The sequence below is a fragment of the Yoonia sp. R2-816 genome (genome assembly GCF_046762905.1).
Lineage (GTDB): Bacteria > Pseudomonadota > Alphaproteobacteria > Rhodobacterales > Rhodobacteraceae > Yoonia.
Genome location: NZ_JBKQXN010000179.1, coordinates 1 through 92,131, shown reverse-complemented (window position 1 = coordinate 92,131; position 92,131 = coordinate 1). Strand labels below are relative to the sequence as shown.

Sequence of the window (92,131 nt, the reverse complement as noted above, 5' to 3'; positions counted from 1 at the left end):
CACGGTTGAGCTGCCCGCAGGCACCGAAATGGTGATGCCCGGCGACAACCTGAAGTTCAACGTGGAACTGATCGCGCCAATCGCCATGGAAGACGGCCTGCGCTTCGCCATCCGCGAAGGCGGCCGCACCGTCGGCGCCGGGGTTGTTTCGAAGATCGTCGAGTAAGGTGTGGCTTGCGGCCTTCGGGCCGCAAACGCACCGCAGCTCTCTTCGGACAACGAACGCCGTCCCGGATCTGATCCGGGACCTCTAGGAACATCAAAGGCCGCCCCAAAACGGGGCGGCCTTTTTTTCTTGGTTCATCGGTTTATGGAGTTTATGAATATTCAAATTGTAGTGCTTATTTGTTGGAGATTTTTCTATGACCCCAGATATTTTGGAGTTTTTGCGCTATGGCGCATTGGCAATTTCGGCATTTTGTTTATTTTTGTCGTTTTTTCTTGTCTACCGAGGAGACCGCAGCAACCTACAGGTCTTTGGCTTTATGAGTTTTTCCGTTATTGTACTTGCGGCCTCGATATTCGCTGACCCAAATTCAGGGATTGGAAGAGTTGTGGGGCAGGTAGGAGGTGACCCGAAGCTTCCCGAAGTGCAGGTTGAAGCATCGACTGTTAATCCAGTACAGAGGGGAATTTGGGACTCCGGTTGGTTCGAAGTCGAAGATGGAAAAAACTACAAATTGGACCACGACATGACGTCTGAGCCATTGGTTGCGACGATATGGTATCGACGAGATGGCTCCGATGACATTCATATGATGGATGGCATCTACGAGAATACTGGTGGTTATGGCGCATGGATCATGGACCTGAACAGCAGTTCACTTGTTGTATCGACCGGAATCAACTCCTCGACATCAGGTTACGGTCAATACAACCACTGGACAGCAATTGATCGCGGCGCCGAAAGCGGGTCAGTCGCTCGGTCTATCCGCGTCGTCATAAGCTACTAATCTTTTACCGTAGCGTCGGTTGATCACTATTTGAATGCTTCTGCTTGGGCACGTAGTTCAAACTCTCAAAACCCCTTTACACCACCCCCGACTCCCCCTATACGCCCGCTATCCAGCAAGGGTGCGGTCCGCCGTGCCCTTTATACGTTGGACAAAAGACGCGATGAGGGTGCCGGATGAGCCGGTATCGTCCAATCCGATCTTCACCCCAGTATAAGGGGATGAAATATGGCCGTTCAAAGCCAAAACATCCGTATCCGCCTCAAGGCGTTTGATTACCGGGTGCTTGATGCAAGCACACAGGAAATCGTCAGCACAGCCAAGCGCACAGGCGCTTCTGTTCGTGGTCCGATTCCACTTCCAAACAAGATCGAAAAATTCACCGTTCTGCGTGGTCCCCACGTTGACAAGAAATCCCGCGATCAGTTCGAGATCCGGACGCATAAGCGCCTTCTCGACATTGTGGACCCGACACCGCAGACCGTGGACGCGCTGATGAAGCTCGACCTGGCCGCCGGTGTTGACGTTCAGATTTCCGTATAAGGAGTAGACATCATGCTCCGTACCGGACTTATCGCAAAGAAAGTCGGGATGACCCGGCTGTTCATGGAAGACGGCAAGCAGATCCCTGTGACCGTTCTTTCGCTCGAAAACCTGCAGGTTGTCGCACAGCGCACCGCTGACAAGGACGGCTATGTCGCCGTTCAGTTGGGTGCCGGCAACGCCAAGGCAAAGCGCACATCCAAGGCGATGCGCGGTCACTTTGCCGCCGCCAAGGTGGAACCCAAGCGCAAGGTCGCTGAGTTCCGCGTGGCCCCTGAGAACCTGATCAATGTGGGCGAAGAAATCCTCGCCAACCATTACTTCGAAGGTCAGTATGTGGACGTGTCCGGCACATCCATCGGTAAAGGTTTTGCCGGTGCGATGAAGCGGCACAACTTTGGTGGTCTGCGCGCGACACACGGTGTGTCGATCTCTCACCGTTCGCATGGCTCTACCGGCCAGTGTCAGGACCCCGGCAAGGTGTTCAAGGGCAAGAAGATGGCCGGTCATATGGGTGCGGCGAAAGTCACCACCCAGAACCTGCAAGTGGTCAAGACCGATGCCGACCGCGGCGTGATCATGGTCAAGGGCGCTGTTCCCGGATCAAAAGGTGGCTGGGTCACAATCAAGGATGCGGTCAAGAAACCGACCCCTGAAAACGTGATTTACCCTGCCGGTCTGAAATCCATGAAGGAAGAAGCCGAAAAGCTGGCAGCCGAAGCCGCAGCCGCAGCCGCCGCTGAAGAGGAGGCCGCCGCCAAGGCCGCCGCCGAGGCAGAACAGGCCGCACTGGAAGCCGCTGAAGCCGAGGCCGCAGCCGAAACAGATGCCCCAGAAGAAGGAGGCGACAAAAATGAAGGCTGATGCAATCAAACTGGACGGCAAGAAAGCCGGGTCCGTTGATCTGAACGACGACATCTTTGGTCTGGAGCCCCGCAAGGACATCCTGCACCGCGTCGTCCGCTGGCAGCGTAACAAGGCCATGGCTGGCACACATGATACGCTCGGCCGGTCCGAAGTGTCCTATTCCACCAAGAAGATCTATCGCCAGAAGGGCACCGGTGGCGCACGCCACGGCTCGCGCGGCGCGCCGATCTTCCGCTCGGGCGGTGTCTACAAGGGGCCAACCCCCCGCAGCCACGCCCACGACCTGCCCAAGAAGTTCCGTAAGCTGGGTCTGAAGCATGCGCTGTCCGCGAAAGTGGCCGCAGGCGAGCTGGTGATCGTCGACACGATCGAGGTGAAGGACGCCAAGACCGGCGCGCTGGCCAAGATGGTCGGCAACCTGGGCTGGAAACGCGCACTGGTCATCGACGGGGCCGAAGTGAACGAAAACTTCAAAAAGGCCGCGGCCAATATCTCAACCATTGACGTGCTGCCCAGCCAGGGTGCCAACGTCTATGACATCCTGCGGTCCGACACGCTCGTGCTGACCAAGGCAGGCGTCGAAGCACTGGAGGCTCGTTTGTCATGAGCGCGAAAGCAGAACATTACGACGTGATCCGCAAGCCGATCATCACCGAAAAGGCAACCATGGCGTCCGAACAGAACGCCGTTGTCTTCGAAGTGGCGATCGACGCCAACAAACCGATGATCAAAGAGGCCGTCGAAAGCCTGTTCGGGGTCAAGGTGAAGGCGGTCAACACATCGATCACCAAAGGCAAGGTCAAGCGGTTCCGCGGCTCACTCGGCACCCGCAAAGACGTCAAGAAAGCCTACGTGACGCTCGAAGAGGGCAACACGATCGACGTCTCCACCGGTCTGTAATCCGGTCTACATAAGAATGACAAAGCCCTCGGCAATCGCCGGGGGCTTTTTCGTTGTAGGGTGGGTACAACCCACCATCCCGACATTGGCGTAAGCCGGGCGCGCGCCTGCCCGTGGGATGGCGCAACTGCCCTTGACGTCTGGCACTTTATGGCAGCCACACATACGCCAAGGATGCGATGCGCGTGACGCCACCAAAGCGCCAGCCCGCCGGAACGGGCAGGCGCTCGCCCGGCGCCTTCGGCTTGTTCCGGGCTGGATTGGGTTATCTGAAAGCTGTATGGGTTTTCCACCTGCGCAAATTATTTATCATGTGGAACACGTCGATTGTCTGGAAGCCTTGGAACTGAAATTCTAAAGAGCCGCCGGGATGAGATTGAAAGTGTACGTGGCACCTCTGTGACTTCTTCTAAGTTCACTAAATGGAAACGTGACACCGAAATTGCTATAGAGCGGGTCTTTTCATCGGATTCCAGACATAGCAACGACTTCAAGGGAATTAGTTACACGCCTAGCAGCTATATGATGGACAATCCCGAACCCGCATTTGCTAGCGCTCTCCATATGGGACTTGATCAAGCTCAGGCAATTCTGTCTTCGATGATAGATGAAATCGACACGTACGGTCTGCCGGATGATTTGAAAGTGGCTGCGCCGGATATGTTAAGCTTGATCGAAAAAATCTGTCAAAAACTTCACGTTGCGGCACGCCAACTTAGGAATCGTCATAGTGGTCGGCCAACACTTGAGATCAATGATGAGTATGATGTTCAGGATTTGCTGCACGCGTTTCTGCGCCTACATTTTGATGATGTGCGGCCGGAAGAGTGGGTCCCCAGTTACGCTGGAAGTTCATCCCGTACCGACTTCTTGCTAAAGATCGAACGCATAGTGATCGAAGTCAAAAAAACGCGAGCAGGTCTAGATGATCGGAAGCTTGGGGAAGAGCTTTTGATTGATCGGGAGAAGTATCAGAAACACCCCGATTGTGATACGCTAGTGTGCTTCATTTATGACCCCACGGCGAAGGTTGGAAACCCGGGTGGTCTCGCACGTGATCTTGAAGACCATCAAGGTTCTTTAAGAGTACGCGTGATTATCGCGCCATAGTGGTTTGGATCATACATCGTACTTGACCTGAGCCGCACACCCTCCTATCAGGCCCTATCTACTCAGCCTCGGATTCGTCCGGGGCTGCGCTTTTATTACGTCGGGCACCTACGGGGGCCTTAACCACATAGGCCTCAGCTGAGGCCGCCAAGCAAACGGAAGAAGCTAACATGGCACTCAAGTCGTACAAACCGACGACGCCGGGCCAGCGTGGGCTGGTGCTGATCGACCGTTCGGAGCTTTGGAAAGGACGTCCTGTCAAGGCCCTCACAGAGGGTCTGACCAAGTCAGGCGGCCGGAACAACACCGGACGGATCACCATGCGTCGCATTGGTGGGGGCGCGAAACGCCTTTACCGTATCGTCGATTTCAAGCGCAACAAACTGGACATGTCCGCTGTTGTCGCCCGCATCGAATATGACCCGAACCGGACCGCTTTCATCGCACTGATCCAGTACGAAGACGGCACACAGAATTACATCCTTGCCCCGCAGCGTCTGGCTGTCGGTGACAAGGTGATCGCGTCGGCCAAGGCCGATATCAAGCCCGGCAACGCAATGCCGTTCAGCGGCATGCCGATTGGTACTATCGTTCACAACATCGAACTGAAAGCAGGCAAAGGCGGCCAGATCGCCCGCGCGGCAGGCACCTATGCCCAGTTCGTCGGTCGTGACGGTGGCTATGCCCAGATCCGCCTGTCGTCGGGCGAACTGCGCCTGGTTCGCCAGGAATGCATGGCGACCGTTGGCGCGGTATCCAACCCCGACAATTCCAACCAGAACTTCGGCAAGGCTGGCCGCAACCGCCACAAGGGCATCCGCCCAAGTGTCCGTGGTGTGGCCATGAACCCGATCGACCACCCCCATGGTGGTGGTGAAGGCCGGACATCTGGTGGTCGTACGCCTGTAACCCCATGGGGCAAAGACACCAAGGGCAAGCGTACCCGTAACAAAAACAAAGCGTCGCAGCGGCTTATCGTCCGTTCGCGTCACGCCAAGAAGAAGGGTCGTTAATTATGGCTCGTTCCGTCTGGAAAGGCCCGTTCGTCGATGCCTACGTGCTGAAGAAAGCCGAAGCATCCCGCGAAAGCGGCCGCAACGAAGTGATCAAGATCTGGTCGCGTCGTTCTACCATCCTGCCTCAGTTCGTTGGCCTGACCTTTGGGGTCTACAACGGCAAGAAGCATATCCCCGTCAACGTCAGCGAAGACATGATTGGTCAGAAGTTCGGTGAATATTCACCGACCCGCACCTATTACGGTCACGCCGCCGACAAAAAAGCGAAGCGGAAATAAGTCATGGGCAAGGAAAAGAACCCCCGCCGCGTGGCCGACAACGAAGCTATGGCAAAACTGCGCATGCTTCGCACGTCCCCGCAGAAACTGAACCTTGTGGCTGGCCTGATCCGCGGCAAGAAAGTCGAACAGGCACTGACCGACCTGACTTTCTCCAAAAAGCGGATCGCTGGTGACGTGAAGATATGTCTTCAGTCCGCCATCGCAAACGCAGAAAACAACCACAACCTGGACGTCGACGAACTTGTTGTCGCCGAGGCTTATGTGGGTAAAAACCTGATCATGAAGCGCGGACGCCCCCGGGCCCGCGGCCGGTTCGGCAAGATCATCAAGCCGTTTTCGGAAATCACCATCAAGGTGCGTCAGGTTGAGGAGCAATCATAATGGGTAATAAAGTAAACCCGATCGGCATGCGCCTCCAGGTCAACCGCACCTGGGACAGCCGCTGGTACGCCGATACCAAAGACTACGGCGACCTTCTTCTTGAAGACCTCAAGATCAAGGACTTCATCAAGAAAGAATGCGCTCAGGCCGGCGTCAGCCGCGTGATCATCGAACGCCCGCACAAGAAGTGCCGGGTCACTATCCATGCCGCTCGCCCCGGTGTTATCATCGGTAAAAAGGGTGCGGATATCGAAGGTTTGCGCAAGAAGCTGGCAAATCTGACATCGTCCGAGTTGCACCTGAACATTGTCGAGGTCCGCAAGCCCGAGCTGGATGCAGCCTTGGTCGCCGAATCCATCGGCCAGCAGCTGGAACGCCGCGTGTCCTTCCGTCGCGCGATGAAGCGCGCCGTGCAGAACGCCATGCGCATGGGTGCCTTGGGTATCCGGGTGAACCTCGCCGGTCGTCTGGGTGGCGCTGAAATCGCACGTACCGAATGGTACCGTGAAGGCCGCGTGCCGCTGCACACCCTGCGTGCCGATATCGACTACGCACTGTACGAGGCGATGACGCCTTACGGGATCATCGGCATCAAGGTCTTCATCTACAAAGGTGAGATCATGGAGCATGATCCGTCAGCGCACGATCGCAAACATGCCGAGCTGCAAGAGGGTGCCATCCCTCGCGGCCCCGGCCGCCGCTAAGGAGTAGATGATATGCTGCAACCAAAGCGCACCAAACACCGCAAGCTGCACAAGGGCCGCATTCGGGGCGAAGCCAAGGGCGGGTCTGACCTGAACTTTGGCACCTACGGCCTGAAGGCCATCGAGCCGGAGCGTATCACAGCGCGCCAGATCGAAGCCGCCCGTCGTGCCATGACGCGCCACATGAAGCGTCAGGGCCGCGTCTGGATCCGTATCTTCCCCGATACGCCCGTGACGTCCAAACCCGTCGAAGTTCGTATGGGTAAGGGTAAAGGCTCCATCGATTTTTGGGCATGCAAGGTCAAACCCGGCCGCGTGATGTTCGAAATCGACGGCGTTAACGAAACAATCGCCCGCGAAGCCCTGCGTCTGGCTGCGATGAAGCTGCCGATCAAAACACGGACAGTGGTTCGGGAAGACTGGTAAACCGACGATCCCTTCGGGACCCGTTTGAGAAAATAAACCCCCGCCGATTTCTCGGCGGGGGTTTATTGTTACCAGATTCCCCACGTCACCAACCGTGCGCAATTCGAACATAGGTTCTGCGCAATCTTCCCGTAGTTGTGCGGATCATCAAACACATCATAGAACCTTTCAGATGTTCAAAACTCATCTGACTGCACTGCTTCTTTCACTGGTCCTCGGCTCTGCAGCGACCGCCCAATCGGGGACACCAGGCGTCTTCTATATCGGCGGCGGGCTAAACAACGACGGCGCCACCACCGAAACAGACGAAACCCCCTTCGTCATCGGCGTTCTTGGTTCTTCGAGGTCCAGCTCACTCCTCTTCGGCTTTGATATCGCTGCCGAAGGCGAAATGCCCGATTCCACCTATGGCGGCGACTCGCTCCGGCAGGCATTGTCGATCAACGCCCTGATCGGCGCGAACGTCTACAAAACCTCGGGCTTCAGAACCGACGCATCGCTGATTCTCGGGCTGCGGGAATCCTTCGCCGATTGCTCCGACTCTTTCATCGGCTTCCAGTGCTATGCCGCTCAGTAACCAGAGGTCGATTATGATTTCAACTATGGGGCGCTGATCAATTTCTCCTTTGAAAGCGTGACACTCGGGATACGCGCGACAGGGGTCAGCACACAGGCAGTCCTCGGGTTCAATTTCTGAAACCGGTCGCCAGCGATGATGGGCAGCCTTGCCCATCATCCGCCCATAGGCGGCAAATGCCCCTTCAATCCTTTCTCCTCGTAGCACTCGCCATTGCCGGATAGGGTGGGGATCAAGTGAACTTCGGATCACGCCACTCTCACGAAAACGAAAGGGATTATCTCATGTCCATTCTCAAACGCGGCCTCATGGGCGCGCCGGTCAAACGTCTGCAAAGCAAACTGGGCGTCACCGCCGATGGTGATTTCGGCCCGGGCACCGAAAAGGCGCTCAAGGACTGGCAGGCCGCCAATGGTCTGGCCGCTGACGGCATCGCCGGTCCCGATACATTTGCGGCGATGGGCCTGCACGAACTGATCCTGCTGCGGCAGGGATCGCGCGGCGCGCAGGTCAAGAAACTGCAAGCGGCGCTGGGTGCGACGGCTGACGGCATCTATGGCGCCGGCACCGCCCAGAAGGTCAAGGATTTCCAGGCGGCCAACGGCCTAACCGTCGACGGTATCGCGGGTCCCAACACGCTGGCGAAAATGGACAGCTTTGCAGAAATCACACCCGCTGTCGTCGAAAAAGCCGCCGTGCAACCGGACGAAGAACATTTCGAGGCAGAGCCATTGCCAGACCTGAATGGCACCGACGTCGCCGAAGCCGAAGAAACGGCAGAACCGCCTACCTCGGTCTGGGGCAGGGTCAAAGGTTGGTTTGGCTAAATCCAACAGCGCCCCTGCCGCCCAAGGCAGGGCAATCCCCGTCCCGCCGCCTATAGCCCCAAAGCCCGGCTCATCTCGTCCGGCGGTCACGGACCGCGCGATAGGAAACAGACCACACCGGCCACGGGTCTGCAGGGATCACGCGCGACCCCCCTATTTATTCTCGGTGGGTTTTTCAGGCTACAGGGCAGGTCGCTGCCTAACCCCAGCTATAGTTGAAACTGACGGATATCCGTTCGTCATCTTCGGCCATATTCATAGGCACTTCGTGTCGCAGCCAGCTTTCCCACAGCAGGACGTCACCGACCTGAGGTGTCACGTAGATGAACGGGCGCAACTCATCCCGCGCCTCTTTTGTCCGTGTCGGGGCGGCCATCATCATGGGCAGGCGCGGGTCTTCGAGTTTCAGCGCGCTTGCCCCGTCGGGCATCGCCACATAGGTCGTGCCGCTGATCACTGAATGGGGGTGTATGTGGCCGGTATGGATGCCGCCGGGGGGGAGGATGTTGATCCAGATATCTTCCAGCTTCGGGGACTTATCGCCCAGATCGAACTGCAAATCCTTTGCGAATTCAGCCACATGAGCGTCCAACGCGCGGGCGAGATCGGCAAAGATCGGGAACCGCCATGGCAGGTCGGTCAGGGACGCGTAGGAGGTGTAGCCGGGATAGCCATTCGCCTCGCACCAATCCTGCCCGGCCTCGTCGTCATCGGCGATGACAAGGCAGGAGTTCTGCAGCTCGGTCGGGTCAACAGCATTGCCACGCTCGGACAGTTTGGCGTGGTAAAGACGGGTTGCGAAAAGGGATCTGATATCAGCCATGGCCCGTCTTAACCCAGGCCATAGCGATGCGCGAGCGGGTCTTTACCCCGCTGCCTGTTTGGTCAGGTAGGCATAAATCTGATCCTTGAGCATCACGCGTTCCTTGCGCAGGTCAATCAGATGATCGTCGGAGGTGGGTTCGACATTTGTTTCGGCCCGGTGCACCGCCCGATTGGTCACGTGATACGCGTCGAACATCTTGGCGAAATGAGCGTCGGACTGCCGCAGATCGTGTATGCGATCGACATGTTCGGGGAACTCTTCGGCCAGTTCGTGCGGGGTGTGGGACATTTGTCTCTCCTGTTTTGCGTTGGGCCCAGATTATCCGGCGCGCGGGCGGCGTCGTTGATGCAAATCAAGAAATGTGCTCTGCCCAAATGGCGGCAAATTAACCAGTGTTCTGCCAAATTCCCGCCACATCCGCTGTCTACGCACAGGCATCAAACGGGCTTAGCCCGTCATAAAATGCAAAAAGGCGAAACGATATGCGTTTACTCAAATCCCTTCTTCTGACATCCGGCCTGTGCGTCGCGGCGGCGTCCGCTTCGGCGCAAAACATCGCGTGCGGGCAGGATTATGTTGTTGAATCAGGCGATTATCTGTCCAGCATCGCCAGGCGGGTCTATGGCGATACGGCCAATTATACCCTGATCTATAGCGCCAATGTAGATATCATCGGTGGCGATCCCGGTGCGATCAATGTGGGCGACCGTCTGTTTATTCCCTGCCTTGACGGGGCCGTGCAGGCATCGACCGCGGATGCCTCTGCCATCCGTCAGCGCACGATCGAGGCGCTGCCCGGACCATCGGGTGACCGCCCCATTCGCGTGTTGACCGCGACCGGCTGGGCGCCGTTCATGGATGAAGATCAGGCGCAGGGCGGATTGTTGACTGAAATCATAAACTTAGCCCTTGAGAATGCCGACAGTAAGCCGGAATACCAGATTGATTTCATCAATGATGATGGCGCGCATCTGCAGCCGCTGATCACCGATCACGCCTATGATATCAGCATTGGCTGGAGCCAGCCGAACTGTGAATTGTTCGACAAGCTGGAAGATGAATCCAAGTTCCGTTGCAACAATCTGGCGTTCAGTGATCCGCTTTATGAGGAAGTGCTGGGCTACTACAGCCCGTCCGCCGATCCTGCATTTGCAGAGCATTCCGCGCTGCATGGCAAGCGCATCTGCCGGGCCGAGGCCTATACCCTGGCGCCGATGGAAGAGGTTGATCTGGTCGCGCCGGTGATCGAGGTTGTACGCGCCCCGACCGCGGCCGACTGTGTGAATTTCATCCTTGAAAACAAGGCCGATGCCGCGCTGATCGCTGTCGATGTGGCCGAAGGCCGGATCGCTGAACTGGGCGCACAGGACCGCGTCCAGATGCATGAGGCGCTGACATTTGTGGACGTGCTGCATGCGGTGATCGCCAAGACCCATCCGCAGGCGGATGAGATTTTGGCCGTGGTCAATAACGGGCTGGGCAACATCAAGGAAACCGGATTGTGGTTCCAGACCGTGCGCCGCCACATGACCGCGTTTCGTGAGTTGAGCCAAGGTTAAACGGCTTTCTTCGACGCCGCTGAAACACCCGTCCGATTACCTCGAGCGGGTGTTTTGCGTGTGGGGGGTACGCAACGTTCGGTGGGGGGCAGACGGGCGCGCGACACCCTTATCGAGCCGCTTTTGCGAATCATCAGTTAATACTGGGGTTTTGGCGAAAATGAGCGGTCGGCATCGCGTCGGCAAAACGTCGGACTTGCGTCGGACCCTTTTGGGCGATTTTGCCGGTTTAACGCGGCGCACGGTGCAAGTGTGAATGCGGCGTTAAGACATACAGCTGATTGATCCGCTCGGGGAACTGCCTGAAGGCCGCACAGCTTTTCATGCGGCCTTCGGCAATATGGGACGATGCCGGATGTCGGAACACCCGGCATGACGTTATCACCGCAGGGTGAAAATCTGATAGGCCAGTTCCTGACCATCCTTATTGATCACGGCCAGCACTTCGCTTGGTGCGCCAAGGCCGACATCCATGCGCACGTTTTCATTCACGCCGGGCAATAGCGATTCTGTCGCCAGCAATTCGCCCTTGGTGCCGCAATGGAAGGAATAAAGCTCCAGCGTGCCACCATCATCGGCCCGAACGGTGCCCAGATCGATCTGGTCGCCCGCTTCAATGGTGTGGTCGAGTTGGAAATAAGAAGTGTCTGCGAAAGCGAAACCGGCCGAGCCAATAGCCACGAGACATGCCAGCGTAGTTTTAATTCTAAACATCGTTTTCTCCTATTTAGACGTGTCTGGCCCAGGCTATTGATATGACGCTTATCTGCATCATGGTTGCCGCCAATACGGGACAGTGAATAAGGCATGGCGGTGCCTGGGCCTTTCAAGCGTAATGCGGCGCGGGCCGGGCAGATTGATGTTTGTCAATTAGAAGGAAAGGGTGGGGTGGCGTTTCCCCGCGAGCTGTTTCCTTTGCCCCGGACGGGCGGGGGGTTGGTAGGGCAACGTTTGGTGTGAGGTCCCGGATCAAGTCCGGGACTGCGTTGCGTAATAGTGCTGAGGGCAGTGCCCGACCTGGAGGGCGTTTGGATGAGTTGTGTTGCGGGTGAGGGTGCCGACAGGAGTGGCGTTGCGTTGTTTGTGACGTCGCAAAAGCGCCCTCCGGGGGGAGGTCGGGCGCTGCCCGGCCTATCGTCCGGGCAAGACGGCTGGACCGGTCGCCTTTGCCAAACGGGCATTCACGATTTCAACCACAAACGGGTTCTCCTCATCAATCCTGACTTCGGCCAGGCGGCGACGGCCAAACCGGCTATCCGCAGCTGCGAGTCCTCTTAGGAGTGGATTGGGCTTCGATGCAAACTCGTCTATCGACCAACTGAGGGACTGGTGAAGATCATCATATGCCCTGAATTCCGTCGTGATGCCGTGCGCATCAAAGTCTTCAGGCTGGCGGTAGTATTGTCCGGCGCTGTCTCTGTACGCTGCATATTCGGACGCTGAAAAGATCTTCTTGTTGTCCAGCAAGACAAAGAACTCGCCATTCTCGCTGCGCGTCGGCTTGGAATACTTTGTGAGTTCAACAGAAAGGCAGCCCTGTAATGCAGGCGCGAAGCGGACTTCTAACTGTTGTTTTAGCTTGGACCAGCGCAATTGCATCGCCTCCTGTAATCTGTTCTTCACGGATACCGCGTCGCGGTCGATTTTCAACAGTAATAACTCTTGCCAACCTCACCATCCCCCCCTATACGGCCCACTTCTACACCCACTCCACCGGGAATCGGGTCACGCTTGCGTAGCGGCCTGCCGGTGATGTTGAAAGGACAAGGCAATGAATGCCAAAGAACTGCGGGAGAAAACTCCCGATCAGCTCCGTGAAGAGTTGACCAATCTGAAGAAAGAAGCCTTTAACCTGCGCTTCCAGCAGGCCACCGGCCAGCTTGAAAACACTGCTGCGATGCGTGCCGCCCGCCGGAACGCCGCGAAAGTCAAAACCATTCTGAACGAAAAGGCCGCAGCGGCCGCATCGGAGGCTTAAGAGTATGCCTAAGCGTATCCTGCAAGGGGTTGTGACAAGCAACCAGAACGCCCAGACCGTCACTGTTCAGGTCGAGCGCCGTTTCAAGCACCCGCTGCTGCAAAAGACCGTCCGTAAGTCCAAGAAATACCGGGCCCACGACGAAAACAACGCTTTCAACGTTGGTGACACCGTCCGTATCCAGGAATGTGCGCCGAAATCGAAAACCAAACGCTGGGAGGTTATTGCTTCTTAAGCAGTAACAGCCTGGTTCAACGAAACCCTGGGGGTCCGGTCGGAAATCGGACAAATCCCCAAAGGTCGGGAGAAACCAAATGATCCAGATGCAGACCAATCTGGATGTAGCTGACAACAGCGGCGCCCGCCGTGTTCAGTGCATCAAGGTTCTGGGTGGTTCCCACCGTCGTTACGCGAGTGTCGGTGACATTATCGTCGTATCGGTGAAGGAAGCCATTCCACGTGGTCGCGTGAAGAAAGGTGACGTCCGCAAGGCCGTCGTCGTACGCACCGCCAAAGAAGTTCGCCGCGAAGATGGCACCGCCATCCGCTTTGACAGCAACGCTGCTGTCATCCTCAACAACAACAATGAGCCGATCGGTACCCGTATCTTTGGCCCGGTTGTTCGCGAGCTGCGCGCCAAGAACTTCATGAAAATCATCTCGCTTGCTCCGGAGGTGCTGTGATGGCTGCCAAACTCCGCAAAGGTGACAAGGTCATCGTGCTTGCCGGCAAGGACAAGGGCAAGACAGGCGAGATTTCGTCGGTTGACCCGAAATCCGGCAAGGCCATCGTGGACGGGATCAACATCTCGATCCGTCATGTGAAACAGTCTGCGCAATCTCAGGGTGGCCGCACGCCGAAGGCGATGCCGATCCAGCTGAGCAACCTCGCGATTGTTGATGCAAATGGCAAGGCGTCCCGCGTCGGCTTCCGTATGGATGGCGACAAGAAGGTCCGTTTCGCCAAGACAACAGGGGATGCGATCTGATGCTTGACGCTGCAAACTATACCCCCCGCCTGAAGGCTCTTTATGCGTCGACCGTTCGTGCGTCGATGAAGGAAGAGTTCGGCTATAAGAATGACATGCAGATCCCACGTTTGGACAAGATCGTTCTGAACATTGGCTGCGGTGCCGAAGCTGTCCGTGACAGCAAGAAAGCCAAGTCAGCCCAGGAAGACCTGACCACCATCGCCGGTCAGAAAGCCATGACAACCAAGGCCAAGAAATCGATCGCCGGTTTCCGCGTCCGCGAGGACATGCCTCTGGGTGCCAAGGTCACATTGCGCGGCGACCGGATGTATGAATTCCTGGACCGTCTGATCACAGTGGCCATGCCCCGTATCCGCGACTTCCGCGGCGTGTCGGGCAAGTCTTTTGATGGCCGCGGCAACTATGCCACCGGCCTGAAAGAGCACATCGTGTTCCCCGAAATCAACTTTGATAAGGTTGATGAGATGTGGGGAATGGACATCGTCATCTGCACCACAGCGAACACTGACGCTGAAGCAAAAGCATTGTTGAAAGCCTTCAACATGCCGTTCAACAGCTAAGCGCCAGGGAGAGATTAGATATGGCTAAGAAATCCATGATCGAGCGCGAGAAGAAGCGCGAAAAGCTGGTGGCCCAGTACGCTGAAAAGCGCGCCGCGCTGAAGGCGATCATCAACGACCGCGACAAGCCCGTCGAAGAGCGGTTCAAGGCATCCCTTGAATTGGCAAAATTGCCCCGCAATTCTTCGGCTACCCGTCTGCACAACCGTTGCCAGCTCACCGGGCGTCCACACGCCTATTACCGTAAACTGAAGATCAGCCGGATCGCGCTGCGGGACCTTGGGTCCAATGGCGAAATCCCCGGCATGGTCAAGTCAAGCTGGTAAGGAGCATATGATATGAACGATCCTATCGGTGATATGCTGACCCGTATCCGCAACGGCCAGATGCGCGGCAAGAGCACGGTGGAAACACCTGCCTCCAAGCTGCGCGCTTGGGTGCTGGATGTGCTGTCCGACGAAGGCTACATCCGCGGCTACGAAAAGAAGGACGGCAAAGACGGCCATCCTGCTTTCGAAATCAGCCTGAAGTATTACGAGGGCGCCCCCGTCATTCGCGAAGTCAAGCGGGTCTCAAAACCTGGTCGTCGCGTGTATCTGGGTGCCAATGACCTGCCTTCCGTCCGTCAGGGCCTGGGTGTGTCGATTGTCTCCACCTCCAAGGGTGTGATGTCGGATGCAAATGCACGGGCGGCCAATATTGGCGGCGAAGTGCTCTGCACTGTATTCTAAGGGGAAATCATGTCTCGTATTGGTAAAAAACCGATTGAGCTGCCCTCTGGCGTCACCGCCAGCGTGTCAGGTCAGACCGTTGAAGTGAAAGGCCCCAAGGGGACCCGCAGCTTCAAGGCCACCGACGATGTGACCATCAGCGTTGATGGCAATGTCGTCACTGTCGAACCTCGCGGCAAGTCCAAGCGCGCGCGCCAGCAGTGGGGCATGAGCCGCACAATGGTCGCCAACCTGGCCACCGGCGTGTCCGAAGGTTTCAAGAAAGAGCTGGAACTGTCGGGCGTGGGTTACCGGGCGCAGATGCAGGGCAACACGCTGAAACTGTCGCTGGGCTACAGCCACGATGTCGATTTCGAAGTGCCTGCAGGCGTCACAGTGACCGCCCCCAAGCAGACCGAAATCACCGTGGAAGGTATCGACGAGCAGCTTGTGGGTCAGGTCGCGGCGAATATCCGTGAATGGCGCAAGCCCGAGCCCTACAAGGGCAAGGGTATCAAGTACAAAGGCGAATATATCTTCCGCAAAGAAGGTAAGAAGAAGTAAGGACCGCAAAAATGGCAAACAGCAAGAGACAACTGTTTCTGAAGCGCCGTATGCGCGTTCGGAACAAGCTGCGCGGTGTGACCGCCAATCAGGGCCGTGCCCGTCTGTCGGTACATCGCAGCAACAAGAACATCAGCGTCCAGTTGATCGACGATGTAAACGGGGTCACGCTGGCCTCCGCCTCATCGCTCGAAAAGGATCTGGGCGTGGTCGGCAAGAACAACGTCGAGGCCGCGACCAAGGTGGGTGCAGCAATCGCAGAACGCGCCAAGAAAGCCGGTGTCGAGGTTGCGTATTTCGACCGTGGTGGGTTCCTCTTTCACGGCAAGATCAAGGCTTTGGCCGATGCAGCCCGTGAAGGTGGATTGAAAATCTAAACGGTGCGGTGGGTTTCACCCACCCTACCAACACCCTGTAGGGTGGGTGAAACCCACCCTCGATGATCTGGGGCTTCGGCCACTTGGATCGGACAACCGGGCGGGAGCCCAGAACACAAAGGACGCCATCAATGGCAGAACGTGACAACCGCGGCCGTGGCCGCAACCGTGAAGAACAGACCCCTGAGTTTGCCGACCGTCTGGTCGCCATCAACCGGGTGTCCAAGACCGTTAAGGGTGGTAAGCGCTTTGGCTTTGCTGCCCTCGTCGTTGTTGGCGATCAGAAAGGCCGTGTCGGCTTTGGCAAGGGTAAGGCCAAGGAAGTCCCCGAGGCGATCCGCAAGGCCACTGAACAGGCCAAGCGCCAGATGATCCGCGTCGCCCTCCGCGACGGCCGGACCCTGCACCACGATATCGAAGGCCGTCATGGCGCCGGTAAAGTGGTTATGCGTCAGGCGCCGGTTGGTACCGGGATCATCGCCGGTGGTCCAATGCGTGCCGTGTTCGAAATGCTGGGTGTACAGGACGTTGTGTCCAAATCAATCGGTTCCCAGAACCCCTACAACATGATCCGTGCCACCATGAACGGCCTGAGCAAAGAGCAATCCCCACGCAACGTCGCCCAGCGTCGTGGCAAGAAGGTTGCCGACATTCTGCCGAAGCGGGACGTTGTCGACCAGCAAAGCGATGTGGCCCACAACACCACCGCCGCTGAAGCCACCGCAGACGCGTAAGGAGACACTGACATGGCAAAAACTATCGTCGTCAAGCAGATCGGCTCCCCGATCCGTCGCCCCGAAAAGCAGCGTGCCACGCTGATTGGTCTGGGCCTGAACAAGATGAACCGTACCCGCGAGCTGGAAGACACACCTTCCGTGCGCGGTATGGTCAACTCCATCTCTCACCTCGTCGAGATCATCGAAGAGCGCGGGTAACGGTAAGGTGCGCTTAGGCGCGCATGACCGAATGAAAGGACGCCTCGCAGGAAACTGCGGGGCGTTCTTAGTCGACTGCGAATACTTTCATTCTGCTTGCAATTCGTTCTAGCTGCACTCTTTCAAGCTCTTCGACAATTCGTTGCGCTTCCGCTTTGTGTTCATCAGTGGCGCTATCGTCACTCTTTACTCTCGACAGGTAAGAGTTGGCCTCATCGAGGTACTCCTTCATTTGATCCTTCACGGCCTCATTTCGCTTCCGGTTTGCAATTGGATCAATGTAGACCTGTCTAATGAAGAGCCACGAACTGCTGAGTGCTACAGCAATCATAGGTGCGAGTATAAGTAGATTTGACCTTAGACTGCCATCGTCCATATTCTCCGCCAGCGCTGCGATGAGCGTGCCGAGTGCGCCACCCGTCGCTCCAGCACCAAGTACGTTTGCGGTAGTACTACTCTCGCTACTCATCCGACTTCTTAACCATTTCAATCAACCGCAACATTTCTTCTGGAGAGATGTTTTTCTTACTGATCTCCGCTGACGAGAGCGAACCATCCGAATTTTGAATGGAGATAGTGACCTTTGAGGCCGATCTGATCTTCAACCTAGTTCGAAGCCCGCGGACCAGAGGATTTAACAGCCAAAGCACGGAGAGAATGGCGCCGACAATCAGTAATGCAGCACCACCGAAATCAGATAGAATGGCCGAAACCATCTCCCGAACTTGAGAAAAACCCTCTTCCATCAGCACCGTCCCCAATTCCGTCCGGCGTCACGCAAATAAGTGTAATAATTATCCAGTTTGCTGATTTTCGTCTGAATTTGCAAGTCTATCTGTGGTAGAGTTCTGAAGCTGAAGCGCACGAAGCATCTTTGTCGGGCTGCAAAAGCGCAGCGGCTAAAGGTTCAAGGATTGACCAAGCGTGAGTTGGCATCGATTCATGGCGGTTGCTGACCCCATCCTTGACGCCTCGCCGCACCCCGTCTATACGCCGCAGGTCGGCTGGCCTCTGCCCCGACTCAGTCTGAAACGCCGTGTTTGCCCGCTCCCGTCGCTGGGGGGTAGTTCCGGCCAAAGGAGAAGCGACATGAAACTGAATGAACTGTCTGACAACCCAGGCGCCACACAGCGCAAGAAGCGTGTTGGCCGTGGTCCGGGTTCCGGCATGGGTAAGACCGGTGGCCGTGGTATCAAAGGTCAGAAATCCCGCTCGGGTGTGGCGATCAAGGGCTATGAAGGCGGCCAGATGCCGCTCTACCAGCGCCTGCCAAAGCGCGGCTTCAACAACATCAACCGCAAGACATTTGCCGTCGTCAACCTGGGCCTGATCCAGAAGTTCATCGACGAAGGCAAACTGGATGCCAAGTCCGACATCACCGAAGACGCGCTGATCGCGTCCGGTCTGGTGCGCCGCAAAAAGGACGGCATCCGCGTGCTGGCCAAGGGTGAGTTCAAGGCCAAGGCCAAGATCACGGTGACCGGTGCCTCCAAGGGTGCTGTTGAGGCCGTCGAAAAGGCTGGCGGTTCACTGACCGTCACAACCCCGGCAGCGGCTGAGTAAAACCTTGTGGGTGACCGCCCGGTCGCCTACATAACCACTCAAGTTTTCCCAAACGCCGCCAATCGGGGGACCCGCTGGCGGCGTTTTTTATAAAAAGAGACCCATATGGCTTCTGCAGCAGAGCAAATGGCCGCCAACATCAGTTGGAGCGCCTTCGGCAAAGCAACTGAACTGCGGCAACGCATCTTGTTCACCATCGGGCTGCTGATGGTTTACCGCCTTGGTACCTATATCCCGATCCCTGGCATCGATGGTCTGGCCCTGCGCCAGTTCATGGAAGAGGCAGCGACCGGAATTGGTGGCATCCTGTCGATGTTCACCGGTGGTGCCTTGTCCCGTATGGGGATCTTTGCGCTTGGCATTATGCCGTATATCTCTGCGTCGATCGTGGTGCAGCTGCTGGGCTCCATGTGGGAGCCGCTGAAAAACCTCAAGAAAGAGGGTGAGCAGGGGCGGCGCAAGCTGAACCAGTATACCCGTTACTTTACCGTGGCGCTGGCCACAGCGCAGGCTTACGGTCTCGCTGTCAGTCTAGAGGCGGGCGGTCTGGCGTCTGATCCGGGCATGTTCTTTCGTGCGGCCTGTGTGATCACCATCGTCGGTGGCTGTATGTTCCTGATGTGGCTGGGTGAACAGATCACCGCGCGTGGCATCGGTAACGGTATTTCGCTGATTATCTTTGTGGGCATCATTGCCGAAATTCCTGCGGCCATGGCGCAGTTCCTGTCCCAAGGCCGGTCCGGTGCGATCAGCCCTGTGGTGATTGTCGGCATCATTCTGATGGTGCTGGTGGTGCTGACCTTCGTGGTCTTCATGGAACGGTCTTTGCGCAAGATACACATCCAGTATCCGCGTCAGCAGCGTGGCCAGAAGATTTATGACGGATCGTCCAGCCACCTGCCGATCAAGGTGAACCCGGCGGGTGTGATCCCGGCGATCTTTGCATCGGCCCTGTTGCTTTTGCCGACCACGATCAGCACATTCAGCGGCGGATCGGCCAGCCCGATTATGTCGACCATTCTGGCCTATTTCGGACCCGGCCAACCGCTTTACCTGATCTTCTTTGGCGGCATGATCATCTTCTTCACGTATTTCTATACCCGCGAAGTGGCGTTCAAGACCGAGGATGTGGCCGAGAACCTGAAAAACCAGAACGGGTTTGTGCCAGGTATTCGCCCGGGCAAGAAGACACAGGAATATCTTGATTACGTGGTGACTCGTATTCTTGTTCTGGGTTCCGGCTATCTGGCGCTGGTGGCATTGCTGCCCGAAATTATCCGCGCGCAATTGGCCATTCCGTTTTACTTTGGCGGCACATCGGTGCTGATTATCGTGTCTGTCGGGATGGATACCATCCAGCAGATCCAGTCCCATCTGGTGGCCCACCAGTACGAAGGTCTGATTGAGAAGTCGCAACTGCGTGGTAAGCGCGGTGCAGGGAAACGCAAAGGACCATCGCGTAAATGAATATCATACTGCTGGGGCCGCCGGGGGCGGGTAAGGGGACACAGGCGCGCAGGCTGGTGGACGAACGCAACATGGTGCAGCTGAGCACCGGTGACATGTTGCGGGCCGCCCGGACCAGCGGGACCGAAATGGGCAAGATGGTTGCCGATGTCATGGACCGGGGCGAACTGGTGACAGATGATATCGTGATCGGTCTGATCCGCGAGCAGTTGGAAAACGATCAGGGCGGCGGCGGTTACATCTTTGATGGGTTCCCGCGCACTTTGGCGCAGGCAGATGCGCTGGGCCGGTTGCTGGTCGATATGGGTGAAAACCTTGATGCGGTCATCGAAATGCAGGTCGATGACGATGCGCTGGTCGATCGGATCACGGCCAGGGCGACCTGCAAGGATTGTGGCGAAGTCTACAATGACAAGACCAAGCCGATCCCCGATGACGGTAAATGTGTAAACTGCGGGTCGACCCGGATTGAGCGCCGTGCAGATGATAATGAAGAGAGCCTGCGCACCCGTCTGATGGCCTATTACAAGCAGACCAGCCCGTTGGTGGGCTATTATTATGCCAAGGGCGATCTGAAATCGGTGGATGGACTGGCCAGCATGGATGAGGTTGCGGCGAGTATTGCGGCTGCGTTGCGCTGAGGCGGCAAAATTTTCGAGAAAAATTTGTCTGATAGATGGATTTTCTCGAAAATCCATCGCCGCTGCAGGCACCTATTGACCATCAGGGCGATGCCCCCTAAACAGCGCCATCTCGCAAGAGAATCAATTTGCGGTCAAGGGTCGCGCCCACCACCGCAGACTACCTGGATATGACGCAGCCCGGCGCCCAAACGCTCCGGGCTTACGTTGTGAAAAAAGGGTCTGGAATGACGGACCCGCAACGAAAAGGAAATGCACACGTGGCACGTATTGCCGGCGTAAACATACCCACTGGAAAGCGGGTTCCAATCGCCCTCACTTACATCACCGGTATTGGCAACGCCAAGGCCGAAGAAATCTGCGAAGCGGTCAAGATCGACCGGTCCCGTCGCGTGAACGAATTGTCCGACGCCGAAGTGCTGGCCATTCGCGAATATATCGACGGCAACCTGACCGTCGAAGGTGACCTGCGTCGCGAGACACAGATGAACATCAAGCGTCTGATGGACCTTGGCTGTTACCGTGGCCTGCGCCACCGCCGCAACCTGCCGGTTCGCGGTCAGCGAACCCACACCAACGCACGCACCCGCAAAGGCCCCGCAAAGGCCATTGCCGGCAAGAAGAAATAAGGAGGCGGACCTGTGGCACGCGATACAAAACGCACCAAAAAGAAGGTCTCCAAGAACATCGCCGCTGGCGTTGCTCATGTGAATTCTTCGTTCAACAACACCAAAATCCTGATCTCTGACGTGCAGGGCAACGCGATCGCATGGTCGTCCGCTGGCACGATGGGTTTCAAGGGATCGCGGAAATCCACACCTTATGCGGCCCAGATGGCTGCAGAAGATGCGGGCAAGAAAGCACAGGACCACGGCGTAAAAACGCTGGAAGTCGAAGTGCAGGGCCCCGGTTCCGGCCGTGAAAGCGCATTGCGTGCGCTGGCTGCTGTTGGTTTCAACATCACATCGATCCGTGACGTGACCCCAATGGCCCATAACGGCTGCCGCCCGCCAAAGCGTCGCCGCGTCTAATTACCCAAACGCTTTGGGGTCGTGCCAATGCGCATGGCCCCAATCCGTCATTTTGAAACCTCGGGCGTTTGCCTTTTTGGACATGAAGGCAGACTGGTATGGAGGGACATATGATCCACAAGAACTGGGCTGAGTTGATCAAGCCAACTCAATTGGAAGTCAAACCGGGCAATGATCCGATGCGTCAGGCGACTGTTGTCGCTGAACCGCTGGAGCGTGGCTTTGGTCTGACGCTGGGCAATGCCCTGCGCCGTATCCTGATGTCGTCGCTGCAAGGTGCCGCGATCACCGCTGTGCAGATCGACAATGTGCTGCACGAGTTTTCATCTGTTTCGGGTGTGCGTGAAGACGTCACCGACATCGTGCTGAACCTCAAGGGTGTCGCGATCCGCATGGAAGTCGAAGGCCCCAAGCGTTTGAGCGTTCAGGCCAAGGGCCCTGGCGTCGTGACGGCGGCTGATATCTCCGAGACCGCCGGTATCGAGATCCTCAACAAGGATCACGTGATCTGTCACCTCGACGATGGCGCCGATCTTTACATGGAACTGACCGTCAACACCGGTAAGGGCTATGTCGCCGCTGACAAGAACAAGCCGGAAGATGCGCCCATCGGCATGATGTCGATCGATGCCATCTATTCGCCGGTCAAAAAGGTGTCTTATGACGTGCAGCCGACCCGTGAAGGTCAGGTGCTGGATTATGACAAGCTGACCATGAAAGTTGAAACCGACGGGTCGCTGACCCCTGACGATGCTGTGGCTTATGCCGCCCGCATCCTGCAGGATCAGTTGTCGATCTTCGTCAACTTCGATGAGCCGGAAAGCGCCTCTGCCGGTGCCGATGACGACGGTCTGGAGTTCAACCCGCTTCTGCTGAAGAAGGTGGACGAGCTGGAACTGTCGGTCCGTTCGGCCAACTGCCTGAAGAACGACAATATCGTGTATATTGGCGATCTGATTCAGAAGACCGAAGCAGAAATGCTGCGCACCCCGAACTTTGGCCGCAAATCCCTGAACGAAATCAAGGAAGTGCTGTCGGGTATGGGTCTGCACCTTGGCATGGATGTCGAGGACTGGCCGCCGGACAATATCGAGGATCTGGCCAAGAAATTCGAAGACCAGTTTTAAGAATGTAAGGTGGGGTTCAACCCCACCCTACCCAAATGCCCGCGCTGGCGGGGAACAACTGGGCAATCCCGCCCCAATAATACGGCTGGCACGCATCAGACCGTTGGACAAAGTATAAAACCGTAGGAGACATCAAAATGCGTCACGCAAGAGGTTACCGCCGCCTGAACCGCACCCATGAACACCGCAAGGCGCTGTTCGCGAACATGGCTGGCTCGCTCATCGAACATGAGCAGATCAAGACAACATTGCCCAAGGCCAAGGAATTGCGCCGGGTTGTGGAAAAGCTGGTCACACTTGGCAAACGCGGCGATCTGCACGCGCGCCGTCAGGCCAACGCCCAGCTGAAACAGGACATGCATGTCGCCAAACTCTTCGACGTCATCGGCCCACGCTATGCCGAGCGTCAGGGTGGCTACATCCGCATCATGAAGGCCGGTTTCCGCTATGGCGACATGGCACCGATGGCGATCATCGAGTTCGTGGATCGCGATGTGGATGCCAAAGGTGCGGCCGACAAGGCCCGCGAAGCCGAGATGGAAGCTGCTGACGAATAAGTCGCCGCTGCCACACGGATGACCGACAAGCCCCGCCAATCGTGCGGGGCTTTTCTTTTGTCTCATTGCCTTGCCTTTCGCGCCCCGGCTGGCGCAGTCTGCCCTTTGAAACCAAAAGGTTGGCAACCGCAGAAAGGCATGTGATGCCCAAACCACTGGACGGCATTCGTGTCCTTGACTTGACCAATGTGCTGGCTGGCCCGTTCTGCTGCCATCATCTGGCCCATCTGGGTGCCGAGGTGATCAAGGTCGAAGCGGTCGGGCGTGGCGATCTGGCCCGCCAGTTGGGGGCCGACCCTGACCTGAGCGCCGCCAATATGGGGGTGTCTTTTCTGGCGCAGAATGCGGGCAAGAAATCGGTCACGGTGAACCTGAAAAAGGATGCGGGCAAGGCACTGTTTCTGAAGCTGGTCGAAACCGCCGATGTGCTGGTCGAGAATTTTCGGCCCGGCGTAATGGCGCGGCTGGGGTTGGATTATGCTGCCTTGCAGGCCGTGCAGCCAAGATTGATCTATTGCGCCATTTCCGGGTTTGGACAGGACGGCCCGTGGATGCATCGCCCGGCCTATGACCAGATCATTCAGGGCGCATCGGGTGTCATGTCCATCACCGGTGATCAGGACAGCGCGCCATTACGCGTGGGTTATCCCGTCGCTGATACCGTCGGCGGGATGACGGCAGCCTTTGCCATTGCCGCCGCGCTGAATGCGACCCCGCGGGGCAGTTTCATTGATGTCTCAATGCTGGAATCCGTGCTGGTGTCGATGGGCTGGGTAGTTTCGAACTTTCTGATTGCCGGGGCCGAACCGACCCCGAATGGCAATGAAAACGTCACATCCGCACCCTCGGGGACTTTCCGGACCGGTGACGGGCTGATCAACATTGCCGCGAACAAGGACGAACAATGGCATTTGCTGACGCAAGCGCTGGGGGTGGATGAGTTGCAGACACGCCCGGAATACGCGACGCGCGAGGCGCGAAAGGCCCATCGTGCCGCCCTGAAACTTGAACTGGAACAGGCATTGGCGACCCGGTCTGCCCACGACTGGGCAAAGGAACTGAACCAGATCGGCGTTCCGGCCGGTGCCGTGCTGACAGTGCCAGAGATATTGGACATGCCGCAGGTGAAGGACCGGGGTTTTTTGCAAAGCTACGCGGAGGTTCCGGGCGTCGGGCGCGACATCGCATTGGCGACCACTGGCATCAAACTGGATGGCGATGCGCCGACCGTCCCAACCCCACCGCCGGGCTTGGGCCAACATAATGCAGAGATATGGGGTGCGCTGGGGTTGTCTGCCGACGACATCGCCCGGTTAAAAAAGGATGGGGTTCTATGACGGGTAAACGCAGCGATGTGTCCGATTGGTGGACGACAAGCATTATCGACATGGCGCCCGGTCAAATTCGGTTAAGGGGCCAGCCGATTGTAGCGCGACAGTAAGTTTTGCAGTGTTTGACAGTAAGAGTTGCAGCAAGCGATTTTGCCGAATTTGACGCAAAACCGTTTAATACTGGGTGAGGATCCGATCCGTTAAAGGGTCTTTAAAGGGACGTTTAAAAACCTAAGCGGTCCGATCTATTCACTTTCCGATGCGGATGATCTTGTCAGTAACGATTGGTTTCCGACCGCCTCGGTCCAGCCAGGTCGGCTTGACCAGCCCTTCATCAGCTATCTCTACCATCACATCACCGAGTTCAGATCGTTTTAAGAAGAGTTGTTGCTGCGCTTTAGCGGCAACCTCCCCAAAGGCCGAACTTGGTGGCAATTCAGAAAGCACCTCCTGCAGAACGGAACGGGCCATCGAGAGGTGCCCCTTTCTAGTCTTTAGGTAGGGCCCTTCGATCTCCAACTCCCCCATCATGTCATCAAACAGATCTGGCCCAGCCTTTCTTACTTTCTTGGAAAAACGAATTCGGTCGTGCTCTGATAAAGCGCCAAACTCAGCACTACGCATGACTTCCATCCCTTCAAAGTGATTGGTGGCATAAGCCAAATTGAAGTGGATCTCGTTCTTGTCCGGGTTGTGAATGGGTGAGTACCCAGCGAACTTGTAGCCAAGGTCGCCCCTGAGCATTTTGAGATATTCGTCTTCGACAGTCTCAATAGACAGTCCCGTGTCCAGTAGAAACTGAGCCCTCTTTGGACCGACCAATTGAATGAGTGCCCGCTCTCTATCTTTGTGTTCGCCAGAGACAAAGCGTTCGATGAATGACCGCATGACGTTGACAATGACTTCGCTAGAACGACCTTTGAACTGCTGCAACGACGATGGTGGGAAACCCGTGTAGCCCGTTGGATCGACGAACAAGAGCTGAAACTTGTGATCCGCCACACGGCTGATCTCAGCCGCATTGTTGGCGAATTCTCCTTTGAAAGTCTCCACCTTGATCAACGGGTAAAGACCTCTTGTACGTTGAACGAAATCCTTCAAGAGACCGAATGACTTTGCATTTCGCTCATTGAAGATGCAGCGAATGCGGCTGTTGTTAGGCTGATGCTTTCGGGCGCGGGCAACCGCGGACAACGTGCTCAAAGCGACACCGATTGAGGTATCTGTGAGGTTGGCCGTGTCGTGGTTTTCCCAGGGGCCTGAGAAGCCATCTATAAAGTCAATACTTTCCCACTGCGAGAGTATCTTGTTTGCGAAGGGCACCAAGTACCGCTTCAGTATCTCGTGCTTAGCTAGGCTCTGCTCCCTGCCATTGTAGCGCTCGTCCAAAATACGATCTCCATCCAGTAAGTGAGGAGATGTTAGGCAGAGCGCACAACCTTCGGCAAGCCATCATGCAACTCTCCATTGAGTCTTCTACCAGCTGTCTTCTTTCCAACCCGAAACATCGGAGTACCGTCGTCGACCAGTGATTCTGCGGGTTTGGACTTGGTCAGCAGATTGATCCCATCGCCCGGCGCCCAATCGCCCCACTGCTTAAAATGAAATGCAGTTTCTGTTCGCATGCACTGTGCATGAAGATCCGTAAACCATTTGGGAGAAGCTGGACGTGCCTTAGGTCCGCTCTCGCCACCGGTGATGACCCAATCGATGGTCGTTTCTAGCCATGGTTCAATCTCAAGTGGCCCCAATAGTGGCTCTGCCGAAATGAACCGCACTTTAGCAGGTATAGCCTCAATGAAAGGCAGCAACTCCTCGGCACGCTTTTGCAGCTCGACCGTGGTGCCTAACCACACGTTATCAGGCCATTCCAATGTCCACCTTGCCAGCCGACTAACATTTTGCGGCCGCTTTGTGAGTAGAAGCCAGTCCAGATTTGGGGTCGCTTCTATCAGATCAAACAGACGTTCGCGATGCGGCACCAACTCGGCGCGTTCTTCAAATACATCGGCCATGGACGCACAAAACACCCGAGGGCGTTCATTTGATTTGACTGCATCTCGGTTCCACTTCAGAGGCTGTCTCCAGTGATTGTCGCTCAACAAACGGCGTTCGGGCTTAGGTCCCCAGACATTCTGGCCGACACGCTTTGCCCAAGCTTCTGCGTAGCAGTGTTTGCACGCCTCCGAGACCTTTGTGCAGCCCCACCACGGGTTGAATGTGTGCGTGGTCCATTCGATTTTTGAGTTAGCACCCATGTCACGTTCTCCTCGCTTGCAGAGCTTGTCGCACAGGAAAGAACAAACACAAAACGATAATTACTCGGCACCCATTTGCTCCAGATTTGAAGCTGTTTGCGCCCTGCCATTCAGAGTCAAACCTGACCCATCACGGATCACTGGACTAGCCCCGTATTGCGTCGGAAAGACATATGGGGCCAGGACCATTTCACTGTCGCCCGCACTAAGTGTTCAAGGACTGGACCGGGTGGATCGTCACGCGTGGTCTCAAGACCTGCAAAACGTGGCTTGCGTCGCCAAATCTCGATCCCTGGGAGAACCCGACTTTCACTACTGTCGGCACAGTTAGTGTCACGAGCTCTGTGCAATAGATCAGTCCCCCGGTCACGCTAGAGAGCATCGTCTGCTCGAATGCACCACTCCCCCTGTCAAAAAATGGGACGAGATTGAGGTTGTCGGATTGGCGAAAACATATAGGCACGACTTCCTGCTTCGCCCCACCGGGACCTGTGTAGGTGAATTGGGCATTAACTTCGATAAGATACGCACCCGGCTTCAAAGAAAGGTTTTCGATCACGAAGACCGTGCTGTTTAGATCTGCGCCGGTGTAAGTCGGGTTATTGAATTGGTGCCTTGTGATCGGGTCGGTTGAGACGTTCTGCCCATCCAGACGTAACCCATTTGCATCCAGCACCAGCTTCTCTTGCCCATTCACGAGCAGCTTTTGGGCAGCGGGGCCAAAGACAGCCGAGGTCACGGTGTCCGTATTGGCAGCCGACCCGACAGACCCATCATTGTTCGCCGGATCGTGCTTCAGGGCAATGGTCCCGCCGCGCGCGCTGATCAGTGCCTGGCCGCCATCGCCGGGCTGCGCATTGCTGTTATCAATAAGCGCGATGCCGGGCTGAAAGGACGCCACAGTCAGCCCATAATCGAGTTCACCATCATCGATTCGACCGGGTGCATTCACGTATAATGTGTTCTTCGAAGGCCCTGCGAGATTGGTGCCGACCTTGAACACAGGGGGATCAATCAGGGCAGCCGCAACAACCTCCGAATAGTTCGCGCGTGTCCAGTTGCCCGCAAATATGGTGTTCGCGGGGGTCATCACCAGCGCGATCAACCAATCTCCAACAGCAAAGGTCTGCCCGTCCACCGTGCCAGCTATGCTGACCACGTAGAATGTGCCCTCGGCCGCGTCAGCCGGGAAAGCCCCGCTGGAGGCATCCCAGGCACCGGCGGGCGACAGCCCGACAGCCCGGGCCTCGACATCTGCCTGCAATGCCGCAAGGTCTTTCTCATCGGCCTTGGTGTTCAGGAGCGCCGTGCCCAGCGTCGTCAGGGGCAATGGTCGCACCCACGCCCAAGCCCCTGCGCCGGTGACGCCGGATTTCTGATAGACACCGTTCAGCGCGTCATCCGTCTCACCCCAGACCGTGGCCAGAACACCGGCCGTCCACTCGAGATCCGCATTCAGGTCGGCCAGCATTTGATAGGTCGGCCCGGTCGTGGCATTGATCAGTGCAACAAGCGTGGCAAACGGAATCGCACCCGTGGTTCCATCGCGGTTCGCCACAACACTGTCGGCAGCGTTGAGTGCGGGCAAATCCGTTGTTCTGACGCCATTAAAAGCCATTGAAACACCTCCTTTGCTGGTCACCCCAACATCGCGTGCGCACGGCTTTCGATAAACACGCAAGCGCTTGCGTATGCCTGCCGGATCATGGCGCGACCGTAACCTGAACCGGACCTGCCAACGCACCGCGACGGCCTACATCATTCACAGCGGAGACCCAGTAGTCATAGCTGCCTGGGGCGACGACATCGGTGTAGGAAATCGTATTGTTCGGGGTCGATGGCAATTCGTTTGAGATGTCATGCACCTCCCGATCCACCGCGACGCCAGGCGGCGTCCGATAGACCACAAAGCCGACGATGGCCGTATTGGCTGTTGAGAAGATTTCGATCAGCGCGCTGCCGCCCTGATCCGTGACGGTCATGTCGCCAGTAGCAATCGACGGTGCCGGTATGATCAGATTGGCCTGCAGATTGAAATCAAAGACATCGGTGTAGTCGCTTGCATCCGCTCCAGCAAAGGCGCGGGCGCGTATCTCTATTCTGTTGATCAGCGCATAGTCATCAAACGCAACACCTCCGTCAGAGACCGGAAAGCTCAGAGTCGTCCAGACCGATGTCCCATCAAGCCTGTGATCGAGCTCGAAACGATCTGTCACAGCCGTGGTCGCCCCTGAGGCACGCAGGAGTATCTGAACGGTGTTTGACGCCGCTCCGGCAATCGTGCCAACCGCAATCCTGACAAAGATTGGTGGCTGCGGCACCGAAGTCACCGGCGGGCTCACCTCACCAACCGACCCGTCCCAAGCCGGGGGGACCTCGGCGTCCGTCAGCTCATCGATGATCGGGGCGGCTGCCACCATCAAAAGACGCGAGGTCAGGTCCTGGCCTGGCTCGATATTTCGTAACCGCAAGGCAATGCTCTCAGTCTGCAATGGTCCGACATGCACCAGATCTCCAACACTCGGGAGCGGACCGCTGCCGTTGATCCGCAGGAGGCGTGTTTCGCCATTGCTCGGGGCCAGCGGACGCACCAGTGAGCTGCCAATCACATCGTCAGGATCGGCATAGACGCGGAACCTGACACCCCATCCCTCACCGATGCTGACGCCCTCATCGATCTCGACGGCAGAACCAGTCACAGCCTTCACGCGTGCAGCCCTTTGAGACCGCTCAAGGACATCAAAGCTGCCCATCACCTGATCACCGCGTGTGACAACGCGTGACGCGCCATCCTGTATCGCCGAGAACTGGTCGGGCCGATGGATCAGCTCGTACATCCTTCGCTTGGCTTCGCGCCAAACCTCGTCAGGATCCGTCTTGCCGGGCAGATCGATTGCTTCAGTTAAATTGACGGGACCCACATGCCCTGGCCAAGGCACAATGCGTTCGGCTTCCTGATAACCGTTGGTTTCGTCGAGAAAGCGCACGCGCATGCCGTCAGGTGGTTCGAAATAGGTACGGCTCCACGCAAAATCTGTGCTGTTGCGGGGGTTGATATGGTCAACCACCAGCTCCTGCGGTCGGTCAATCACCACGCCCCAGCGCAGACCGTCATGGCGTGGCGTCGCGCGCCCTGCCGCACAAATCAGCGCAAGCATCTCCGCAAGACTCTCACTGCGATCATGGACACGGTCATACTTCAGGTTCTTGGACAGGCACCACGCATGCCAGTCAGCAATCAGATCCATGTCGATTTCAGCCTCAGCCACAGGGTAAGGGTTCGATGATCCCATGAGCGCCGTCAGGAATGCGGAGGCTGGCGTTCGGCTATAGCCTGCCACCCATAGATCGCCAGCCCGGGTCAGCCCCTCGCGTTCAGCAATGCAGTTGACGGTGTCGAGCGCACCGTTGAGCTGCCCACTCGCCTTCACCCGTATGGCAATCAGCCCCAGAGGCTTGTTCATGTTGATCGGGTACTCCGGCAGGATCGATTGCAGTGCGACAAGGTAGGAGCGGCTGGATCTCTGCGTGCTTTGATTGTCGGGTGTCAGGCGGGTGACTTCGATCTGGTAACGTCCACGCTGCGGGACGGTCCAGGTAAACTGGCGCACAAAGCTCTCGCGCTTGGCAGCCGTTACGGTCAATGTTCTCACATCGATCCAATCGCCAACGCCATCCTTGCGTGCGCGGATCCGTATCGACACAGATGTCGATCTAACATTACCGTCGTCATTGACCCGAAACAGACCACCGGGAAACCCTAACAGAACCGATATCTCCGTCGCATTAAGACCGCTCCATCGCACAAGCGGCGTCAGGATCGTCGCCGTGTCGCTACCGCCAGAGGCACCACCCAGCGCGTCGCGTATTGCCTCGATAGCACTGGCTGGCTTGTCTGCATTTGCGGAGGGTCTGGTCAGCTCGATACCGAATGTCTCTTCGAACACCTGCCTGTCATAGATCGTGACGGGTGCATCGTCAGACCGCCCCTCGCGGATCTCGACATCGATGTCGTCATAGTCGTCAATGGGTGTATCACCAATACGCAGATCGCTGATCCGGACCGGCCCATAGCCAACACAAAACAGCGCGCGAACATACTGATCATCGCCCACGATCTCCGTATAGGAGGGTGCGGCAAAGGGCGGGGTGTAGCGGTGCCTGCCCAGGATCAACGGCACCGGTTGGCCGGGTCGCAGATTATTACGCAACGCGCTGATCTCGTACACATTCCGCACCGTATCGTCATCGGGTGTCGGCGGGGGTATCAGGGCATTGACGAGCAACGTGCCGATGACAGTCAGCCCCGCTGCAACCAAACCAACCCCAAGTGCTCCCAATTCAGCAAGACCAATCGCCCCGGCTATCGCGGGCGCAAAGATCAAGGCGGCAGCAGAGACCGCCACCAGCAAGACCGTGCGTACAGTTTGGTCATCCCCCGGCACAGCGCGGATCACGACCTGGACTCCGGGATTGGGCCGCACCCGCTCCCAAAGCCGCCGGGGAATGACCGCAGCGCCCATGTCGGACACGAGCGTGACTCGTAATTGACCCGGCCCCACACCGGCACCCGGCAGCGCAATCCGCACTATCTCAGCCACCGTCAGCCCCGCCGGGACCTCCAACGTGATCCGCATGCGTTCGGGATCCATCAAAGGCGCGGCAAGAACAGGAACCATTAAATGCGTCATGAACCCACCTTTAATGATGCTGTTAAAGGCAGCAGTCGGGCATGATGCCGATAGGCTCCCAGATACCGTTTGCCCCAACGCGCCGACCTGTAATCCTCGATCTTGGCCTGCTCGCCCCGCGCCATGTGCAGCATCAACTTGCCATTCAGGCGAATACCCACATGGCTGCCAAAGCGACCTTGCCGAAACAGCAGCACGTCGAACATGTGCGGCGTTGCCGTCAGCTGCCACGGCCCACGATCAATCTCGCGATCAATCAAGGCTGCCACCTCTGCATGTTCCTGCGCACTGGCGTATGCAGACTGGTAATCCAGCAGATGAATATTAAGCTGATCAGCATAGACCAGACGTACCAACCCCCAGCAGTCACAGCCGGTCTGTTCGCGGCCCTGATCCTTGAACGGCAGCCCCACATATGCGTTCGCCCAGATCATCGGAACAGCCCCGGAAACCGGTCCTTCGTGAACCGATCCATCGGCACGGTCTCATCCTCAATCGGTGCCCGTGACACACTGATCGTGACGTCACCAACAGAGCCGTCCGACGACATCATCACCATGCCGCGATACTCGATCTCGATCACATCCGGCGAACTTGCGAGCACGATTGCGAGACTGACCGTCGGGCGATCTATGAAGCTGCGCAGCAACGCGGTGATCTCGTCGCTCACATTGTCCAGGGCAAAACTCGCGGCGGCGGGTGCATCCTCGAGATCGCCGGGAATGTCCGCTGACATCAGCACAAAGTGAAACGGCTCTGTGACTGGATCTGCACCCAGCCAGGTCGACCGCGTGCCGTAGATCAGTGGATCCGTGGAAAGCCGCTCCGTCGGGTCTGTCGAGAGACGGATGGGCGCGTCCAGATCGGGATGATCGATCTGGACAAGAACGACTTCCACCTCTTTTGTCGTGGCCGCGTCCAAGGCAGCACGGGCATTCAGCGACACCCGTCTCATGGCAACACCGCAACGCTGAAGGCGATATCGAACCGGACACCGGAAATGTGCTCAACAGGTGGCTCATCGCCAAACAGGCACAACCACTGTGCGCTCATCAGGACCGGCGTATCGCCTGCCTGCAGAATGGGACGCCCATCGGACGCAAGAAGCGGCCAGCCATCCGTCACCGGATCCGGCATCAGGAACGGCAGCGTGCCATCCGCCGTGATCACCTCATAGAACTGATCAAATACCGCCTTCAGGCTGCGCGGCACATCGACCAGGCTCAGGCTGACCAGGCGTGGTGCGTTTGAGAACCGCTTGCGATATCCAGGCACCGGACCACCCGACCGCCGCGCACGCGCATCGAGGCGCTGCGCCTGGTACCCTTCCCGGCTGGGCTTCGGAAGCTCACTTGGCCAGACCGCCACACTCATCGTCTGCTCCCCCGCTGCCGGACACCATATGTTTGCTGGAGCGTCCGCCGGGCTCCGCCGCCTTTGGTGGTCAACGCGGCTCCCACCTCGTCTGCCAGGACCAGCGCAAACTTGCGCCCACCCGACCCATCTGGCTGCTCCTCAATCTCGCCCCTGATCGGTGTGGAGCCACGGTTCTCGATGGAAATACTCACGCCACCAAACATGTGCTGCGGCGCGGGGTTGCCACCAATGGCACCACCACGCGCAAAGCCCGGCACCACAGCATCACCATTCATGGCGTCCAGAAGCGGGCCGTAGCGCCGTGTCGCACGGGCATTCATCATTGTTTCTCCTGAAGAGCCCCACATCAAAACATCGTCAGACGTCCCACCACCAGGGCCATAGATCCGCCCACCCTCGGCGCGGGCCGGTACGCCCGCCCCTCCAGCCAACGCCTGGACAAAGGCATCGACGGCACCATTCCCGCCAGCGGTCCCGAAGACGCTTGCCAGTGGGCCGGTCCCGAGCAGTGCCGCCTGCTGGATCATTTGCAGCAGCAAGCCCATGACGTTTTCGAACACGCTTTCAAGATCACCGCCGGACTGGATCAGATCATCGAGGATCCCGTTGGTGATGTCCTTCCACTCCGCAAGGTTCTCGCGCGCCAGTTCCATCGCCACCGCTTCGCGCTCGCGTGTCGCGATCAGTTCCTCGATCTTTTCGCGCTCCGCATCGCTTGCCGCCCCAAGCGTCTCCCGATGGCGGATCATTTCCTGTTGCACGGGATCCAGTTCACGCTGGATGGCCAACTCCTGCTCCAGCGTGGCAATCAGATCGGTAACCGCCTTGCGTTCCCTCTCGGCCGCCGATGCGCCACCGCGCGGCGACCGGGTGCGCTGCGTGCCGGGCCCGGTCCGCGTGGTCGAGACCACACCGCTCAGCACCCCACCAATCAGCCCCTGGTTCTGCAGGTCGGCAATGGCCGCATCGGGACCGCTGACCCGATCTTCCAGGCCTGAGAGCTGGGCGGCCGTCAAATAGGAGACGTTCAACTCGGCCGCCAGCTCCTTCGCCGCCTGCAGCGCGGGCAGGATACCGTCCTCCATGCTGAGCTGCTTGAACTGCAACCCGGCCTTCACGACCTCGAGGAGCTGCTGATAGAGGTCGCGGGTTGCATCATCCGCGTCCTTCAGCCCATCGGTGGCATCATGGATTTCGATGGCAAGATCGTTGGCCGCCCGCGCCTTGTCTTGAAAGGATCCCGCCGTGCCCATCCGCGCCAGCGCATCCGCCATCCGGTCAGCAGCGGCCGGTCCCACATCTAGCTGCTGCTGAAGCTGGATCAGATCGTTGCGGAACGCACCGAGTTTGACGAGGGCCTCCTCGGCCGAGGTCCCCAACTGCTCCGCCAGGTTGGCAATGACCGGGTTTGCGCCGGGATCGCTGCGGCCGGGGTTGTAGAGGAAGTCCAGCGCGTCGTCATAGCCCTCTTCGAGATCCGTCAGCGCCGTCAGCATCGCGGTGACTTCGGTGCTGGTCACTTGCGAGATATCGCCCAGTGCGGCCGCCACACCGCCGGTCGCTTCGACCAGTGCGCCTTGTGCGACGGCCGCCGCGATCCCGCGTTCGATCACGAGGATCTCGCGGGCCTGCCGGGCGTAACGTCCATACTCTTCCCGCAGATCGGCCGCGCTGATGCGGCTTGCATTGCCGGTGCTTTGCAGATTGGACATCGCGTCATCAAGGCTGTCGATGACCTCTTCGAGATCCACAACATCGTTCCTGGCCGCCAGCGCGCTTTGGGCGTATTGGAACAAGGCTGCGCCACCACCGATGACACCCAGTGTCAGTAGGGAGAGCGGGTTGAGCATGCCGAGGAACGCCCCACCCAAAGCGCGCGCCGCGCCGGCCGCCCCCATCGGTCCGATGACCTGCGTGATCTGCGTGCCTTGCTGCAGGGCCAGCAAGAGTGGGCTTTGCCCAGCGGCCAGCATGACGCCAAGGTCATTGAACTGCGCCGTCAGATTGCCCAATTGGCCAGCGGCCGCGCGGTTTGCCCCGCCCAGTCCACGCGATGAGGCCGCTGCCCGCGCATTCGCCTGCGCCAGGGCGCGGGCGGCGGCGGCTGCCTGCTCTTCGGATTGGCGCAACCGGCGGGTGTCACGCGCGGCAGCTTCAGCGTCCTGACCCATGCGGCGGGTGTCGTTGCCAGCACGGCGATTGGCCGCGCCCATTTCGCGGGCGGATCGGCCGGCGCGATCAAGGCCCTGATCGACATTGTTTAGGGCACGCTCAGCGCTGGCGCTTTCGCCCTCGATGCGCAGGCCAACCCGGAAGTCGCTCATCCCTTGTCCTCCAGCGATCCTCGGATCGCACCGCTCTCTATTCTTTGAACGTCCGCCCAGGTCTCCGGTGAAACCTCTCGTCCTGCCAGACGCAGCCCAGCCTCGACAGCCGCGTAGTCCAGACCCGTCGGCGTTACACCCAGCATGGTTGCCACCGTGCGCCATTGCGTTTGCACTGCGAGGAAGGTCGAGACCGCTTCGACATTGCATGTCCAGATGACATCGCCGTCTGCCAGTTTAGGGGCTGACATGCCCCAGAGCTTTGCATCTGCCTCGGCCTCATCTTGTCGGTGTGGTCCGCCGAGCGTACCTGTCGCCCAGGCGCGCCCGACGGCTTCTAGTTTCCCACACGTGCCCTGTGCATTGCCCGCATGTAAGCCGTCGTGAGGCCCGTGCGGATATAGGCCATGTCAAGCAATTGATCGCGAATAGCGTCGGTGCATTCGATTTGCTTGGGCGTCTCTTCATCGGTGACCAGGTTCTCAAACGTCACGACAATCCGTTGCAGATAAGCCGTCGTGCCTTCTTTCGTGGTCAGGTCGTAGTCTTCCCCATCACTGAGCGAAATGGCCCGAAACCGCGTGCGGAGCATGTCCTCACGGTGGCCATCGTCCTCTGGCACCTGGATCGGCACCTCATGGGTGAATTCGGGTTCTTCTGTGACCTTAAACATGGATAGTTTTCTCCAACGGTTGACCGGCGACCACCTGGGCGGCCGCCTCAATGAATTCCGGCAAGCGCTACGTCAGCACCAGCGTCCACTGGTCATCGCCAGCAGTGGGCAATGGCACCAGACGCAGCGGCCATTCGACGATGTTCTGCGCACTCTCCAGACCCTGCGGGCGTTGGATCTGCGCCGTTGGAACGTTGAGAGTCGAGATCAGACCCGCGTCCCGTCCGTGGCTCAGCACAATTGGTACCGTGGTCTGTTCGCGTGCCAGCGTGAACGGATCAAAGTTAGTGAGCGGAACGGCTTCAACCGTGGTCTGCAGCACATCTACCCGGTCGGTGATCAGGATGTTCTCGGCATTGATCAGGAAGCGCGGCTCGACCTGATTGCCCAGGTTAAGCATGCAGCTCCGCATGACAAAGTCAGCGCCGTTCATCGTGAAGGTTGGCGTATTGAAGTCAGAGGCAACCAAGGGCTTCTGGAAGGCCGCCAGATCTGGCTGCACGCGCGGCGTTTCCGTCGCCTGGCTGTAGAGCCCGGTGAACTCGAATTGCAGATAGGGAATGCCCTGTGCGGTATAGCTCATATTGGCAGTGCCCCGGCTTCCTGACAGGCGGAACAAGGTGGTGTCGATCCAGATGTAGAACGTACCGCTCTCATGATCGTCGCTGACCGGATTGTAGGTCACCGACGCGTTCGGGACGATCGTTTCCGCGCAGCCACAAGCACGCAGGATTGGACCCCAGCCAGGCGCGATGCCCGCCGCGCCAGACCCAACGAGCTCGACATTGAATGTCAGACGCCGGTGCAGCTCGGTTGGGATCGTCGGCTGGGCACCCAGATAGGGCGTTTCCAACTCCCGGCTGACATCGTTGCCTTCCATGGGGCTGAGCTGCACGTCTGTGGCAAGGAACGCATGATTGGCACCGGTTGGCACCGGATCGATGCCATAAGCGGCCTCGATCTGAAACAGCAGGATCTTGTTGCGCCATTTGAGTGCCATGTCAGCTCTCCTCTTTCTTCACATCGGGGGCAGGCTTGCTGGGCTTCCCGGGTTTCGCTTTCGCCGCCACGGCTGGACCTTCGGTCTGCGTCAGCTTGCCATTCACATCACGGACGAAGCTGCCACCACGGCGGGGCATTTCTGGGGGCTTGGGTGTCTTAGGCATTGGCGATCCTCAGTTGGTCCTGGATGGCAAAGTCGATCTGGTAGATGAAAGCGCCGTGCGTCATCGACACTACGCGGCCGCTAACCAGGCGAAACACGCCAACCTCATCATTCGGAGCCCAACCCGCGATGGCATCGATGATGGCGCGCAGGTTGGGATCCAGATCGGCCAGTGCTTTCTTTCCGTTGCGGTCATTGGTGCGGATCGAAATCAGCACCGAGATTGACTTGTCGAACGACTGGCGAAAGATCCCGGTCGCGGCGTCAGGAGCACCACCACGCAGGGTCAACGGAATGACATGCGCAATGGTCCCGTAAGGTGAGAGCTTGCGCGTGTTGATCAGGTTGGCCAGATCCAGAGCACCTTCCACCCGCCCCTGCAGAAACGGCACTTCGGCCTTTAACTGAGCAATCACCGCCTCGATCATCAGATGAAGCCCTTCATGTTCTGCTCGGTCAGGGGCCGTTCACGGTCGGTCAGGCGCGCGCCGCTGCCACCGGACCCGGCAGCGGGTTTGCCCGCGATGGTCAGCGTGATGCGCCCATCCGCGATCTCGCGTAGCATGCGCATAGCTTCCTTGTACTCGTCCTCGATCTTCTGATCGGGCTGGAACACATGCAGCTTGTAGATGGCGATGGCCTGGCCGATATCAGCCAGCATGGGAGACACCCCAGTCACCGGCAGCGCATAGCGCTTTTCCAGGTAGCCATCGATGATCGCATCGGTGTCAGCCAGGACGCGGTCAATCACATCATGGTTGATGACGCCGGTTGGCACCTCGGCACGATCTGTCAGGTTGATCAGCGCCGGGTCACCATAGCGGTCTGAGAGCTGATCCAGTGTCGCATAAGGCATCGTTAAAGCCACCTTTAATGGGCAATTAAATCGCCTGTTCAAACATCTCGGGATCGCCACCGCCCTGCATGGCGTCGGTCAACGGCTCTCCGTCTTCGAAGAGCTGCAGGGTCAGGGTTGGATCAGCGATCAGCGCAACGCGCGCAGCGTTGTCCAGGTCATCGATTGGAACATCGACCGGCTGCTTGCCGAAATGTCGACCGGCACGCCAACGACCCTTTTTGGGGCCGACGATCCGCACCACAACACCCGACGCAAGCTCCGAGGGCACACCGGATTGTGTGCCCTCGGTTGCGTGAGTGGCGGGCGGCGTATCCTGTGGCGCAGCGCCGGTGGCTTCTGTGGCCCCGGTCGCTGCGCCTGGCTGCACTGCCCCATCCTGAGCTGCAGCGTCTGCCGCACCTGGTGCAACCGCATCTGCGGAACTCTCACCCGGTGGCGGTGTGGGCGCGCCGATCTGCCCACTGTCCTTCTCGCCATTGCTGGCGACGGCTCCAGTATCCTGTGCGGCCTCAGCCTCTTTGATGAGCTCTTCGAGCGCATCGTTGCTGATATTGCCTTTGAACGTGATTTCGAGCTCAGCGGCCCGCTTCTTCAGATCGTTGCGCTTGGACATTTCTGTCTCCTTTGGATCGGCTGAATAAAGCAGTCCGGTCGCGCCGGACCGCTCAATCAATCGACCGTGGATCAGGCGAGCCAGGGCACGACGAACAGCTCGGCTGTGCCCTTCCACTCGTTGGTTTCGCCACCGGCACCCAGCTCGTTGTTCAAGAGCTTCAGACCGGCGCTTTCCATGCTTGGCGGCACGACCAGGAGATCCGGCATCAGGCCAAGCGGTCGCCCGTAATCGCCCTTGCGCTCCATGATATTCGTCCGCGCCGCCGAATAGTTGGCCGCGTTGAGAGGCTGCCGAGATGCGTAGGCCATCTGCCAGAAGCCAAAGCCCACATTCCAGCGACCATCCGAGCCGTAGAGGAACTCCTTGTTCTTGAAGACGTGCTCGTCGTTTGGATTGTCCAGCGCAACGAACTCTGCCTTCTCGCGCTCCTGGAAGATCATTGGCTTCAATGCGCGCCGCGTCGACATCAAGTACCATGGCGTGCCCGCTCCACCGCCTGTGTTGGACACAGAAACGATCTTGCCATTCTCGTCCAGAACCGGGTGATCGGCGTCGAAGAATGGCTGGCCGTCATAGCACTCTTCGGTGAACCCATTACCCAGCAAGCCGAAGGTCAATTGATCAGGGAGGGCCGCAACACTCTCCCCCATCTCGACCATCATGGGATCGTAGGTACCCAGATTGTCGTCTTTGATGTCGTCGCGATCCACGCCAATCGTCAGCTCGTAGCTCTCGTTCTTGATCGAATAGTCGTGCTCTGCGATGCCATGGACGGTGCGCTCACCGACCCACTTGGACATGTTGGGCAGCTTGCCCAGCCAGCCATAGCGGTTTTCCTTGGTGGTCGACGGGACCGTGGTTGCCACACGGAGGTATTGCGGATCCGCCTGGTCAAGGCCGCGTGCATAAGCAGCGCTGAACCCAACACGGATCGCTTCGAGAGAAGCAGCATTGATAAGCATTGTCAGTTTTCCTTGCAGTGCGGAGGTTAAGTTGCGTTGGTCAGCGCTTCGTCCAGGCGGACCCAGACGCCCTGCGCATCGACATCGGCGACCACACCGGCGGGCGAGCGTGCGCCCGCACCATTGGTCGCGGCGACTGTCTGATCATCCACGACGAAGCAGAGGTCGCCGATATCGCGCAGATCGACCGCATCGTCGCCCGCCGAGTTTGCATAGTGAAACACGCCGGGGCGGTACTTGACTGTGAGGTCGCCGAACGCCCCGCCAGTGTTATCAATGGCCTCCTCAGCGCGCCCGACGCCAACAAGTCCTGCAGCCGTGACCCCCGGCTGAACATATCCAGCTCCAGTGCGTACCAGCAGCGCGCCCTGGAAAATAACCGCACCGGCAGGGACTGGACCGCTGGAGATGTCGCCCATGCGTTGGGGCGTGTTACGACCTTCTGTCAGCGGAGCCATTATGCGCCCTCCTTCTGATCAAGCTCGAGCTGCTTGATGTAGTCTGCTTCGGAAATGCCGAGTTGCCGTGCGACAGACACCTGCTCAGCGTTCAGGGAGATCGTGCCGCCGGATGTATTCGGCGGCAGGATTGTCGTGGGCGTTGCACCAAGAACCGGTAGGGCCTCGATGAGCGCCTTGCACTCGGCAGGATCCTTCATGTGCATCGCGATGTAGCGATCACGCACCGGCTTCAGACCAGCCCGACCGCGCTTGATCTCGGCATCGACAAAGGTCTCAGCCGCCGACCGGGCACCGCCTTCTTGTAGCGAGTTGACGGTCGTGGTGAGTGTGGCGATCTCGCTTTGGAGCGCCACGATCTCGGCGGGGGCCGCTGCATCCGATTGCGCGGCTTGGGTCGCGGCTTCAAGGATGGCGGCACCATCAGCGCTGTCGGCCAGGCCGAGTGCGACGCCGATCTGGGACAATTGCGACTGCATCGCAGTCAGATCCTTGTCAGCTCCCATGGTTTCGGTTTCGCCCATCTTGGCGGTCAGAGCAGATTTGATCTCCTCCTCAGTCGCCGTCTCAGGCAGGCCGAGCATATCGGCCAGGAACTTCATCCAGTCCATTGTGGTGTCCTGTTGCTGGTGGAGCGTGGTCATCCCACGCAGGTTGGGTTTATTCACAAGGCTGGCGCGCAGAATGCTGTGCACCGCCTTTTGCTTGTCGTGAAGGATGACGGGCGAGATCCCGCGATAGGCCCGGCTGGCAACCAGATCGCGGCCACTGTCAGTCCACTCGACCCTGCCCCAGATACCGTCGGACCGGGCTTCCATGGCCGTGATCCAACCATGCGCAGGTGCTGGCTCGCCACGTGGGGCGGCTAGGTCAGTTGCGTGGTTTTCGTCAATAGGCAGGCGGTCATCCTGCGCGAAAGACGCAGCGATGATCTCGTCGGCTGAATTTACATTGTAAGGTCCCCGTGCGTCGCCAGTTTCAATGGTCGAACCGCCAGGCAGCAAATGGATCCATTCGGGCACATCACTGTCGCCGGTGATGGGCGGCAATGCCTGAGAGGCACACAATCCGACTTCATGGGCGGCTTGGGCGGCGCAAAGGGCGATGAGGAATGGTGAGTGGCTCATGATAGGGCAAACCTATCTGCGCCAGATACCTACAAATACACGCAAGGGTTTGTGTGGTTTGAAGGGGAAATGCCTAAGCGAACATGCGTTGCGTGAATTGGCAGGTCAATCCCGCACTAAACAGCTCGGATAGTGCTGTTTGAAGCCAACAGTGAGCCTAACTCGACTAGTATTGCGGATACGGTCAGGGTCAGCGATGCGCAGAAAGCCGACGTTGCAAAGTTGCAAAGTCTGGGCGGGCCTTTATGGGGACACGGCCCAATCTGGACCTTGATTGCGACTACGAGTGCTGCGGTGCAGCTTCCCAAAACTGACATCAGAGGCGTTGTGAGGATTGCCGAGTGCACATGCCTCGACATGCCCAGAATACTCTTCAGCAAAGTGTCGCTGTGAAGGAATGCGCACGCGATCGAGAAACAAGTGTTTTCGTTTTGGCAAAATGCTCTTATCCCTTTGACACCAAATAGTCACATCGCGCTCTGATTTGAGTATCTCCCCTGAGTTCTCGACAATGCGAAACAGGAAAAAGAACAAAAATGTCAGACTTAGCAAAGCGCTTAAACGAATTTGTCAGGTATGCAGAGCCACTTGGTGACGAAAAAGGCGAAGCCCAGGTGTTTTGCGACCGTTTATTCCAAGCCTTTGGGCATGACGGCTACAAAGAAGCTGGTGCAACATTGGAATACCGGGTTCCGAAGAGGGGCGGCAAAGGCAAGAAATTTGCTGACTTGATGTGGAAGCCGATTGTCCTTATCGAGATGAAGTCCAAGGGAGAAAAGCTGCACCTGCATTATCAACAAGCCTTTGACTACTGGCTGCAAGCTGTTCCCAATCGCCCGCGCTACGTGGTGTTGTGCAACTTTGAAGAGTTCTGGGTCTACGACTTCGACAAGCAGCTCGGAGAACCCGTCGATACATTGAGGCTCGATGAGTTGCCACTGCGGTATCCTGTTCTAAACTTTCTCTTCCCGAACAACCCAGCACCGACCTTCGGAAACGACCGCGAGAAGGTTTCGCGTGAGGCTGCGGACAAGATGGCAGACCTGTTCCGAGGCCTGATTGCTCGGCCCAGAAACCCTGTTCCGCGTGAGCAAGCTCAAAGGTTTGTGCTTCAGCTTTTGGTCGCCATGTTCGCAGAAGACATCGACTTGATGCCTGCCTCGACCATCCAGGAAGTCTACAACGATTGCGTCGAGAACGGGCAGTCGCCCTATGATCTGTTCGGCGGTCTTTTTCGTCAGATGAATGATCCCAAGGCGGCCGACGCAGGGCGCTTCAGAGGTGTTCGCTACTTCAACGGGGGCCTCTTTTCGAAAGTTGAGCCGATAGAGCTTGATCGGTTTCAGCTCGATCTAATTGGAAAAGAGAACGAAGGGGCCGCGACAAAGAACTGGGCCAAAGTCAGCCCTGCTATCTTCGGCACGTTATTCCAAGACAGCATGGACGAGGCGCAGCGTCACGCGTTCGGCGCACACTATACGCATGAAGCCGATATTCAGCGCATCGTAGGGCCAACGATTGTGCGGCCTTGGCGCACCCGAATTGATGCCGCCAAGACGATGAAGGAGCTGGTCCAGCTTCGACGCGAGCTGGCCACATACCGGGTGCTTGATCCATCGTGCGGTAGCGGAAATTTCCTTTACATTGCATACCGTGAGATGTGCCGCCTCGATCTTCATATCCTACAACGGATGAAGGAGCTGGTCTCGCCCGCCAATTTTGAGAAAGAGGCTCGAAGCCTCACGGTCATCAGCCCCAAACAGTTCTACGGCATCGAGCTTGAAGGCTTTGGTGTCGAGCTGGCCAAAGTGACGCTGATGTTGGCTAGGAAGCTGGCCCTTGATGAAGCGCAGGAAACCCTCTTAGCTCTTCAAGGCGAAATGGCGCTGTCAGGCGACGCTCTTCCTCTCGACAACCTGGATGAGAACATCGTTGAAGGTGATGCCCTCCTCATGGATTGGCCCGAGGTGGACGCGATCATCGGGAATCCGCCATATCAGAGCAAAAACAAGCGCCAGGCCGAAATGGACCTCGACTATCTACATGACCTGCGGGAGCAATATCCGGAAGTGGACGGAAGAGCAGACTACTGCGTCTACTGGTTCCGTCTTGCACATGACAGGCTGAAGCCGGGGCAGCGCGCGGGCCTAGTTGGCACGAATACCATCCGCCAGAACTACAGCCGCGAAGCAAGCCTCGATTACATTCTGGCGAACGGCGGCACGATTACTGAAGCCATGTCCAGTATGCCTTGGCCAGGCGAAGCCAACCTTCATGTGTCCATCGTCAATTGGATAAAGGGGAAGGAAATGGGCTCCAAGCGTCTGTTCAGCCAGATCGGCACTAAATCAAAGTTCGACGAGCAAATAGTTGCGCTCGACAGGATCGGTCCGGCGCTGTCTTTCAACCTGGATGTCACGACCGCAAAACCGATCAAGGTCAACGCAGAGCGCGGCTGCTATCAAGGCCAGACCCACGGCCACAAGGGCTTTCTGATGAAGGCCAATCTGGCCAAGCTCGCGCTGTCACAAGACAAAACAGGCAAGCTGAAATCCGTGCTGCATCCGTTCATGATCGCCAACGATCTGATCGCACGACGCCACCCGGCTCCAGGACGGTATGTAATCGACTTCCAGGGTCACAATGTTCTGGAGGCTGAAGCGTTCAAGGAACCCTTCGAACAGGTAAAACGTCTCGTTCTTCCAAAGCGGCAGGAGGCGGCGAAGAATGAAGAAGAGCGTAATGCAAAAGCTCTCGCAAAGAATCCCAATGCCCAGGTTAACCGCCATCATGCCAACTTCCTGCGGTCTTGGTGGAAGCTGTCCTATGCCCGCGAGGAAATGGTGCAGGAGCTGTCTTCGTTGCCACGGTATATCGTGTGTGGTCAGGTAACAAAAAGACCAATTTTTGAGTTTCTTGATCGCGAAATTCGCCCCAATGCCGCCCTTCAGGTCTTTGCCTACGATGACGATTATTCGTTCGGCATACTCCAGTCCGACATTCATTGGGAGTGGTTCGTAAACCGCTGTTCAACCCTTACAGAACGCTACCGCTACACATCAAACACAGTCTGGGACAGCTTCGCCTGGCCGCAAAAGCCGACGTTGCCAGCCATGAAGGCGGTCGCGAAAGCGGCCGTCGATCTCCGAACCACAAGAACGGACCTCATGGCCAAACATGGTCGGTCCCTGCGCGAGCTTTACCGGGGATTGGAACTGCCGGGAGACAACCCGTTAAGAACGGCCCACACAAAGCTGAACACTGCCGTTCGATCCGCCTATGGTATGTCGCCGAAAGCCGATCCACTTCAGTTCCTTCTGGCGCTGAACGCCATGGTGTGTGAAGCGGAAGCTAAAGGAGGTATGGTGCAGCCTCCCGGTCTTCCTGCATCAACTAAGAACCGTGAACAGTTCGTTTCAAGCGATCGTATCATTGTCTAAGAATTAGACATCCGCGTAATCAGTCGGCTCAGGGCTGCGGGACGTTGGTCCTAGTTTGCAACCTGAATAGACGTCTGCTTTGGGACAGGGACTGCTCGTCACGCGTATGCAGCAAAGGTCGGCTTCCCGCGCTGGCCTGCGGGAAGTGAGAGAAATTATGCTCCACGGCCATGTCCGCTTTGGGCTGTACCCAACCCGTTCAAATTCCAGCAAGACTATCCAGCCAATCGATGACCACGCCGATCATTTCGCTCTCATCCTCGCCTGACAAACCGATAAACGGCCGCGCCGGGATATCGCCCCAGGGTGCATTCGGACCGAGGCTCCCCGCTTCAGCACCGAACTGCATCACGGCGGCTTGGATTGCGTTTGAGCCGATCTCGACCCAGTCCTCGCCATAGTTGAAAGCAATCTGCTGGCGCATTGTGCCTGATTGATTGAGAGGCATGCCAAAAGACTTGCCCTGTCTGGTGTAGATATCAATTGTGGTCTGCGAACGCGGCGCGAACGATTGGCCGTCGGGCTGCTCCCCGCGCTGCATGCGATCATGATGGGACACCAGCATATAGTTGCCGAGATCATTCATAAGGCCGGACATATCAGAGAGTCCGGCTGAGATTTGCGCCAGGACGCGGTCCAGCTCTTCGGTTTCCAGTTCAACGGTAATCATGATCTACCTCCGCTTTGGCGCAACGCCTGTTCAAAAACGGCGCGCAGATCATCCGGCAAGGATGCGAGAAATGCGCGTCCGACCGGCTCCGGCCACTGCTCGAACTTGCGCACCAGGCTATTGACGAGGTCAGCGATGCTTGCGCCTGGTGCATAATCCCACCCCTTGCCGATCCCGGCAGGCGTGCCGGTGCGCGGCACGACACTGTCCCACCCCTCCTCGAGTACTAGTTCCGGCTTGCCGCCCAGGCGGCGGGCACCTTCACGCGAGCGGGCTCCGAATACACGGCAAGAACAGCCCCAATCATTGGGGGGAAAGTGCGTTGCCCAGAATGGGTGGTTAGATGGCAAGATCAAACCGTCCCATGCCAGATGTTGTGGGCGCGGCTCTAGGGACCCGCCATGGCGATAGACCCAGAATGGGTAATTGCCATCGATGAGCTGGGCATAACGTCCAGCCATGTAAGAGGTGCGCAGGTTGGTCTGGTAGATGACGCGCATGCGCCACTCCTCGCCGCGCTTGGTGCCCTCGCCTGTCCACCCATGCCATCCGTGCTTGTCCACAATGCCACGGAAGTCCTTCTTGAAGGTGTCGAACGTGGTGCCTTGACCGACGGCTTTCTCGACCGCTTCAGCCAGATCCGACAGCAGGTCCGCTTTGGTGGCTCCAGCCACAACGAACGCACGGTCATGTTCAGCACGCAGAAGATCGTCCCAGGCCGACGTTGCGACCAGATCCAACATACGGATCCGCAACGCTGTCAACTGGGCATTAAATGGCTTGCGAAAGGTGGCGCTAAGAGGATCGGCCATCGTCTGTGTCAGCTCCTGTCAGATATCCGCCCGCATGCGCCGCTGTCATGGCATCGGCGATAACTTCCTCCAGTTCCGACGCGTCGATCTCACCAAATCCGGCTAGGAGCATTTCGCGGAACTCTTCGAAGCTGCCTGAAGCCTCCAGCATCTCTTCGATCCGCTCCAACATGCTCAAAACGTGCGGATCACCGTCGTCAGCTAACCGATCCACCAAAACGGACAAATCCGCCGAGCCGCTGAGCGCCGTTTTAAGCGCCTGTTCGGCCTGCAGCGCGGAAATGTCCGCAGAACCGCGTCTCGCGCCTGCTACCCGTTTAAGAATCGCGCTGGACCGTTTAAAAACCTCATCCGGATCAGTAGGGTTGCCATCATTGGCCGTGGCGGGCGGATTTTGGGCCATTTTGCCGAATATCGCGTCCTCTGCGCTCGGTTCTTCCCACCCAAATCGGTCATAGACTTGCGATGACTTCACGCGCAGCCCGCCGTCGGTCAGTTTGATGAGGATTTCGGCCTCACGCTGGAGGTCTTCCTGCTCAGGTCTTTCGACTTTGATGCGCGGATAATGCTGCAGCCGCCCGAACTCGAGTTGCATCCAAGGCCGCACCAGATCGCGATTGATTACTGCACTCAGATCCTTTGCATCTGCCGTTTCGATATCTTGCTGGACCTCGCGGTGCTCTTTGCCTGATCCCAAACCGCCGGTTTCGGCATCCGTCGTCGCGGTCTGCCCAATCACCGCCTTGGAGATCTGTTTGTCCAGATACTCCGCCCGGTCGAGATAGAGAGCGGATGATGCACCGACGTTACTGGTCTCGATGAAGTCGATGGTCATGCTTTCGGGAATAATGGCTGCGCAATCGCCTGCGATGTTGGCGACGGCATTGAACAGCGTGTCCTTGTCATCCTCAGACGCACCCGCGCCCCATTTGCCGACACGTAGCGGCTGGCCATAGGTCTGGGTGAAGATAGCCCAGTCGCGCTGCGTGAACGCCTTGAACATCCACCCCCATGCGGCGACACGCGCCAAACCGGACCGTAGCGGCAGACCGGATTTGGCCTTGATGTTGGCGTAGATGAATTTGAAGCCAGGCAGTTCCTGCTCCTGACCGTTAGGATCCAGCATCATCGGACGCTTGAGACTGACACGATCAAAGCGGAACCAGCGCGGATCCCGATACTCAAGGTAGCCTGGCTTCCATTGCCCCTCGGACGTGTCCCACATGATCTCTGTCATGCTGTAGCCCTTGCCGATGGTGTCCAGAACATCGAACAGCTCGCTCTGCAACTCGTCACGCTTGAGCCAATCACGCACCATCTCGGCGCGAGCGACGTCATCAGACTGATCGCTGGCGGCCTCCACAGTGATGTCGATCTGGCTGACCGACCGGCGGCGCGTCCCCAACACGCCGAGATAATGCGGATCCCGCTCTTCGATGGTTTCGGCGAGCTCAAGATATTGGACAGGATCACCCCGGTCGGCGGCGCGCAGAATATTGGCCAGCCGGACCGGGTTCAACCCATCGCCTGGATAGGTGGTCAGCGGTGAGCGCACACCGCCAAGCGTGGCTGCGGCCTGTTCCTTGCGCAGCTCAAGACGCTTGATCGGGCGACCGTATTGGTCGGTCAGTGCCGGTTTGCGGTCCATTTCCAAGGCTCCTTCATGACAAAATCAGCCGGTAGCTGACATGCAGCCATAGGCGGTTTTGGTCGTGGCAAAACCCGGCCTGCCCCCACCCAAATTGCAGCACCGCAACGAACCACATCAAATACCTCCACGCACGCCAGCACCCAGCGGACTATCCCACCAGCTCCGGCCTTTGATGTCGCTGTCATGACGAGGCCTTTGCTGCAGCTTGCGCGTGCCATCGGGTTGTGAGGCCTGCGGAGCTGCACCGCGATAGCCGTATTCCACCCAGCGCATGCGTGATGCGAAATGCGCCAATGCAAGACCGATGGCGAAGTCACCATGGCGGGTCTTACCTTTGTCACCTTCGCGCGTGTCGGGCACGCGCGGAATACCTCGGATAACCTTGACCACGCGCATGTCAGATATGTGATCGTCGTCGGGGATCAGCGCGATGGTGTCCTCTTCAAACGCCGCCTTCAGCGGCGGCATATTGATCCGGTACCAGTCCTGGCTGAGTTTGATCGACCAGACGAGGCCAGATCCCTCTTCATCTTCGCGGATGCCGAACTTGCGTCCAAGGTTCTCCGCAATCATGTCGCCAATCCCGGTGGCATCGATGGCGGCACCAACCAAACGCGCCTGGACATGCTGCAGCACCAGATCGACCGCCGCCTGTTGTTCGGCATAGGGCACCTTGCGCATCTCAAGGCAGAGCGCTTCATGACGATTGAGCTTTTGGTCGATGGCTAGCAGCGGCACGACCGAGAGGTCCGCCACGCGCCCAACGTCAAAGCCCAGTGCATAGCGCAGAGACATGTCCAGGCTGCCAAGAGCCTCCTCAATCTCCTCCATGAACGGTGCGACAAGCGAGTGCTGTTCAAGATGGCTGCGATGCAAGAAGTCGTCTGGCAAATCGAGACGAATGATCGGGCGATCCACCGTCATGCGCGCTTCGATCAAGGGTGACGGCAACCATGTCCCGGATGAAGCACTGGGAACACAGAACAGCTCCTGGTCCGCACTGTCCTTGTAGAAGTCGATGATGCTCTGGCGCCATGCGGCTTCCGCTTCAGGCGTCCAATCGTCACCTTTGACCAGGCAAATGCGTTCAAAGAGCCCCTCTTCCAACGCCTGATCGAGATCGATCCGCATGTGATCGCCCGGTGCGCGTCCTGCCAGTACGTCCTGAATGGCGAGGTTAAAGTCATTATCGACGCCATAATGGGTGGAACAGACGACCACCTGACCACCCCACATCAGGAACGCCATCGCTGCCTCGATCAACGTATCCAAGCTGTCGACAAAAGCCGCCTCATCGATGATGACGACACCCTGCTTGCCACGCAGCCCTCTTGGTGCAGAGCTGAGCGCCATGATCTCCAAACCAGAAGCAAAGGGAATGCGGAAGGCCTGGATCGCCTTGTCGCCCTTATCATCGCCCTGCTCAAAGAGCAGCTCCTCCTCGGCCAATGCCGCAATCGAGAAGGCCCGTGCCCACATCGCACAGGCGTCGATGAACTCTCGGGTCATGTCGCGGCTATAGGAGATGTACATCACATCCATACCGCCTGCCTGACGCTGCTTACCGGCCCGGAGAACGGCATAGGCCGCCAGCCCCCAGGTCAGCCCGATCCGACGCGACTTTTCGATGAAGAGGACTTGGGTAGAGACGCTATCGAGCAGCGAGACCGCACGCTGCTGATACGGCAGCAACACAGCAGGCAGGCCTACTTGATCTATGACATCGGGCATCACCGCCGTGGCCAGACGGCGCTGCTCTTCCCATTGCTCTTTGGTCAAGAGCTCAGTCATCTGGAAGTGCCGCACGGATCAATTGACCACCCCAAGGATCTGGCGCTTGATCGCCTCGCTTGTCTCGGCCGTCATGCCTTTCATCTTGGCGACGGTCTCAACAGCTTCTTCAAGGAACTCCATGGTTTTGGCGCGGCGATAGGTGGATGCACTTTGCGCCTGCTGGGCCTGCCGGATCGCAGAGGCCAATTGCATGACGTCCTTGGGCAGCAGCTTGTCATCGTGATCGGCCAGCATGTGCAGGACCATGGATTTGATTGTCTCAACGGTCATGACCGTCAGATCATCGGCATCCTTCGGATCGAAGCGCTCAGAGAGGGCTGCGACAACGGCACGCGTTTCATCCAACCTGCGCGTCAGTTTGGCCATGCGGATGGAATAGCGATTGAAGGACGAGAAGCTGGGAATGCGGAACTCCAGCTCGCCACGATGCTCTTTCATCAGGGCTTCACATTTCTCCACGAACTCGGCATAGATATCCGTCTGCGTGCGCTCCCGATCCGACAGTTCCTGCGACGCCCAGGCAATGATGCCCTCGGCCTCGGTCGGCATCGTGTCGAACGATGAAAGGCGGCCGCGTCCCATATCAGCCTCCTGGGCGGGAAGGTCGTTTCACGCCCTCAATCTGGATCTCGCGCATCAGATGCCGGTGGCCCTTTTCCGTCAGGATTGCCACCTTGACGCTGTTGGCCTCCATCAACGTGATGGCCCCCATGTCCTTCAGGTAATCCAACTCGCCATGCAGCCACGCGCGGTCCTTGCGGATCCCGAAGCTCGTGACGATGGGTAACAGGTTGCCGCTGTTGAGTGTTTCCGTGTCCTCGGCTGCGAGCGCCTTCAGCACGATCAGGCGCGCGTCCTCACGGATGATCTGATCCATATCCATCGGTTACTCCTTGCCTCCACGCATCAGCACTTCCTGCATGCGCTCCATGATTGAGGCGATGGGCCTCAGTCTCTCTTCGAACTTGGCATCAAGCCGCTCGATGTTGCCTTCGCTGCGTTGCATCGCCAGCGTGAGATTGTGGATGTCGTCACGGGTGGGCATCGTCCTCATGGCGCTGCCCATGTTTTCCAGGCTGTTCTGGACATCCCCCATCTGGCGTTCGAGGCTCTCGATCTTGCGGGCGTTGCGGCGCATATCGTCATCAAGCGCGTCGATCTTTTCTTCGCTGGCTTCTTGTGCCGCAACGACATCGCTGACCTCTTCGGCAGCAACGGCGCGGACAGAGCGGCGGGTCCAGAGAACCGCGCCGACCATGGCAGTGACGATGGACACAACAAGGGTGAAGACGAGCCGGGTCGTTTCGATAGCGTTAATCACGTCCACGTCTTCAGTCCCGCCGATCTGCGCCCGGGAGTGGCAGTTGCAGCGCCATGTTGGTGCCCACCTCCATCAGCTTTGCTTCAGCAAGGCTCCGCAGTGCGGATTGGGAGACATTCAGGCGACGGACGGCCTGACCAGCCCCTTCGCCCGCCACATGCGCCAGAAGAATCTGGATGAGCGCGTTCATGTCTGGCGGATCAATCCGGTTGCTGACACGAGACCATGCCAGATGCGCGCCGGTGTTGAGAGCGGAATGCAGGGTCGCACGCGCGCGGGCGTCCAGATCAATACCCCAGCGCTGGTGCAAGGTGGGGGCGAGCCAGCCAACAAAGCCGGTGACAGCGAGACTTGTTAGCGTCAGGAGGGCGTTGATGAGTTCGGGGGTGAGGAAAGCTTGCATTAGGACCTCTTCTTGGGGGTTAAAAGGAGACTTCAAAGGCTGGTTGAAAGCCCGCTGATGACGCACGGATTTCTGCCGTGTATTTCGCTACAATCCACCCTTCCTGGCCCGCATACTGGATCTTGAACCAGCAGCGGCCTTGGAAGGTCCCTGCACGGATGACAGGAACAACAACACCTTTCGGGATTTGGGTGATCACATTGGGGTTGAACGACGGCCAGCGTCGCATGTTGAGCTGGTCTCCAGGGACTTCAATCCGCACCAAATCGTCACCATCAGATGACCACTCGGACAGATCATCCGCCTCCTTCGTGATGAGATCGTCACGGCCGAGGATCCGCGCTTTGATGCTGTTCAGGGGAAAGAGTGGGTTCGTGTCGACCTTGCGGCCGGGCGAGATGTACCAATGGGTGACGATGTCTTTGAGGGACGGCACGTAATCAAAGAGCGCGTGGAGGAGCTCCATCAACGCCTCCATCTGTTCTTCGGTGTAATCCATCCACCAGCCTTCACCATGTTCGGGCGTCTTGATGAACTGGATACCGTAATCGTCGATGTCGAATTCCGTCTTGAACCAGGCACGGGCCGTTCTGGACGAGCTGCCTTTGGTCATGCGACCTGCATTGACCAACTCGATCCCGATGGAGAAATCATTTGCCCCATCCAGCCCATGGTAATGTGACCGGCCTGCATGGTTCGCACCCACATTGGTTGGCACCTGTTGCTCGATGGCACCGTTGCGCTCGATGATGAAATGCACGGAGGTCTTGGCGTTGTTGTCTTCCAGATAGCGCGCGGCATCCCCGTGGCCGAGCGAGCTGGCCGTGTCATGAATGACCACGACGATTGGTGTGATCTTACCCCGGCGGTGCCGTGCCAGGTTGAACGGGACGCCTTGTAGTTTGTGATGCAGGAATTTCATGACAGACCTTTGCAGAAAGCGCGCCTTACGTTGCGCGCGTACTGGTCATCATGCTGATTTTTGGGAAGTCTTAACCACGCAAGGGCTTGCGTGGTTTCAGAGCAGACGCAGTTGCCGGTCTTCTTTGGGTGGCTTGCGGGACGGCATTTTGCCTTTCCAAGCACCCTGCTTTTTGAGCATTGTACGGACCGTCACATCGCTCGTGTGCAGTCTGCGCGCGATCTCATCAATCGGCACGCCACGGCTTTTCCAGACAGCGGCAATCCAGGGCTTTGCTGTCGGGATCCGGCTCGGCAGATGTTCGCAAGCTTCAGCAAGTGCTATCGCCTTGTCGACCCCCACCAGTTTCGAAAGCCGCGAATGCGGACGCGGATTATGGGATATGGACAGCTGCGCACCACCAAACGTCAGCAGGAACTCGATGGCCAGATCCACTCCGAGGACTCGCACAAAGGGCTCAACTTGAGCAAGGGGACGCACGCCGTTCTTCATCAGGACAACGGCCACTTTGCCTTGGATTTGCGGTCGGCAGCGCGCGCGATGCGGCGGATGGTGACAAGCGTGTCGCCGACCAGGACATAGCGAAATCCGTCTTTGGTAACCGCTGTACAGGTGTCATGCTCATCCGCAATCGCCACCGTCTCGGCCACTTGCGCACGAACAGTATCCACATCAATGCCCATGACGCGCTCAATGTAGCGCAGGATGGCATGATCAGTGACATGGATGCGGGTCCGTTTCACTTGCGGTACCGCACAAAGTCGAAATCGATGTTCTCACGCTTGCCCCAAGCCATCAGCGCGCGAATGACCGCCGCGATCTTGTCGTGGTCGCGCAGCATATCGATGTCAGCCGGCACAACACCCCAACTGCTCCCAAAGCGCGACCGGATGAAGGCGTTCAGCCCGTCGCGCCCAGGCCGATCCAGCGCGCCAGCATCGCCCAGCTTGGTCCAGAGGACGTGGACCAGCTTGAGATCCTTGCGCGGGGCAGCCGGACGTCGCTTGGATGATTTGGTGACGCTGATCTGGAACCCGTCGGCCTTGAGCCGGTCCAGAACCGCCTTCAATTCCGCTTCGTTCATGTCCCGCATGCTGTCTTTGCCGCAGGTCACAAGCTGCAGATCACGCCGCGCCTGGGCGTCCAGCCCCAGCTCACGGCAAGCCACGTGGATGAGTTTTTGCAAGGCGCGGGTCATGTCGATAGCGTGACGCGCAGTGTCGCAATAGCGCGCGCCAAAAGCAGCATTAGGCCGAACGAAGCGAACATGCGGACGCCCGCTCTCACTGCCCTGCCCTGCCGATCTCGAATGTCAGTCCAAACGCGATGACAACATCAACAGTTTCCTGATCGCCTGGAAGAACCTGCACAAATGCGTTCCCGACCACAGTCTGCAGACCGACCAGTGGCACGATATCGCCATAGCTCACGACCTGTAGTTCCCCATATTCCGGATAACGGGCGAGACCTAAGAACGGGCTGCTCTTAAACCAACCTTTCTGCAGCACGGCATAAGACACCGTGCCCGCAACAGACTGGTTGTCATATGAGTTCTGATAGGCTCCTGCCGAGACCTCAAAGCCTTTGCAGTTCCAACTCACAAAGAGACCCGGGTTGCGCCCATTCATCTCGCCCTGCGCGCCGATGTGATCAGAGCCGATCAGCACCGACATGCGATCTGGTTGCAGGTCGCAGCCCTGTGCTGCGGCCGGTACTGCTGCAAGGGCAAAGGCGGCCAGTGTTTTGGCGACAACTCGCCCAAATTCGTCATCTTTTTTCATGCTCTATGCCTTTGCTAGATCGATAGTGATGGCTTCCCAGGGCGCGTCGTGGCCGGTCCGGCGATAGCAACGCACGTAGGTCTTTGAACCCACGACACGCATGGCGTCGCGGATCGCCTCCATCGCCCGCTGCCAGCGCGGATCATCAATGTCTTGGCGCAGCAGCATGAAGATTTCGGAGACGTTGATCTGGCCTTCCTTGTCGGTGTTGAAGGCCTTTGTGACGATGCCGCGCAGTTCTGGGCCCGCACTGGCGGACCACTCATTCAAGCATTCATCGACAAGCGTTTTGGCGACCTGCAATTCAGGTCCAAACGTGATCCGGTCGGCGACCTGAACCGTTACCTTGAACAGCCCATCAACGGTCATCAGCGTCTTGTTGCCTTTCCGGCCACCCACTGTTGTGCCGTATTCCTGCGCCAACACGCCTTCGAAGGCGCTAATGTCATCAAACGTGTGCTGCTTGAACCGCGCGACCTGACCAGAAAGGGGCATCGCATAGCTGATGATCTTGCGTACCGTCTCATCCTCCAGCAGGTGCTGCGGCTTGATGTTTTCGACAGGTTCGAGCCTGCCTTTGGCATCAAGCATGTACGTATTGCCGTCGATCACCTTGCGACCATCCGGCATTCTGAATTGTTCGGTCATGGCTTCATTCCTTCTGGTGTCAGGTTCGGGTTTTTTGGTAGCGTCCGTTCCGGCAAGGGCGGGATGCACCCGCTCGCCGCAACGAGAATGGTCAACGCGATGATTTCGTTCTGGGTGCAGAGGGTCGCGCCCCGCTCCCCCAGAAGATCAACCTTGGTGACCGCATTTGCGGCAAGACCGATGATCTGATCTTGTGTGAATCGGTCGACGTCGGTGCCTTTCTTCTGGGTCATACGTTGTCCTGCCGGTTGTTCGGGCAGCGACTGCAGGCCCGGAACATCAGCACGCGCTGGTGGTTCGCGCCCGAGAAGTGACGCGCTTTCGCACGCCAAGCCTGGCATTCATGCAGCGGCAGATTTCCAAGTGCAGGGCAGACCAACGTCGCACCCATTAACTGGCCCTCGACGCGTTCGCGGACGTTGTGGAAGTTGCCTGTGTACTTTTTGCGCACGACTTGGCTGATGACGGCTGGTGTGTAGCCGAGTTGAGCCGCAACCCTGCTCTGCGAACTGGCCTCGCAACTCTGGGCGAGACGCATGACCCAATCAGGCGCATCCACGCCCCATGCTTCACGAGCTGAAGCGATAGGACCGTTCATTGCGTTGGCTCCGGCACATGGGTGAAGGCGACGAGGTTGGGATCGTAGATCGCACGGACCCGAGCTTCACGTGGTGGCAGAGGGCCGGTGTCACGAATGAGCTGATAAGCTGCATCTCGACGCCCTGGGACGGCGGTACGCCGGACCTTCAGATAAGGTTCGTGGCCGCGCACCAGCATACGGCAGAACGTCCGCGCCTGCTCCAGCGTGATGTCAACCGCCTCGGTGCGTGCCTGCACGGCCACATCCTCCGGCGAAAACACCTTCAGCATCCGCATGGCAGTCCACATGTTCTTTTCGGGGGAAACGGACGGCTTTGATTGACCAGACTCGGCGAGGGCAAACTGCGCGCGACCCTTGGTAGTCGTCTTGAATTGCAGCCGGTTCTTTGGGCCTTTGCCGAGCCGTTCTACGAGCTCCCTTTGCTCCCATTCCTGAACGATGTTGGCGATTGTCTTGGTCTGCGCGCCGACGGCGGCAGCCAGATCAAAATAGGTAAAGACCTCCATTGAACCGGCACGATTGCGGCAAAGTGTCTGCAACGCGTCACTGTAGTTGCGCTTGACCATCACACTGCCCTCCGAGGCGCAGGTGCAGTACCTGTAAAGAACTGGCGTTGACCCCAATCGTTTGAACCTACGTCTGTCAGGCCGTTGACCAGAGCCATTTCACGAACCTGTTCGAGGTTGACGCGGATCCGGCGGATCGAGCCGTGCGACGCTTTCAGCATCGTATCGAGGATTTCCGGGGCGATCTGAATGCCCGGCACATACAGCCGCATCAGATGCTTCACATCGCTCATGTCGGCGGGCTCTGCAGCGACCCAATCAAGCATTCGACCGTGGACGCGTTCCCAGGTCTTGAGTTTCTGGGGCAGCAGCTCCTCGCCGATCAGGATGACGGGCGCGCCAGATCCTTCATGGATGTCACGCACAATCTCGATCATCTTGCGTTGCACCAGAAAATCGGCCTCATCGATGATCAGGGGCCGGTCATGCATCGCAAGGAATTGGCTGATGTCGTCCACCATGTCGCTGACGGTCGTGACCTTTGGCAGGCCCATTTCAGTCAGGATGGCCTGGCAGAGCTTCTTGCGGGTCCAGGTTGATTTGACCTGCACCGTAATGGCCTGGAACTTGTTGGTTGCGAAGATGGCGGAGAAGCTTTTGCCAAAGCCGCTGGGTCCATAAAAGGTCGCCATGCCGGGGAGGTTCAAAGCACGTCCCTGCACGCGCTCAATCAGTTCGACCAATGCGGCGACGTTCCGCAGCGGGGCGACAGTGTTGTAAAGCGGCATATTGTTTGTCATCGCTCTTTCACTCCTTTTTCCGCCGTTTGGGTTGCAGCCCGGCGGCGGTTTTTATTTGGCCAGGACGTCTTCCCCGAAGTCCGCAACCATGCTCGCCCAGGTGCGGTATTCAGCGGTGGTCTGGTACCCGGCGAGCCAGACCTGCTGTTGTTTGGTGACCGGTTTGTCCGCCGCGAGGTCGGCCTCAAGCTGTCGGGCCCGCACAAAGTTGTCGCGGCCATCAGGCGCGCGCTCAGTCTTGCTGGCGCGGCGGCTATCAAGATCGGCAATCAGGGCCGTTTGCGTCTGTGCAACCTTGGCGGACACTGGCGCTGACTTTTGCGGCTTTGCGGCCTCGAAAACAGGGCGCACGACCTTTGCCTCTACCGGCTCAATAGGTGTATCAGGCGTGATGTTGGACAGCGCCGAGGCGACGTCCTGAACAGTGAGCTGACGATAGGCCGCCAGTTCCGCTTTCTGGGCGTTGCGCCATTTTTTGTTGGCTTTGGCGGTGGCGCGAGCATCGTCCATATCGAAGAAACCGGCCTTCACCAGGCACGGCGCGAACCCCAGATAGGCGTCCGCCGTGCTGTAGACGTGGATGCCATCCCAAAGGGCTTGCCGGTCGAAGCGTGCGACGACCTTTTGACCTGCAATCTCGCTCATCCAGTCCGCCCAATAGCGATTGCCCATGAAGTTAATCTGGCCGGTGGTTGTGTTGGCCTTGATGCCTTCAGCCCCCATCAGCCAGAGACGGCGCTGCTCAGCCGTGGCTTTGCGGATCGGCGCGTTGGCGTAGCTTTCCTCGAACACATCCGCAAAGCTGCGCCCATAGGCCACTTCCGAGCGCCGGTCCGGGCGCGCGTTATGCGCCGCGATCTCTTCGTCCAGAATGGCCTTGAACACGGCCAGCGGGACGGCGGTTTCGCCATAGTTTTCAGGTTGGGCATCCGGCCTATTGCCCGTATAGGCACCTGCAAAGGCCGGGTGCTTGGCGATCCGGTCGCACATGTCGCGGAAAGCGCGCTCGATGGGCTTGGATTGGCCGCTATAGGGCAGCGCCCAGTGGATTTCGCAGCCAAGGCTGGTCAGCAAGCCAGATGGATCATCCTCTTTCACCTTGAACCTATAGCGGGTCTTGCTTCCGCCGGTGATCAGCTTGGCAGCAAACTCGCGGCCGTTATCAAGCAAAACATGTTCCGGGATGCCCCATTGCTCGATCAGATCGCCGATAGTGAGCTGCACGCAATGGCTATTGGGCGTGCGGTCGATCCGGTGCGACAGGATCATGCCGGAATAGATGTCCTGAAAGGCGCACATCTGCGGCCTCATCACCTCTTCCGGCTGACCGTCGGAACTCGCTGGAAAGCGCACGAAGACATCGAAGCGATGGAAGTCGCCATTCACGCCTTCCAGGGCGTGCATGGCCGTCTTGTCGCGGCTCTGGGCCGGGCGCATGCGCTTGAGCGCCTCATAGCCTTTGCGGGCATATACCAATGCTGTCGGGGAGACGGCGCGTTTGATCCAGCGCTGCGCAGTATGTACCGGAACAACGTCGAGGCCTTCCTTCGCGGCGATCCGGACGCAGCGGTCGTAGACCGACTTGAAAGACGGTTGTTCAGGGCGCAGGTAGTCGGCTTTGAGCAAATCGCCAAAGCGTGGATCAATCGCGGTGGCGCGCTTTGATCGTTGGCCGACGCGGTGACGTGGTGCCAGATATGGCAACCGATCATCGGCGCGCACGCCATTAATGAGATCTAGCCAGTTCCAGACACTCCTCGGCGATACGCCCGATTGCCCGGCAGCATCAATTACCGCCAGATGTCGCGTCGATCCGCCAGCTTCAAATGCTTCGGCGAGCTGTACGATGCGAAGGCGTTCGCGTGCCTTTGCCTTGGGTCCATCCGGCAACTGCTCAAACCAAGTCCAGGCTTCATCGCGATCTGGGCGTGGATCAGATGCCGATGCGTCTTTCGTCTGCGACAGCAGCAGGGCCTGAGCGCGCGATGGAAGCAGGGTCCAATGGTATTCCCAACCACCGCCACGGCCCGCGCGACGGCGAGCAAAAGTTGGGCTTTCGCTCCAACCCAAACGTGACGCCATATCGTTGACGCGGCGCTTGGTGGTGGGCATGTCAGGCAGCGCAGCGTCTGCGATTTCTGCAGCACTCCACCATTCCTGATTTGGGGCGATGCTCACTTGATCATGCCCTCCGCGATCAGGAAGTCGTAGAGCTCAGCGGCGTTGGCCGTAAAGAAAGCCTTGCGGTTATCCACACTGGCCTGCGTCCACGCGTCCTCCAGCTCGAACGCCATGTCTTTCACGTCAGTTACAAGGAACCGATCCCGGGCAACTTTGGGTGCGCGTGACCATGCCTCGCGCAGGTCCTTAAATGCCTCTTCAACTGGGTCTTTTACGGGTTTGCTAGCAGGGTCAGACAGACGCTTAAGGGCATCTGCAGCACTCTTAGCTTCGCCGTTGGTCAAACTGATGCAGATCTTCGAGCGCTGGGTGTCGTCCGGCACCTTGGCCAAGGTCTGAAGATCGGCTTGTGTGACTGGCTTAGGGGCAGCGCGGAGCCATCGGATTTGATCGGCTGTGAGGCCTTCACCGGCGGCTATGATCTTCTGAACCTGGCGAGTTGTGACCCCTAGAACGCTCCCCATCCAGGATGCAAACGAACTGGAGTTCGCTTGCATATCGTCAGTCCACCGCCCCTTTGCGCCCGCATGCCCCTGACGCGTCTCGGGATGTAGCTTTTGGTATGACCGCTTGCGAGCTGCGAGACTGATGGCGAGTTCCAGCGGAGGCATGTGTGCCGTGGAGATATTGGCATCGCTTTCCATTAGCTCAGCCTGATCCGCAGTGCATTGCCATACCTTTGTCGGAACCGAAGACCATCCAAGTTGTTTTACAGCGGCGAAACGGTGCGCGCCATCAATCAAGCGATAGCCGTTCTTTATCTTGCGGACATGGATTGGGTCCGTCAGGACCGCCAAATCCTCAATGGACATAGCAATGATGTTGACTGCGCTGGGTGACACCATCCGGATACGATTGCCGACTTCAATCTCGTCGAGTGGCAAGTCGATAACCTTGATTTCCCTCACCGGCGCCATCAGTCTCTTGGTGCCTCCAGCATGGTGTAGAAGAAGACCCATTTTGGAATGCCCTGCTCCTCAACCATCTTGCGTTCGCAGATGATCTCGGCACCGTGTTGGCGTAGCTCGGAAACGCAGGCGCTGATCGCCAGCACCTTGGACTTGCGCGCAATCTCTTTGGTGGAATGTGGGTGCCCGTCTGACAGCACTTTGATCAGAGCCTGCAGCCGCCATGATGTGAGAGAAGCTGCATGCATCAGACCATCCCTTCCGACTGACGACGGCAGCGATGACAGAGCCGATGGTGAATGCCTTCAGACAAAAACTCGACGCCGCAGCACATGCAGGCGCGCGGCTTACGCTGTGACAGTTTTCCTTTGTCCAGTTGAACCCCAATGAACGTCAGCGCGTCATCGCGGTTCCCTTTGGGTGCCCCGACCTGCACGCCTCGGCTATTCAGGACGAGATAGACATCGCCGCGTCTCTTGATGCGGTAGCACCCAGTGTTCGCAGCTGTCATAGCTGAAACCCCAGAAGCAAAAGAGCATAGACAACCCACACGACGAGGCACATGCCAAACAGGCGCGCCTCCCATGAAAGCGGTTCAGCGATAGCGGCGATTAGGCGGCGGATCATGAGGCCTGCCTCCGCAACGCTTCATCGCGTGCGATTGCAATTCGTGCCTCACGAGCGACGGTCTCGACACATCTCAACTGACGTTGCGACTGCGGCGATGTGGCAGAGTTCAACAGCTCCGTCGCGAAAGCGAGACGCTGCTGCTCTGTCATGCCTGCACAGGCATCACGAGCCATAGCAATAGGTTCGACACGCTTGCCAATCATCGGGTAGCCTCTTGGGATGAGGTGGGACGTGGGATGTCAGATGGCCACTCAAGGTCAGTGGGCCAGATGTCCGAGAAGCGCTGCAGCGCCCTAATGATCGTCGCGCTTCGGGCGTCGCCACCAGCCTTAAAGCGATCAATTAAGTCCCCCTTGGAGGCCACTCTCATCGAAACCGCCCAATGAGTGACACCCAGATGACATTCCATAAGGAATGAAAGTCGAACGAGGTCGCGTGGTCGCATTGGGGCGCGGACAACTAGTGGCTGACGTGAGAGCTCTGGGCAGATTGCTAAAGCAATGCGTCGTCGAAAACTGCTCATACCGCCGCTCCCGTATCGGAAGGACGATTTAGTGTGGATGGCCATTCCAAGTCGGCTGGCCAGCGCTGGTCGAACCAATCAACGATTTGATTGGCAGTTTTTAGAGTGCATCCGGCCCTTTTGTATTTGAGGTTATCAAAGAACTTTCCGTCGTTTCTGATGTAGGTCGAAACTGTGGATAGCTTCAGGCTTGTATGAGTACTGTAGGTTTCAGCCAGCAGAACTAGAGTTTCTATATTCATTACCACCTCGGTATGTTTACCAAGTGCCTACATGGTATTCCTACCACTAGTCAAGATACCCCTTTGTCGGTAACTTCACCGAATCATGAGTATGTCTAAAAAATCGTTTGAAGATCTGGTGTTAGAGCGTGTGGAAGCGCTGAAGAAAGGCGTGCAAGCAATAGAAATTGAAGCCGGATTGCCGCCAGATGCGATCAGAAATGTCATCCGAAGCTCGAAAAAAAGCGGCCCGACGCTGACGAGGGCTCGGGAGATCTGCGATGCATTGGGATTGGAATTCTATATCGGTCCGCCACGCGAAACGGGTGATATCCCGCATCGCGTCATACAGGGCAACGACTATGCAACAGTCCCGTTTTATCCGATAGAGACGTCGGATGAGCTCGGAGCTCAAGGCAACAGTGAAAAGAGTGACTACGCGTTCAGCAGAAGTTGGCTCACGAAGCAAGGTGTGGCGCCGCAAAACACCGCTATGTTGCGCGTCCGTGGTGATAGCATGGCACCAAAGATTGTTGATGGTGACGTACTGCTCATCGACACCGCAAGGCGTGAACCACCAATCCGCCCCCAAACCAAAGCGGGGAAAGTCAGATCAGGCATCTATGTAGTCGATGTTGACGGAGAGACGCGCGTCAAACGCGTAGAGCGCCCAGATTTCCAGAACCTGATCCTCTATTCGGAAGACACTACAAATTACCCGCCAGAGGCCTTCTTGGGCCGCGATCAGGAACGTCTCAACTTCATCGGAAAGGTGATATGGTGGGGACATACCGTCGATTTTTAGAAAGCAGCCAATACTCATCCGGTTGTGTCTGATAGTCTGTAGGTTCGCTCGACGAAGGTCTGCGACCTCGCTGGGAGCATGTGCAACCAATGCTTGATGGCATTCGTTACTAAGCGTCATGCTCCAGCAATACATCTTGCCAGACGCCACATGTTCTACTTATGTTCTTTCTCGTGCCTTATGTACCATTGACCTTGGGTTTGAAATTCAACACTCGTGTCCGCGACCTGACAGCGCGGGATGTCATGGTTGTCGTCTGCCGCTTCTGCGGCCAGGAATACCGGATCGCTCCTCATCAGCTCCACGCCAAGTATCGCGAAATGACACCGCTCTATACTTTGGAGCAGAGCTTCAAATGCAAGTGTTGCGGAACGAAAGGTACGATGCGATGGTACTTGGAGCGTGCAGTGAGTTCTGAGTTTCCAAGGTCGGTTTAGTACTGAGTTTCCAAGGTTAGTTTAGTGTGTAATTTGTATTCGATGACGTCCAGTCAGGCGGCGATCATCGATCTACTCAAGGTCTGGCAGGACAAGACCGGCAATATGCCCGCCTTGCCCGGTATCTATCCCAATAATCTGGCTCCGGTCGTAACAAACACGCCTGATGGTCGCGTCCTTTCTATGATGCGCTGGGGGATGCCTACACCGCCGCAGTATCTGCGGGGCAAGAACTATGACAAGGGCGTAACGAACGTCCGAAATACCAAGTCTCCGCACTGGCGACGTTGGTTGGTTCCGGAACATCGCTGTGTCGTACCATTTACAGCGTTCTCCGAGTTTCAGCGGGGACATGGCAATCGCTGGTTTGCCACTGAGAAAACGCAACCCCTCGCGGTCTTTGCTGGAATCTGGACGCCTTGGACATCTGTTCGCAAGGTCAAGGATGGCGAGACATCTGACGAGTTGTTCGCCTTTTTGACAACAGATCCAAACGCGGTTGTGGCACCTTTTCATCCAAAAGCGATGCCGGTCATCTTAACGACGCCCGAGGAAGTGGATGCTTGGCTCTCCGCTCCTGTGCCGGAAGCCATGGCCTTGCAGCGCCCGCTTGCTGACGATCAACTAGTCTTAATCGAGGGGCCAGAATAGATGACTGCATTGTCACAGCAATATGATGGAGTCGGCTGTCCACTCTGAGCCCATAATCGCCGCTTTGTTAAGCTCTTCTTTTGTTGGAAACGGCTCGGTCTTCGACCGGTCTAGTCACTTTCTTCACGTCGCGGCCATTCGATCGTCGCAAGCGCCAACAAAGCTGCTGCGATAGCCCATAGCCCCCTGAGTGACCTCCGACCAGCACCTTGCCACGCCACCAACGGTGGCTGCAAAACCCCTCCTTCCTCTGCCACATGGTCGGCGATGTCAGGATGAGCTTTGCGAGGCGTTGTCGTCATCTACACTGTGCAAGGAACGTCCGTTTCACAAACCATCCGCCACCGCGGCCAGTCCAAGGCTCGATGATGGGTTCAGAACGCAAGACGATCCTGTGTCCACGGTTTCCGCAAACTTCTTTCATGTAGAGTGGCACCGCCTCTTGTTCGAGTTCGCGGAGTGCTTGCGCAACCGTGTCAGGGTTCCCTGCATTCTGGTTCGCGAGCCTGTTCGATGTGACCGAGAATGTGGGAATACCGTTGATCGGTTCCACCTCTGTTGGTGTGAATGTGCACCCCGTCAAAGACCCGGCACAAACCGCTAAAACAAGTACATGTAGGTTCTTCAAAATCGCTCCCTTCTCTCTGTGATCAGACCAGCTCGGCTCTGTGCTCCCTAGCATCGATGGCAGACAGCGGAACAACACGCACGCGAAGCGCGTCTCATTTAGACAAGCCTCGCGTTTCAGAATTTAGAGTTTTGGATGGTTGCCTAGGGTTGAGTGTCCGCTAAGGGCTGTCAGTCGGCCTTGGTACTCTCTGTAGCTAGAGGCCAATCAACCCCTCAACATCAAAGACGGTCATGACATCCTCACCTTCTCCACAAAAACAACACTAAAACGTAGATCACTAAGCATACCAAAACAGCATTACCAACCACAAAAAAAATCTGAGACGCGCCAAGTAAATCCATGTACATCACCGCCCGTTATGCATTGGTAAAGTCAAGTTGGCAAAAACCGACACAAAAGGAAAACTATCGTTCGATAGCGTTTCTCCAATGAAGAACAAGCTGCTAACGGATGCCCAACAAACTCCAGACACGTGGAATCTCGCCTGAATATCCACGGAGAATGTCCTTTTGGGCTTCCTGCGTTCGAAACGATCCCAAAGCAAGGCTATTACCAAACGCATTACCATAGAACGGAGAACATGTGCCTACGTTGAAATCGTAGCAGGTTTGTTGCCCCGGTCTGACGACTGCGCTGAAATGGCGTCCCAGTTCGCGACACGGCGATCTAAGAGCCGCGAGGGGTAACCCACTGAATTCAAATATCTAATCGCTATCTGGGACGCAAAACTCGAACTGGGCGTCCAGCGTCCCAGTTCCGAAGGCATGTTTTTGATGTTGTGCGGCTTCAGTGATGCTTTCAAGGCGCGTTTAAACCCTATTTTAAAAGGGTGTAACCGTCATTTGGTCTTTCATCGTTCATCGAAGGCTAACATTTAACATAAACGCCCTTATCAGCGCCCAAACAACCATTCTGGCGCATCACTGCAGACATCGGTCAGTCTCGACAACCTCAGGCGCACAATGCTGGATCGCCCTTATTCTTATGGCGCACAGCCAGTTGATATCAGCAAATATCACCTAATCCTACATTTCGCCGGCACTGCAATAACTACTGTTTCCTTACACCGATCGAGGATCTGATCGGTCATGTGTCTTTTGCCCAGATGATCTGGCTGATGACCCGAGGTGCGTTACCCACGCAAAAACAGGCCGACCTTTTGGAATGCGCGCTGGTGGCTGCGGTCGATCATGGCCCGCAGGCCCCGTCGATTGTGGCGGCCCGTATGGCAGTGACCTGTGGCGTGCCGTTGAATGGGGCGATGGCATCAGCTGTGAACATGCTGGATGACGTGCATGGCGGGGCGGGCGAACAGGCGGTGGAGCTTTACGGCTGGATTGATGATGCGATGCAGGATGGTCTTGAGATCAGCGCAGCCACCGCACAGATGATTGACCTCTGGCAGGTCGAGCGTTCGAAATATCTGCCGGGTTTCGGGCACCGGTTTCACACGCCAGAGGACCCGCGCGCCCCGCGCCTGCTGGCGCTTGTGGCCCAAGCCGCCACTGACGGAACGGTCAGCGGACGTTTTGGCCAGATCGGACAGGCGTTGCAGGATGTGTTGAACGAGCGCGCGGGCAAGCCTGTGCCGATGAATATCGATGGGGCGACGGCGGTGATTTACGCCGAACTTGGGTTTTCGGGCCCGCTGGCCCGGGGTCTTTTTTGCCTGTCCCGCTCTGTCGGCATTCTGGCCCATGCGTGGGAGCAGATGCAGCAAGGCGGGCGAAACAAGGGGCCGACCCCGCCGGGCTATCGCTGGACCTATGACGGGCCAAACCCGATCAGCGAGGTCTGACCGATCCCGCAATAGCGTATCCGTCCCCTTGCAATCGACCCGCTGGTCGAACATATCCTGACGGGCGATGATCATGAACCTGTTCACCTTGCGCGAGACGGAGGTCACCTGATGGCCGATCTGTTCGACAGCGCACCCGTGCCGGACAACGCACGACGCCCGTTGGCGGACCGGTTGCGTCCGGCGAAACTGGCCGATGTGATCGGGCAGGATCAGGTGCTGGGCCCGGATGCGCCACTTGGCACCATGCTGGCGTCCGGGTCGCTGTCATCGCTGATTTTCTGGGGCCCGCCGGGCGTGGGCAAGACTACAATTGCCCGGTTGCTGGCGGATGAAACTGACCTGCATTTCGTCCAGATCAGCGCGATTTTTACTGGTGTCCCGGAACTGCGCAAGGTGTTCGAGGCCGCCAAGATGCGCCGCCAGAATGGCAAGGGCACATTGCTATTCGTTGATGAAATCCACCGCTTCAACAAGGCGCAGCAGGATGGATTTTTGCCGCATATGGAGGATGGGACGATCCTGCTGGTGGGCGCGACCACCGAGAACCCGAGCTTTGAGTTGAACGCCGCTGTCCTCAGCCGGGCGCAGGTTTTTATCCTCAAGCGGCTGGATTTGAAGGATCTCGAACTGCTCGCACAGCGGGCGGAGAAGGAGTTGGGCAAGCCCTTGCCGCTGGACGGCCCGGCGCGCGAGGCGCTGTTGGAGATGGCGGATGGCGACGGGCGCGCCTTGCTCAATCTGATTGAGCAGACGGCGGCCTGGAAAACTGATGCCAAGCTGACAGCCGATGATCTGACTAAGCGGCTGATGAAGCGCGCGGCGAAATACGACAAGTCGGGGGATGAGCATTACAATCTGATCAGCGCCTTACACAAATCGGTGCGCGGGTCGGACCCGGATGCGGCGCTTTATTGGTTTGCCAGGATGTTGGCCGGGGGCGAGGACCCACGATTTCTGGCCCGGCGCATCACGCGTATGGCGGTTGAGGATATCGGGCTGGCTGATCCGCAGGCGCAGGCGGTTTGCCTGCAATCTTGGGAGACCTATGAGCGGCTGGGATCGCCGGAGGGGGAACTCGCCTTGGCACAGGCGCTGGTTTACCTGGCACTTGCCCCGAAATCGAACGCGACTTATGTGGCGTATAAGGGGGCAGTGAAGGCGGCCAAGCAGAGCGGGTCAGAGCCGCCACCGGCCCATATCCTCAATGCGCCCACCAGCCTGATGAAGGAACAGGGTTTTGGCGCGGGCTATGCCTATGACCATGATGCAGAGGATGGGTTTTCCGGGCAGAACTATTTTCCGGAAGGCATGAAGCGGGGCGTCTACTATACGCCGGTTGACCGGGGCTTTGAGCGCGAGTTGAAAAAGCGCGTTGATTACTTTGCGGGCCTGCGCGCCAAGCGCGGCAAGAATTGACATTCGGCCCCGAACCGGCGAAGGCACCCGCATGATGGCTCCTGTAATCTCTGTCGCCCTTGGCGGTGCAATTGGATCGGTTCTGCGATATCTCGTGGGGCTGGTTGTGGCGTTTCCATTGGGCACGTTGGCCGTGAATGTGATTGGTTCATTTGCGATTGGCGTGATCTGGGTGCATCTGGCGGATCGGGGTTTGCAGCACTGGTTGCCGTTTCTGATGACCGGTGTACTGGGTGGCTTCACGACGTTCTCGGCCTTTACATTGGATGCGCTGCGTCTGGTTGAGGAAGGCCGGGTGACGGCGGCGGGCGGCTATGTCCTGGCATCTGTGGTTGCTTCGATTTTGGCCTGTGGTCTGGGTTTGTGGATTGCGCGGGGGATGGCGACATGAGTGGTGTGCAAACCCGTGTGATTGGCGCTGATGACGGTGACCAGCGGGTGGATCGGTATCTGCGTCGGCTGTTTCCGCATCTGACGCAAGGCCGCATTGAAAAAATGTGCCGCAAGGGCGAATTGCGTGTCGATGGGGGTCGGGTCAAGACGAATACGCGGCTTGAGGTCGGGCAGACCGTGCGTATTCCGCCCCTGCCAACGGAAGAGGAGGCAGATGCCGCCCGTGCGCTGGCTAAGCAGGGTGTGACCAAGGCGGATGCCAAGCTGATCCAGTCCTGTGTGATCTACCGCGATGACCATATTATCGCGATCAACAAACCTGCCGGGTTGGCTACGCAAGGTGGGTCCAAGACGACGCGCCATGTGGATGGCATGGCCGAGGCGCTGACCTTTGGTTACGATGAAAAGCCGCGTCTGGTGCATCGGCTGGACAAGGATACATCCGGCGTGTTGCTGCTGGCGCGGACGCGGACCATGGCAAAGCAGTTGACCGAGAACTTGAAGCATCGCGAGACACGCAAGATTTACTGGGCAGCGATTGCCGGTGTGCCGCATCCGCGGGCAGGGACAATAAAATACGGACTGGTCAAGGCCCCGGGGCATGGCCGTGGGGGCGAGAATGAAAAGATGCGCTGCGTGCATCCCCGTGATGTGGACTGCACCGAAGGCGCCAAGCGGGCGACGACGGACTATGCGGTGATGGATACGCTGGCCAGCCGTGCATCATGGTGTGCGTTGGTGCCGATTACGGGTCGGACCCATCAGCTGCGTGCGCATATGGCTGAGATTGGTCATCCGATCATTGGTGACGGCAAATATGGCGGGTCTGGCCAGGAAAACCTTGGCGATGGCTGGGGCGCCGGCATGGGGTCAGAGATTGGGCGCAAGATGCATCTGCATGCGCGCAGCCTGACGATCGAGCATCCTGCGACAGGGGCGACCCTGCATCTGACCGCCCCGCTGCCAGACCATATGCAGAAAACATGGGATTTCGTGGGTTGGGTCGTGGGCCACGCCCCGGTCGATCCGTTCAATATGCCTGATGAGTGATTTGCGATTGGTGATTTTCGATGTCGACGGCACGCTGATCGACAGTCAGGCCGAAATCGTGGCGGCCATGACCCTTGCCTTCGCGGGGGAGGGAATCGCGATGCCGGACAGGAATGCCGTACTCTCCATCGTGGGCTTGTCACTGGATGAGTCATTCATGCGCCTGTGCCCGGATACGGATGCAGCGGGCCGGGGCAGGCTGGTGGCCGGCTACAAGGACGCTTTTGCGGAGTTGCGCACACAGGACAAGGAGCTTGGCCCGCTTTTCCCCGGTGCCCGCGCGGCGTTGGAGGTGTTGCAGGCGCAAGACCACACGCTGCTAGCTGTGGCCACGGGCAAATCGCGGCGGGGTCTGGATAAGGTGCTGGAGCGCCACGGGCTGACGGGGGTGTTTCACAGCGAACAGGTGTCTGATCATCATCCGTCCAAGCCGAACCCGTCGATGATCCTGACGGCGTTGAATGAAACCGGCGTATCGCCGCAAGCGGCTGTCATGCTGGGCGATACGACATTCGACATGGATATGGGTCGCGCCGCTGGCGTGCGCACGATTGGCGTCAGTTGGGGTTATCATCCGGCGGATGACCTGCGCCCCGATATCCTGATCCACGATTTTCAGGCGTTGCCGGATGCGGTTGATCAACTGACGGGGTCATCATCATGAGCGATTGGAAGGCCAAGCGTTTTTGGAACGAGGCTACAACCGCCCCTGTCACGGGCGGTTATGTGGTGCGTCTGGATGAACGTCTGGTCAAGACCCCGGCCACGGCCGACTTGGTGCTTCCTACGCCGGCCATGGCCGAGGCGGTCGCCACCGAATGGGATGCTCAGGAAGGTCAGATTGATCCGCGCACCATGCCAGTGACGCGCGGGGCCAATGCAGCCATCGACAAGGTGCGTCCCCAGCGCGATGAGGTGATCGCGATGCTGGCGGAATATGGTGACAGTGATCTGCTATGTTACCGCGCGGCGGGACCTGCGCGGCTGATCGCGTTACAATTGGAAAGCTGGGACCCGCTACTGGATTGGGCGGCAGAGACATTGAATGCCCGGCTTTGGGTCGGTGAAGGGGTCATGCATGTAGAACAGGATGCTGATGTGCTGCAGCGATTGACCGATGAAGTGGCCGCGTTTGACAATTTCGCGCTCGCCGCGGCGCACGATCTGATCAGTCTTTCGGGATCCCTGATTCTGGCGCTTGCCGTCACACGTGACCGGTTGACACCGCAGGAGGCCTGGACGCTGTCACGTGTTGATGAAGACTGGCAGATCACCCAATGGGGCGAGGATGAAGAGGCCACAGCGCATGCGCTGATCAAGCAAAAGGCGTTTTCTGACGCGGCCAGATTTTACCGGCTTTCGCTTGACTCATCCAAAACGGGTGCGTGATTGCGCGCCACCCGAATTCTCGCCGAATTATTAGGCGTTTTGTCCCGGATTCCCGTTGCTCACCCTTGACCTCATCAGCAGTTTCCGCACACTCTACGGACGCTGAGACGGGTGACCGTTCTCATTCATCATGACTGTCTAAATGGGACGGGACAAAAATTGGCTGCCTCCGCATGGGGGCAGAAACTCAGGAAGAGGTAAAAATGAAAAGAACCGTATTTTTCGGCGCGCTGACTGTTGCTGGTCTGGCTGCCAGCATGGCTTCGGCGGCAACGCTTGATGATGTCAAGGCCCGCGGCTCGCTGAACTGCGGCGTCACAACTGGTCTGGTTGGCTTTGCCGCCCCTGACGCGAACGGCGTCTGGACTGGTTTCGACGTGGGTATGTGCCGTGCCGTTGCTGCTGCGATCTTTGGTGATCCAAGCGCGGTTGAGTTTGTGCCGACCACAGGTCAGACACGTTTCACAGCGCTTGCGTCTGGTGAAATTGATATGCTGGCGCGTAACACAACATGGACCTTCAGCCGTGACGTTGACCTGAAGTTTGAATTCAATGGCGTGAACTACTATGACGGTCAGGGCTTCATGGTTCCCAAGGAACTGGGCGTGAATTCTGCCAAGGATCTGGATGGCGCGACTGTCTGCATCCAGACCGGCACCACGACCGAGCTGAACCTGGCGGATTTCTTCCGCACCAACAATATCAGCTACGAGCCTGTGCCGATTGAAACCAACGCAGAAGCACAGCAGCAGTATCTGGCTGGCGCTTGCGACGTCTATACCACTGACGCATCCGGTCTGGCTGCCACACGTGCCACATTCGAAAACCCTGCAGATCACGTGCTTCTGCCGGAAATCATTTCCAAAGAGCCACTTGGCCCGCTTGTCCGCCACGGCGACAGCGAATGGGGTGATGTGGTCCGTTGGACGCTGAACGCGCTGATCACAGCCGAAGAACTGGGTGTGACATCGACCAATGTCAACGATCTGGCCGCTGCACCCACCGACAACCCCGAAGTGAACCGTCTGCTGGGCACCGAAGGTGAGCTGGGCGCGATGCTGGGTCTGGACGCCAACTGGGCACAGAACGCCATCGCTGCTGGTGGCAACTATGGTGAGCTGTTCGAAAAGAACATCGGTGAGAACACACCAATCGGTCTGGCGCGTGGTCTGAACGCACAGTGGACCGAAGGTGGTCTGATCTATTCGCCACCTTTCCGCTAAGTTCTGATAATGGTGAGGGGCCCGGCAATGCCGGGCCCTTTTCCCAATAGCTAGTGTGCTGATAAAAGCGCATCCCGCGTGCAGTGACATTCGGATCAACTGAAGCCTGCACGACAATATCGGGAGCCACCGGGAGATATATATGTCGACGTTGACCGACCCGCCGAAAGCTGCCTTTCGGCCAAGCCAACTCATCTATGATACACGCTATCGTTCGATCACTATTCAGGTGGTTGCCCTGATCCTGCTGTGCATCGCGTTTTATTGGCTGATCAACAACACTGTTCAGAACCTCGCCAATCTTGGCAAGGAATTCAATTTCAGCTTTCTGGGGTCGCGGGCCGGCTACGATATCAATCAACGGCCGATCGCTTACGACAACTCCATGACACATGCCCGTGCCGCGCTGGTCGGCATGACCAACACCATATTGGTGTCGGCGCTGGGCTGCATTATGGCGACCATCATTGGCGTGATCATCGGCGTTCTGCGGCTGTCCAATAACTGGGTCGTGTCGCGCCTGGCGGCTGTTTATGTCGAAGGCTTCCGGAATGTCCCGCTTTTGCTGTGGATTATCGCCATTTTCGCCTTGTTCACGGAAGGCATGGATCCCCCAAATACGTTCCGCCCCAACGCGGATGGCATCGCCCAGAACGAGATGTTTCTGGGTTCAGTCGCTGTCACAAATCAAGGGACGTTCATGCCGGGCCTCGCCTGGTCAAGCCTGGCCTGGATCCTGTCGCTGGTCCTGATTGCCTGCATGGCCGGCATCGTGTTCCTGCGCCGCCGCGCCCGGGCCATTCAGGCCGAAACGGGACGTATCGTGCCGGTCTTCCTGCCCGCGCTGGGCGTGCTGATCGTGCCGATGGTGCTGGGCTATTTCGCGCTGAGCGCCGTGTCGCAGCGCAATGATCAGGTCTTTGTGGCCTTGGGTGCACAAAGCGGTATGGACCTGGCCAGCTATGCCGAAGCAAGTGGCCGGATCAATTTCTGCAGCATCCCGAGCGAGGCTTCAACGATCAACGCCGAACGCTATATGCAAAGCACCGAAGTGAACTTTCGCCGCGGTGACTTTTTCGGCGACGATGACGCCCGCAAGGCGCTGGCTGCGGGCAATTGCAGCTTGATCATCGTCGATGCATCCGAAGCGGATGCCCTGATCGCCGAGATTGAGGCGACACCACTGTTCAATGAACCCATCGCCGTGCTGAGTGACCAACTGGTCGAAGGCCGCGTGGTTGAGGTGCATTACCCCGTTATGACGGAACGCGGCATCCCGCGTTTCGAGGGCGGTTTTCAGGTCCGTAACCCGCTGATTGCCCTATGGCTTGCATTGTCGCTCTATACCGGTGCCTTCATTGCTGAAATTGTACGTGCCGGTATTCTGGCTGTCAGCCGGGGGCAGTCCGAAGCTGCCTTTGCCCTGGGTCTGCGCCCGAACCGGACGATGCGGCTGGTGATCCTGCCGCAGGCGCTCAGGGTGATTGTGCCACCGCTGATTTCGCAATTCCTGAACCTGACGAAGAACTCATCGCTTGCCATTGCGGTCGGCTATATGGATGTGCGCGCCACGCTGGGGGGCATCACCATCAATCAGACCGGGCGAGAGCTGGAAGGTATCTTGCTAATGGGGATGTTCTATCTCGCCCTCAGTATCGCGATTTCGGCCGTGATGAACTTTTACAACAACCGCAACACTCTGAAGGAGCGCTAGGATGTCTGATACACACGCACAATCCAGCACCTTTGTTCGCACACAGATGTTGTCGGAAGCTGAACCGCCGCTTCGCGAAAAGGGTGCCGTGAAATGGTTGCGGGAAAACCTGTTTTCAAGCTGGTTGAACGCTATCCTGACTATTCTTTCGCTGTTGATCGTCTACTGGGCCTTGTCAGGGTTGATCCCGTGGCTGGCCAATAGCGTCTGGACAGCAGGGTCCTTGACCGAATGTCGGCAGGTGTTGTCGGTTGACGGTTTGGGGAGCCATGACGGGGCATGTTTTGCGGTGATCACTGACCGCTGGGTGCAGCTGATCTTTGGTTTCTATCCATCTGATCTGTACTGGCGTCCGGTGCTGGCCTTTGCTCTGTTCTTCGTGGCACTTGCACCGGTCCTGTTTTCGGCACAATTGCCGAGACAGATGATGTGGTTCTCGCTCGTCTATCCGTTTCTGGCTGTCTGGCTGATCTGGGGTGGTTCGATCTGGAGCCCATTGCTGGTCCTGTTGGGCTTTGTTGTGGGGTACCTGGCGCTGCGCGAATTGTCGAAGATTGGCGGTGCGATTGTCGGGGTGATCAGTGCTATTGTGGTGGCGGTCATATGGTGGGGCCTGATTACCCCATGGGCGACCAATACGCTGCACCGCGTCGTCGGCGAAGCACGGATCGAAAGCGAAACCGCCGCACTGAGTGCGATGGTCGATGAAATGACCCCCCGTCTTGAAGCGCTTGAGGCGGAGCGCGATGGGCTGATTGCCCGCGTCAATGAAGAAGTGGCGACAAAGGATGCCTTGCTGGAAGAGGCATTGGCGCAGCGCTTGAACAACCCCGGAACACCGGCGTTTGAGACAGCGCGCAGTGCATTGCTCGCCCAGATGGATGTTTTGATGGCAGCGCGCCGCGAGGCATCCGAACTGGCGGTGGAAACCTTCTTGCTGGACGAGGATCTGTCCGAGGCGCGCGGCCTGCTGACTAGAACCCGGCTGTTGGAAGCGCAGAACGCGCAGTTGCCTGGAGTGACCGAAAGGGCAGCCGAGTTGCGTGCCAATCTGCCGGATGCGGTGGCTAATCTGCTGTCGCTTGACGGCGCGGGTGACGCAACCCCAGAGGAGCGTCAGGCGCTGGAAGAGACTTTGGCTGCAGAGGAACAGGCTGCCACCCTGCGGGATGCGCTTGAAAGCACCTATGCCACGCTTGGCCGTGTCGGGCTTGAACCGGTGCAAAGCCGCGAGATTGGTGGCTTTACGCTGGGGATGATTATCGGTGTGTCCGGTATCGTGCTGTCGCTGCCGCTGGGCATCCTGTTGGCGTTGGGTCGCCAGTCGCCGTTGCTGATCATCAACAAGTCCAGTGTCGCCTTTATCGAGGTGATCCGCGGTGTCCCGCTGATCGTCTGGCTGATCACGGCATCACTGCTGCTGAACTACTTTCTGCCGCCCGGGACAAATTTCGACCTGATGCTGCGGGTGATCATCATGGTGACCCTGTTTTCGGCGGCCTATATTGCCGAGGTGATCCGGGGTGGTCTGGCCGCATTGCCAAAGGGCCAGTACGAAGGTGCAGACAGTCTGGGACTTGATTACTGGCAATCGATGCGGCTGATCATCCTGCCGCAGGCCTTGAAAATCTCGATCCCGGGGATCGTCAATACCTTCATCGGTCTGTTCAAGGATACGGTTTTGGTGGTGTTTATCGGCCTGCTGGACCCGATTGGCCTGACCAACGCGATCCGTGCCTCGACCGACTGGAACGGCATCTATTGGGAGCTGTTCATCTTCATCGGTCTGCTGTTCTTTATCTTCTGCTACAGCATGGGCCGCTATTCACTTTACCTGGAGAAGAAACTCCAGCGTGAAAACCGCTAAGGAGACCTGACAATGGTTGAAATGACAAAAGAACGCGAGATTGATCGCAGCCAAATGCAGGTCTCTGACGAGGTGGCGATCGAGATTACGAATATGAACAAGTGGTACGGGACGTTCCATGTGCTGCGCGACATCAACTTGACCGTGCAGCGCGGCGAGCGGATCGTGATCTGCGGCCCGTCGGGGTCCGGCAAATCGACCCTGATCCGCTGCATCAACCGGCTTGAGGAACATCAGGCCGGTCAGATCATCGTGGACGGCACCGAGCTTTCTTCGGATCTGAAAAACATCGACAAGATCAGGTCAGAGGTCGGCATGTGCTTTCAGCACTTCAACCTGTTCCCGCATCTGACGATCCTTGAAAACTGTACCCTCGCCCCGATCTGGGTCCGCAAGACCCCCAAGAAAGAGGCCGAGGAAATCGCGATGCATTTCCTCGAAAAGGTCAAGATCCCCGAACAGGCCGACAAATATCCCGGCCAGTTGTCCGGTGGTCAGCAGCAGCGTGTGGCCATCGCCCGGTCGCTCTGCATGAAACCGCGCATCATGCTGTTTGATGAGCCCACATCGGCCCTTGACCCCGAAATGATCAAGGAAGTGCTGGATACGATGATCGAACTGGCCGAGGAAGGCATGACCATGCTCTGCGTGACCCATGAGATGGGCTTTGCCCGCCAGGTCGCCAACCGCGTCATCTTCATGGACCAAGGCCAGATCGTGGAACAGAACGAGCCGGAAGAATTCTTCCTCAACCCGCAATCAGAGCGGACGCAGCTGTTCCTGAGCCAGATCCTCGGCCACTAAGCACAACGTCGCCCCGGCCTTGCGCCGGGGCCTCGTGGCGCTAGTCGATGTCGGTGCGGCTGGTTCCGATCAGATCGCGTGGCACAGTGAAATCGACGCATGTGCCGCCCCGTTGGCCAGCGTCAGCCCAACCATCAATCTCGAAATCGATAACGGCTGTGGCACAGGTTGGATAGTCGCTGTACCGCGTGTGATCGGGCGCTGATTTGACCAGCAGGTTGGCCAGCATCCCGATGCCCGGATTGTGCCCAATCAGGGCGATGCAGTCCGCCGTCTGCCGCTGGATCAGTTCCAGCAATGTCAGCGGGGCTGCGTGGTAAATCTGGGGCGACAGGTGCAATTCGGGCTTTGGGTCCAGTTTCTGCATGATCAGATCCGCGGTTTCGTGTGTCCGGGTCGCGTCTGAACACAAAATGATATCAGGCATATACCCATGCTCGGCCATCCACGACCCAATTGCCGGGGCAGAGGCCCGCCCGCGGTCGTTCAGGACGCGGGCATGATCATCGGCAAACGGATCGCTCCAGCTGGATTTGGCGTGGCGGATCAGGATCAGGCGTTTGGTCATAGGAAGGCTTTCATGTGGAATGCGGCTTGATCGGGCAGGCGGTTCCCTTGACCCACAGGGCAGGCGCGGCGGGCGGCACAGCCGCGTGTCATGCAACTGGCCCCATCGGGGCTGCGCAGATAGGTCTTGCACCGATCCACGTCATAGCCGTCGGCAAACGCATCGACGGGGCAGGCGGCCTTGCAGGGTTGGCCTTTGCAGGTATCGCACGGACACGGCCCGGTGCCGATCACCGCGCGGTCCGGCTGCCGGATGGCGCCCCTGAACGACACGAAAAGCCCCGCATCTTCATGCACAAGAAACCCAATGGGCGAGGTCCAGCAGCGCCCGCTTTTCAGCGCCCAATTTTGAAACGGGGCATATGGCGGCCCGCCAAAGGGAAAGATGGCCGTACCGTTGTGCTCGGCCGCGATGGTGTTGACCACCCGGGCCGACCAGCGATCCAGCGGGTTGGGGGCGCCATCGCCATATTCCGGGCTGGCACGAAAAATGGGCCAGAAATGTGGTTCGTCTGGCCCGATCAGCGTGATGACATCGGCGCCGTCCTGGCATTCGCCCAATGGGCGCAGGCCAACCCGGCGCAGCCTGTCATTCAGCCCCATTCAGCGCACGCGGGTCCATGACGGGGGTATTGATCCGGGGGCGTCTGGCACGAAGGTCAGCACATCGTCGCTACAACTGAAATTGCCGCGCGACTGGCCCCAACCGCCGCCATCGGCCGTGGTGATCGGGATATCCATGCGGGTGCCCATGACGTCGGCTGAACCGACAAGTGCATAGTCCGTCACATCCGCGATATAGTCGTTATCATCTGCACTTAGCGTTCCTTGCGATGCGCCGCTGATGGTGATCGCCATGGGTGGCACATCGGGCATCTGTGCGGTGATCACCAGATCATCGATGGTCATCGACATGTCGCCTGCATCCGAAATCTGCAGATTGGCCGACCCGCCATCATGGCGCGCACTGCCGCCCATCTGGGCGCCCATGGCATCGGCCAGGCTCTGACCGTCGACCTCCCATTGTCCGACAAGGCAGGGGTCGATGGCCAAGGCGGATGTGGTGGAAAGTGTCAGGGCAAAGGCAGCGCAGGAAAGCAGTTTCATCGTCATCTCCCTTAAAGAACGGATGTCACATAGCACAGTTTCGACCGTGGTGCAGGTCCTTCAATCGCGCGGTTCGCGAATGATCGACCCGGCCCCGTGTTCGGTAAACAACTCCAGCAGGCAGGCATTGGGCAATCGTCCGTCCAGAATAACCACCGCACGCACGCCCTGTTCCAGCGCGGCAAGCGCGGTTTCTGTCTTGGGGATCATCCCGCCAGCGATCGTGCCATCAGCAATCATCGCGCCGACCTGATCGGTGGTCAGCTGCGTCACAACCTCGCCACTCGCGTCCTTGACGCCGGGTACGTCGGTAAGCAACAGCAGCCGGTCCGCCTTCAGCGCGCCAGCAATGGCACCGGCGGCGGTATCACCATTGACGTTGAAGGTTTCCAGCATGTCCATGCCGGTCGCCACCGGGGCCACCACGGGAATGATCCCGGCACTGTAAAGATCGCGCAGCACCTGCACGTTCATTTCCACCGGTTTGCCGACAAAGCCCAGTTCGGGGTCGTCGGCCTCCGCCACCATCAGGTCATCATCCTTGCCCGACAGGCCGACAGCACGCCCGCCTTCGTCCATGATCGCCTGCACGATGCGTTTGTTGACCAACCCGGTCAGCACCATTTCGACGACTTCGACAGTGTCCTTGTCGGTCACCCGCTTGCCGCGCACGAATTCCGATTTGATCCCCAGCTTGTCCAGCATCTGGTTGATCATCGGGCCGCCGCCATGCACCACGACGGGGTTCATGCCGACCTGACGCATCAGCACGATATCGCGGGCGAATTCGGCCATCGCATCGGCGTCGCCCATGGCGTTGCCACCGAATTTCACAACGACGATTGCACCCGAATAGCGCTGCAGATAGGGCAGGGCCTCGGACAGTGTGCGTGCGGTTGCGATCCAGTCACGGTTCATGTCTTCGGTCCTTTTCTTCATTCCACGCCCGCGATGACGGCGCGCAGCGTCGCGATCCCGTCGCCCTTTTCGGAAGAGGTCAGGATGATCTCGGGAAAGGCGGCGGGGTGTTTGACCAATGCGGCGCGTGTTTTAGCCAACGCTTCGTCCAGTGCCTTGCCCTTGATTTTGTCCGTCTTGGTCATGACCACCTGGAACGTCACCGCAGCACTGTCGAGAAGGGACATGATTTCCTCATCCACCGCCTTGGCCCCGTGCCGTGCATCGATCAGGACAAAGACCCGGCGCAGCGTCTGGCGGCCCTGCAGATACTGCTTCAGCAACCGCTGCCATTTCTCGACAACCGCAACTGGCGCGTTGGCAAAGCCGTAGCCGGGCAGGTCGACCACATAGATTTCGCCTGCGGTGAAAAAGTTGATTTCCTGCGTGCGCCCCGGCGTGTTGGAGGCACGCGCCAGCCCCTTACGCCCGGTCAGTGCGTTGATCAGGGAGGATTTGCCCACGTTGGACCGCCCGGCAAAGCAAACCTCGACCCGGTCCGCAGGGGGCAGGCCGTCCATTGCGACCACGCCTTTGAGGAATTCGGTTTCGCCTGCAAACAACCGCCGCCCTTTTTCAAGCGCGGCGTCGTCGGGGGTTTCGACCTCGGGAAAGCGTAATTCCATCTTAGCCCACCTTAACCGTGTCATTGAGGCCGACCTTACCGCCCTTGATCACGGTCGCATAGACACCGAAATTCTGGTGGTCCCAGCCGTCGCGCAAAACCGCCAGCGTGTCGGTGTCGCGCTGCCCGGTGCGCGGGTTCGCCTTGGTATGGGCGCAACGTTCGATGGGTTCATGGACCTGCAGAACCGCATCGCCCACTTGGATTTCGCGATCAATCCACTCGAACTCTTCCCACGGGCCGGTACCGTCCAACCAGATATTCCCGCGCCAGCGCTCCATCTCGAGCCTGCGGCCCAGACGGCCCTGCACCGCCTTGTGGCTGGCATAGGTCATGATCGACACGGTGGGGTAGTTGCTGTCGGTCATGCCCCGGTCGGGGGCGGCAACCAGCCCGGTGGGCTGAAACCGGTCAGGCGGGCATAAGGGCGCGACCCAGGCCAGAAACCGGGCCTGATCCGCTGGATCGTCGGGGGCAAATTGCAACTCGCCCAGATCCTGATGGGTCAGTGTCAGGCTGCGTGCATCCTCGTCCAGCTTGGCCCAGATGCCAGCCAGACCGGGGGTTGTCACACCGATCATGAAGTTCCGGCAAGACACCCATTCGGGGTTTGCGGCATCAAACTTGGTCCGGTCATGGGTGACGGCCCAGTGCCTGTCCCACGGCATGGTCTGGCCGGTGACCAGCGTGACCTCATCCAACGTCTCACGCCCGTGGCTTTTGATCGGATGCCGCCACAACGCGGCGACAGTGATCATCTACTTGCCCTCTTTCTTGTCGAGGTCGACGGGTTTCTTCCGCTTGATGCTGGACTTGATATTGCCGAACACATCCGGCTTGGCCCCGTGGCTGCGCATGATGGCGTATTGCTGGATGAAGGTGATGATGTTGTTGGCGATCCAGTAGATCACCAGACCGGAGGCGAACGACCCCAGCATGAACATGAAAACCCATGGCATCCAGGCAAAGATCATCTGTTGGGTTGGGTCTGTCGGGGCCGGGTTCAGCTTTTGCTGCAGCCACATCGACACACCTAACAGGATCGGCAGGATTCCGATAAAGAGCAGGGCGAGGATCGATCCGGGCTCTGGCCCGGCAAATGGCAACAGGCCGAACAGGTTCAGGATAGAGGACGGATCAGGCGCGCTGAGGTCATCGATCCAGCCGAACCACGGGGCATGGCGCAATTCGATGGTGACAAAGATCACCTTGTAGAGTGAGAAGAAGATCGGAATTTGCAGCAGGATCGGCAGACAGCCCGCAGCCGGGTTGACCTTGTTATCCTTGTAAAGCTTCATCATGCCTTGCTGCATGGCTTGCCGGTCGTCGCCGGCTTTTTCCTTCAGCTTCTCCATCTCCGGCTGCAATTCTTTCATGCGCGCCATGGAGACGTAGGATTTATAGGCCAGCGGCAGCACCAGCGCCTTGAGGAACACGGTCAGCGCAATGATCGCCCAGCCCATATTGCCGATCACGGCGTTCAGATAGTGCAGCACGGCAAAGATCGGCTTGGTCAGGAAGAAAAACCAGCCCCAGTCAATGCTGTCCAGAAAACCGCCAACGCCGCCTTCGTTCTCGTAATGGCGGATCGCTTCCCATTCCTTGGCCCCGGCAAAGAACCGGGTGGTGACGGTTGTGGATGCACCGGCCGCAACGCTTTCCGCAGGCATAATCGCTTCAGCCTGATAGATATCGCGATTGTCGAAATGGCGGACAGTGGCGCGGAAGGGTGCGCCCTGTTCGGGGATCAGCGTGGTCATCCAGTAGTGATCGGTCCAGCCGATCCAACCGTTCTGCTGTACCTCGACCCGTGCGTCTTCGTCGCTGGGCACCAGATCGACCACTTCGTCATAGTCAATCTCTGACAATTCGCCATCGGCCATCCGCACAAGGCCTTCGTGCAGAATAAAGAAGTTCTTGAGGTCATCCGGTTCCGAATAGCGCCGGATCAGACCATAGGGGCGGGAGTTGAAGACGCCACCGCCGTTGTTGATGAGCGTCTGTTCAAAGCTGAACATAAACTCATCATCAATCGAGATCTTGGTTTGGAACACCTGACCCTGCCCATTGTCCCATTGCAAGGTGACGGGCGTTGTAGGCGTCAGTGTTTCCCCTTCGACCAGAGTCCAGACAGTATCATCATTCGGGGCAACATCGCGGTCTCCGGTCCAGCCGAAAAGGGCAAGATAGGCATCAGCTTCGCCCGCGGGGCGCATCAGACGAACGGTTTCGGCATCTTCATCCAGCGTTTCGCGGTAATTGGTCAGGGCCAGATCGTCGATCCGCCCGCCACGCAAAGAAAGGGAACCGGAGACAGAGCTGTTTTGAATGGCGATGCGCGCGGCTTCCGCTTCGGCGGTCGGTTCCTGATCGGGGGTTGTGACGGCCCCGGTGGTTGTTGGGGCCTCGGCGGCGGGCACGGCACCGCCATCGGTACTGACGCTTTGTTCGACGGTCGGCTCGACTGGGATCTCCTCGGGCGGGAACAACAACGTCCATGTCATGATGACGGCAAAGCTCAGCACCGTCGCCAGGATCAGGTTCCTATTCTGCTCGTCCATCTGAAAGTCGCCCATTTCCACATAAAATTCTGAAGGCCGTTCAACCTGCCGGGGGCCGAAAGGTCAAGCGGTTTTGCCTTATTTGCGACCAAACAGGGCAGTTGTGATCATCGTCAGGCCTATTCGTGCGGCGCAGTGTCCGCCGCAAGCGTCAGCCCCGCGAAATCGAACAGTTTCGGGTCGAGCAGATGGGATGGCCGCGCGTTCATGAGGGCGCGGAACATGACCTGCCTGCGTCCGGGGCTGTTCTTTTCCCAGCCATCCAGGATCTGTTTGACCTGCTGGCGCTGCAACCCGTCCTGCGACCCGCACAGATCACAGGGAATGATCGGATAATTCATGGCCTTGGCGAATTTCTCGCAATCGGCCTCGGCCACATGGGCAAGGGGACGATAGAGAAACAGATCGCCTTCCTCGTTGACCAGTTTTGGCGGCATCGTGGCCAGACGCCCGCCGTGGAACAGGTTCATGAAAAACGTCTCGAGAATATCGTCCCGGTGGTGGCCCAACACCACGGCTGAACAGCCCTCTTCGCGGGCGATCCGGTACAGGTTTCCCCGCCGTAGCCGCGAACACAGCGCACAGAATGTCCGCCCCGCCGGCACCTTGTCCATGACGATGGAATAGGTGTCCTGGTATTCGATCCGATGAGGCACACCCATCTTTCCCAGAAACTCCGGCAGGACCGTCGCGGGAAACCCAGGTTGCCCCTGATCCAGATTGCAGGCGATCAGATCGACAGGCAGCAGGCCGCGCCACTTCAGCTCGTACAAAGTGGCGAGCAGGGTATAGCTGTCTTTGCCACCTGACAGGCAGACCAGCCATTTGTCCGGTTTCTGGCCTGTCTGAGGGGGCACCATCCCATACTGTTCGATCGCCTCGCGGGTATATCGCACGATGCGTTTGCGCAGCTTCTTGAACTCGGTGCTGGAAGGCGCACCGTGGAAAAGCGGGTGGATTTCTGTATCGTCAAGCATGGGTGAAAGCCCTACCGCGCCCCGCGAGGTCCGCCAAGAGGTTTTGTGAATGATTAAGCGTCATGATGCGCCCCCTGAACCGGTAAACCCTTACCCCGATGCGCCAACCGAGGTGGCGGGTTTTCGTTATGACAGCGCGCTGGTCCTGCTGAGGCTGAAAGATGCGGTCAGGATGCGCAACGGAGAGGATACGGATTATCTGCTGGGCCGCCCGTTTCTGGCGTCATGGCAGGATCCTGATGGTGTCTGGATACCATTGGCCGTGCCGCAGGGCCTGATCACCGACCTGACCAGCGTACCGCGCCTGTTTCGGTTCCTGATCGGGCGGGTGGGGCCGTGGCTGGAGGCGGCGATCATACATGACTACCTTTACATTGCGTGGCAGGACGTCAGTGGGCGCGGGTCGACTGAACAGGACCGCCGCTTTGCCGACAATATCATGCGGGCAGCCATGCAGGCGGCCAAGGTTGGCCCCTTGCGGATCTGGGCGATTTTTGCGGCGCTGCGTCTGTTTGGCGGACCAGGCTATCGCCGAGGTGCGCAAGAGCGCTTTGTTGATATCTGCGATCCGGACATCACCTGCCAGTTGGCTCCGCAGACCGCGGGTCACGGTCAATGCTATATTAGCAGATCTTAACCGAACCCTACCGTGCATGCACGACGGGATCCGACGCTTTGCCGACGCAAGTCCGACGTGATGCCGACAGTAATTTTTGGGGAATTTGCCCACCTGAAGCGCCGCGCTAGGTCAGGGTTGGACAGAAGGAAAACCATCATGCGCATCCTGATTACTTTCGCCTTTCTGGCGCTTGCCGCCTGCACCGGAAAACCATCATTCGACGATCCCAGCCTCAGTGACCGCAAGCTGAACATGGAGGAATTCTTTGACGGTGAACTGGTAGCCTACGGCCAGTTTCAGGATGTGCTCGGCACGGTGCGCCGCAGTTTTGTCGTTGATATCAAGGGTGATTGGGACGGAGAGCGGCTGCGCCTGGTCGAGGATTTCGTCTATGAGGACGGATCAACTGAACAGCGGATCTGGACCCTGACCAAGACCGGCCCGGATAGCTGGACAGGCACCGCCCCGGGCGTGATCGGGCAGGCCACCGGGCAGGAAAAAGACAATCGTTTCAATTGGGTATACGAAATCGATCTGCCTGTCCCCTCTGCCGACGGCACATCCGAAACCCTCCGCGTGACCTTCGACGACTGGATGTGGCTGTTGTCCGAAGACCGTCTGCTGAACCTCGCCTATGTGAAACGTTACGGGTTTGATATCGGCGTTGTGACGATATCATTCGAGAAGAACTGACGGATTTCGCGCCGTCTCGGGACGTGAGGGATTGGCCTTATGGGAAACTTGATCGGGGCGCTGGCCCTTGTCGCGACAATTGCCGTGGTCGGGTTCATTTTGTGGCGCGAGCGGCAGGGCGAAAAGGCCGACGATTACTTCGCCGGTAAGAAGCCGACACCACCAAAATCCCGGCAGGACGACCGGGATTGGCCCGCTATCGTGCAGGACGCCCGCAACAAGGCCGCAGCCCTGGCCCGCCCCGCAATTGCACTGACCATGGCCAAAGGACCTGTTGCCGATGATGCACATTCATCCATTGGCGGGCGGCCCAGCCTGCCGGCCGATGCGCCTTGGCCGCAGGACGCCAACGGCAAACCGATGATCTTTCTGGCACAGATCAATTATGCCGACATGCCACCGCTGGATGGATATCCGGCACAAGGGGTCCTGTCGTTCTTTGTTATGGACGATAACCTGAATGGGTGCGCGTTTCCGTCGCTTGCAAACAAGGGGTTTCATGTCGCCTATCACGAAGATGCCGAGGCGCTGGTGCGGCAGGATCTGCCGGATGGGGGGTGGGAATTCACACCATTCAACGACGAACTGACGCTGAAGGGGCGGCGACTGACAGGGCAGGTGGCAACCGGGCCGGTATCGCCCAACAGCACCGCTGTGCGAGAGCTGACAGAGGGCTGGTATCCCGACTGCCCCGGCGAATTATGGGACACGCTGCACGAGGATCTGACCGCGGCCAAACCCTCAGAGATATACTACGGTGGTCACCCCGATTTCACGCAGGAGGACTTTCGCCGCACCGGTACGGATCCTGAGCTGAGCGAGGTGCTATTGCAGTTGGGGTTCGTGCTTGATCGCGAAACCGGGGTCGAGATTTGCTGGGGCGATACAGGCGAGGCGTGTTTCCTGACCTCAAAGGCCGACCTTGCTGACCGTCGGTTCGACAAGGTCGCCTATAACTGGGATTGCAGCTAGTCCGGGACGTTATCGATCCCAGACCCGCCCCATGGGTGGCACCGCCCGATCCGGCGGATCGTCAGCCAGCTGCCCCTGATGGCTCCGTGCTTTTCCAGTGCCTCCAGCGCATAGGCCGAACACGTGGGCTGAAACCGGCAGCCGTGGCCCACCCACGGCGACAGCACGACCCGGTAGGCCCGTACGGGGAGCGAGACGAGATAGGCCAAAGGTGTCATGAATGCACCTTTTTCAACGCGCGTTTGAGATCGGCGATGAGTGTATCAAAGGGTAGGGCGGCCGTCACATCCTTGCGGCCGACAAGCACATAGTCCCAGCCGTCGCGCCCTAGTTCCGGCAGCACCAGCCGCGCCACTTCGCGCAGTCGGCGCTTGGCCCGGTTGCGGGCAACTGCATTGCCCACCTTTTTGGAACAGGTGTATCCGACGCGGATGCCCGACGCCTCACCCTCGGCGCGCTGCCGCGCCTGCAGGTGAATGCCGGGGGTGCTAAAGCGAAGCGCATGGGAGGCGCGGATGAAATCGGCACGCTTCTTCATGGTTGTCAGACAAACGGAAACCGCCGGAGTGCCATCATCTGGCCCAACCGGCGGTTTCAAATCAGTCAAGAAACTGGACGCGCTTACGCGCTCAGCTTCGCACGGCCCTTGGCACGACGTGCGTTCAGGATCTTGCGCCCGGCCTTGGTGGCCATGCGTGCGCGGAAACCGTGGCGGTTCTTGCGAACCCGGTTGGATGGTTGGAACGTGCGCTTCATCGCGTTCTCTCCGGTTCTTGGCCAAATCCAGCATGGGGATTCGAAGCCGATCAACAATTCAGACCTGCCGTTTAGAGGGGGCACTGCCTCATGTCAACGCGCATCGGTGGGTCAAATTGCAACATTTGGGACAATTCGGACCGGCCAAATGTTACAGGTTTCGTGATCAGCCCCCGGAAAACTGAAACAAGCGGGGGGCAATTCATCAATGGGCCGTGAGGTGGGTATCGCGAACGCAGCCTTCCGTCCATCTAACGGTCAACGCCAAACGCACCCATAGGACGGAAAGATGACCGAGATGACAGACAAACCCGCCAACCCGCTGTTACGCAACTTACCGCTGCTGACCATCATTGTTGTGGCGGTGCTGGGCGCGATTTACCTGCGCGACTATCTGTCGTTTCAGGCACTTGCCGATAATCGTGAAGCGCTGATCCAGTTCCGCGACAACAATTATCTGCTGACCGTGTTGGTATTCATCGCGGCCTATGTCGTGATTGTCGCTTTTTCGCTTCCAGGTGCCACCATCGCAACCCTGACGGGCGGATTTCTGTTTGCGACATTCCCCGGTGCCTTGTTCAACATCACCGGTGCAACCCTTGGGGCCATAGGCATTTTTCTGGCTGCCCGCTGGGGGTTGGGTGAAAAACTGGCCGCCAAGATGGAAAATTCCGAAGGGTCGGTGAAGAAAATCAAGGAAGGCATTGATAACAACCAGTGGGAGATGCTGTTTCTGATCCGCCTGGTCCCTGCCGTGCCGTTCTTTGTCGCCAATCTGGTGCCTGCGCTGGTCGGTGTCCCGCTGTTTCGCTTTGCCGTGTCAACATTCCTGGGCATCATCCCCGGTGCGGTTGTCTACACCTCTGTCGGTGCCGGTCTGGGCGAGGTTTTTGCCAGTGGCGAAACCCCGAACCTTGGCATCATCTTTGAGCCGAAAATCTTGCTGCCAATTCTGGGCCTGTGTGCTTTGGCCGCTCTTCCCATCATCATCAAGGCCGTGCGCGGCAAGAAAGGTCTGTAAATCATGAGCCGGATCAAAACAGATATCTGCATCATCGGTGGCGGCTCTGGCGGTTTGTCTATCGCGGCCGGCGCGGTGCAGATGGGGGCCAAGGTGGTTCTGCTTGAAGGCCACAAGATGGGTGGTGATTGCCTGAACTACGGTTGCGTGCCATCCAAGGCGCTGATTGCATCAGCGAAACAAGCTTATGCCATGTCCCACGGCGAAAAGCTGGGCGTGGGTGAAGTGGAACCAAAGGTCGATTATGCCGCCGCCAAGGACCATGTACATGATGTCATCGCGACGATTGCACCGGTCGACAGTGTGGAGCGTTTTGAAGGCCTTGGCGTTCAGGTGATCGAAGAGTTTGGCAAGTTCATCTCAAAGACAGAGGTACAGGCGGGCGATAACATCATCGAGGCGCGGCGCTTTGTCGTGGCCACTGGCTCTGGCCCCTTTGTGCCGCCAATTCCCGGTCTGGATACGGTCAAGCACTATACCAACGAAGACATCTTTGATTTGCGTGAGAAGCCCAAGCATCTGATTGTCATCGGCGGCGGTCCCATCGGGATGGAAATGGCGCAGGCACATCGCCGTCTGGGGTGTGAGGTGACAGTCATTGAAGGCATGAAAGCCTTTGGTAAGGACGACCCGGAGATGGCCGCGATCGTGCTTGATAATCTGCGCGCGGAAGGCATCAACATCGTTGAAGAGGCACAGGCCGAAAAGATCAGCGGCAAGGGTGACGCCATTACCGTGCACACCCCAAAGGGCGATTTCACCGGCTCACATCTGCTGATGGCAGTGGGGCGTAAGGTGAATATCGAAAAGCTCGATCTGGATGCGGGCGGTATTGCCCATCATCGGGGCGGGTTGAAGGTGGGGCCTGATCTGCGGTCAGTGACCAACAAGAAAGTTTATGCCGCAGGTGACGTGGCCGGTGGGCTGCAATTCACCCATGTGGCCGGGTATCACGCCGGTGTTCTGATCCGGTCGATGCTATTTGGGTTGCCATCCAAACAGCGGACCGATCACATCCCATGGGCCACCTACACGGACCCGGAATTGGCCCAAGTCGGCCTGACCGAAGAGCAGGCGAAGAAGAAATACGGCGCCCAGCTTGAGGTCGTCCGCTTTGATTTCCATCACAATGATCGGTTGATTGCCGAGCGGAAAACCAAGGGTCTGATCAAGGTGATGGTGGTCAAGGGCAAGCCTGTGGGCGCATCCATCGCCGGTCATCTGGCAGGCGAATTGATCGGCATGTGGGCCATGGCGATTGCCAATAAGATGAAGATGTCTGCCATCGCCAATACGGTTCTGCCATATCCGACCATTAGCGAGGTTAACAAACGCGCCGCTGGTGCCTATTTTAGCCCCAGACTATTTGAAAATCCGACCGTCAAAAAAGTGGTCGGCTTTGTGCAGCGCTGGCTGCCTTAACCCAGAGACGAAGACGCAATGATCAATTCCCTCTCAGGTCGCTTCCTGATCCTCACGATCATTTTCGTGATGCTGGCCGAGGTTTTTATCTTTGTGCCATCGGTTGCGCGGTTCCGCGAGGATTACCTGCTGGCACGGCTTGAGAGGGCGCAGATCGCATCATTGGCGCTTGAGGCGGATGACATGATTTCGCCCGCGCTCGAGGCGGAGTTGCTCAGAAACGCCGAAGTCTACAACGTGGTGCTGCGCCGCGATGAGATCCGTCAACTGGCCCTGTCATCACCTATTCCATCCCCGATCACGGCTACTTACGACATGCGTAATCCGTCTGGCATGATGCTGATCGCCGATGCCATGCGCACGATCCTCAACACCGAAGACCGGATCATCCGGGTCATTGGAAACCCTGTGCGTGACGGTGGCCTGCTGATCGAAGTCACCATGGACGAAATGCCCCTGCGCGGTGCCTTGCTGGAATATGGTCGCAACATTCTGATCCTGTCCGCCTTTATCTCGATCATCACGGCTGGCCTTTTGTTTCTGGCGGTCCGCATCCTGCTGGTCCGGCCGATCCAGGGCGTTGTTGACCATATGAAAGACTATGCCACAGCCCCGGAGGATGCGCGCAAGATCATCACCCCCACCGCCGGCGTGAAGGAACTGCGCGATGCCGAAGAGGCGCTGCAATCCATGCAAACCCAGTTGACCGGTGCGCTCAAGCAAAAGGAACGGCTAGCGCAGCTGGGTGGTGCCGTCGCCAAGGTCAGCCATGATCTGCGCAATATCCTGACCTCGGCCCAGCTGTTCACCGACCGGATCGAAAGCTCCGAGGATCCGCTGGTGCGTCGGATGGCACCGAAACTTGTCAGTTCAATCGCCCGGGCGGTCAGCCTGTGTGAAAACACGCTGGCGTTTGGCCGGGTGGATGAACCGGCACCGGCGCTGACCAGGGTGAACCTAGCCAAGATTGTGGGCGAAGTGATTGATGCCGAACGCCTGGCCGTGGGCGAATATGATCTGTCATTTGCCGAGGACGTCCCCGCCAGCATGACCTTGCGGGCCGATGATGAACAGCTATACCGGGTGATCTCGAACCTGGTGCGCAATGCCCGTCAGGCGATCATGGCGACCAACCAACCGGGCGAGATTGTCGTCCGCGCCGAAGAGGACGAGGCCGCCTGGCATCTTTACGTGACCGACACCGGGCCCGGCCTGCCAAAGAAGGCGCAGGAACATCTGTTCAAGCCCTTTGAGGGCGGGGTCCGCAAGGGCGGATCCGGGCTGGGCCTTGTGATCGCCGGGGATCTTGTGCGGGGGCATGGCGGGCGACTGGAACTGGAGCGCACCGACGAGACCGGCACAACGTTCAGGATCCACTTGCCCAAGGAAGACCTGGCACTGGCACCTGCCGCCGAATGAACAAAGAATCCCGATTGGGCCTTGCATCACGGCGCTCTCGGGTCTAAATCCCCCGATACGCGGATTGGTAGCTCAGTTGGATAGAGTACTTGACTACGAATCAAGGGGTCGGGGGTTCGAATCCTCCCCAGTCCGCCACACCTAACCATCTGTTTTTGAACGTTTTTTCGCCTTGATATTCTCTTGGGATTTCGGGCCCTTTGCGATGCGGTTCCGGCCCGTGAGACCTGACCTGCGGGAATCTCCGCACCGTTTCGCCCGCCCGTCTCTTTTGCCCGACGCGTCGGGTCCGTTTTCTGAGTGCGAGCAGAACGGGATTGAACTGGTTTTTTGAAGGGCGTTTACAGCGCCTTGAACAAGGCGCGTTGCGCGTCCCAATCCGCGGGTAAATCATGGGTCTTCAGCCATTCGGATGTGAAGCCAGAAGGCTGATGGCCGGTGGTGATCTGCGCAAGGAGATCAGGTGCCAGAAAGGCCAGGTTGAGATGGCGGCTGAGTTGGCCACGATAGACGCCATCGCGCGCTGTCAGTTGTGCGATGGTCTTACCTGCGATGATCTCGCTGTACCAGAGCCGCGCCTGATGGATGTTGCGCAAGAGAACCGGATCGATGTTGGCCCCCGCCTGACCAAGGATGATCCGCGTTTCGACGCCGCGCCGCTTCAGCGTGAACGTATCTTCACAAGCGAGATGCGTGTCATCCAGCATCTCTTGGTCGATCATGAGGATCTGCGCTAGTTGGATTGCATCAAGTGTGAGTCGGATCCGGGGAGTTCCGAGATCGATGCGCGCAATGAGTTGTAACGTTTTTGCGGTCGGTTTTTTCGTGTTTTCCTCCGCAAAGCGTGTTGAGGCAGTGACTGTATGTTGGAGCGTGGCCGCATCGGCTTCTGGCAGCAGGGCTGCGACGAAGGCGGCATCTGCCAGCTTCGCATTGATGCACGCGGCGATCTCATCTTCGAGTTTGACAGCTGGCAAGCGCCAGGCATCGGGATGATCCTTGGCTGCACCGCTCACAAGGCAGCGGGAGATGTAATACCTGATGCGGGTCTTGCCCTTGACCGTATGTGTGGGGGTCAGCGTCTCTCCTCGTTCATCATAGATCTTGCCACAGAGGGCTGCACGTTCGCGGCGGTTTTGGCTGCCCCGTCGGCGTGCTGCATCTGTACTGAGTTGCACTTGAAGGGCCTCCCACTCATCCGGCGGAATCAAGGCCGGATGCTGTCCTTCATAGATCGCTTTGTGATGCCGGATGCGCCCGGCATAGATCGGGTTGCTGAGGATCTGGTGGATATGGGTGCGGCTCAATGGATTGCCGCCGCGCTTTTGTCCTGTTGCGGTGTCCGTGACGGCCCGGGTGCAAAGCCCTTCCTCCCTGGCGCATCTCGTGACGGCAACAATGCTCGCATGCTCATGATAGAGTTGGACAAGGCGCCTGATCGTGGGTGCTGTGTCCGGGTCGATCTTGAGCGTGCGGCCTTCTGCGAGGTATCCAAGGGGCACCGATCCGCCCATCCAGAGCCCCTTGCGCTTCGAGGCGGCGATCTTGTCCCGGATCCGCTCCGCGGTCACCTCACGTTCGAACTGGGCAAAGCTGAGCAACATGTTCAGTGTCAGCCGCCCCATGCTGGTGGCTGTGTTGAAGGATTGTGTGACGGAGACGAAGCTGGCCTCCACCGCATCCAGTTGGTCAACGATCTTGGAGAAGTCCGCGAGTGAGCGGGTCAACCGGTCGATCTTGTAGACGATGATCTGATCGATCTGGCGCTGCGCGATGGCTGCCAACAAGCGCTGCAAGGCCGGGCGCTGCAATGTCCCGCCGGAATAGCCGCCATCATCAAACGGCTCCGCGACCAGCACCCATCCTTCCGCTTTCTGGCTGGCTACATAGGCTTCGCAGGCCTCTCGCTGGGCATCCAGAGAATTGAAGTCCTGTTCCAGACCCTCATCGGTTGATTTGCGCGTATAGATCGCGCAGCGGATTTTGCGTCGCGACTTTGCCGCCGCATGTTGCGGCGTCATCGCTGTTCCGACCCCGCAGGCGGCACCGCTGTCTTTGCAGGTGCTTGGCGGTGACCTTTGCCCAGTCCAAAGAAGCGTGGGCCGGACCAATGGGCGCCGGTAATGTGTCGCGCCAGGGCGGAGAGCGAGGTCCATGTTTGCCCCGCCATCACAAAACCTGCCTCTGAGACTGTCACGCGATACGTCCGCCCGTTCCATTCACGGACCAGCTGGGTTCCGGGCGCCAGGCCCGCCTTGGGGGATGCGGCCGTGTCAGATGTCGCCTGTCGCTTCAGATCACGCAGCACCTGGGGTTTTGGCCCTCCCCGGGCTGCGACCTGAGCCTCATAGCTCAGGGCCTTCCGCAAGAACCCGACCGACAGGCTCTTGGGCGGTGGCGCACCATGGACACAGCGCCAGCGAGCGAGAAGCTCTGCACGCTCAACCGACGCAATCGCTGCCAGGGTGTTAACAACATCGATCTTATGAACGCGCACCCTCATGAACCATTGCCCTGCTTCGCACTTTCCTCTGCCTGCGGGACAATCTTGTAGCTTGCTGGTCCACCGCTTGGCGACTTGATCGTTTCCACCACCAGGCCTTCCTTACGCAACCCACTGATCGCGGCCCGCACCGAATGGGGCTGCAGCGAGAGCGCTGTTGCAATCCGGGCAGCCGTGACTGGCTTCGCCTTTGACAAAGCCTTGATCAGCAAGCTCTTGCGTGTGGGTTTTGCAGCAGTCTTACGTTTTGCCGTCGGTTTGCTTGGTTTACCCGCCAGCTTTTGATGCGCATTGGTCGTCGTCATTGCTGTCTCCTTGTTCAGATCCTGTGGGCAACTTGTCCCCCAGTACTGACCAAAGCCCGACACATCGGGCAGAGACTCACGCAAAGCGCACAGACACTACCGCTTCTTGTTCAGCACAAGTCCAGTCGAAAAATGCACCGCGCATGACAATCGCAGGATGTCGCGTCAATGTCTGCGATGCGCGGTGGTCTCAACTGGTGGACGCAACACTTTAACCTTTAGGAAGAGATGGAATGTTTTGAATGAAGTATCGTCGCAGGATTTATTATTCAGCAGAACAGCGTGCCGAGATCTGGGATCGCTGGCAGCGTGGGGAGTCGAT

General features: G+C 58.1%; 110 protein-coding genes, 1 tRNA gene and 2 pseudogenes. 54 read left to right on the top strand and 59 right to left on the bottom strand.

Annotated features, from left to right (window positions below; genetic code table 11):
• From tuf to ACFWW2_RS07925, 14 genes and pseudogenes are all read left to right on the top strand, one after another.
• A pseudogene (gene tuf, locus ACFWW2_RS07990) lies at positions 1–166 on the top strand (elongation factor Tu); the annotation flags it as partial.
• 196 nt (positions 167–362) lie between these two features.
• On the top strand, positions 363–953 hold the full coding sequence (locus tag ACFWW2_RS07985; RefSeq protein ID WP_393927432.1) for a hypothetical protein: 591 nt from the start codon (positions 363–365) through the stop codon (positions 951–953).
• Between the two features lie 228 nt (positions 954–1,181).
• Entirely contained in the window at positions 1,182–1,496 is a 315-nt protein-coding gene (rpsJ, locus tag ACFWW2_RS07980; RefSeq protein ID WP_339954202.1) for a 30S ribosomal protein S10, read from the top strand.
• A 12-nt stretch (positions 1,497–1,508) separates the two neighbouring features.
• A complete protein-coding gene (gene rplC / locus ACFWW2_RS07975; protein WP_393927431.1) occupies positions 1,509–2,360 on the top strand; it encodes a 50S ribosomal protein L3 in 852 nt (283 codons plus the stop codon).
• Positions 2,350–2,970 (top strand): 50S ribosomal protein L4, encoded by a 621-nt coding sequence (gene rplD, locus ACFWW2_RS07970; protein WP_393927429.1) that lies wholly within the window; start codon positions 2,350–2,352, stop codon positions 2,968–2,970. Before rplC ends, rplD begins: the two co-directional genes overlap by 11 nt.
• Entirely contained in the window at positions 2,967–3,263 is a 297-nt protein-coding gene (locus tag ACFWW2_RS07965; RefSeq protein WP_393927426.1) for a 50S ribosomal protein L23, read from the top strand. Before rplD ends, ACFWW2_RS07965 begins: the two co-directional genes overlap by 4 nt.
• Positions 3,264–3,590: 327 nt before the next feature.
• A complete protein-coding gene (locus ACFWW2_RS07960; RefSeq protein ID WP_393927423.1) occupies positions 3,591–4,373 on the top strand; it encodes a hypothetical protein in 783 nt (260 codons plus the stop codon).
• A 170-nt stretch (positions 4,374–4,543) separates the two neighbouring features.
• Entirely contained in the window at positions 4,544–5,386 is an 843-nt protein-coding gene (gene rplB / locus ACFWW2_RS07955; protein WP_393927421.1) for a 50S ribosomal protein L2, read from the top strand.
• A gap of 2 nt (positions 5,387–5,388) precedes the next feature.
• Complete coding sequence (rpsS, locus tag ACFWW2_RS07950) at positions 5,389–5,667, top strand: 30S ribosomal protein S19 (protein WP_008236480.1); 279 nt, start codon at positions 5,389–5,391, stop codon at positions 5,665–5,667.
• A gap of 3 nt (positions 5,668–5,670) precedes the next feature.
• Complete coding sequence (gene rplV, locus ACFWW2_RS07945) at positions 5,671–6,051, top strand: 50S ribosomal protein L22 (protein ID WP_393927419.1); 381 nt, start codon at positions 5,671–5,673, stop codon at positions 6,049–6,051.
• Entirely contained in the window at positions 6,051–6,755 is a 705-nt protein-coding gene (gene rpsC, locus ACFWW2_RS07940) for a 30S ribosomal protein S3 (RefSeq protein ID WP_393927418.1), read from the top strand. Before rplV ends, rpsC begins: the two co-directional genes overlap by 1 nt.
• A 12-nt stretch (positions 6,756–6,767) precedes the next feature.
• On the top strand, positions 6,768–7,181 hold the full coding sequence (gene rplP, locus ACFWW2_RS07935) for a 50S ribosomal protein L16 (RefSeq protein ID WP_100367924.1): 414 nt from the start codon (positions 6,768–6,770) through the stop codon (positions 7,179–7,181).
• 172 nt (positions 7,182–7,353) lie between these two features.
• Positions 7,354–7,758: a hypothetical protein gene (locus ACFWW2_RS07930; RefSeq protein WP_393927415.1), complete on the top strand. Its 405-nt coding sequence runs from the start codon at positions 7,354–7,356 to the stop codon at positions 7,756–7,758.
• 284 nt (positions 7,759–8,042) lie between these two features.
• Positions 8,043–8,585 (top strand): peptidoglycan-binding domain-containing protein, encoded by a 543-nt coding sequence (locus ACFWW2_RS07925; RefSeq protein WP_393927414.1) that lies wholly within the window; start codon positions 8,043–8,045, stop codon positions 8,583–8,585.
• Between the two features lie 199 nt (positions 8,586–8,784).
• Here the strand turns inward: ACFWW2_RS07925 and ACFWW2_RS07920 are convergent, their stop codons facing one another.
• Positions 8,785–9,408 carry a TIGR02466 family protein gene (locus ACFWW2_RS07920; protein ID WP_393927412.1) on the bottom strand — a complete coding sequence of 208 codons (624 nt, stop codon included), beginning with the start codon at positions 9,406–9,408 and terminating at the stop codon, positions 8,785–8,787.
• A gap of 42 nt (positions 9,409–9,450) precedes the next feature.
• The gene (locus ACFWW2_RS07915; protein ID WP_393927411.1) at positions 9,451–9,699 is read right to left on the bottom strand and encodes a YdcH family protein; all 249 of its coding nucleotides are present in this window, start codon (positions 9,697–9,699) and stop codon (positions 9,451–9,453) included.
• Positions 9,700–9,893: 194 nt separating this feature from the next.
• Here ACFWW2_RS07915 and ACFWW2_RS07910 point away from each other — a divergent pair, with 194 nt between their 5' ends.
• The gene (locus ACFWW2_RS07910) at positions 9,894–10,970 is read left to right on the top strand and encodes a LysM peptidoglycan-binding domain-containing protein (protein WP_393927409.1); all 1,077 of its coding nucleotides are present in this window, start codon (positions 9,894–9,896) and stop codon (positions 10,968–10,970) included.
• A 381-nt stretch (positions 10,971–11,351) separates the two neighbouring features.
• Here ACFWW2_RS07910 and ACFWW2_RS07905 read toward each other — a convergent pair whose 3' ends face one another.
• Together ACFWW2_RS07905 and ACFWW2_RS07900 are read right to left on the bottom strand one after the other, a co-directional pair.
• Positions 11,352–11,684, bottom strand: a complete 333-nt coding sequence (locus ACFWW2_RS07905; RefSeq protein WP_393927407.1) for a hypothetical protein — start codon at positions 11,682–11,684, stop codon at positions 11,352–11,354.
• A 417-nt stretch (positions 11,685–12,101) separates the two neighbouring features.
• Entirely contained in the window at positions 12,102–12,620 is a 519-nt protein-coding gene (locus ACFWW2_RS07900; RefSeq protein ID WP_393927405.1) for a hypothetical protein, read from the bottom strand.
• Positions 12,621–12,741: 121 nt separating this feature from the next.
• Between ACFWW2_RS07900 and rpmC the strand changes: the two genes are divergently transcribed.
• The 11 genes from rpmC (at position 12,742) to rpmD (ending at position 17,085) form a co-directional block, all read left to right on the top strand.
• Entirely contained in the window at positions 12,742–12,948 is a 207-nt protein-coding gene (rpmC, locus tag ACFWW2_RS07895) for a 50S ribosomal protein L29 (RefSeq protein WP_393927403.1), read from the top strand.
• Positions 12,949–12,952: 4 nt separating this feature from the next.
• Positions 12,953–13,183, top strand: a complete 231-nt coding sequence (gene rpsQ / locus ACFWW2_RS07890; RefSeq protein WP_019953317.1) for a 30S ribosomal protein S17 — start codon at positions 12,953–12,955, stop codon at positions 13,181–13,183.
• Between the two features lie 79 nt (positions 13,184–13,262).
• Positions 13,263–13,631 carry a 50S ribosomal protein L14 gene (gene rplN / locus ACFWW2_RS07885; protein WP_108813549.1) on the top strand — a complete coding sequence of 123 codons (369 nt, stop codon included), beginning with the start codon at positions 13,263–13,265 and terminating at the stop codon, positions 13,629–13,631.
• The gene (gene rplX, locus ACFWW2_RS07880) at positions 13,631–13,936 is read left to right on the top strand and encodes a 50S ribosomal protein L24 (RefSeq protein WP_393927399.1); all 306 of its coding nucleotides are present in this window, start codon (positions 13,631–13,633) and stop codon (positions 13,934–13,936) included. Before rplN ends, rplX begins: the two co-directional genes overlap by 1 nt.
• Positions 13,936–14,499 (top strand): 50S ribosomal protein L5, encoded by a 564-nt coding sequence (gene rplE, locus ACFWW2_RS07875; RefSeq protein ID WP_393927398.1) that lies wholly within the window; start codon positions 13,936–13,938, stop codon positions 14,497–14,499. The genes rplX and rplE overlap by 1 nt, the downstream gene beginning before the upstream one ends.
• 20 nt (positions 14,500–14,519) lie before the next feature.
• Positions 14,520–14,825, top strand: coding sequence for a 30S ribosomal protein S14 (rpsN, locus tag ACFWW2_RS07870; RefSeq protein WP_339955412.1), 306 nt, complete (start codon positions 14,520–14,522; stop codon positions 14,823–14,825).
• Positions 14,826–14,837: 12 nt separating this feature from the next.
• On the top strand, positions 14,838–15,230 hold the full coding sequence (gene rpsH / locus ACFWW2_RS07865) for a 30S ribosomal protein S8 (RefSeq protein ID WP_393927394.1): 393 nt from the start codon (positions 14,838–14,840) through the stop codon (positions 15,228–15,230).
• Positions 15,231–15,239: 9 nt separating this feature from the next.
• Entirely contained in the window at positions 15,240–15,773 is a 534-nt protein-coding gene (gene rplF / locus ACFWW2_RS07860) for a 50S ribosomal protein L6 (protein WP_393927392.1), read from the top strand.
• A gap of 11 nt (positions 15,774–15,784) precedes the next feature.
• Positions 15,785–16,150, top strand: a complete 366-nt coding sequence (rplR, locus tag ACFWW2_RS07855) for a 50S ribosomal protein L18 (protein ID WP_393927390.1) — start codon at positions 15,785–15,787, stop codon at positions 16,148–16,150.
• Between the two features lie 131 nt (positions 16,151–16,281).
• Positions 16,282–16,884 carry a 30S ribosomal protein S5 gene (gene rpsE, locus ACFWW2_RS07850; RefSeq protein ID WP_393927388.1) on the top strand — a complete coding sequence of 201 codons (603 nt, stop codon included), beginning with the start codon at positions 16,282–16,284 and terminating at the stop codon, positions 16,882–16,884.
• Between the two features lie 12 nt (positions 16,885–16,896).
• A complete protein-coding gene (gene rpmD, locus ACFWW2_RS07845) occupies positions 16,897–17,085 on the top strand; it encodes a 50S ribosomal protein L30 (RefSeq protein WP_393927386.1) in 189 nt (62 codons plus the stop codon).
• A gap of 67 nt (positions 17,086–17,152) precedes the next feature.
• Here the strand turns inward: rpmD and ACFWW2_RS07840 are convergent, their stop codons facing one another.
• Together ACFWW2_RS07840 and ACFWW2_RS07835 are read right to left on the bottom strand one after the other, a co-directional pair.
• Entirely contained in the window at positions 17,153–17,554 is a 402-nt protein-coding gene (locus ACFWW2_RS07840) for a hypothetical protein (RefSeq protein WP_393927384.1), read from the bottom strand.
• Positions 17,547–17,831 (bottom strand): hypothetical protein, encoded by a 285-nt coding sequence (locus ACFWW2_RS07835; protein ID WP_393927382.1) that lies wholly within the window; start codon positions 17,829–17,831, stop codon positions 17,547–17,549. The genes ACFWW2_RS07840 and ACFWW2_RS07835 overlap by 8 nt, the downstream gene beginning before the upstream one ends.
• A gap of 343 nt (positions 17,832–18,174) precedes the next feature.
• Between ACFWW2_RS07835 and rplO the strand changes: the two genes are divergently transcribed.
• The 8 genes from rplO to ACFWW2_RS07795 all read left to right on the top strand — a co-directional run bounded on the left by rplO (position 18,175) and on the right by ACFWW2_RS07795 (position 24,808).
• A complete protein-coding gene (gene rplO / locus ACFWW2_RS07830) occupies positions 18,175–18,648 on the top strand; it encodes a 50S ribosomal protein L15 (protein ID WP_393927380.1) in 474 nt (157 codons plus the stop codon).
• A gap of 105 nt (positions 18,649–18,753) precedes the next feature.
• On the top strand, positions 18,754–20,115 hold the full coding sequence (gene secY, locus ACFWW2_RS07825) for a preprotein translocase subunit SecY (RefSeq protein ID WP_393927378.1): 1,362 nt from the start codon (positions 18,754–18,756) through the stop codon (positions 20,113–20,115).
• A complete protein-coding gene (locus ACFWW2_RS07820) occupies positions 20,112–20,756 on the top strand; it encodes an adenylate kinase (RefSeq protein ID WP_393927376.1) in 645 nt (214 codons plus the stop codon). The genes secY and ACFWW2_RS07820 overlap by 4 nt, the downstream gene beginning before the upstream one ends.
• Before the next feature lie 260 nt (positions 20,757–21,016).
• Positions 21,017–21,385 (top strand): 30S ribosomal protein S13, encoded by a 369-nt coding sequence (gene rpsM, locus ACFWW2_RS07815; RefSeq protein WP_393927374.1) that lies wholly within the window; start codon positions 21,017–21,019, stop codon positions 21,383–21,385.
• A gap of 12 nt (positions 21,386–21,397) precedes the next feature.
• The gene (gene rpsK / locus ACFWW2_RS07810; protein ID WP_019953332.1) at positions 21,398–21,787 is read left to right on the top strand and encodes a 30S ribosomal protein S11; all 390 of its coding nucleotides are present in this window, start codon (positions 21,398–21,400) and stop codon (positions 21,785–21,787) included.
• A gap of 110 nt (positions 21,788–21,897) precedes the next feature.
• Positions 21,898–22,914 (top strand): DNA-directed RNA polymerase subunit alpha, encoded by a 1,017-nt coding sequence (locus ACFWW2_RS07805; RefSeq protein WP_393927371.1) that lies wholly within the window; start codon positions 21,898–21,900, stop codon positions 22,912–22,914.
• Between the two features lie 137 nt (positions 22,915–23,051).
• Complete coding sequence (gene rplQ, locus ACFWW2_RS07800) at positions 23,052–23,471, top strand: 50S ribosomal protein L17 (RefSeq protein ID WP_393927369.1); 420 nt, start codon at positions 23,052–23,054, stop codon at positions 23,469–23,471.
• Between the two features lie 143 nt (positions 23,472–23,614).
• Positions 23,615–24,808, top strand: coding sequence for a CaiB/BaiF CoA transferase family protein (locus ACFWW2_RS07795; protein WP_393927367.1), 1,194 nt, complete (start codon positions 23,615–23,617; stop codon positions 24,806–24,808).
• Between the two features lie 243 nt (positions 24,809–25,051).
• Here the strand turns inward: ACFWW2_RS07795 and tcmP are convergent, their stop codons facing one another.
• The 18 genes from tcmP to ACFWW2_RS07705 form a co-directional block, all read right to left on the bottom strand.
• Positions 25,052–26,191: a three-Cys-motif partner protein TcmP gene (gene tcmP, locus ACFWW2_RS07790; protein ID WP_393927365.1), complete on the bottom strand. Its 1,140-nt coding sequence runs from the start codon at positions 26,189–26,191 to the stop codon at positions 25,052–25,054.
• A gap of 32 nt (positions 26,192–26,223) precedes the next feature.
• Positions 26,224–27,060: a DUF5131 family protein gene (locus tag ACFWW2_RS07785; RefSeq protein ID WP_393927363.1), complete on the bottom strand. Its 837-nt coding sequence runs from the start codon at positions 27,058–27,060 to the stop codon at positions 26,224–26,226.
• A gap of 205 nt (positions 27,061–27,265) precedes the next feature.
• Positions 27,266–28,678, bottom strand: coding sequence for a hypothetical protein (locus tag ACFWW2_RS07780; protein WP_393927362.1), 1,413 nt, complete (start codon positions 28,676–28,678; stop codon positions 27,266–27,268).
• 85 nt (positions 28,679–28,763) lie between these two features.
• On the bottom strand, positions 28,764–31,751 hold the full coding sequence (locus tag ACFWW2_RS07775; RefSeq protein ID WP_393927360.1) for a phage tail protein: 2,988 nt from the start codon (positions 31,749–31,751) through the stop codon (positions 28,764–28,766).
• Positions 31,748–32,185 carry an NlpC/P60 family protein gene (locus ACFWW2_RS07770; protein ID WP_393927358.1) on the bottom strand — a complete coding sequence of 146 codons (438 nt, stop codon included), beginning with the start codon at positions 32,183–32,185 and terminating at the stop codon, positions 31,748–31,750. The genes ACFWW2_RS07775 and ACFWW2_RS07770 overlap by 4 nt, the downstream gene beginning before the upstream one ends.
• Positions 32,182–32,706 (bottom strand): hypothetical protein, encoded by a 525-nt coding sequence (locus ACFWW2_RS07765; RefSeq protein WP_393927356.1) that lies wholly within the window; start codon positions 32,704–32,706, stop codon positions 32,182–32,184. The genes ACFWW2_RS07770 and ACFWW2_RS07765 overlap by 4 nt, the downstream gene beginning before the upstream one ends.
• The gene (locus ACFWW2_RS07760) at positions 32,703–33,125 is read right to left on the bottom strand and encodes a hypothetical protein (RefSeq protein WP_393927354.1); all 423 of its coding nucleotides are present in this window, start codon (positions 33,123–33,125) and stop codon (positions 32,703–32,705) included. The genes ACFWW2_RS07765 and ACFWW2_RS07760 overlap by 4 nt, the downstream gene beginning before the upstream one ends.
• The gene (locus ACFWW2_RS07755) at positions 33,122–35,452 is read right to left on the bottom strand and encodes a phage tail length tape measure family protein (protein WP_393927352.1); all 2,331 of its coding nucleotides are present in this window, start codon (positions 35,450–35,452) and stop codon (positions 33,122–33,124) included. The genes ACFWW2_RS07760 and ACFWW2_RS07755 overlap by 4 nt, the downstream gene beginning before the upstream one ends.
• Entirely contained in the window at positions 35,449–35,703 is a 255-nt protein-coding gene (locus ACFWW2_RS07750; protein ID WP_393927350.1) for a DUF1799 domain-containing protein, read from the bottom strand. Before ACFWW2_RS07750 ends, ACFWW2_RS07755 begins: the two co-directional genes overlap by 4 nt.
• Positions 35,704–35,789: 86 nt before the next feature.
• On the bottom strand, positions 35,790–36,125 hold the full coding sequence (locus tag ACFWW2_RS07745) for a hypothetical protein (RefSeq protein WP_393927348.1): 336 nt from the start codon (positions 36,123–36,125) through the stop codon (positions 35,790–35,792).
• Positions 36,126–36,192: 67 nt separating this feature from the next.
• A complete protein-coding gene (locus ACFWW2_RS07740; RefSeq protein ID WP_393927346.1) occupies positions 36,193–37,125 on the bottom strand; it encodes a hypothetical protein in 933 nt (310 codons plus the stop codon).
• Between the two features lies 1 nt (position 37,126).
• A complete protein-coding gene (locus ACFWW2_RS07735; protein ID WP_393927344.1) occupies positions 37,127–37,291 on the bottom strand; it encodes a hypothetical protein in 165 nt (54 codons plus the stop codon).
• Complete coding sequence (locus ACFWW2_RS07730) at positions 37,284–37,718, bottom strand: hypothetical protein (protein WP_393927342.1); 435 nt, start codon at positions 37,716–37,718, stop codon at positions 37,284–37,286. The genes ACFWW2_RS07735 and ACFWW2_RS07730 overlap by 8 nt, the downstream gene beginning before the upstream one ends.
• Positions 37,718–38,146 (bottom strand): gp436 family protein, encoded by a 429-nt coding sequence (locus tag ACFWW2_RS07725; protein ID WP_393927340.1) that lies wholly within the window; start codon positions 38,144–38,146, stop codon positions 37,718–37,720. Before ACFWW2_RS07725 ends, ACFWW2_RS07730 begins: the two co-directional genes overlap by 1 nt.
• A gap of 25 nt (positions 38,147–38,171) precedes the next feature.
• Positions 38,172–38,762, bottom strand: coding sequence for a hypothetical protein (locus tag ACFWW2_RS07720; RefSeq protein ID WP_393927338.1), 591 nt, complete (start codon positions 38,760–38,762; stop codon positions 38,172–38,174).
• Between the two features lie 71 nt (positions 38,763–38,833).
• Positions 38,834–39,727 carry a Mu-like prophage major head subunit gpT family protein gene (locus ACFWW2_RS07715; protein WP_393927336.1) on the bottom strand — a complete coding sequence of 298 codons (894 nt, stop codon included), beginning with the start codon at positions 39,725–39,727 and terminating at the stop codon, positions 38,834–38,836.
• Between the two features lie 26 nt (positions 39,728–39,753).
• Positions 39,754–40,185, bottom strand: a complete 432-nt coding sequence (locus tag ACFWW2_RS07710) for a hypothetical protein (protein ID WP_393927335.1) — start codon at positions 40,183–40,185, stop codon at positions 39,754–39,756.
• Positions 40,185–41,312 (bottom strand): phage protease, encoded by a 1,128-nt coding sequence (locus ACFWW2_RS07705; protein ID WP_393927334.1) that lies wholly within the window; start codon positions 41,310–41,312, stop codon positions 40,185–40,187. The genes ACFWW2_RS07710 and ACFWW2_RS07705 overlap by 1 nt, the downstream gene beginning before the upstream one ends.
• A 536-nt stretch (positions 41,313–41,848) precedes the next feature.
• Between ACFWW2_RS07705 and ACFWW2_RS07700 the strand changes: the two genes are divergently transcribed.
• The gene (locus ACFWW2_RS07700) at positions 41,849–44,752 is read left to right on the top strand and encodes a DNA methyltransferase (protein ID WP_393927332.1); all 2,904 of its coding nucleotides are present in this window, start codon (positions 41,849–41,851) and stop codon (positions 44,750–44,752) included.
• A gap of 199 nt (positions 44,753–44,951) precedes the next feature.
• On the opposite strand, the gene ACFWW2_RS07695 is transcribed toward ACFWW2_RS07700, so the two are convergent.
• From ACFWW2_RS07695 to ACFWW2_RS07595, 21 genes are all read right to left on the bottom strand, one after another.
• On the bottom strand, positions 44,952–45,422 hold the full coding sequence (locus ACFWW2_RS07695; protein ID WP_393927330.1) for a phage virion morphogenesis protein: 471 nt from the start codon (positions 45,420–45,422) through the stop codon (positions 44,952–44,954).
• Positions 45,419–46,234, bottom strand: a complete 816-nt coding sequence (locus ACFWW2_RS07690) for a phage minor head protein (protein WP_393927328.1) — start codon at positions 46,232–46,234, stop codon at positions 45,419–45,421. Before ACFWW2_RS07690 ends, ACFWW2_RS07695 begins: the two co-directional genes overlap by 4 nt.
• On the bottom strand, positions 46,218–47,882 hold the full coding sequence (locus tag ACFWW2_RS07685) for a DUF935 domain-containing protein (RefSeq protein WP_393927326.1): 1,665 nt from the start codon (positions 47,880–47,882) through the stop codon (positions 46,218–46,220). Before ACFWW2_RS07685 ends, ACFWW2_RS07690 begins: the two co-directional genes overlap by 17 nt.
• Before the next feature lie 117 nt (positions 47,883–47,999).
• Positions 48,000–49,676 (bottom strand): hypothetical protein, encoded by a 1,677-nt coding sequence (locus ACFWW2_RS07680; RefSeq protein ID WP_393927324.1) that lies wholly within the window; start codon positions 49,674–49,676, stop codon positions 48,000–48,002.
• 18 nt (positions 49,677–49,694) lie between these two features.
• Positions 49,695–50,261, bottom strand: coding sequence for a phage protein Gp27 family protein (locus tag ACFWW2_RS07675; RefSeq protein ID WP_393927322.1), 567 nt, complete (start codon positions 50,259–50,261; stop codon positions 49,695–49,697).
• Position 50,262: 1 nt separating this feature from the next.
• Positions 50,263–50,562 carry a hypothetical protein gene (locus ACFWW2_RS07670; protein WP_393927320.1) on the bottom strand — a complete coding sequence of 100 codons (300 nt, stop codon included), beginning with the start codon at positions 50,560–50,562 and terminating at the stop codon, positions 50,263–50,265.
• Between the two features lie 3 nt (positions 50,563–50,565).
• The gene (locus ACFWW2_RS07665) at positions 50,566–51,006 is read right to left on the bottom strand and encodes a hypothetical protein (protein WP_393927319.1); all 441 of its coding nucleotides are present in this window, start codon (positions 51,004–51,006) and stop codon (positions 50,566–50,568) included.
• A gap of 4 nt (positions 51,007–51,010) precedes the next feature.
• Complete coding sequence (locus ACFWW2_RS07660) at positions 51,011–51,403, bottom strand: hypothetical protein (RefSeq protein ID WP_393927318.1); 393 nt, start codon at positions 51,401–51,403, stop codon at positions 51,011–51,013.
• 19 nt (positions 51,404–51,422) lie between these two features.
• Positions 51,423–52,325 (bottom strand): N-acetylmuramoyl-L-alanine amidase, encoded by a 903-nt coding sequence (locus tag ACFWW2_RS07655; protein WP_393927316.1) that lies wholly within the window; start codon positions 52,323–52,325, stop codon positions 51,423–51,425.
• A 96-nt stretch (positions 52,326–52,421) separates the two neighbouring features.
• On the bottom strand, positions 52,422–52,817 hold the full coding sequence (locus tag ACFWW2_RS07650) for a helix-turn-helix domain-containing protein (RefSeq protein WP_393927314.1): 396 nt from the start codon (positions 52,815–52,817) through the stop codon (positions 52,422–52,424).
• Positions 52,817–53,068: a hypothetical protein gene (locus ACFWW2_RS07645; protein WP_393927313.1), complete on the bottom strand. Its 252-nt coding sequence runs from the start codon at positions 53,066–53,068 to the stop codon at positions 52,817–52,819. The genes ACFWW2_RS07650 and ACFWW2_RS07645 overlap by 1 nt, the downstream gene beginning before the upstream one ends.
• Complete coding sequence (locus ACFWW2_RS07640; protein ID WP_393927312.1) at positions 53,065–53,523, bottom strand: gp16 family protein; 459 nt, start codon at positions 53,521–53,523, stop codon at positions 53,065–53,067. Before ACFWW2_RS07640 ends, ACFWW2_RS07645 begins: the two co-directional genes overlap by 4 nt.
• An 85-nt stretch (positions 53,524–53,608) precedes the next feature.
• A complete protein-coding gene (locus ACFWW2_RS07635; protein WP_393927310.1) occupies positions 53,609–54,106 on the bottom strand; it encodes a hypothetical protein in 498 nt (165 codons plus the stop codon).
• A gap of 3 nt (positions 54,107–54,109) precedes the next feature.
• Positions 54,110–54,754, bottom strand: a complete 645-nt coding sequence (locus tag ACFWW2_RS07630) for a DUF3164 family protein (RefSeq protein WP_393927309.1) — start codon at positions 54,752–54,754, stop codon at positions 54,110–54,112.
• Positions 54,751–54,987, bottom strand: a complete 237-nt coding sequence (locus ACFWW2_RS07625) for a hypothetical protein (RefSeq protein ID WP_393927307.1) — start codon at positions 54,985–54,987, stop codon at positions 54,751–54,753. Before ACFWW2_RS07625 ends, ACFWW2_RS07630 begins: the two co-directional genes overlap by 4 nt.
• Positions 54,984–55,352, bottom strand: coding sequence for a hypothetical protein (locus ACFWW2_RS07620; protein WP_393927305.1), 369 nt, complete (start codon positions 55,350–55,352; stop codon positions 54,984–54,986). The genes ACFWW2_RS07625 and ACFWW2_RS07620 overlap by 4 nt, the downstream gene beginning before the upstream one ends.
• On the bottom strand, positions 55,349–55,921 hold the full coding sequence (locus tag ACFWW2_RS07615) for a hypothetical protein (protein ID WP_393927304.1): 573 nt from the start codon (positions 55,919–55,921) through the stop codon (positions 55,349–55,351). Before ACFWW2_RS07615 ends, ACFWW2_RS07620 begins: the two co-directional genes overlap by 4 nt.
• On the bottom strand, positions 55,921–56,661 hold the full coding sequence (locus ACFWW2_RS07610; RefSeq protein ID WP_393927302.1) for an AAA family ATPase: 741 nt from the start codon (positions 56,659–56,661) through the stop codon (positions 55,921–55,923). The genes ACFWW2_RS07615 and ACFWW2_RS07610 overlap by 1 nt, the downstream gene beginning before the upstream one ends.
• A gap of 51 nt (positions 56,662–56,712) precedes the next feature.
• The gene (locus ACFWW2_RS07605) at positions 56,713–58,839 is read right to left on the bottom strand and encodes a transposase domain-containing protein (RefSeq protein ID WP_393927301.1); all 2,127 of its coding nucleotides are present in this window, start codon (positions 58,837–58,839) and stop codon (positions 56,713–56,715) included.
• A complete protein-coding gene (locus ACFWW2_RS07600; protein ID WP_393927299.1) occupies positions 58,836–59,726 on the bottom strand; it encodes a ParB/RepB/Spo0J family partition protein in 891 nt (296 codons plus the stop codon). Before ACFWW2_RS07600 ends, ACFWW2_RS07605 begins: the two co-directional genes overlap by 4 nt.
• Before the next feature lie 32 nt (positions 59,727–59,758).
• On the bottom strand, positions 59,759–59,998 hold the full coding sequence (locus ACFWW2_RS07595; protein WP_393927296.1) for a hypothetical protein: 240 nt from the start codon (positions 59,996–59,998) through the stop codon (positions 59,759–59,761).
• A 1,232-nt stretch (positions 59,999–61,230) separates the two neighbouring features.
• Between ACFWW2_RS07595 and ACFWW2_RS07590 the strand changes: the two genes are divergently transcribed.
• From ACFWW2_RS07590 to ACFWW2_RS07535, 12 genes and pseudogenes are all read left to right on the top strand, one after another.
• On the top strand, positions 61,231–61,929 hold the full coding sequence (locus tag ACFWW2_RS07590; protein ID WP_393927294.1) for a helix-turn-helix transcriptional regulator: 699 nt from the start codon (positions 61,231–61,233) through the stop codon (positions 61,927–61,929).
• A gap of 461 nt (positions 61,930–62,390) precedes the next feature.
• Positions 62,391–63,017 carry an SOS response-associated peptidase gene (locus ACFWW2_RS07585; RefSeq protein ID WP_393927292.1) on the top strand — a complete coding sequence of 209 codons (627 nt, stop codon included), beginning with the start codon at positions 62,391–62,393 and terminating at the stop codon, positions 63,015–63,017.
• Positions 63,018–64,660: 1,643 nt separating this feature from the next.
• Positions 64,661–65,446 carry a citryl-CoA lyase gene (locus ACFWW2_RS07580; protein ID WP_393927436.1) on the top strand — a complete coding sequence of 262 codons (786 nt, stop codon included), beginning with the start codon at positions 64,661–64,663 and terminating at the stop codon, positions 65,444–65,446.
• Positions 65,447–65,557: 111 nt separating this feature from the next.
• A complete protein-coding gene (locus ACFWW2_RS07575) occupies positions 65,558–66,865 on the top strand; it encodes a replication-associated recombination protein A (protein WP_393927290.1) in 1,308 nt (435 codons plus the stop codon).
• Between the two features lie 31 nt (positions 66,866–66,896).
• A complete protein-coding gene (crcB, locus tag ACFWW2_RS07570) occupies positions 66,897–67,256 on the top strand; it encodes a fluoride efflux transporter CrcB (RefSeq protein ID WP_393927288.1) in 360 nt (119 codons plus the stop codon).
• Positions 67,253–68,308: an RluA family pseudouridine synthase gene (locus ACFWW2_RS07565; RefSeq protein ID WP_393927286.1), complete on the top strand. Its 1,056-nt coding sequence runs from the start codon at positions 67,253–67,255 to the stop codon at positions 68,306–68,308. Before crcB ends, ACFWW2_RS07565 begins: the two co-directional genes overlap by 4 nt.
• The gene (locus ACFWW2_RS07560; RefSeq protein ID WP_393927284.1) at positions 68,301–68,972 is read left to right on the top strand and encodes an HAD-IA family hydrolase; all 672 of its coding nucleotides are present in this window, start codon (positions 68,301–68,303) and stop codon (positions 68,970–68,972) included. The genes ACFWW2_RS07565 and ACFWW2_RS07560 overlap by 8 nt, the downstream gene beginning before the upstream one ends.
• A complete protein-coding gene (locus ACFWW2_RS07555; RefSeq protein WP_393927282.1) occupies positions 68,969–69,697 on the top strand; it encodes an ATP12 family chaperone protein in 729 nt (242 codons plus the stop codon). The genes ACFWW2_RS07560 and ACFWW2_RS07555 overlap by 4 nt, the downstream gene beginning before the upstream one ends.
• 203 nt (positions 69,698–69,900) lie before the next feature.
• Positions 69,901–70,920 carry an amino acid ABC transporter substrate-binding protein gene (locus tag ACFWW2_RS07550; protein WP_393927281.1) on the top strand — a complete coding sequence of 340 codons (1,020 nt, stop codon included), beginning with the start codon at positions 69,901–69,903 and terminating at the stop codon, positions 70,918–70,920.
• Between the two features lie 142 nt (positions 70,921–71,062).
• Positions 71,063–72,634 carry an amino acid ABC transporter permease gene (locus ACFWW2_RS07545; protein ID WP_393927279.1) on the top strand — a complete coding sequence of 524 codons (1,572 nt, stop codon included), beginning with the start codon at positions 71,063–71,065 and terminating at the stop codon, positions 72,632–72,634.
• A 1,210-nt stretch (positions 72,635–73,844) separates the two neighbouring features.
• Positions 73,845–74,501, top strand: a pseudogene (locus ACFWW2_RS07540) (amino acid ABC transporter permease); the annotation flags it as partial.
• Between the two features lie 12 nt (positions 74,502–74,513).
• The gene (locus ACFWW2_RS07535; protein WP_393927277.1) at positions 74,514–75,305 is read left to right on the top strand and encodes an amino acid ABC transporter ATP-binding protein; all 792 of its coding nucleotides are present in this window, start codon (positions 74,514–74,516) and stop codon (positions 75,303–75,305) included.
• A 40-nt stretch (positions 75,306–75,345) separates the two neighbouring features.
• Here the strand turns inward: ACFWW2_RS07535 and ACFWW2_RS07530 are convergent, their stop codons facing one another.
• The 8 genes from ACFWW2_RS07530 to ttcA all read right to left on the bottom strand — a co-directional run bounded on the left by ACFWW2_RS07530 (position 75,346) and on the right by ttcA (position 82,099).
• On the bottom strand, positions 75,346–75,873 hold the full coding sequence (locus ACFWW2_RS07530; protein WP_393927276.1) for a SixA phosphatase family protein: 528 nt from the start codon (positions 75,871–75,873) through the stop codon (positions 75,346–75,348).
• Positions 75,870–76,475, bottom strand: coding sequence for a ferredoxin (locus ACFWW2_RS07525; RefSeq protein WP_393927274.1), 606 nt, complete (start codon positions 76,473–76,475; stop codon positions 75,870–75,872). The genes ACFWW2_RS07530 and ACFWW2_RS07525 overlap by 4 nt, the downstream gene beginning before the upstream one ends.
• Positions 76,476–76,979, bottom strand: coding sequence for a hypothetical protein (locus ACFWW2_RS07520; RefSeq protein ID WP_393927273.1), 504 nt, complete (start codon positions 76,977–76,979; stop codon positions 76,476–76,478).
• 60 nt (positions 76,980–77,039) lie between these two features.
• Positions 77,040–77,897, bottom strand: a complete 858-nt coding sequence (argB, locus tag ACFWW2_RS07515) for an acetylglutamate kinase (protein WP_393927272.1) — start codon at positions 77,895–77,897, stop codon at positions 77,040–77,042.
• Between the two features lie 17 nt (positions 77,898–77,914).
• Positions 77,915–78,562, bottom strand: a complete 648-nt coding sequence (yihA, locus tag ACFWW2_RS07510) for a ribosome biogenesis GTP-binding protein YihA/YsxC (RefSeq protein WP_393927271.1) — start codon at positions 78,560–78,562, stop codon at positions 77,915–77,917.
• A 1-nt stretch (position 78,563) separates the two neighbouring features.
• Positions 78,564–79,319 carry an MOSC domain-containing protein gene (locus ACFWW2_RS07505; protein WP_393927269.1) on the bottom strand — a complete coding sequence of 252 codons (756 nt, stop codon included), beginning with the start codon at positions 79,317–79,319 and terminating at the stop codon, positions 78,564–78,566.
• Complete coding sequence (gene yidC / locus ACFWW2_RS07500) at positions 79,320–81,122, bottom strand: membrane protein insertase YidC (RefSeq protein ID WP_393927267.1); 1,803 nt, start codon at positions 81,120–81,122, stop codon at positions 79,320–79,322.
• Positions 81,123–81,241: 119 nt separating this feature from the next.
• Positions 81,242–82,099 (bottom strand): tRNA 2-thiocytidine(32) synthetase TtcA, encoded by an 858-nt coding sequence (gene ttcA, locus ACFWW2_RS07495; RefSeq protein WP_393927265.1) that lies wholly within the window; start codon positions 82,097–82,099, stop codon positions 81,242–81,244.
• Positions 82,100–82,148: 49 nt separating this feature from the next.
• On the opposite strand from ttcA, the gene ACFWW2_RS07490 reads away from it, so the two are divergent.
• The 3 genes from ACFWW2_RS07490 to ACFWW2_RS07480 all read left to right on the top strand — a co-directional run bounded on the left by ACFWW2_RS07490 (position 82,149) and on the right by ACFWW2_RS07480 (position 84,383).
• Entirely contained in the window at positions 82,149–82,736 is a 588-nt protein-coding gene (locus ACFWW2_RS07490; RefSeq protein WP_393927264.1) for a DUF1353 domain-containing protein, read from the top strand.
• A 138-nt stretch (positions 82,737–82,874) separates the two neighbouring features.
• A complete protein-coding gene (locus ACFWW2_RS07485) occupies positions 82,875–83,411 on the top strand; it encodes a DUF3833 family protein (protein ID WP_393927263.1) in 537 nt (178 codons plus the stop codon).
• 39 nt (positions 83,412–83,450) lie between these two features.
• Positions 83,451–84,383, top strand: a complete 933-nt coding sequence (locus ACFWW2_RS07480) for a YwqG family protein (protein WP_393927261.1) — start codon at positions 83,451–83,453, stop codon at positions 84,381–84,383.
• Here the strand turns inward: ACFWW2_RS07480 and yidD are convergent.
• From yidD to rpmH, 3 genes are all read right to left on the bottom strand, one after another.
• Positions 84,380–84,601, bottom strand: a complete 222-nt coding sequence (gene yidD / locus ACFWW2_RS07475; RefSeq protein ID WP_393927259.1) for a membrane protein insertion efficiency factor YidD — start codon at positions 84,599–84,601, stop codon at positions 84,380–84,382. The genes ACFWW2_RS07480 and yidD overlap by 4 nt on opposite strands.
• Positions 84,598–84,921: a ribonuclease P protein component gene (gene rnpA / locus ACFWW2_RS07470; protein WP_393927256.1), complete on the bottom strand. Its 324-nt coding sequence runs from the start codon at positions 84,919–84,921 to the stop codon at positions 84,598–84,600. Before rnpA ends, yidD begins: the two co-directional genes overlap by 4 nt.
• Before the next feature lie 83 nt (positions 84,922–85,004).
• Entirely contained in the window at positions 85,005–85,139 is a 135-nt protein-coding gene (gene rpmH / locus ACFWW2_RS07465) for a 50S ribosomal protein L34 (RefSeq protein WP_007204042.1), read from the bottom strand.
• Positions 85,140–85,437: 298 nt separating this feature from the next.
• On the opposite strand from rpmH, the gene ACFWW2_RS07460 reads away from it, so the two are divergent.
• The 4 genes from ACFWW2_RS07460 (at position 85,438) to ACFWW2_RS07445 (ending at position 89,139) form a co-directional block, all read left to right on the top strand.
• Positions 85,438–86,160 carry a TVP38/TMEM64 family protein gene (locus ACFWW2_RS07460; RefSeq protein WP_393927434.1) on the top strand — a complete coding sequence of 241 codons (723 nt, stop codon included), beginning with the start codon at positions 85,438–85,440 and terminating at the stop codon, positions 86,158–86,160.
• A gap of 3 nt (positions 86,161–86,163) precedes the next feature.
• Entirely contained in the window at positions 86,164–87,582 is a 1,419-nt protein-coding gene (locus ACFWW2_RS07455; protein WP_393927254.1) for a dihydrolipoyl dehydrogenase family protein, read from the top strand.
• Positions 87,583–87,600: 18 nt separating this feature from the next.
• Positions 87,601–89,001 carry a sensor histidine kinase gene (locus ACFWW2_RS07450; RefSeq protein ID WP_393927252.1) on the top strand — a complete coding sequence of 467 codons (1,401 nt, stop codon included), beginning with the start codon at positions 87,601–87,603 and terminating at the stop codon, positions 88,999–89,001.
• Positions 89,002–89,062: 61 nt separating this feature from the next.
• A tRNA-Arg gene (locus ACFWW2_RS07445) sits at positions 89,063–89,139 on the top strand.
• Positions 89,140–89,342: 203 nt separating this feature from the next.
• Here the strand turns inward: ACFWW2_RS07445 and ACFWW2_RS07440 are convergent.
• From ACFWW2_RS07440 to ACFWW2_RS07430, 3 genes are read right to left on the bottom strand one after another with little or no spacing between them, the layout of a single operon-like run.
• On the bottom strand, positions 89,343–91,022 hold the full coding sequence (locus ACFWW2_RS07440) for a recombinase family protein (protein WP_393927250.1): 1,680 nt from the start codon (positions 91,020–91,022) through the stop codon (positions 89,343–89,345).
• Positions 91,019–91,504, bottom strand: coding sequence for a DUF2924 domain-containing protein (locus ACFWW2_RS07435; RefSeq protein WP_393927249.1), 486 nt, complete (start codon positions 91,502–91,504; stop codon positions 91,019–91,021). The genes ACFWW2_RS07440 and ACFWW2_RS07435 overlap by 4 nt, the downstream gene beginning before the upstream one ends.
• Positions 91,501–91,809: a DUF3489 domain-containing protein gene (locus tag ACFWW2_RS07430; protein WP_393927247.1), complete on the bottom strand. Its 309-nt coding sequence runs from the start codon at positions 91,807–91,809 to the stop codon at positions 91,501–91,503. Before ACFWW2_RS07430 ends, ACFWW2_RS07435 begins: the two co-directional genes overlap by 4 nt.
• Positions 91,810–92,131 lie beyond the last annotated feature (322 nt).

Bases quoted from the DNA above. Each gene is read 5' to 3' on its own strand.
- secY (WP_393927378.1), top strand. From the start codon at position 18,754: ATGGCTTCTGCAGCAGAGCAAATGGCCGCCAACATCAGTTGGAGCGCC.
- ACFWW2_RS07735 (WP_393927344.1), bottom strand. From the start codon at position 37,291: ATGCCTAAGACACCCAAGCCCCCAGAAATGCCCCGCCGTGGTGGCAGC.
- ACFWW2_RS07930 (WP_393927415.1), top strand. From the start codon at position 7,354: ATGTTCAAAACTCATCTGACTGCACTGCTTCTTTCACTGGTCCTCGGC.
- ACFWW2_RS07635 (WP_393927310.1), bottom strand. From the start codon at position 54,106: ATGAAAAAAGATGACGAATTTGGGCGAGTTGTCGCCAAAACACTGGCC.
- ACFWW2_RS07550 (WP_393927281.1), top strand. From the start codon at position 69,901: ATGAAAAGAACCGTATTTTTCGGCGCGCTGACTGTTGCTGGTCTGGCT.
- ACFWW2_RS07780 (WP_393927362.1), bottom strand. From the start codon at position 28,678: ATGGCTTTTAATGGCGTCAGAACAACGGATTTGCCCGCACTCAACGCT.
- ACFWW2_RS07905 (WP_393927407.1), bottom strand. From the start codon at position 11,684: ATGTTTAGAATTAAAACTACGCTGGCATGTCTCGTGGCTATTGGCTCG.
- ACFWW2_RS07820 (WP_393927376.1), top strand. From the start codon at position 20,112: ATGAATATCATACTGCTGGGGCCGCCGGGGGCGGGTAAGGGGACACAG.
- rplV (WP_393927419.1), top strand. From the start codon at position 5,671: ATGGGCAAGGAAAAGAACCCCCGCCGCGTGGCCGACAACGAAGCTATG.
- rnpA (WP_393927256.1), bottom strand. From the start codon at position 84,921: ATGAAGAAGCGTGCCGATTTCATCCGCGCCTCCCATGCGCTTCGCTTT.
- rpmD (WP_393927386.1), top strand. From the start codon at position 16,897: ATGGCAAAAACTATCGTCGTCAAGCAGATCGGCTCCCCGATCCGTCGC.
- ACFWW2_RS07440 (WP_393927250.1), bottom strand. From the start codon at position 91,022: ATGACGCCGCAACATGCGGCGGCAAAGTCGCGACGCAAAATCCGCTGC.
- ttcA (WP_393927265.1), bottom strand. From the start codon at position 82,099: ATGCTTGACGATACAGAAATCCACCCGCTTTTCCACGGTGCGCCTTCC.
- rpsC (WP_393927418.1), top strand. From the start codon at position 6,051: ATGGGTAATAAAGTAAACCCGATCGGCATGCGCCTCCAGGTCAACCGC.
- ACFWW2_RS07455 (WP_393927254.1), top strand. From the start codon at position 86,164: ATGAGCCGGATCAAAACAGATATCTGCATCATCGGTGGCGGCTCTGGC.
- ACFWW2_RS07720 (WP_393927338.1), bottom strand. From the start codon at position 38,762: ATGTCCAAGCGCAACGATCTGAAGAAGCGGGCCGCTGAGCTCGAAATC.
- ACFWW2_RS07530 (WP_393927276.1), bottom strand. From the start codon at position 75,873: ATGACCAAACGCCTGATCCTGATCCGCCACGCCAAATCCAGCTGGAGC.
- ACFWW2_RS07680 (WP_393927324.1), bottom strand. From the start codon at position 49,676: ATGACTGAGCTCTTGACCAAAGAGCAATGGGAAGAGCAGCGCCGTCTG.
- ACFWW2_RS07835 (WP_393927382.1), bottom strand. From the start codon at position 17,831: ATGGAAGAGGGTTTTTCTCAAGTTCGGGAGATGGTTTCGGCCATTCTA.
- ACFWW2_RS07765 (WP_393927356.1), bottom strand. From the start codon at position 32,706: ATGAGACGGGTGTCGCTGAATGCCCGTGCTGCCTTGGACGCGGCCACG.
- rpmH (WP_007204042.1), bottom strand. From the start codon at position 85,139: ATGAAGCGCACGTTCCAACCATCCAACCGGGTTCGCAAGAACCGCCAC.
- ACFWW2_RS07925 (WP_393927414.1), top strand. From the start codon at position 8,043: ATGTCCATTCTCAAACGCGGCCTCATGGGCGCGCCGGTCAAACGTCTG.
- ACFWW2_RS07770 (WP_393927358.1), bottom strand. From the start codon at position 32,185: ATGATCTGGGCGAACGCATATGTGGGGCTGCCGTTCAAGGATCAGGGC.
- ACFWW2_RS07915 (WP_393927411.1), bottom strand. From the start codon at position 9,699: ATGTCCCACACCCCGCACGAACTGGCCGAAGAGTTCCCCGAACATGTC.
- ACFWW2_RS07460 (WP_393927434.1), top strand. From the start codon at position 85,438: ATGACAGACAAACCCGCCAACCCGCTGTTACGCAACTTACCGCTGCTG.
- ACFWW2_RS07690 (WP_393927328.1), bottom strand. From the start codon at position 46,234: ATGGCCGATCCTCTTAGCGCCACCTTTCGCAAGCCATTTAATGCCCAG.
- ACFWW2_RS07505 (WP_393927269.1), bottom strand. From the start codon at position 79,319: ATGATCACTGTCGCCGCGTTGTGGCGGCATCCGATCAAAAGCCACGGG.
- ACFWW2_RS07650 (WP_393927314.1), bottom strand. From the start codon at position 52,817: ATGAAGAACGGCGTGCGTCCCCTTGCTCAAGTTGAGCCCTTTGTGCGA.
- rplF (WP_393927392.1), top strand. From the start codon at position 15,240: ATGTCTCGTATTGGTAAAAAACCGATTGAGCTGCCCTCTGGCGTCACC.
- ACFWW2_RS07740 (WP_393927346.1), bottom strand. From the start codon at position 37,125: ATGGCACTCAAATGGCGCAACAAGATCCTGCTGTTTCAGATCGAGGCC.
- ACFWW2_RS07435 (WP_393927249.1), bottom strand. From the start codon at position 91,504: ATGAGGGTGCGCGTTCATAAGATCGATGTTGTTAACACCCTGGCAGCG.
- ACFWW2_RS07630 (WP_393927309.1), bottom strand. From the start codon at position 54,754: ATGACCGAACAATTCAGAATGCCGGATGGTCGCAAGGTGATCGACGGC.
- rplB (WP_393927421.1), top strand. From the start codon at position 4,544: ATGGCACTCAAGTCGTACAAACCGACGACGCCGGGCCAGCGTGGGCTG.
- rplD (WP_393927429.1), top strand. From the start codon at position 2,350: ATGAAGGCTGATGCAATCAAACTGGACGGCAAGAAAGCCGGGTCCGTT.
- ACFWW2_RS07620 (WP_393927305.1), bottom strand. From the start codon at position 55,352: ATGAACGGTCCTATCGCTTCAGCTCGTGAAGCATGGGGCGTGGATGCG.
- ACFWW2_RS07730 (WP_393927342.1), bottom strand. From the start codon at position 37,718: ATGATCGAGGCGGTGATTGCTCAGTTAAAGGCCGAAGTGCCGTTTCTG.
- ACFWW2_RS07660 (WP_393927318.1), bottom strand. From the start codon at position 51,403: ATGCAAGCTTTCCTCACCCCCGAACTCATCAACGCCCTCCTGACGCTA.
- ACFWW2_RS07595 (WP_393927296.1), bottom strand. From the start codon at position 59,998: ATGCATGCAGCTTCTCTCACATCATGGCGGCTGCAGGCTCTGATCAAA.
- rplX (WP_393927399.1), top strand. From the start codon at position 13,631: ATGGCTGCCAAACTCCGCAAAGGTGACAAGGTCATCGTGCTTGCCGGC.
- ACFWW2_RS07755 (WP_393927352.1), bottom strand. From the start codon at position 35,452: ATGAGCGACTTCCGGGTTGGCCTGCGCATCGAGGGCGAAAGCGCCAGC.
- ACFWW2_RS07760 (WP_393927354.1), bottom strand. From the start codon at position 33,125: ATGAGTGTGGCGGTCTGGCCAAGTGAGCTTCCGAAGCCCAGCCGGGAA.
- rpmC (WP_393927403.1), top strand. From the start codon at position 12,742: ATGAATGCCAAAGAACTGCGGGAGAAAACTCCCGATCAGCTCCGTGAA.
- ACFWW2_RS07675 (WP_393927322.1), bottom strand. From the start codon at position 50,261: ATGGGACGCGGCCGCCTTTCATCGTTCGACACGATGCCGACCGAGGCC.
- ACFWW2_RS07560 (WP_393927284.1), top strand. From the start codon at position 68,301: ATGAGTGATTTGCGATTGGTGATTTTCGATGTCGACGGCACGCTGATC.
- ACFWW2_RS07535 (WP_393927277.1), top strand. From the start codon at position 74,514: ATGGTTGAAATGACAAAAGAACGCGAGATTGATCGCAGCCAAATGCAG.
- ACFWW2_RS07555 (WP_393927282.1), top strand. From the start codon at position 68,969: ATGAGCGATTGGAAGGCCAAGCGTTTTTGGAACGAGGCTACAACCGCC.
- ACFWW2_RS07485 (WP_393927263.1), top strand. From the start codon at position 82,875: ATGCGCATCCTGATTACTTTCGCCTTTCTGGCGCTTGCCGCCTGCACC.
- rpsQ (WP_019953317.1), top strand. From the start codon at position 12,953: ATGCCTAAGCGTATCCTGCAAGGGGTTGTGACAAGCAACCAGAACGCC.
- rplR (WP_393927390.1), top strand. From the start codon at position 15,785: ATGGCAAACAGCAAGAGACAACTGTTTCTGAAGCGCCGTATGCGCGTT.
- ACFWW2_RS07655 (WP_393927316.1), bottom strand. From the start codon at position 52,325: ATGAAATTCCTGCATCACAAACTACAAGGCGTCCCGTTCAACCTGGCA.
- ACFWW2_RS07700 (WP_393927332.1), top strand. From the start codon at position 41,849: ATGTCAGACTTAGCAAAGCGCTTAAACGAATTTGTCAGGTATGCAGAG.
- ACFWW2_RS07545 (WP_393927279.1), top strand. From the start codon at position 71,063: ATGTCGACGTTGACCGACCCGCCGAAAGCTGCCTTTCGGCCAAGCCAA.
- ACFWW2_RS07965 (WP_393927426.1), top strand. From the start codon at position 2,967: ATGAGCGCGAAAGCAGAACATTACGACGTGATCCGCAAGCCGATCATC.
- ACFWW2_RS07525 (WP_393927274.1), bottom strand. From the start codon at position 76,475: ATGGGGCTGAATGACAGGCTGCGCCGGGTTGGCCTGCGCCCATTGGGC.
- rpsN (WP_339955412.1), top strand. From the start codon at position 14,520: ATGGCTAAGAAATCCATGATCGAGCGCGAGAAGAAGCGCGAAAAGCTG.
- ACFWW2_RS07625 (WP_393927307.1), bottom strand. From the start codon at position 54,987: ATGACCCAGAAGAAAGGCACCGACGTCGACCGATTCACACAAGATCAG.
- ACFWW2_RS07725 (WP_393927340.1), bottom strand. From the start codon at position 38,146: ATGCCTTATGCGACACTGGATCAGCTCTCAGACCGCTATGGTGACCCG.
- ACFWW2_RS07490 (WP_393927264.1), top strand. From the start codon at position 82,149: ATGATTAAGCGTCATGATGCGCCCCCTGAACCGGTAAACCCTTACCCC.
- rplN (WP_108813549.1), top strand. From the start codon at position 13,263: ATGATCCAGATGCAGACCAATCTGGATGTAGCTGACAACAGCGGCGCC.
- ACFWW2_RS07715 (WP_393927336.1), bottom strand. From the start codon at position 39,727: ATGCTTATCAATGCTGCTTCTCTCGAAGCGATCCGTGTTGGGTTCAGC.
- ACFWW2_RS07920 (WP_393927412.1), bottom strand. From the start codon at position 9,408: ATGGCTGATATCAGATCCCTTTTCGCAACCCGTCTTTACCACGCCAAA.
- crcB (WP_393927288.1), top strand. From the start codon at position 66,897: ATGATGGCTCCTGTAATCTCTGTCGCCCTTGGCGGTGCAATTGGATCG.
- ACFWW2_RS07750 (WP_393927350.1), bottom strand. From the start codon at position 35,703: ATGTCAGCCCCTAAACTGGCAGACGGCGATGTCATCTGGACATGCAAT.
- ACFWW2_RS07775 (WP_393927360.1), bottom strand. From the start codon at position 31,751: ATGACGCATTTAATGGTTCCTGTTCTTGCCGCGCCTTTGATGGATCCC.
- rplP (WP_100367924.1), top strand. From the start codon at position 6,768: ATGCTGCAACCAAAGCGCACCAAACACCGCAAGCTGCACAAGGGCCGC.
- ACFWW2_RS07520 (WP_393927273.1), bottom strand. From the start codon at position 76,979: ATGAAACTGCTTTCCTGCGCTGCCTTTGCCCTGACACTTTCCACCACA.
- ACFWW2_RS07705 (WP_393927334.1), bottom strand. From the start codon at position 41,312: ATGAGCCACTCACCATTCCTCATCGCCCTTTGCGCCGCCCAAGCCGCC.
- ACFWW2_RS07745 (WP_393927348.1), bottom strand. From the start codon at position 36,125: ATGTTTAAGGTCACAGAAGAACCCGAATTCACCCATGAGGTGCCGATC.
- rplE (WP_393927398.1), top strand. From the start codon at position 13,936: ATGCTTGACGCTGCAAACTATACCCCCCGCCTGAAGGCTCTTTATGCG.
- yidC (WP_393927267.1), bottom strand. From the start codon at position 81,122: ATGGACGAGCAGAATAGGAACCTGATCCTGGCGACGGTGCTGAGCTTT.
- ACFWW2_RS07785 (WP_393927363.1), bottom strand. From the start codon at position 27,060: ATGGGTGCTAACTCAAAAATCGAATGGACCACGCACACATTCAACCCG.
- ACFWW2_RS07575 (WP_393927290.1), top strand. From the start codon at position 65,558: ATGGCCGATCTGTTCGACAGCGCACCCGTGCCGGACAACGCACGACGC.
- ACFWW2_RS07695 (WP_393927330.1), bottom strand. From the start codon at position 45,422: ATGATTACCGTTGAACTGGAAACCGAAGAGCTGGACCGCGTCCTGGCG.
- ACFWW2_RS07450 (WP_393927252.1), top strand. From the start codon at position 87,601: ATGATCAATTCCCTCTCAGGTCGCTTCCTGATCCTCACGATCATTTTC.
- ACFWW2_RS07430 (WP_393927247.1), bottom strand. From the start codon at position 91,809: ATGACGACGACCAATGCGCATCAAAAGCTGGCGGGTAAACCAAGCAAA.
- ACFWW2_RS07670 (WP_393927320.1), bottom strand. From the start codon at position 50,562: ATGGATATGGATCAGATCATCCGTGAGGACGCGCGCCTGATCGTGCTG.
- rplO (WP_393927380.1), top strand. From the start codon at position 18,175: ATGAAACTGAATGAACTGTCTGACAACCCAGGCGCCACACAGCGCAAG.
- rpsE (WP_393927388.1), top strand. From the start codon at position 16,282: ATGGCAGAACGTGACAACCGCGGCCGTGGCCGCAACCGTGAAGAACAG.
- ACFWW2_RS07685 (WP_393927326.1), bottom strand. From the start codon at position 47,882: ATGGACCGCAAACCGGCACTGACCGACCAATACGGTCGCCCGATCAAG.
- ACFWW2_RS07795 (WP_393927367.1), top strand. From the start codon at position 23,615: ATGCCCAAACCACTGGACGGCATTCGTGTCCTTGACTTGACCAATGTG.
- ACFWW2_RS07480 (WP_393927261.1), top strand. From the start codon at position 83,451: ATGGGAAACTTGATCGGGGCGCTGGCCCTTGTCGCGACAATTGCCGTG.
- ACFWW2_RS07985 (WP_393927432.1), top strand. From the start codon at position 363: ATGACCCCAGATATTTTGGAGTTTTTGCGCTATGGCGCATTGGCAATT.
- yidD (WP_393927259.1), bottom strand. From the start codon at position 84,601: ATGACACCTTTGGCCTATCTCGTCTCGCTCCCCGTACGGGCCTACCGG.
- rpsJ (WP_339954202.1), top strand. From the start codon at position 1,182: ATGGCCGTTCAAAGCCAAAACATCCGTATCCGCCTCAAGGCGTTTGAT.
- yihA (WP_393927271.1), bottom strand. From the start codon at position 78,562: ATGGAATTACGCTTTCCCGAGGTCGAAACCCCCGACGACGCCGCGCTT.
- ACFWW2_RS07615 (WP_393927304.1), bottom strand. From the start codon at position 55,921: ATGGTCAAGCGCAACTACAGTGACGCGTTGCAGACACTTTGCCGCAAT.
- ACFWW2_RS07805 (WP_393927371.1), top strand. From the start codon at position 21,898: ATGATCCACAAGAACTGGGCTGAGTTGATCAAGCCAACTCAATTGGAA.
- ACFWW2_RS07610 (WP_393927302.1), bottom strand. From the start codon at position 56,661: ATGACAAACAATATGCCGCTTTACAACACTGTCGCCCCGCTGCGGAAC.
- ACFWW2_RS07840 (WP_393927384.1), bottom strand. From the start codon at position 17,554: ATGAGTAGCGAGAGTAGTACTACCGCAAACGTACTTGGTGCTGGAGCG.
- ACFWW2_RS07910 (WP_393927409.1), top strand. From the start codon at position 9,894: ATGCGTTTACTCAAATCCCTTCTTCTGACATCCGGCCTGTGCGTCGCG.
- ACFWW2_RS07590 (WP_393927294.1), top strand. From the start codon at position 61,231: ATGAGTATGTCTAAAAAATCGTTTGAAGATCTGGTGTTAGAGCGTGTG.
- ACFWW2_RS07565 (WP_393927286.1), top strand. From the start codon at position 67,253: ATGAGTGGTGTGCAAACCCGTGTGATTGGCGCTGATGACGGTGACCAG.
- argB (WP_393927272.1), bottom strand. From the start codon at position 77,897: ATGAACCGTGACTGGATCGCAACCGCACGCACACTGTCCGAGGCCCTG.
- rpsS (WP_008236480.1), top strand. From the start codon at position 5,389: ATGGCTCGTTCCGTCTGGAAAGGCCCGTTCGTCGATGCCTACGTGCTG.
- ACFWW2_RS07640 (WP_393927312.1), bottom strand. From the start codon at position 53,523: ATGACCCGCGCCTTGCAAAAACTCATCCACGTGGCTTGCCGTGAGCTG.
- rplC (WP_393927431.1), top strand. From the start codon at position 1,509: ATGCTCCGTACCGGACTTATCGCAAAGAAAGTCGGGATGACCCGGCTG.
- rplQ (WP_393927369.1), top strand. From the start codon at position 23,052: ATGCGTCACGCAAGAGGTTACCGCCGCCTGAACCGCACCCATGAACAC.
- ACFWW2_RS07710 (WP_393927335.1), bottom strand. From the start codon at position 40,185: ATGGCTCCGCTGACAGAAGGTCGTAACACGCCCCAACGCATGGGCGAC.
- rpsH (WP_393927394.1), top strand. From the start codon at position 14,838: ATGAACGATCCTATCGGTGATATGCTGACCCGTATCCGCAACGGCCAG.